Annotated in this window: 75 protein-coding genes and 4 pseudogenes (1 of these 79 cut by a window edge); 39 read left to right on the plus strand and 40 right to left on the minus strand. The window is 72.9% G+C overall.

From position 1 onward, the window contains the following. Together AB0K17_RS12430 and AB0K17_RS12435 are read left to right on the plus strand one after the other, a co-directional pair. Positions 1–222 carry the 3' portion of a KR domain-containing protein gene (locus AB0K17_RS12430; RefSeq protein ID WP_365982916.1) on the plus strand. The gene continues 1035 nt to the left of window position 1, outside the view, so only the last 222 of its 1257 coding nucleotides appear in the window; its start codon lies off the left edge, out of view; its stop codon occupies positions 220–222. 131 nt (positions 223–353) lie between these two features. Next, complete coding sequence (locus AB0K17_RS12435) at positions 354–977, plus strand: DUF4352 domain-containing protein (protein ID WP_365982917.1); 624 nt, start codon at positions 354–356, stop codon at positions 975–977. Here the strand turns inward: AB0K17_RS12435 and AB0K17_RS12440 are convergent. From AB0K17_RS12440 to AB0K17_RS12455, 4 genes are all read right to left on the minus strand, one after another. Further along, positions 967–1980, minus strand: coding sequence for a methyltransferase (locus AB0K17_RS12440; protein ID WP_365982918.1), 1014 nt, complete (start codon positions 1978–1980; stop codon positions 967–969). The two genes, AB0K17_RS12435 and AB0K17_RS12440, sit on opposite strands and share 11 nt — an antisense overlap. 7 nt (positions 1981–1987) lie before the next feature. Next, the gene (locus AB0K17_RS12445; protein WP_365982919.1) at positions 1988–4102 is read right to left on the minus strand and encodes a methyltransferase domain-containing protein; all 2115 of its coding nucleotides are present in this window, start codon (positions 4100–4102) and stop codon (positions 1988–1990) included. 65 nt (positions 4103–4167) lie between these two features. Then, positions 4168–4839: a DUF6073 family protein gene (locus tag AB0K17_RS12450; RefSeq protein WP_365966627.1), complete on the minus strand. Its 672-nt coding sequence runs from the start codon at positions 4837–4839 to the stop codon at positions 4168–4170. Between the two features lie 52 nt (positions 4840–4891). Continuing rightward, on the minus strand, positions 4892–6217 hold the full coding sequence (locus tag AB0K17_RS12455) for a HEAT repeat domain-containing protein (RefSeq protein ID WP_365982920.1): 1326 nt from the start codon (positions 6215–6217) through the stop codon (positions 4892–4894). A gap of 108 nt (positions 6218–6325) precedes the next feature. On the opposite strand from AB0K17_RS12455, the gene AB0K17_RS12460 reads away from it, so the two are divergent. Continuing rightward, the gene (locus AB0K17_RS12460) at positions 6326–7126 is read left to right on the plus strand and encodes a hypothetical protein (protein ID WP_365982921.1); all 801 of its coding nucleotides are present in this window, start codon (positions 6326–6328) and stop codon (positions 7124–7126) included. Positions 7127–7182: 56 nt separating this feature from the next. Here AB0K17_RS12460 and AB0K17_RS12465 read toward each other — a convergent pair whose 3' ends face one another. Next, on the minus strand, positions 7183–7902 hold the full coding sequence (locus AB0K17_RS12465) for a TetR/AcrR family transcriptional regulator (protein ID WP_365982922.1): 720 nt from the start codon (positions 7900–7902) through the stop codon (positions 7183–7185). Positions 7903–8052: 150 nt separating this feature from the next. Here AB0K17_RS12465 and AB0K17_RS12470 point away from each other — a divergent pair, with 150 nt between their 5' ends. The 3 genes and pseudogenes from AB0K17_RS12470 to AB0K17_RS12480 all read left to right on the plus strand — a co-directional run bounded on the left by AB0K17_RS12470 (position 8053) and on the right by AB0K17_RS12480 (position 10754). Further along, positions 8053–9693, plus strand: coding sequence for a CocE/NonD family hydrolase (locus AB0K17_RS12470; protein ID WP_365982923.1), 1641 nt, complete (start codon positions 8053–8055; stop codon positions 9691–9693). Positions 9694–9717: 24 nt separating this feature from the next. Beyond that, a pseudogene (locus AB0K17_RS12475) lies at positions 9718–9852 on the plus strand (IS5/IS1182 family transposase); the annotation flags it as partial. A gap of 191 nt (positions 9853–10043) precedes the next feature. Beyond that, the gene (locus AB0K17_RS12480) at positions 10044–10754 is read left to right on the plus strand and encodes a hypothetical protein (protein WP_365982924.1); all 711 of its coding nucleotides are present in this window, start codon (positions 10044–10046) and stop codon (positions 10752–10754) included. Positions 10755–11034: 280 nt separating this feature from the next. On the opposite strand, the gene AB0K17_RS12485 is transcribed toward AB0K17_RS12480, so the two are convergent. Beyond that, complete coding sequence (locus tag AB0K17_RS12485) at positions 11035–11436, minus strand: hypothetical protein (RefSeq protein ID WP_365982925.1); 402 nt, start codon at positions 11434–11436, stop codon at positions 11035–11037. Positions 11437–11598: 162 nt separating this feature from the next. Between AB0K17_RS12485 and AB0K17_RS12490 the strand changes: the two genes are divergently transcribed. After that, entirely contained in the window at positions 11599–12513 is a 915-nt protein-coding gene (locus AB0K17_RS12490) for a LysR substrate-binding domain-containing protein (protein ID WP_365982926.1), read from the plus strand. 42 nt (positions 12514–12555) lie between these two features. On the opposite strand, the gene AB0K17_RS12495 is transcribed toward AB0K17_RS12490, so the two are convergent. From AB0K17_RS12495 to AB0K17_RS12505, 3 genes and pseudogenes are all read right to left on the minus strand, one after another. Continuing rightward, the gene (locus AB0K17_RS12495; protein WP_365966619.1) at positions 12556–13062 is read right to left on the minus strand and encodes a DUF6624 domain-containing protein; all 507 of its coding nucleotides are present in this window, start codon (positions 13060–13062) and stop codon (positions 12556–12558) included. A gap of 870 nt (positions 13063–13932) precedes the next feature. Then, positions 13933–14277 (minus strand): annotated as a pseudogene (locus AB0K17_RS12500) (transposase); the annotation flags it as partial. Positions 14278–14294: 17 nt separating this feature from the next. After that, positions 14295–14705, minus strand: coding sequence for a RidA family protein (locus tag AB0K17_RS12505; RefSeq protein WP_365982927.1), 411 nt, complete (start codon positions 14703–14705; stop codon positions 14295–14297). A gap of 138 nt (positions 14706–14843) precedes the next feature. On the opposite strand from AB0K17_RS12505, the gene AB0K17_RS12510 reads away from it, so the two are divergent. After that, entirely contained in the window at positions 14844–15254 is a 411-nt protein-coding gene (locus AB0K17_RS12510; protein ID WP_365982928.1) for a hypothetical protein, read from the plus strand. A 202-nt stretch (positions 15255–15456) separates the two neighbouring features. Then, positions 15457–15919 (plus strand): annotated as a pseudogene (locus AB0K17_RS12515) (transposase). Here AB0K17_RS12515 and AB0K17_RS12520 read toward each other — a convergent pair. Both AB0K17_RS12520 and AB0K17_RS12525 read right to left on the minus strand, forming a co-directional pair. Next, entirely contained in the window at positions 15885–16502 is a 618-nt protein-coding gene (locus AB0K17_RS12520; RefSeq protein ID WP_365982929.1) for a dihydrofolate reductase family protein, read from the minus strand. The pseudogene AB0K17_RS12515 and the gene AB0K17_RS12520 sit on opposite strands and share 35 nt — an antisense overlap. Then, a complete protein-coding gene (locus AB0K17_RS12525) occupies positions 16499–17287 on the minus strand; it encodes an alpha/beta fold hydrolase (protein WP_365982930.1) in 789 nt (262 codons plus the stop codon). Before AB0K17_RS12525 ends, AB0K17_RS12520 begins: the two co-directional genes overlap by 4 nt. 121 nt (positions 17288–17408) lie before the next feature. On the opposite strand from AB0K17_RS12525, the gene AB0K17_RS12530 reads away from it, so the two are divergent. Both AB0K17_RS12530 and AB0K17_RS12535 read left to right on the plus strand, forming a co-directional pair. Then, on the plus strand, positions 17409–18050 hold the full coding sequence (locus AB0K17_RS12530) for a TetR/AcrR family transcriptional regulator (protein ID WP_365982931.1): 642 nt from the start codon (positions 17409–17411) through the stop codon (positions 18048–18050). Positions 18051–18144: 94 nt separating this feature from the next. Beyond that, positions 18145–18997, plus strand: a protein-coding gene (locus AB0K17_RS12535; RefSeq protein ID WP_365982932.1) for an IS5 family transposase whose coding sequence is annotated in 2 segments (ribosomal slippage) — positions 18145–18498 and positions 18500–18997 — 852 coding nt in all. Because the reading frame shifts where the segments join, the coding sequence is not laid out codon by codon here. 533 nt (positions 18998–19530) lie between these two features. Here the strand turns inward: AB0K17_RS12535 and AB0K17_RS12540 are convergent. Both AB0K17_RS12540 and AB0K17_RS12545 read right to left on the minus strand, forming a co-directional pair. After that, positions 19531–19620: pseudogene (locus AB0K17_RS12540) on the minus strand (IS5/IS1182 family transposase); the annotation flags it as partial. Between the two features lie 839 nt (positions 19621–20459). Continuing rightward, entirely contained in the window at positions 20460–21029 is a 570-nt protein-coding gene (locus tag AB0K17_RS12545) for a DUF6415 family natural product biosynthesis protein (RefSeq protein ID WP_365982933.1), read from the minus strand. 263 nt (positions 21030–21292) lie between these two features. On the opposite strand from AB0K17_RS12545, the gene AB0K17_RS12550 reads away from it, so the two are divergent. Next, positions 21293–22162 carry a helix-turn-helix transcriptional regulator gene (locus AB0K17_RS12550; RefSeq protein ID WP_365966617.1) on the plus strand — a complete coding sequence of 290 codons (870 nt, stop codon included), beginning with the start codon at positions 21293–21295 and terminating at the stop codon, positions 22160–22162. Further along, complete coding sequence (locus tag AB0K17_RS12555; protein WP_365966616.1) at positions 22155–22448, plus strand: DUF397 domain-containing protein; 294 nt, start codon at positions 22155–22157, stop codon at positions 22446–22448. The genes AB0K17_RS12550 and AB0K17_RS12555 overlap by 8 nt, the downstream gene beginning before the upstream one ends. On the opposite strand, the gene AB0K17_RS12560 is transcribed toward AB0K17_RS12555, so the two are convergent. The 8 genes from AB0K17_RS12560 to AB0K17_RS12595 form a co-directional block, all read right to left on the minus strand. Further along, the gene (locus tag AB0K17_RS12560; RefSeq protein WP_365982934.1) at positions 22366–23268 is read right to left on the minus strand and encodes a hypothetical protein; all 903 of its coding nucleotides are present in this window, start codon (positions 23266–23268) and stop codon (positions 22366–22368) included. The two genes, AB0K17_RS12555 and AB0K17_RS12560, sit on opposite strands and share 83 nt — an antisense overlap. 14 nt (positions 23269–23282) lie before the next feature. After that, complete coding sequence (locus tag AB0K17_RS12565; RefSeq protein ID WP_365966614.1) at positions 23283–23720, minus strand: acyl-CoA thioesterase; 438 nt, start codon at positions 23718–23720, stop codon at positions 23283–23285. Further along, positions 23717–29680 (minus strand): type I polyketide synthase, encoded by a 5964-nt coding sequence (locus AB0K17_RS12570; RefSeq protein ID WP_365982935.1) that lies wholly within the window; start codon positions 29678–29680, stop codon positions 23717–23719. The genes AB0K17_RS12565 and AB0K17_RS12570 overlap by 4 nt, the downstream gene beginning before the upstream one ends. Continuing rightward, a complete protein-coding gene (locus AB0K17_RS12575; protein ID WP_365982936.1) occupies positions 29677–30657 on the minus strand; it encodes an enediyne biosynthesis protein UnbU in 981 nt (326 codons plus the stop codon). Before AB0K17_RS12575 ends, AB0K17_RS12570 begins: the two co-directional genes overlap by 4 nt. A 34-nt stretch (positions 30658–30691) precedes the next feature. Further along, on the minus strand, positions 30692–32638 hold the full coding sequence (locus tag AB0K17_RS12580) for a CRTAC1 family protein (RefSeq protein WP_365982937.1): 1947 nt from the start codon (positions 32636–32638) through the stop codon (positions 30692–30694). A 379-nt stretch (positions 32639–33017) separates the two neighbouring features. Beyond that, positions 33018–33971 (minus strand): DUF1702 family protein, encoded by a 954-nt coding sequence (locus tag AB0K17_RS12585; protein ID WP_365982938.1) that lies wholly within the window; start codon positions 33969–33971, stop codon positions 33018–33020. Positions 33972–34105: 134 nt separating this feature from the next. Beyond that, the gene (locus tag AB0K17_RS12590) at positions 34106–34867 is read right to left on the minus strand and encodes an SDR family NAD(P)-dependent oxidoreductase (RefSeq protein WP_365982939.1); all 762 of its coding nucleotides are present in this window, start codon (positions 34865–34867) and stop codon (positions 34106–34108) included. 148 nt (positions 34868–35015) lie between these two features. Beyond that, positions 35016–35675, minus strand: a complete 660-nt coding sequence (locus tag AB0K17_RS12595) for a helix-turn-helix domain-containing protein (protein WP_365982940.1) — start codon at positions 35673–35675, stop codon at positions 35016–35018. A 106-nt stretch (positions 35676–35781) separates the two neighbouring features. On the opposite strand from AB0K17_RS12595, the gene AB0K17_RS12600 reads away from it, so the two are divergent. The 4 genes from AB0K17_RS12600 to AB0K17_RS12615 all read left to right on the plus strand — a co-directional run bounded on the left by AB0K17_RS12600 (position 35782) and on the right by AB0K17_RS12615 (position 41033). Beyond that, complete coding sequence (locus AB0K17_RS12600; protein WP_365982941.1) at positions 35782–36855, plus strand: class I SAM-dependent methyltransferase; 1074 nt, start codon at positions 35782–35784, stop codon at positions 36853–36855. Between the two features lie 142 nt (positions 36856–36997). Continuing rightward, entirely contained in the window at positions 36998–38338 is a 1341-nt protein-coding gene (locus tag AB0K17_RS12605) for an alpha/beta fold hydrolase (protein ID WP_365982942.1), read from the plus strand. Continuing rightward, a complete protein-coding gene (locus tag AB0K17_RS12610) occupies positions 38335–39783 on the plus strand; it encodes an alpha/beta fold hydrolase (RefSeq protein WP_365982943.1) in 1449 nt (482 codons plus the stop codon). The genes AB0K17_RS12605 and AB0K17_RS12610 overlap by 4 nt, the downstream gene beginning before the upstream one ends. An 11-nt stretch (positions 39784–39794) precedes the next feature. Next, positions 39795–41033: a cytochrome P450 gene (locus AB0K17_RS12615; RefSeq protein ID WP_365982944.1), complete on the plus strand. Its 1239-nt coding sequence runs from the start codon at positions 39795–39797 to the stop codon at positions 41031–41033. Between the two features lie 162 nt (positions 41034–41195). Here AB0K17_RS12615 and AB0K17_RS12620 read toward each other — a convergent pair whose 3' ends face one another. Then, positions 41196–41750, minus strand: a complete 555-nt coding sequence (locus AB0K17_RS12620; RefSeq protein ID WP_365982945.1) for an XRE family transcriptional regulator — start codon at positions 41748–41750, stop codon at positions 41196–41198. Positions 41751–41852: 102 nt separating this feature from the next. Here AB0K17_RS12620 and AB0K17_RS12625 point away from each other — a divergent pair, with 102 nt between their 5' ends. Further along, on the plus strand, positions 41853–43214 hold the full coding sequence (locus AB0K17_RS12625; protein ID WP_365982973.1) for an MFS transporter: 1362 nt from the start codon (positions 41853–41855) through the stop codon (positions 43212–43214). On the opposite strand, the gene AB0K17_RS12630 is transcribed toward AB0K17_RS12625, so the two are convergent. Both AB0K17_RS12630 and AB0K17_RS12635 read right to left on the minus strand, forming a co-directional pair. Continuing rightward, positions 43184–44128, minus strand: a complete 945-nt coding sequence (locus tag AB0K17_RS12630; protein ID WP_365982946.1) for a Rieske (2Fe-2S) protein — start codon at positions 44126–44128, stop codon at positions 43184–43186. The genes AB0K17_RS12625 and AB0K17_RS12630 overlap by 31 nt on opposite strands. 7 nt (positions 44129–44135) lie before the next feature. Beyond that, complete coding sequence (locus AB0K17_RS12635) at positions 44136–45086, minus strand: Rieske 2Fe-2S domain-containing protein (protein ID WP_365982947.1); 951 nt, start codon at positions 45084–45086, stop codon at positions 44136–44138. Positions 45087–45200: 114 nt separating this feature from the next. Between AB0K17_RS12635 and AB0K17_RS12640 the strand changes: the two genes are divergently transcribed. From AB0K17_RS12640 to AB0K17_RS12655, 4 genes are read left to right on the plus strand one after another with little or no spacing between them, the layout of a single operon-like run. After that, the gene (locus AB0K17_RS12640; protein ID WP_365966599.1) at positions 45201–45650 is read left to right on the plus strand and encodes an ester cyclase; all 450 of its coding nucleotides are present in this window, start codon (positions 45201–45203) and stop codon (positions 45648–45650) included. 4 nt (positions 45651–45654) lie between these two features. Continuing rightward, positions 45655–46137, plus strand: coding sequence for an ester cyclase (locus tag AB0K17_RS12645; RefSeq protein ID WP_365966598.1), 483 nt, complete (start codon positions 45655–45657; stop codon positions 46135–46137). Then, entirely contained in the window at positions 46134–47285 is a 1152-nt protein-coding gene (locus tag AB0K17_RS12650; protein ID WP_365982948.1) for an FAD-dependent monooxygenase, read from the plus strand. The genes AB0K17_RS12645 and AB0K17_RS12650 overlap by 4 nt, the downstream gene beginning before the upstream one ends. A gap of 22 nt (positions 47286–47307) precedes the next feature. Beyond that, positions 47308–48582, plus strand: coding sequence for an AarF/ABC1/UbiB kinase family protein (locus AB0K17_RS12655; RefSeq protein ID WP_365982949.1), 1275 nt, complete (start codon positions 47308–47310; stop codon positions 48580–48582). Between the two features lie 55 nt (positions 48583–48637). Here the strand turns inward: AB0K17_RS12655 and AB0K17_RS12660 are convergent, their stop codons facing one another. The 7 genes from AB0K17_RS12660 to cutA all read right to left on the minus strand — a co-directional run bounded on the left by AB0K17_RS12660 (position 48638) and on the right by cutA (position 54187). Beyond that, positions 48638–49018 carry a VOC family protein gene (locus AB0K17_RS12660; protein ID WP_365966595.1) on the minus strand — a complete coding sequence of 127 codons (381 nt, stop codon included), beginning with the start codon at positions 49016–49018 and terminating at the stop codon, positions 48638–48640. 27 nt (positions 49019–49045) lie between these two features. Further along, positions 49046–50629 carry an MFS transporter gene (locus tag AB0K17_RS12665; protein ID WP_365982950.1) on the minus strand — a complete coding sequence of 528 codons (1584 nt, stop codon included), beginning with the start codon at positions 50627–50629 and terminating at the stop codon, positions 49046–49048. A 58-nt stretch (positions 50630–50687) separates the two neighbouring features. After that, on the minus strand, positions 50688–51095 hold the full coding sequence (locus AB0K17_RS12670) for a VOC family protein (RefSeq protein WP_365966593.1): 408 nt from the start codon (positions 51093–51095) through the stop codon (positions 50688–50690). Further along, positions 51092–51598: an AraC family transcriptional regulator gene (locus AB0K17_RS12675; RefSeq protein ID WP_365966591.1), complete on the minus strand. Its 507-nt coding sequence runs from the start codon at positions 51596–51598 to the stop codon at positions 51092–51094. The genes AB0K17_RS12670 and AB0K17_RS12675 overlap by 4 nt, the downstream gene beginning before the upstream one ends. Positions 51599–51641: 43 nt before the next feature. Continuing rightward, positions 51642–53285, minus strand: a complete 1644-nt coding sequence (locus AB0K17_RS12680; protein ID WP_365982951.1) for an MFS transporter — start codon at positions 53283–53285, stop codon at positions 51642–51644. 192 nt (positions 53286–53477) lie between these two features. Beyond that, positions 53478–53843 (minus strand): VOC family protein, encoded by a 366-nt coding sequence (locus AB0K17_RS12685; RefSeq protein WP_365982952.1) that lies wholly within the window; start codon positions 53841–53843, stop codon positions 53478–53480. An 11-nt stretch (positions 53844–53854) separates the two neighbouring features. Continuing rightward, on the minus strand, positions 53855–54187 hold the full coding sequence (cutA, locus tag AB0K17_RS12690; protein WP_365966588.1) for a divalent-cation tolerance protein CutA: 333 nt from the start codon (positions 54185–54187) through the stop codon (positions 53855–53857). 57 nt (positions 54188–54244) lie between these two features. On the opposite strand from cutA, the gene AB0K17_RS12695 reads away from it, so the two are divergent. Next, positions 54245–54556 (plus strand): hypothetical protein, encoded by a 312-nt coding sequence (locus AB0K17_RS12695; protein ID WP_365982953.1) that lies wholly within the window; start codon positions 54245–54247, stop codon positions 54554–54556. Between the two features lie 26 nt (positions 54557–54582). Here AB0K17_RS12695 and AB0K17_RS12700 read toward each other — a convergent pair whose 3' ends face one another. From AB0K17_RS12700 to AB0K17_RS12725, 6 genes are all read right to left on the minus strand, one after another. Beyond that, on the minus strand, positions 54583–54813 hold the full coding sequence (locus tag AB0K17_RS12700; RefSeq protein ID WP_365966586.1) for an EF-hand domain-containing protein: 231 nt from the start codon (positions 54811–54813) through the stop codon (positions 54583–54585). 56 nt (positions 54814–54869) lie between these two features. Beyond that, positions 54870–55385, minus strand: coding sequence for an N-acetylmuramoyl-L-alanine amidase (locus tag AB0K17_RS12705; protein ID WP_365982954.1), 516 nt, complete (start codon positions 55383–55385; stop codon positions 54870–54872). A gap of 289 nt (positions 55386–55674) precedes the next feature. Then, the gene (locus tag AB0K17_RS12710) at positions 55675–56235 is read right to left on the minus strand and encodes an ATP-binding protein (RefSeq protein ID WP_365982974.1); all 561 of its coding nucleotides are present in this window, start codon (positions 56233–56235) and stop codon (positions 55675–55677) included. 234 nt (positions 56236–56469) lie between these two features. Then, a complete protein-coding gene (locus tag AB0K17_RS12715; protein ID WP_365966584.1) occupies positions 56470–57237 on the minus strand; it encodes an enoyl-CoA hydratase/isomerase family protein in 768 nt (255 codons plus the stop codon). A 94-nt stretch (positions 57238–57331) separates the two neighbouring features. After that, entirely contained in the window at positions 57332–58540 is a 1209-nt protein-coding gene (locus AB0K17_RS12720) for an Ig-like domain-containing protein (protein WP_365966583.1), read from the minus strand. Positions 58541–58785: 245 nt separating this feature from the next. Further along, on the minus strand, positions 58786–60009 hold the full coding sequence (locus AB0K17_RS12725; protein ID WP_365966582.1) for an Ig-like domain-containing protein: 1224 nt from the start codon (positions 60007–60009) through the stop codon (positions 58786–58788). A 185-nt stretch (positions 60010–60194) separates the two neighbouring features. On the opposite strand from AB0K17_RS12725, the gene glgX reads away from it, so the two are divergent. From glgX to AB0K17_RS12745, 4 genes are all read left to right on the plus strand, one after another. Then, positions 60195–62507 carry a glycogen debranching protein GlgX gene (gene glgX / locus AB0K17_RS12730; RefSeq protein ID WP_365982955.1) on the plus strand — a complete coding sequence of 771 codons (2313 nt, stop codon included), beginning with the start codon at positions 60195–60197 and terminating at the stop codon, positions 62505–62507. Beyond that, positions 62491–64320: an ABC transporter ATP-binding protein gene (locus tag AB0K17_RS12735; protein ID WP_365982956.1), complete on the plus strand. Its 1830-nt coding sequence runs from the start codon at positions 62491–62493 to the stop codon at positions 64318–64320. The genes glgX and AB0K17_RS12735 overlap by 17 nt, the downstream gene beginning before the upstream one ends. Continuing rightward, positions 64317–66110, plus strand: a complete 1794-nt coding sequence (locus AB0K17_RS12740; RefSeq protein WP_365982957.1) for an ABC transporter ATP-binding protein — start codon at positions 64317–64319, stop codon at positions 66108–66110. The genes AB0K17_RS12735 and AB0K17_RS12740 overlap by 4 nt, the downstream gene beginning before the upstream one ends. A gap of 278 nt (positions 66111–66388) precedes the next feature. Further along, positions 66389–68674, plus strand: a complete 2286-nt coding sequence (locus tag AB0K17_RS12745; protein WP_365982958.1) for a M4 family metallopeptidase — start codon at positions 66389–66391, stop codon at positions 68672–68674. 293 nt (positions 68675–68967) lie between these two features. On the opposite strand, the gene AB0K17_RS12750 is transcribed toward AB0K17_RS12745, so the two are convergent. Next, positions 68968–71595: a glycosyltransferase family 1 protein gene (locus tag AB0K17_RS12750; protein WP_365982959.1), complete on the minus strand. Its 2628-nt coding sequence runs from the start codon at positions 71593–71595 to the stop codon at positions 68968–68970. 419 nt (positions 71596–72014) lie between these two features. On the opposite strand from AB0K17_RS12750, the gene AB0K17_RS12755 reads away from it, so the two are divergent. The 4 genes from AB0K17_RS12755 to glgB all read left to right on the plus strand — a co-directional run bounded on the left by AB0K17_RS12755 (position 72015) and on the right by glgB (position 79917). Further along, positions 72015–74009, plus strand: a complete 1995-nt coding sequence (locus AB0K17_RS12755) for an alpha-1,4-glucan--maltose-1-phosphate maltosyltransferase (protein ID WP_365982960.1) — start codon at positions 72015–72017, stop codon at positions 74007–74009. Further along, entirely contained in the window at positions 74006–75721 is a 1716-nt protein-coding gene (gene treS, locus AB0K17_RS12760) for a maltose alpha-D-glucosyltransferase (protein ID WP_365966575.1), read from the plus strand. The genes AB0K17_RS12755 and treS overlap by 4 nt, the downstream gene beginning before the upstream one ends. Before the next feature lie 249 nt (positions 75722–75970). Beyond that, complete coding sequence (locus tag AB0K17_RS12765) at positions 75971–77542, plus strand: phosphotransferase (protein WP_365982961.1); 1572 nt, start codon at positions 75971–75973, stop codon at positions 77540–77542. Positions 77543–77595: 53 nt separating this feature from the next. Next, positions 77596–79917, plus strand: coding sequence for a 1,4-alpha-glucan branching enzyme (glgB, locus tag AB0K17_RS12770; protein WP_365982962.1), 2322 nt, complete (start codon positions 77596–77598; stop codon positions 79915–79917). 346 nt (positions 79918–80263) lie between these two features. Here glgB and AB0K17_RS12775 read toward each other — a convergent pair whose 3' ends face one another. Beyond that, positions 80264–80869, minus strand: coding sequence for a TetR/AcrR family transcriptional regulator (locus tag AB0K17_RS12775; RefSeq protein WP_365982963.1), 606 nt, complete (start codon positions 80867–80869; stop codon positions 80264–80266). A 92-nt stretch (positions 80870–80961) separates the two neighbouring features. Here AB0K17_RS12775 and AB0K17_RS12780 point away from each other — a divergent pair, with 92 nt between their 5' ends. Beyond that, positions 80962–82641, plus strand: coding sequence for an MFS transporter (locus AB0K17_RS12780; RefSeq protein WP_365966568.1), 1680 nt, complete (start codon positions 80962–80964; stop codon positions 82639–82641). A gap of 322 nt (positions 82642–82963) precedes the next feature. Here the strand turns inward: AB0K17_RS12780 and AB0K17_RS12785 are convergent, their stop codons facing one another. Further along, on the minus strand, positions 82964–84289 hold the full coding sequence (locus AB0K17_RS12785; protein WP_365982964.1) for a cation:dicarboxylase symporter family transporter: 1326 nt from the start codon (positions 84287–84289) through the stop codon (positions 82964–82966). A 121-nt stretch (positions 84290–84410) separates the two neighbouring features. On the opposite strand from AB0K17_RS12785, the gene AB0K17_RS12790 reads away from it, so the two are divergent. The 7 genes from AB0K17_RS12790 to AB0K17_RS12820 all read left to right on the plus strand — a co-directional run bounded on the left by AB0K17_RS12790 (position 84411) and on the right by AB0K17_RS12820 (position 91674). Next, positions 84411–86078: an ATP-binding protein gene (locus AB0K17_RS12790; protein ID WP_365982965.1), complete on the plus strand. Its 1668-nt coding sequence runs from the start codon at positions 84411–84413 to the stop codon at positions 86076–86078. Continuing rightward, on the plus strand, positions 86075–86755 hold the full coding sequence (locus AB0K17_RS12795) for a response regulator (RefSeq protein ID WP_365982966.1): 681 nt from the start codon (positions 86075–86077) through the stop codon (positions 86753–86755). Before AB0K17_RS12790 ends, AB0K17_RS12795 begins: the two co-directional genes overlap by 4 nt. An 83-nt stretch (positions 86756–86838) precedes the next feature. Continuing rightward, complete coding sequence (locus AB0K17_RS12800) at positions 86839–88197, plus strand: extracellular solute-binding protein (RefSeq protein WP_365982967.1); 1359 nt, start codon at positions 86839–86841, stop codon at positions 88195–88197. Next, complete coding sequence (locus tag AB0K17_RS12805) at positions 88194–89039, plus strand: sugar ABC transporter permease (protein ID WP_365966563.1); 846 nt, start codon at positions 88194–88196, stop codon at positions 89037–89039. The genes AB0K17_RS12800 and AB0K17_RS12805 overlap by 4 nt, the downstream gene beginning before the upstream one ends. After that, the gene (locus AB0K17_RS12810; protein WP_365982968.1) at positions 89036–89752 is read left to right on the plus strand and encodes a histidine phosphatase family protein; all 717 of its coding nucleotides are present in this window, start codon (positions 89036–89038) and stop codon (positions 89750–89752) included. The genes AB0K17_RS12805 and AB0K17_RS12810 overlap by 4 nt, the downstream gene beginning before the upstream one ends. 190 nt (positions 89753–89942) lie before the next feature. Beyond that, the gene (gene thrS, locus AB0K17_RS12815; RefSeq protein WP_365982969.1) at positions 89943–91157 is read left to right on the plus strand and encodes a threonine--tRNA ligase; all 1215 of its coding nucleotides are present in this window, start codon (positions 89943–89945) and stop codon (positions 91155–91157) included. Positions 91158–91242: 85 nt separating this feature from the next. Then, positions 91243–91674, plus strand: coding sequence for a ricin-type beta-trefoil lectin domain protein (locus tag AB0K17_RS12820; RefSeq protein ID WP_365982970.1), 432 nt, complete (start codon positions 91243–91245; stop codon positions 91672–91674). Positions 91675–91765: the final 91 nt, after the last annotated feature.

Raw genomic sequence — 91765 nt, forward strand, 5'->3', positions numbered from 1 at the left:
TGGTCGGTGTGGAGCGGGGCGGGGCAGGCCCACGCGATGGGGGCCGTCCCGCAGGCGCGGCGCATGGGCACGGCGCCGGTGCCGCTGGGGCCGGGCATGGCCGCGCTGCTGCGCCTGATGGCCTGGCCGCCGGGGCCGGGCCGGGGCGTCTCGCTCGTGCTGACCGGTGAGGGGGACCGCACCTTTCCTCCGGCGGCCGAGGGGCCGGAAGTCACCATTTGATCGGAAGACACCATGGTTTGATCACCACCCTGTCACAGAACGCTCCGAACGGGCTTCCGGCGGCGGATCACGGGTCGGCGGGCAGTAAGAATGTGCACGTCAATCCAAAGATCAACCACGGGGGATCCACCATGCGCCGCAAGCTCGGCACCGCTCTGATCGTCGGCACGCTCGCGTTCGCCGCCACGGCCTGCAACGACAACGCCGACCCGACCGACCCGGCCCCCGCACCGTCCGGTGCCGCGTCGAGCGCCGCCCCGGGCAAGGAGGCCCCGGCCCCGGGCAAGGAGGCCCCGGCCAAGCAGACGCCGGGCGCCGACGCGTCGGCCCCCCAGGGCGCGCAGACCTCCGGCTCCACCGTCCGGGTCAGGAACAAGGCCGGCGTGGAGATCGCCGTCACGCTGAAGAACTGGGTCGACCCGGCCCAGAGCAACAACAAGTTCATGAAGCCCGCGGCGGGCAAGCACTGGGTCGCCGCCCAGCTGGAGATCGTGAACAACGGCAAGGCCGTCTACGACGACAGCCCCGCCAACGGCGTCAAGGTCCTGGACGCCCAGGGCCAGGGCTTCACCCACTCCATCGGTGAGACCACCTCGGGCCCCAACATGCCCGCCACGGTCAAGCTCGCCCCCGGCGAGAAGGCCCTGGGCTACGTCGTGGTGTCCGTCCCGGACGGCACCAAGCCGCAGAGCGTCCAGTTCACCCCGGACTCCGGCTTCGCCAAGGAGACCGCGAAGTGGGTCCTCACCAAGTGACCCGCGGGGAGTGGGCCAGCAGGCTCACTCCCGCCTTCGTCCGCGTCACCTCCGTCAGCTCCAGGCCGGCCGGCGACGCCACCGCGCGGAAGTCGTCGAGGGTGCGTTCGCGGCCGCCGTAGACGAGGAGCAGGAGCAGGTCGAGCTCCAGCAGGCCGGCGTCGGCGGTGGCGTCGCGGACGTGTTCGGCGACCAGGAGGCGACCGCCGGGCGGCAGGGCCTCCCGGCAGCGGCGCAACAGCGCCGTGGCGTGTTCGTCCGGCCAGTCGTGGAGGACGTTCACCAGCAGGATCACGTCCGCGCCGGCCGGCAGGGCGTCGAAGAAGCTGCCCTCCACGAAGGTGCAACGGCGGCCCTCCGCCGTGTCGCCCCACGCGGCGCGGGCCGCCGCCACCGCCGTGGCGCGGTCCAGGAGGGTGCCGCGCAAGTGGTCGTGACTGCGCAGGAGTTCGGCCAGGATCGCACCCGTGCCGCCGCCCGCGTCCAGGACGTGGTGTACGGTCCGCCAGTCGTACGCCGCCGCAAGGGCCGGGGCCAGCATCGCGGCCCGGTGGTGCATGGCCTCGTCGAACGACGCCGCCAGCGCCGGGTCGGCGGCGAGGTCGTCCCACACCCCGCGCCCGTACGCCCGCTCGTGCACCGGGGAGCCCGTGCGCAGGGCCTCCACCATGTGGACGCAGGACCGGTCGCCGCGGCCGATGGCACCGTCCAGGTCGAGCCAGGGGCGCAGGCTCATGGGGTGGCCGGACTCCAGGAGCCGGGACAGGCCCGTGGGGGCGAAGAGCGCGGGCTCGGGCTCGGTGAAGACGCCGCGCGCCGCCAGCAGGCGCAGCGCGCGGTGCAGGGCGTCCGGCGCGGTGCCGGTGCGGGCGGCCAGTTCGGGGACACCGAGGGGCCCGTCGGCCAGCAGATCGGGCACCTTGAGGGTGACCACGGCCCGCAGGGCCCACGGCGTCATGGTGTCCTTCAGGGCCAGCAGACGCTCGAAGGGGTTGTCGTTCATCGGGGCATCACGGCCGCAGGGCGTACAGGGCGGTGAACGGGCTTCCCGTGGGCACCTCTTCCACCCGGCCGAAGCCCGCCTCCCCCGCCAGGCGGTGGATCTGCGACGGCGGCAGCCCGAGCGTGCCGTGGCCGGGCGCGCCGTCGGCGAGGGCGGTGGGCAGGCAGTACAGGGTGCTGGTGGCGTACAGGACGGTGGCCTGCGGGCCGGCGTTGTCGGCGGGGTCGTCGGCCGCGGGGGACTCCAGGACGAGCAGCACCCCGTCCGGCTCCAGGGCGGACCGTACCGTGCGCAGGAGGTCCTCGGGCGCGGCGGCGTCGTGCAGGACGTCGAACATGGTCACCAGGCGCAGCGGCCCGGCGTCCGCCAGGGCCGTGGCCGCGTCGGCGGCCACGACGGTCACGCGGTCGGCGAGGCCCGCCTCGCGCACCGCCTCCCGCGCCCGGCGCACGTTCGGCTCGTGCAGGTCGTAGCCGGTCAGGCGGCAGCCGGGAAAACGGCGGGCCAGCCGGATCAGGGCGAGGCCGCCGCCGCAGCCGATGTCGGCCACGGCGCCGCCCTGTTCGAGGGCGGGCAGCAGGCCGGGCACGGCCGGTATCCACTGCTCGGTGAGCTGCTGCTCCAGCCAGGTCGCGCTCATGCGCTCCATCGCCGTGAACAGCTGCTCGGAGTACGCCGAACGCTCCAGTCCCTTGCCGGTGCGGAAGTCGTCGGCGACGTCCTCGACGGCGGCGGCCAGCGGCGGGATGAGCGCGAAGCCGGGCGCGAGGTGCAGGGGGGAGTCCTCGAAGGCGAGGACGGCGGCGTGGGCGGGCGGCAGCGCGTACCGGTCGTGGCCGCGGTCGTGTTCGAGGTAGCCGGCGCTGGTCAGGCCCCGCAGCCACTCCCGCAGGTGCCGCTGCGACAGGCCGGTGCGGTCGGCGAGTTCGGTGGCGGTGGCCGGTCCCGCGGTGCCGAGCGCGGCGAAGAGGCCGAGGCGTACGCCCAGGGCGCACAGCACGCCGGCCATGGCGGTGGCCAGGTCGTCCGTCACCCGGCCGAGGAACTGCGCCACGGCCGAGGGGTCCTGGGCGCCGGCCGGCATGGCGGGCGCGGCACCGGCCGGCATGGCGGGCGCCGCTGCGGCCATCGACCAGCCGTGGGGGCCGGCGGGCGGACCCTGGGGCAGGAACAGCGCGCGGGCGCGGTCCGCGGCGGCCGTCCAGTAGCCGGTGAGGATGCGGCGTTCGGTGAGCGGGTCGGGGATGTCGAGGTTCTCCCAGCCGAAGTGGCACACCTGCAGCAGCGAGGTCTCCAGCCCGGCCGGTTCGATCCACAGCCGGCCGCCGAGCGCCGCGTCCCACGCGGGGCGGCGCAGCTCGAACTCCAGGTACGGAAGGTACGAGGGGAACTCCTGGGCCGCCTCCACGGACCGCGTGACGTGCATCTGCACGGTGCCGCTGGCGTCGCCCATGACGAGGACGAGGTCCTCGCCGGCGGCGAGCGTGCCGGTCATGCGCTGCAGCCAGTGCTGGACGCCGGCCGGCGAGGTGAGCTCCTGCCAGGCCCGGTACGCCGGGACGGGCAGGGGGATCTGCAGGTAGGGGCCCACCCGGCGCCAGGGCCAGCGCCAGGAGGTGCCGGTGCGCAGGTGGGCGGCGAGCTGGTCGAGGATGCCGGGCCAGCCCATGCCGTTCCAGGAGCGCCAGTCCGAGGGCGGGTTGTCGGCCTCCTCGACGACGGTGACGACCGACCCCGCCGGGTCGGCCGCCACCGTCCAGGTGACGGCGGTGGCCGGGCCCACGCCGACCCACCGCCACAGCAGGCGCAGCGTGCCGGGCCGCTGCGCCCGCGGGGCGGTGGCGGTCAGGGTGCGGCACCAGAAGAACTCGCCGTCCTCGAAGTCCAGCATCGACTCCCGTCCGGCGACCGCCCACGGGCCCCGGCAGACCGCCAGCCAGTGCGCCACCCGGTCCGGGTCGGTGAGGGCGGTCCACACCGCCTCCGGCGGCTCGGGCACGGTGACGGTGCTGACCAGGCGTTCGAACCGGTCCTGGGCGACGGGCCGGGCGCTGCCGCCCAGGGGCGGGAACGCGGCGGACTCGCGGGCGAGGCCGCGCGGACGGAAGTCGTCGGACGACATGAGCACCTTCCTTCACGGAAACGGTGGTGGTCGTGCGCCTACTTGCCGTACTCCTTTACTTGCTCTTACTTGCCGTACTCCTTGCGCTCGTCGCCGAAGCGCTCCCAGGGCAGGTAGCCGCCCATGGTGAAGCGCAGGCTGGTGACGTAGGCGACGGGCGAATCGTCCATGCGCCGGACGTCGTGCAGCGGCAGCATCCGGTAGATCTGCCCCTTGCCGGGGGAGCCGGCCGGCGGGATCTGCCGGACGTCGTCGATGGTCAGGATGATCGGTTCCTTGTTGGCCAGCTGCAGGCCCAGCTTGGGCATGTCGAAGATGGCGCCGACGGCCATGCGGCAGGCCTTGGCGGCCGGGCCCTCACCGGCGTACGGGTCGAAGGGCGTGCGGATCTGGCCGGTGGACAGGCAGTCGGGGTTGAGGGTGACGGTGATGTGGCCGAGTTCCTCGCAGGAGCCCTCCATCTTCATCTCGATGAGGTTGGTATAGACCTCGGCCTTCGACCACTCCTCGGAGGTGGGCTGGGAGCGCACCACGCGCACGTACCCGTCGAAGGGCACCGTGTACTCGCCGACGCCGGGCACGGCGAAGGTGTCCACGGAGGTGATGCCGAGGTTGTCGATGCCCGGGACGGGCGGGGTCCAGGGCACGACTTTCGTGCCCGAGTAGAGGTTGCGCACACCGTCGGTGGTGACCGGGCGGCCATAGACCACGGACGGCCGCTGCGTAGGAGCGGACATCTCTCCCCTTTCAGGGCTGTGGGTTACCGGGTGCTGCGGCGCGGCGCGCCGGTCACGGCAGCTGCTGCCGGGCCGTCCAGTCGCAGCAGGTCAGGCCGGGCTCGTCGGCGATGCCGTCCTGGTCGGAGTCGATCTCGCCGTCGACGGTGGAGTAGACGGGACGGGAGTTGAGGTCGATGACGCCGTCGCCGTCCCAGTCGTTGAGCTTGCCCTTGAACGTACCGAGGATGAAGGCGTTCGTCATCGGGCCCACCTCGGGGTCGTGCAGGGTCGACAGCACGCCGTTGCCCGGGGTGAGGACCTCCTCCAGCGGCTTGCCCGCGATCCGGGCGAGGTTCAGGTGGCCCCAGCCCTGGAAGCGGCCGCGCACGTAGCGGATGGCGTACTCGTCGTGGATCGTGAACCGCGGCTCCAGGTGCCAGGTGCCGTAGCGCGCGAAGCCGATCTGGGCCTGGCGCACGCCCTGCGAGGGGTCGTCGGCGCGGCCGGACTTGAAGAACGGCCGGGGCACCAGCGACTCGAAGAAGAAGTTGCCCCGGTCGCGGCGGGTGCGGTCGGTGAAACCGCGGAAGAGGTAGTTGTCCACGTGCGGGGAGCCGTCGGTGTGCAGGCCCTCGATCGTCTTGGCGATCACCAGTTGCTTCTCGCGGGTCGCGACGTTGGGGCAGGCGTGCGCCTGGCCGTAGACGCGGGCCAGGCCCTGCGGGGCGAGGGAGAACTTGCCCCAGTGCTGGTTGGAGTCGTCCAGCCGCACATACAGGTCGCAGTGGATGAGCAGGAAGATCGTCTCGTCGAAGGTACGGCCGGGTGTCGACTTCCCCTCGCGCCCGTCGAAGGCCGGGTCACCGGTCTGCAGCTCACTGATGAACAGCCGCGACCACTCGGCGATCTCGGGGTCCGGGTCCTTCAGGAACGTCTGCAGCGTCGCCACGGCCCGCGCCCCGCCCAGCTTCTCCACGGCCCACAGGGCGTCCCAGCGCACCTGGCGGTCGGTGTCGTCGCGGATGGCCTGGGCCAGCAGCTCGATGGCGTCGGCGTGGTCCCGGTCGGCGTACTCGTACAGCGCCTGCTCGCGCATCGCCGGGTCGGGGTGCTTCAGGGCCTGCTCGCGCAGCTCGTCGTTGGAACGGTTGTCGAGCCGGATGGCCACGCGGTCCAGCGCGTACCCGAAGTCACTGGCCCAGGCGGCCGGGTCGCCGGCGACGAAGCGCGGATCGACGTTGCTGAGGGTGGTGCGGTAGGCGAAGTTGAGCGCGTCGCGCTGCTCGGTCCCGAGGTCCTCGAGCAGCACCGGATCCTCGGGCCCGGCCTCGGCCCACGTCCCCGGGTCGCCCTCGGCCAGGGAGGCCGGGGACTTGTTGCACAAGTCGATAGCCATGAGTGAGCTTCCTTCCGGTAGAGGGAGAACTCGCTATCAGTAAGTTATGCGACCTGGGTGCGGTTGCCTTCTTTCAAGTTGGGCTGTTGGCGGTGGGATCATGAGCGCATGCCCGAGGAGTCGAACCTGCTGCCGAGCCTGTGGCCGATCGTGCCGTCAGGGGCCACCGACTGGCTGCTGGAGCTGTGCGGCGACGGCATCACCGGGTTCATGCCTCCGGCGATGCCGGATGCGGCGTGGGTGCTCAACGCCATGTACGAGCACGAGCAGGGACCGGCCGATGTGTCGTACCACGAGTACCACCAGCAACGCCTGGCCGACGGAAGCGCCCTCCCCCATATCGTCGCGGGCATCGACCTCGACGCCGTGAGCGTCGCCACAGGAGGAGGACTGGGACGCGCCCGCCACCCCGGCCCCGGCTGGCGACGACTGCGCTGGGCCGAACTCGCCCGGCGCACCGGCGACCCGGCCGTACCCGAGAGCCTCATGCCCTCCTACCGCTGTTTTCCCTCGGCCAAGAAGGAGGGCAGCTGGCCGCTGGGCCTGATCCCACCGACCGAGGGCAGCCTGGACCGTGAAACCTGGAACCGGCTGATCTCCCTCCTCAGCCGGCACAGCCCCGCAGGCCCGGACACCCGCTGCCTCGCCTACTACAACCCGCTGACGCTCGGAGCCACCGACTTCGACACCCTCCACGTCCGCGCGGGCCGCCTCGGCGACGCCGAGATGCTGTACGACCACGCCGAGGCCGACTTCAGCCCGTCCAACCTCTGGGCCGAGGACCGCTCATGGGTCCTGTGCACCGACTACGACCTGTGGGCCACCAAGGTCGCCGGCCCCCCGGCTCTCATCGACGCGCTGCTGAACGACAGCGAAATCGAGGCGGTGCGCCTGCCCTGGGCGCACTGACGTCGAACGCGGCGGTCACGGGGCGCGCACCGCCGGCGCACCCTTCCCCGGGGTGATCAGCCGCTGTCGAGGCCGTCGATCAGGCGGTCCAGGAACCGGTTGAAGGTGGCTTCGGGAGTGAGGGAACGCCCGGGGGCGGAGAGGGCTTCGGCGAGTTCCGGGTGGCGGCCGTCCGCGGCGACAGCGGCGAGGTAGCGGGCTTCGGCTGCTGCCCGGTCGGGGGACTGCGAGGCTGTGGCCTGCGCAATCTCATGGGCGAGGTGTCCGGCCACAAATCCTGTGAGCTGGGCGAAGATCTCCAGCTTCGCCGCACCGTTCAGTCCGGTGGGCCGCAGGGCGACCAGCGTGCGTTCCAGGAAGGCCAGGGCGTTGGGTCCGGGGATGCGGCGGGTGGCCAGGGCGGCGGGCAGCCAGGGGTGTCGCAGCATGAGGCCGCGCTGGAGGTGGGCGATGGCCTTCAGGTCGGCGCGCCAGTCGCCGGTGAGCGTGTCCGGGGTGGTCGGCAGTTCGCCGCTGACGTGGTCGACCATCAGGTTCAGCAACGTCTCCTTGTCGGGGGCGTAGCTGTAGAGCGACATGACACCGGCTCCGACCCGTGCAGCCACCGCACGCATGGTGACCGCTTCGAGCCCCTCGGTGTCCGCCAGGGCGACGGCAGCGGCAGTGATCGTCTCTCGGCTGTAGCCCGGCTTGCGACCTCTGCGGGGCTGGTCGGACGTCAGCCAGAGCTGCTGGGGGTCGATGCCCGGGGTGCCGGCCCCTCCGTCACGTGGCATGGTCCACGCTCCTTCCTCGATCCCGGTGGCCGTGCGGGACTCAGTCAAGCATCCTCTATTCTCGTACATCGTACGGAATGCAGGAGGGGAACGATGACGTCACACACGCACAGTTCTGCTGCCGGGAAACCGCCCCTGTCCTCACGGCTGATGAGGGCGACGTGGCGCCGTCTCCCGGCCGGACGGCACAAGGTCGGATGGGAGCCGGGGCTGGTGGTACCGGCCGCCGACGGCAGCCCGCTGATCACGGACCACTACTTCCCCCGCAGCGAGGGGGACTTCCCCACCCTCCTGGTGCGCTCGCCGTACGGCAGGGGCCTGCCGTGGTCCCCCATGTACGGCCTGCTCTTCGCCGAACAGGGCTTTCATGTGGTCCTGCAGAGCTGCCGCGGCACCGGCGGTTCGGGGGGTGCGTTCGACCTGTGGCGCAACGAGGCCGCCGACGGCCGGGCCACGGTGTCCTGGCTGCGCGAGCAGCCCTGGTTCAACGGAACACTCGGGACCGTCGGCCCCAGTTACCTCGGGTACGTGCAATGGGCCCTCGCCATGGACCCGCCGCCGGAACTGAAGGCAATGGTGGTGCAGGTGGGCCTGCACGATCCCCACGCCCTGTTCCACGCGCACGGTGCGCTGCACCTGGAGACCTCCCTGGCCGTCGGCGTGGGCATGACCTACCAGCACCGGGGCACGGCACCGTTCCTCAGGGCGACACTGCGCCTGCAACGCCGCCTGCGCGAGGTCACCACCGCCCAGCCACTGCGCGGTGCGTATGCGTCGGCCTTCCGCAACGAGGTGCCCTGGCTGGACGACGTGATGACACACCCGGACGCCGAGGACGCGTACTGGCACGGCGCGTCACTGACCGAGGTCGCGGAACGACTCGCCGTGCCCACGAGCCTGATCACCGGATGGCACGACGCGCTGGCCGACCAGACCCTGGAACAGTACGACCGGTTGCGTCGGGCCGGATGCGAGACCGCCCTGCTCGTCGGCCCCTGGACCCACACCTCCGCCCTGCAACAGGGATGGCCCGAGGTGTTCGCCGAGAGCCTCGCCTGGCTGCGCGCCCACCTGTACGCCGACCCCTCCGGCCTGCGCCCCACCAGGGTGCGCGTCCACGTCGGTGGCGAAAACGCCTGGCAGAACCTCGACGACTGGCCGCCGGCCGTCACCCCGCGCCCGTGGTTTCCCGTCGCCCGGGGCCATCTCACCCGGCAAGCTCCCACGGACTCCGCGGCATTGGCATCCTTCCGCTACGACCCCGTCGACCCGACCCCCTCCCTCGGCGGCCCCCTGCTCTCCCGCACCGCCGGCCCTCGCGACAACAGCAGCCTGGAGGCCCGGGACGACGTCCTGACGTTCACCAGCGCCCCACTGACCGAGCCCGTGGACATCCTCGGGCCGGTCTCGGCACGGCTCAGCATCTCCACGGACACCGGTCATGCCGACGTCTTCACCCGCCTGTGCGACGTGGACGCACAAGGCCGCTCCGTCAACATCTGCGACGGGCTGGGCCGCCTGAATGCGGACGCGGAGAAACCGTCGCAGATCACCGTGCCGATGAGCTCGACCGCCCACAGATTTGCCGCCGGCCACCGCATACGCTGGCAGATCAGCGGAGGCGCCCATCCGCGCTACGCCCGCAGCCCCGGCACCGGGGAGTCCCCCGTGGACGCCACCACCTTCACCCCGGTGCGCATCACGCTCCACACGGACTCGGCACTGATGCTTCCGGCGCACGGTCGCGGCTCCGAGCCCGGCCCCGCGGGGGAACGGCTGACCACGCCGTGAAGCGACCGGCGAGGCCGGCCTGGTGGACAGTGGGGTGACGCGCCGCAGTTGATCCCGATCCTCGACCGTATCCGTGTACCGCTTTCGGCCGGCGGGTACCCGCGGACTCGTCCTGGCCACCTGTGCGGCGACAAAGCGTACAGCTCCCGTCGCAACCGCCGTACGTGCCGGGCAAGCCCTTGGGCCGACCGGGCGCGGCGGGCTGGGCCGACCAGGGGAACGTCCGCCGAAGGCCCGGCTACCCGCAGTCGCAATCACCGGCCCGTCCCGGGCCGAATGCGAACCTGACGTTGTCCAGCAGTTGTCTTGCCCGGCAGGGCTCAACCATCGGGAAGCGCGCAATGGGCGGTGTGAAAGAGCCTTCGAAACCAACGGAATCCCCGCCCCCGACCATCGGAGACATCCAGGCCGCGCTGGGAAAGCGTCTGGACGACGTGGCCAAGATCCTGGCCGGTGCCCTCGTGGCGGTGGCCGGCATCATGACCACCTTGGGACTCAACAGCAAGTTCGTGTTCGTCGCTCTCAACAACAGGTCGTGGCCCATCTACGTGGCCTCGCTCTGCGCGATCCTCGCCATCGTCTGCAGCATCGCCGCCCTGCTCATCCGCCCCACAGGACGCGGAGTCCTGTGGGAGACGGGCGTGCTCGTCCTCGGCGTCGTCTTCTACATGGCATCACTGAGCATTGCCGTGGTCGGCGCCGCCCAGGCCGCGGGCGGAAACGGCCGCCCGACCATCACCGACGTCAGACTCGACGGACCTCGCTCCAACATGCGGCTGCACTTCGGCGTACACGCCGACGGCGTCCAGAAGTGGTCGCACATCGAGGTGACCGTAAACCCTCGGAAATCCTCCGGGAATGAGGGCGGGGACCTCTACTGGAGTGTGCTCAGACCTGACGATCAGGGGAAGGTCGCACAGCAGATCGACATCCCGATCTCGCTTCCGGCCGGAACGTCAGTGATCGCGGTGGGGGCCGTCAACCCGGACGAGTCCGAGCAGGGAGCATGCGAAGCCGAGACGCAGCACGGGCCGGCGTGCACGGAACTCCACATCTCCTGAAGCCGGACCCCATTGACGAGCTCCGCTGCCGGACTCGAATAGTCACAGTGGGAACAGCCTGGAGCCCGCCGATGCTGCAGCGGTCGCAGCCGTCCGGGCCGTCGTCCCGAGCCCGTTCCTCAAGAGATCACCCCGTCCCACGCCGATCCGAACGGCCTGGGCATGAGGCGGTCCCCGGACCCCTCGGACAGTCCCCAGGGCCTGTCCGCACGCACGGATCCGGACAGGCCCTGCTCCCGTCTCCGGGAGCAGGGCCTGCGGGCGAGGGGTCAGCGGCGGGTCACCACCGGGTGATGCCCATGGTTGTCGCCGCGGAGTGGACGGCGTTGTAGTGCGGTACCGACATGCCCGACTTCTTCTGCTTCGCGGGAAGATGGCGGTCGGTGTTGCGGAACTCGTCCCGGGACGCGGCCAGCAGGCTGGTGCCGTAGCCGACGGGCACGTCGTCCTTGCCATGGATGGGGTGCGACTTGGCGGCCGTCCGGCTTCCGGCGCTCGCCAGGATGCTCCGCGCCTGGTTGTACGCGGCGGCCTTGATCGTCTTGGGGTTCGCCACCGCCGCGTGCACGCCGGCCACGGTGCCGGTGCCCCCGGTCACGGCAGCGGAGGCCGGTGCGACGGCCGCGGCGATGGTGCCCGCGGCCAGGACGGCGGCGAGCCCGGTTCGGACGATGAGTTTCATGAGTACCTCACTTGCTCGGGATTCCAGCCGGTGTCCCCACCTTCGCCCCACCCCGCCCCCGCGGTCCAAGACCTGTTCCGGAACACGCGATGCTCCATGAGCATCACCACAGACCAGAGGCGTTCACCCGACCCGTGCCCCGGCTCGGAATACAGTCGGAACATGCCTGAGACGTCCGACTCCTCCGTGGATCTGGATTTACGCCTGGTGCGCTACTTCACCGTCGTGGCCGAACAACGGCACTTCGGACGCGCCGCGGCCGTCCTGCACCTCGCACAGCCGTCCCTGAGCCGGCAGATCCGCCGCCTGGAAGAACAGCTGGGAGCCCGCCTGCTGGACCGCACCCCTCAAGGCACCCACCCCACCGAGGCCGGCGAAACCTTCCTGCGGCACGCGAGGACGCTCCTGCGCTCCGCGGCCCAGGCCGTGGCACAGACCCGGCAGACGGCCGAGCCCACCCGCGTCGCCATCGGCTACACCACCGGCCTCATCATCACCCCCGCCGTACGCGACCTGCGCCGCCAGCACCCGGAGGCCCAGGTGCACACGCACCACCTCGCGTGGAACCAGCCGCGCGCGGCACTGCTGAAGCACCAGGTCGACGTCGTCGTGGCCAGGATGCCGTTCGCGACCGACGGCCTGCAGGTGACGGTCCTGTACGACGAGCCGCGGCTGCTCATGGTGTCCGTCGACCACCGGCTGGCCGGCAAGGAGTCCGTCGTCCTGGACGACATCGCCGAGGAACCCATGGTCTGCCTGCCCGACCCGGTGTGGAACGCCTTCTGGCGCGTCGACCCGCGCCCGGACGGTCGCCGCGCACCGGAGGGCCCTGTGGTGGAATCGATCGAGGACAAACACGAAGTCATCGCGAGCGGCCAGGCCGTGGCCCTCGTACCGGCGGGTGCCATGACGACCAACCGCCGCCCGGACCTCGTCACGATCGCCGTGCGGGGCGTCGAGCCCGGCCAAGTCGTGCTCGCCACCCGCGCCGGCGACCGCAGGAGCCTGGTCGCGGCCTTCCGCACGGCAGCCCTGACCCACCTCACCGGCCCGCCCCGGCCCCGGGACGCGCCCTAGGCTGCCCGGCGGATCATCCCCCGCGGCGCGTGGGGAAGGGCGTCAGGCCATGGAGAACTTGGCGACGTACTCGTCGAAGGGCTCGATGCCGACTTCCGCACGGAGTTCGTCCACGCGCTCGGGCTCTTCACAGGGCCACGGAACCGGTGCCCCGTTCTTCACACCGGCGATCTGAGTGCCGTAGACCTGTTTACGGCCCTCGTTGACCAGCGTGCGGTCGCGCAGGAAGGCCAGCTCGCGGGCGCCGGCCGAGCCTGCTGACACTGCTTGCTGCATCAACTGCAGGGCCCGGCGCTGAACGTCGAGCTGTCGGTCGGCATGCTGGGCGATCAGCCATGCCGCGCGTGCGGCCTCCTCGCCGACGAGTTCCGCTGTCGGCCAGCCGTACTCATCCATGATCTCGCCGAGCCGGTCACCGTGCCGTGCGGTCAGTCGACGCCAGGCCAACTGCTCTGCGGGGTCGTCGCTGTTCGCGCGGACAGCGGACTGGTGATCGGCCGCAGCCATGTCCGTGAGTTCCACTGCCAGCGCGGCAACGTCGTGCGCCACTTTCAACTCCCTGGTCAGATCCGTGTTTGTGTCCGCCCGCAAGCCTAGAGGCGCAAAAGGGACGTAAAGATCATTCCGGAGAACGGTGACAGGCACCTCGCCACACAGGGACAATGGATCTACCCCCGAAGCCAGAGCCGGAAGCGCCCGGCCCCCGAGCCACTGCGCTTCAGCACAGCTGAGCCCATTCCCCCTCCTCCCACCGGCCGCGGCAGCGATGCTTTCGGGGGCACTCCGGCAGCAAGCAGCAACGCGGGGCAGCCGGACGCCCCACCACGACGAACGTGACACGAGCGGAGCGTCTCCACCGGCGCACGCCACATCGCGGCAGCAGCCAGCTCCCCCTCAGCCACGGCCGGACAGTGCGGTCTCCGTACGCTGCTGCAGTGGTGACGGCAGGAGAACGGCGACCAACCCCCCACCGGCCCGCAGACCGGGAACCGGCCCGCGCCCCCCACCCCTCCCTCGTAGCCAGCCAACGTTCTGACCCGAGCCAGGACGCACGGGCGGTGGTCGACGCACCTGCGCTCGCATCGCAGCTCGTACCCGCGCCTCGTGGCCCAGCACACGCAGGGATCGTGCCGCGGGCCGTCACTCCACCACTGCGGCGGGGCGGTCGACGTCAGAACTTTGGCTGGCTACGAGGGGAAGGGTGGGGGGCGCGGCTCGGTTTCCGGGCTGCGGGTGGGTTTGAGGCTGGCCGCCGTTCTCCTGCCGTCGCGGATGCGGGTGCGTGAGGAGATCGCACCGTTTGGTTGTGGCTGAGGGGGAGCTGGCTGCTGCCGCGATGTGGCTGACGCCGGTGGAGACGCTCCGCTCGTGTCACGCATGTACGTGGCCGAGCGTCCGACTGCGGGCCGTTCGTGGGGAGTCCCGCCTGCTCAGGAATGCCTGCTGGCGTACGTCGGCGTCCTCGCTGTTCAGGGCGGTGGCGAACGACCAGAGCCGGGGCGGGAGCAGGTCGCCTCCGCCGGGAAGTCGGTCGGCTTGGACGCGGGTCAGTGTGCCCCCGACGATGGGGAGTTCGCCGGTATGGTCGATCCAGGCGGAGCGGGTGGCCAGGCGGGGGTGGATGCGGTCCAGGGCCATCGCGCGGGCGGTGCCGTACCGGTCGGTGACCTGCACGGTTGCCGCGTCCGGCTCGCCCCAGGTCTCCGGCTTGGCGCGGTCGGAGCGCATCCGCCCCAGCACCTCGACCGGGAGGCCGTCGAGGAGCGCCCCAGCGTCCCGCGTCAGCCAGGCAGCGCCACGGTGAGGTCCACCTCGACAAGCTGTCCCAGAAAGCCCAGCTGGGCGACGCCCAAGAGCGTGCTGGCGGTGGTGAACGCCGGGCCCAGGGCAGATTCGGTGAGCCGACGCCATGCGGCTCCGAGAATGTCCCTCTCATTGCTTCGCACGTAGATCACTGACCGCACCACGTGTTCAGGCTGGGCACCCACCGCTGCCAGGGCAGTGAGCGCGTTCGCGACAACCTGGTCGACCTGCGTCTCGAAGGAACCGGCACCGACGAGGTCACCATTGCGATCAAGCGGGCACTGCCCCGCCAGATAGGCGGTACGGCCTGCCTCGACCACGGTGATGTGGTGGTAGCCGGGTGTCTCATGCAGCTGCTCAGGGTTGATGCGGGTGATCTTCTCAGTCATGTCAGCGAGTCTGACCAGGGTGGTGCCCACACGCACCGCATTTTCCCCACCGGCCAGCACTCCGCGGCGACGTGAGGTTAAAGAGCAAGCTCACACGTCGTTTATTTTGGTCGCAAGACATCGAAGGGGACTGCCACAGTGACCGCAATGGAGTGCTCTCCCGACACCGTACTCATCTTCGATCGCGACGAGGACCTCTTCATCTTCGAGTCCTTCGTCCACGCTACGAACTGGATCGAGGCGATTGACGTAGATGAAGGTGAGTACACAGCGGCGTACTCACCGGACGGTGGCGTGTTGGCGCTGATTGCCCCCGAAGGCCCAGAAGGATCGGTCGTTCTGGTCAGGACTGGCGGCGTGGACCTGGGTGATCTGGAGAGGAGAGTAGCCCGCTACTGGTGCCGCCACCAGGCAGGTCAGCCCCCGCGTGACCCACTACAGACAGCGCGATTTCTGGTCGAGAGAGATAACAGGCCGCGCAGGAGCTGGCTGAGCCGGGTCACTGGCCTGGTGCGACGCGACACCGGTGGGGTCGAGCGGGCCCTGTGATGGCTTCACCGCGCAAGGCGGCGGTAGGCGATGAGAACTGCGGCTATGCCGACGAAGGCGAGGAAGTGCTCGGCCTTGTGCTCCTAACGGTTCGTTTCAGAATCAGGCTGCTGCCTCTCCCAGGAGAGGCAGCCAAGCGAGATGGTGAAGGGTTTGCAAGAACTGCGCACCTCAAGCGCGGTCTTCTGGCACGCTTCCGCGTGTGAACAGCGATCTTGTTCTCGATGGCCTGTGGACGCGCGTGGCTCACCTGCTGCCACCGCCTCCGGAGCGACGTCATCGGTACACGGGCCGACGCCGCATTCCCGACCGCACGGCGTTGGCGGCCATCGTCTACGTCCTTCGCACCGGAGCGGCCTGGCGCGATGTGCCACGCCAGGTGGTGGGCTGTTCCGGCGTCACGGCCCCGGCGCTGGCTGCGGGATTGGACCGAGGCTGGCGTCCGGCCCCGCCTGCGTGGCGTGCCGCACGGCTCCGGGCTGGGCAGGACTCGGTGGGTGGTAGAGCGCACTTTCGCCTGGCTCCACCATTTCAAGCGCCTGCGCAACCGCTACGAAGTACGAGCCGACCTGCATCAGAGTCTTCTTGAACTCGCCTGCAGCATCATCTGCTTGAGGCGCCTCTACGCCATCAGCCGCGCAGGATCCGGTACGTCAGGTGGGTGACGGCTGAGGAGTGGATCACGCGCGCGGGTTCGACGGTGAGGGCGGGTGAGACGTCGTCGAAGAGGCGGACTCCCTTGCCCAGCACGATGGGTGCCAGATGGATCTGGAGTTCGTCGATCAGCCCCGCGTCGAGGAACTGGCGCACGGTGTGGGCCCCGCCGGAGATCTGGACGTCCTTACCGGCCGCGGCCTTGCGGGCCTGGGCCAGGGCGGAGTCGATGCCGTCGGTGACGAATGTGAAGGTGGTGCCGCCCTGGCGGACCCACGGGGCCCGGGGGGAGTTGGTCAGGACGAAGACGGGGGCGCGGAACGGCGGCGGGTCGGGCCAGCCCTGCTCACCTTCGTCGAACATGCGGCGTCCCATGATGTAAACCCCGGCGCGGGCGAAGTTCTCCCGCACGATCGCGTCGTCCGCGTTGCTCTCGCCGCCCCCGATGCTCTGGCGTTCGCGCCAGCTCTCCACGTTCTCGACCCATTCGTGGATGCGGAGCCCGCCGTCGCCGAGCGGGTTGTCGGGGGCGGCGTTGGGGCCGGAGATGAAGCCGTCCAGGGACATGCCCAGGCTGGCGAAGACCTTGCTCATGCCGTCTCCTCGGTGGTGAAGAACTCGATAAGGGCGGGCGCGAGGACGTTCGGGTCGACGTCGTGGTCCTGGCCGTCGAGCGTGCGGTGCAGTCCGGGCAGGGCGTGGGCGCCGGCCCGGATCCAGCTCTCGCTCGCGCCCCCGTCGAGCACGAGCAACCGGCCGGCCAGGGCGTCCCATCGCCCGGTCGGCAACGGACGTCCGGACATGGTGTCGCCCATGACGGCGCCGTCGTACGGCAGCGTGTGGGCGACTGCTTCCATGTCGGCCCAGAACGGTGCATGACGCATCCCGTCGACCACGTTGGCCGGGACTCCGACCGCGCGGGTCAAGAAGTAGGCAACCGCTTCGCTGCGGGCGTCGTCCGCCACGAGGCCGGTGAGGTGTTCGAGGTAGTCGTCGGGGATCGGCGGGCGGCGGTCGTCGACCACGAACGGCGGTTCGTACACCGAGAGCCGGGAGATCGAGCTGCCCCGGGCCGCCGCCCGCAGGGCGAGGACGGCACCAGACGACATGCCGTGGACGAACGCAGTTCCGCCCGCGAGGGCGATCAGGGCGTCCAGGTCCTCGACCTCGCGCTGGACGCCGTACGGGGCGGTGTCACCGCTGTCGCCCCGGCCGCGGCGGTCGTAGGTGATGACGTCGAAGTGCTCACCGAGCAGCGCGGGAAGCTCCCCGAAGTCGCCACGCCGCTGGAAGGCGCCGCCGACGAGCACCAGGGCCGGTCCCCGGCCGGTTCGCTCGTAGGCGATGGCCGTGCCGTCGCGCGAGAAAGCCTTGTCCATGGATCTGTCTCCGCTCATGTCAGTGGGGCGTTCAAACGCCCGAATGAGAACTGGACGGTACAGTACTCACACAGGTACTGGTCCGTCTAGTACTGTTCCTCGAGAGGAGAAAGGGAGGGTCATGGAGACGCAGACGGAAGGGCGCTCGGCCCGCAAGCGCCAGGCGATCCTGGAGGCGGCCGCCACGGTGTTCCTGAACAAGGGGTACCTGGGCACGAGCATGGACGAGGTCGCAGCCCTGGCCTCGGTGTCCAAGCAGACGGTCTACAAGAACTTCGCCGACAAGCAGCGGCTGTTCACCGAGATCATCCACGGCGGCCTCGACCGCATCGACGAGTTGTTCAGCGACGTCACCGGCTCACTGGCCGCGACCGAGGACCTGGAGAAGGACCTCGCCGTGCTCGCCCGGCAGTTCGTCACCATCCTCACCCAGCCTCGCCTGCTCCAACTGCGCCGGCTGGTCATCGCCGAGGCCGACCGCTTCCCCGAACTCGGCCGTACGTACTACGAGCGTGGCCCCGAACGCGTCCACGCCCTCCTCGCCGAGAGCTTTGGCCGCCTTGCCGAGCGCAAGCTACTGACCCTGGACGACCCGGTCCTCGCGGCCAACCACCTCACGTGGCTGATTACCTCGATCCCGGTCAACAAGGTCATGTTCTGCGGCTCGGGCGAACAGTTCACCCGAGCCGAACTCGACCACTACGCCGACGAAGCGGTACGGGTGTTCCTCGCCGCCTACTGTCCGGCCACTCCTTCCACCTGACGGAAGGCGCGTCGATAGCGGCATGCCGAAACGATCAGTAAGGCGTGTCCGACGGATCGCGTGACCGGGTCGCGCTGGTGTCGTTCCGCCCAGCGTGGGGCGAGGCGATCTGTCGGATCGGGAGTGGGCCCGGCTGGAGCCGCACTTACCGAGGAACGCAGGGCGGGGCGGGCGGTGGGTGTGCCATCGCAAGGTGATCAACGGGATCTCGTTCCGGCAGCGGACCGGCGTCCCGTGGCGGGACCTGCCGACGCGTTTTGGGAAGTGGAAGACCTGCCGTGACCGGCACCGTAGGTGGTCAGCTGACGGCACGTGGGAGAGGATCCTGCGGGCCGTCCAGGCCGATGCCGATGCGGAGGGCCGGATCGACTGGTCCACGGTCAGCGTCGATTCCACCTCATGCCGCGCTCATCAGCATGCCGCCGGGGCGCGACGCCGCCCGGCGCGGATACCGGGCCGGCGAGGCGATGGGCCGCTCACGCGGCGGGCTCACGACCGAGATTCACCTGGCGAGCGACGGCGGCTGTCGTCCACTCGCCGTCCTGCTCACTCCCGGGCAGTGGGGTGACGCCCCGCAGATGATCCCCGTGCTCGATCGTATCCGTGTCCCGCGCCTGGCCGGCGGGCGTCCGAGGACGCGCCCGGATCATGTCTGCGGCGATAAAGCGTACAGTTCCCGCCGCAACCGTCGTTACCTGCAGCGACGGCAGATCCGGCACACGATCCCCGAGCGCAGGGACCAGCGGGCCAACCGCCTGCGGCGCGGAAGCCGAGGCGGTCGCCCCGCCGGTTTCGAACGGGCACGGTACTCCCGCAGGAACGAAGTCGAGCGGACCATCAATGCGCTCAAGGGCTCCCGGGCCGTAGTCACCCGGTACGACAAGAGAGCATTCGTTTTTCACGGAACGGTCACCCTCGCCGCGATCCGGCTGTGGCTCCGCTCATGAGCCCCTGGACAGGCTGTTGGGCACCTCTGTCAAAAGCAACGGCAGTTGCCCACGGCACATGACCCGCCGGCGTGCCCATCGACTTGGCACCCGACGTTGCAGACTTCGTCTCCTTCGGGGAGGGAGCAGAGGATGTCCGACGGTCGGCTGACCGATGCGGGGGTGGTGCCGGACGCCGTCAGCGGCCGCTGGGCGCACGAGGAAGACGGTTGCGAGGCGACGTGGGGAGCAGCCTGAGCCGGTGCCGCCAGGGTCATACCCCCAGGCAGAGCACAGCACCGGCCGCCAGCTTGGCCACGCTCTGGAACCCGAACTTCATACGCACTCCTTGAAGGAATAGGGCAAGCCTGCAACAAACAGAACAGTTCTGCCTCTGAGAAACCGGAGCCAACCCCGCTCTGCTGCCACGCGCCGTCCCGCACCACCGCGCCCCCACGCGGATCACCTACCACGTGTCCAACCCCGTCACCCCAACCCACCGGACAGGCCCTAGCGCCGGTGCAAGCGACGGCAGTCGGCCAGCCAGGACCTCCCCTCTCGACGACCCACCGGTGGTGGCCAAGCCGCTGCGAGGACTCGATGCCTTTGCGCGCGATGCGTTGGCGTGGGCGTTGGCGCCGGAGATGCCCAGCGACAGGGGTAGCCGGCGTCACCCTGTTCTGGGCGACGCACGCCAGTCGCAGCCACGCGGCATCGCGAGGTCACCCCGGAGTGCCCGCGGATCGGGCCTGCCTCCCGAGCCTCCCCTGCCCCACCCCCGCATGGCGGCACGCCCTGCCATCACTTTCCCCCCTCACGCCGAATGCGGCATCGATGCTTTCGGGGGCACTCCGGCAGCAAGCAGCAACGCGGGGCAGCCGGACGCCCCACCACGACGAACGTGACACGAGCGGAGCGTCTCCACCGGCGCACGCCACATCGCGGCAGCAGCCAGCTCCCCCTCAGCCACGGCCGGACAGTGCGGTCTCCGTACGCTGCTGCAGTGGTGACGGCAGGAGAACGGCGACCAACCCCCCACCGGCCCACAGACCGGGAACCGGCCCGCGCCCCCCACCCCTCCCTCGTAGCCAGCCAACGTTCTGACCCGAGCCAGGACGCACGGGCGGTGGTCGACGCACCTGCGCTCGCATCGCAGCTCGTACCCGCACCGAGCGAGCCCGGTACGTACGTGCCCAGCGGGGGCGACACGCCACTGCGGGTTTCGTCCTGGCTTCAGGTCAGAACTTTTGCTGGCTACGAGGGGAGGGGTGGGGGCGCGCCTTGGTCGCCGGGCTGCGGGTGGGTTTGGAGCTGGCCGCCGTACTCCTGCCGTCGCGGGGCCGGGGCGCGTGAGGAGATCGCGCCCTTTGTTGTGGCTGAGGGGGAGCTGGCTGCTGCCGCGATGTGGCTGACGCCGGTGGAGACGCTCCGCTCGTGTCACGTATGTACGTGGCCGGGCGTCCGGCTGCGGGTCGTTCGTGGTTCAGCACAGTGCGGCGTGAGCCGTATTGCGGTGTGCGGCGAGCTGCGCGTTCGTACGGCGGGCCGCGGACCAGTCGCGGTGGAGTTCCTGGGCCCGGCGGCGGGCGACCAGGGTGAGGCAGTGGGCGCAGGTCTCGGTCGGTCCCAGCACGATGACGCCCTGCCCGGCCGTACCGGGCACCGTGACCGCGGGAACCTGCGCCATGGCGCGCTGGTGGCGGAGGAGTTCCTCTGCCACGCGGCCGAGGCTGCGGGCGAACGTGATCGCCGATGCGTAGCCGGCCCCGGCGCCCAGTCCGAGTCGGTGCCGCGCCTCCCGTACGGCGAGCAGTGCCTCGGCCCGCACGGCATCCCCTGCGGGGAGCCGCACGGCCGCCGCTTCGACTTCGGCGGCCGTCCTGTCGACGAACACGCGCAGGCGGGCGGTGAGAGTGCGGACCCTGGCGGGTGCGGGCAGCCAGCGTTCATTGGTGGTGGTTTCGCTAATCAGTTCGTTGATGGTTCGGATATTCGCGGCGTCAGTGCGGATTGCGGCACCGCCGGAGTGGCCGGTGAAAGGGAAGGGAGGCATGCGGAAGCTCCTGCATCGAGAAGAGAAGGTGGGCAGGTCAGAACGCTCGCGCAGCCGCGCATGAGCTCGCAAGCTAGCTCCCGAAATAGAGCGAAACTGGCATATGCCAAAGCCTGGCAAGGCTTTCGTGAGCCCCAACTGGAGCTGGAAGACTGGCAACTGAGCCGCGGGCACGGGCAACAGGGCCGGGCTGAGGGGTAACAGGGCGACGCCGCAGTGGTACAGGGGCGCGCCGAGGGGTACAGCATCGGAAGGGCGCAAGAGTGGCAGCACGACGCGGCCCGACGTTCCGTCGCAGGGAACTGGGCAAGGAACTCCGCCGTCTGCGCGAGAGGAAGGGCTACACCACCAAGGAAGCAGCAGAAGCCATTGAAAGCTCGGAATCGAAGCTCAACCGAGTCGAGTCCGGCCACAATCAACTGCCTCGCGTCCGCGACCTCGAAGAACTACTCGATTTCTACGGCGTGAGCGACCGGGCCGACCGTGAAAATCTCCTCATGCTGCACCGCGACTCGCTCAGCAACGACTGGTACCGGCCCCATAAGAACTTCCTGCCCTCCGGGCAGTCGCTCTACGTGGGACTGGAGAGGGACGCCATCTCCCTGCGGGCCTGGCACTCCCAGGTGGTCTTCGGCCTCCTGCAGTCCGAAAGTTATGCGCGTGCCATGTTCACCACGGCCAAGCCGGTCGATGAAAGAACCACTGAGTTCGTGGAGACGAACATTGCAGTCCGGATGGAGCGAAAGGAGATCCTTCACCAGGACGACCCCGTCGAGCTTCGCGTGATCCTCGACGAAGCGGCACTTCGCCGTGTCATCGGCGGTCCCGAGGTCATGCGTGAGCAGTACGAGGAAATCGAGCGACTGGCTGCTCTCGACCACGTCACGGTGCAGATCCTTCCGCTGAGCCTTCCGGCTTACCGCGCCTTCGACAACTTCGTCCTCCTGGACTTCGAGGAGGGATTCGATCCGGTGGTGATGAACGACGGACCGGCTGTATTGACGGTTTCCGACAAGCGCCGCGACGTCTGGAAGTACGCGAGGCGCTTCGACGCGATGCGTGAAAGCGCGCTGGCGCCTGCCAAGACAGCAGAATTTCTCCGTCACCTAGCGAAAGAGCTCGAACATGGCTGAAATACGTGTGACGTCCCGCGATACCGCGGAGGAGGAACGCTGGTTCAAGTCCTCCCACAGCATCGACACCGGCGGCGGCAGCTGCATCTCCATAGCCGTCCTGCCGGAACGCGTCGGCATACGCGACTCCAAGCACCCCGACGGCCCCGCCGTCACCGTCCCCCGCGCCGCCTGGGCGGCTTTCGCCGCCTTCGTCGGTTCGCTCAGGCCGCGTTCCACGGCATCGTCGGGAACCACCAGTAGTCGTAGCGGGCCGGGAGGCGGATGCCCCAGTAGACGACCGTGAACGTGCCGAACAGCAGGAGGGCCGTGCCCGAGAACGTCGCCGCGCGGCCCGGTGCGGCGTGGAGCCAGCGGGGGATGCGGCCGTGGCCGGTCAGGGCGAGGAGGAGGAAGAGCAGGGCCACGACCACGACGTTGCCGAGGGCGATCAGGGCGAACAGCAGGGCGCCGTAGAGGGCGTTGTGCGTGTCGGCGGCGTAGGCGAAGGCCTTGCGGAAGAGGGGGTAGGGGCGGCCGATGACGAAGCCGCCGATGAGGGCGCCGATCAGGAGGAGCCGGGTGCGGTGGGTGAGGGGGTCGGGGGTCAGGCCGAGGGCGGAGAGGCCGAGCCAGGCCATCACGAGGCCGATGACGGTGAAGGTGATCAGGGCCTGGAGGGCGCGCGGGGGTATGCCGCCGCTGCCGGTGGACTGCGAGAGTTGCGGGATGTTCGGGCCGATGGCGGCGCAGATGCCGCCGTAGAGCGCTGCCACGGCCACCGCCGCGGCCGTGACCCGGCCCAGGGGGCGGAGTGCGGCCGCCAGGCGGCCGCTGCGGGTGTCGGCCGTGCCGGCCATGGGGGCGATGGCACCGAACGCGGCCACGTTGCAGGCCGTGAACGTGCCCGCGAGGCCCACGACGAAGGCGAAGAGGGCGCCGGCGCCGGTGCCGGGGATGTCGTCCTTGAGGGAGTCGCGGCCCAGGAGGCCGTCGGCCGTGTCCACGCCCAGGCCGTCGACGAGTCCGACCGACCAGAGGACGGCGAGCAGGATGCCCGCCGTGAGACCCGTGACGGCGCAGGCCGTGGGGCGGCGGTCGGTGATGACGGGGAGGGTTCGGGCCATGGTGTTCCCCTCGGTCAGCGGCTGAAGGGCTTGAGGGCGGTGAGGAGTTCCTCCGGTACGGGTTCGGGCTCCATGAGGCCGTCGTCGCCGGTGCGGCGCATGCAGGCGACGGTCTGGTGGCCGCGGGCCACGAGGTCCGGGGGGTTGCCGGCGCGTACGTAGTCGAAGGCCATCTCGATGCGGTTGCCGGCGAGGTGGCGCAGGGACATGTGGAGGTCGATCTCGTCGAGGGCGCGGCACTCGCGCAGGTACTCCATGTCGCAGGAGACCGTCACGAGGGTGAGGCCGTGGGCGAAGGCGGCGACCGTGCCGGGGGCGTGGTCGGCCAGGAAGGCTTCGCGGCAGTGGCCCTGCCAGCGCACGTAGTGGGCGAAGTAGACGTTGCCGGCGAGGTTGGTCTCCTCGAACGGCACGCGGTGGCGGTGGACGTAGGTGCGCTGGGCGGGCGTCATGCGCGGCCCCCGGCGACCCGTACGCGGACGGACCGCGGTACGCGGACGGGTGGTGCGGCACCGATCGCCACCGCGACCGGGGAGGGCAGGCCGGTGACGCGGACGACGACGGTGGCGACCGTCAGGTCGCCGGCGCGCAGCAGGACCCAGCCGTCGGTGGTGACGCGCTCCACGCGCAGCGGGGCGTCCGGGCGGGCGCCGAGGGCGAGGAGGGTCTGGCGGCAGGTCAGCAGGCGGGCGTACCCGTGACCGGGTTCGCCGCCCGTCGCCCGGTCCGCCTCGTCGGCGACGGCGGCCGCGCGGGGGCCGAGCAGGGCGCGCCAGCGTTCGGGGGGTGCGCCGGGCACGGGGGCCCAGTCCACGGCCACGGGCCGGCCGGCGAGGGCGACGAGGGCGCGGTCGCCGAGGTGGGCGGCGCTGCGGAAGCCGTCCGCGGCGCCGGGCGGGACGTCGGCGGCGGCGCCGGCGGCGAGGTCGGCGTGGGCGTCGGGCAGCAGGTGGTCGAGGCTGCGGGTGAGGTACGGGCCGAGGAGTTCGGCGGGCCAGGGCGTGCCGGCGGGCAGGGGCAGGGGGCCCACGTCCTTCAGCCGCAGGCCGTGCCAGGTCTCCAGGACGGTGCCGGTGGCGTCCTCGACGCGTACGTCGTAGCGGTAGCCGTCGGCGTCGTGCGCCGTCTCGTGGGCGTGCACCAGGAGGGTGCCCTCCGCGGGTGCCGCGCCGTGGAACCGTACGGCGTCCACGGCCACCGGCAGCACGCGCCGGTGCGGCACGCAGCCCTGCAGCACGTGGACGTAGGCGTCGCGCAGAGCAGCGTCGCCGAGGAGCAGCCGTGGGCTGTGGAAGCCGCCGAACCACTCCCCCGCGCCGCCCGCCGCCACCTCGGCCACGCAGCTGCGGCCGCTCAGGCGCCGGTAGCGCACCAGGCGGCGGAAGCGGGGGCCGTGGAAGAACAGGTCGCCGTAGTGCGGTGAGCGGGTGGGGTCCGTACGGCCGGAGGGCAGCGCAGGGGCGGGCTCGGCGCTCGTGCGGTAGACGGCGCGGAAGTGGTCGGCTGCGAAACCGGTCTCGTCGCTGCGCACGACAGTGGCGACGGTGCCGTCGTCGTGGCGCAGGGCGGCGACGCGGAGGGTACGGGAGCCGTCCAGGGGGACGGTGACGGGCCGTTCGAAGGCGATGTCGGTGACGGAGAGGACCGTGTCGTGCCCCGTGACGGCGGCCGCCGCCTGGGCCATGGCCTCCAGGCCCACCACGGCCGGCAGCAGGGGTACGCCGTCGAGGGCGTGATCGGCCAGGTACGGGTCGCTGCCCAGGCCCACGCGGGCCTCGGCCACGACCTCCACGCCGGGCTGGTGGACGAGCGGCCGCTCCAGGAAGCGCAGGAGCGGCAGGGACTCGTCCGCGTACCGCAGGGTCGGCGTGCGCGGCAGGCGTCCCGCCACCATCACGGTCGTGGGCAGGTCGTCGGCGGCCAGGAGCGACAGCAGGACGCGGGTGCCGGCCGCGACCGGGATCGGCGCCACGCCCTGCCGGCGCAGCGCCTCCACGGCACCCAGGCGGTGGGCCATGCCCGTGCCCTCCCACTGCGACCACTCCACGCTCAGGCAGCGGCAGTGCGGCAGGGCGGCCGCCAGCTCCTCGGTGCGGTGGCGCAGCCGGTCGTTGGCCAGGGCGTAGTGCGCCTCCCCCGGCAGACCGATGCGGGCGATCACCGAACCGTACGTCACCAGCAGGCGCAGCCGCTGCGGGTCGACGGCGGCCAGGACGGCCTCCAGGCCGTCGCACTTGGGCGCGAGCGCGGCGCGCAGGCGGGCGGGGGTGAGGTCCTCGATCCGGGCGGGGTCGTTGCGGCCCGCGCAGTGCAGGACGGCGGTGACGGGGCCGGTCCCGGCGGCGGCGCCGGTGACGACGCCGGTGACAGCGCCGGTGACGGCGCGGCGCACGGCGTCCGGGTCGGTCACGTCGGCGACCGCGTAGCGCGCGGTGAGCCCCTCGGCGGCGAACCGGCGCAAGGTGGCGGCTGCTTCCGCATCGGTGGTCGGATCGGAACGTCCCAGCAGGATGCACCGCACGCCGGTCGCCCGGGCGAGGGCCAGCGCCGACTCGGCACCGATGCCCTTGGCACCGCCGGTCACCAGGCACACGTCGGCGGGGCCCAGTGGTACGGCCGCGGCGTCGGGTGGGGGGAGGGGGTGGTGTGCGGTGACCGGTACATGGCGTCGGCCGTCGTCGTCGTACACGACCTCTGCATAGCCGCGGATGCCGCGGGCCGCCTCCGCGGCGGCCAGGGACAGTCCGTCGGAGTGCGGCGGCACGTCGACGACCAGACAGTCCAGGCCGGGGCGTTCGGCGGCCAGGGACCGGGCGAGTACCGGGCCGGGGCCGCGGTGATGGACGACGAGCAGGGGGATGGTGGTCGCGGCCGCCGCCGCCGTCCGGAGGGTGGCGAGCCAGGCGTCGGGGTCGCGGCCCACGTCCGGCGGGAAGGCGACCACGGTGGCGCGCGGGCCTTCGCCGCCTGCGGGGAACGCCTTGCGGACGACCGGGGCGAGGGGGTGCGGCTCGGGGATGTCGTACGTCCAGTCGTAGGTGACCGGGGCCGCGGGGGGTGCGGCGGCGGGGCGGGGCTGCAAGTGGTGGGGCTGCAAGTGGTGGGGCTGCAAGTGGTGGGTGTAGGCCCGCACCCACGGGCCGGCGGCCCCGGCCGGGGTGCGGTCGTCGTCGTCCGCGGCCGCGGCTGTGGGCAGCGCCTCCAGGTACGCGGCCAGGCCGGCCACCGTGGCGCCGGCCAGGGCGCTGGTGTCGGTGGGGGCGGCGCGGCCGAGGGCTTGGGCGGCTTCGGCGGCGATCTGGGCGATGCGGAGGGAATTGATGTGGAGGTGGGTGAGGAGGAGGTCGTCGTCGTGGATGGTTTCGGGGGCGAGTTCGAGGGTGGTGGAGAGGAGGCGGCGGAGGGTTGTTGTGGTGGTGGTCGGGTGCGGGTGCGGGCCGGTGGTGGGGGCGCCTGCGGCGGGCCGGCCCCGGTCCCGCCCTTTCACCGTTTCCCGGGGGCTCCGCCCCCGGACCCCCGCTCGGGGCTGCGCCCCCGGCCCCGTTGGGGGTTCCGCCTCGGACCCCCCTCGGGGCTGCGCCCCCGGCCCCGTTGGGGGCTCCGCCCCCGGCCCCGCGAGGGCCGCCGCCCCGGACCCCTCTCGGGGCTCCGCCCCGGACCCCGCGGGGAGCTGCGCTCCCCGGGCGGGGTCTGCGGGTGTCGGCTCCGGCGCCGCGCTCGCGTTCTGCATCGCCTCGCACGGGTTCGTCAGGAAGCTGCGGGGGCGGTCCACGTCGATGGGGCGGGTGAAGCGGTCCGTCGTCCAGGGCAGCGGCGTTGCCCCGCACGCCGCGAAGAGGGCTGCCGTCACCGTCGCCACAGCCCTCGGCGTACCCGTCGTCGTGTCCAGGCTCAAGGTGGGCAGGCCCGTGGGGGTCAGGGGGGTCAGGGTGGTGCCCGGGCCCACTTCGAGGAGGATGTCGACCCGGGTCGCCAACTCTCGTACCGCCTCCGCGAAGCGGACCGGGGTCAGGGTGTGTTCGGTCAGGTGGGTTGCGAGGTTCGTGTCGGGGGGCAGGGGTGCGCCCGTCACCGTGGAGATGACCGTTCCGGTCAGGGGGGTGCGCAGGTCCGCTCGGGCGAAGCAGTCCGCGAGGGCCGGGAGGGCCGGGCGCATCGCGGGTGAGTGGAATGCGTGGGAGACGGCCAGGGGGGCCACGGGGATGCCGCCGTGGCGGTCGGCCTCCTCGCGGAAGCGGGACAGGGCGGGGCGGGGGCCCGCTACGGTCACGCGGTGGGGGCCGTTGACGGCGGCGATCACCGCTCCCGTACCGCGCAGGAGCAGCTCCGCCGTGTCCGGGTCGGTGCCGACCGCGAGCATGCCGCCGCCGCTTTCGCCGTAGTGGGCCATGAGGGAGCCGCGGGTGCGGGCGAGGGCGACGGCGGCGGCGGGGTCGAGGGCGCCGGCCCAGCACAGGGCGGTGAGTTCGCCGAGGCTGTGGCCGACCGCGGCGGTGGCGCGCACGCCCAGGCGGTCGAGGTAGCGCAGGCCGGTGAGGGAGGCGGCGACGACGGCGGGCTGGACGACGGCGGTGTCGGCGGTTCCGTGGCCGGGCTGGGGGTCGGGGACCTCCGCGTGGAGGTCGTCGCCGTCGACCAGGCGGGCCAGGAGGGGGCTCGCCGTGCGGTGGCCGGGGGTGCCCTGGCCGGGGAGGAGCAGGCCCAGGTCCAGGGCCGGTCCGGTGCCGGCGAAGACGCCGCCCCTCGCGTCGAGGTGGGCCTTCCCGACCGTCTGCGCGGCCGTCCGCAGGCGGTCGGCGAGTTCGGTGGGCGAGGCGGCGACGACGGCGACGCGCAGGGGTGCGGTGGGGTCGGCGTGGCGGGCGAGGGCGGCGGCGGTGTCGGTGAGTTCGGCCTCGGAGAGGGTGGCGGCGAGGGTGGCGAGGTGGGTGAGGCGTGCGGTGAGTTCGGCGGGGTCGTGGCCGCTGAGGGGGACGATCTCGCAGCCCGGGTCCGCGGGGTGCGGCCACGGGAGGGCGACGGAGGTGTCCGTGCCGGAGAGGACGACGTGGGCGTTGATGCCGCCGAATCCGGAGGAGTTGACGCAGGCGCGGCGGGGCAGGGCGGTGGGCCAGGGTTCGGGGGTGGCGAGGGCCTCGACGACGGGGTCGGGGCCGGTGAGGAGTTCGTGCGGGTCCTCGCAGCCGGTGGTGGGGGGCAGCATGCCGTGGTGGACGGCGAGGACGGCCTTGAGGAGTCCGGCGACGCCGGCCGCGGCCTTGGTGTGGCCGATGTTGGCCTTGATGCTGCCGAGGGCGGCGGGGCGGGCGCGGCGTCCGTCGCCGGCGCGCAGGGCGGCGTCGAGGACGGCGAGTTCGACGCGGTCGCCGACGGCGGTGCCGGTGCCGTGGCCCTCGACGAGGCCGACGGTGCCGGGCGGGTGGCCGGCGCGCTGCCAGGCGCGGTGCAGGGCGAGGGCCTGGCCGGTGCGTTCGGGGCGGGTGAGGCCGCCGTGGCCGTCGGAGGAGGTGCCCCAGCCGTCGATGCGGGCGTACGGCCGCAGGCCCAGGCGCTCGGCGGTCTCCTCGCGGGCGAGGACGACGATGCCGCAGCCCTCGCCGGGCAGGAAGCCGGTGGGCCGGCGGTCGTAGATGCGCATGGGACCGTCGGCGAGGGCGCCGAGGCGGGAGAAACCGACGAGTTCGAAGGGGTCGAGGCTGAGGTCGACGCCGCCGGCGAGGGCGATGTCGAGGTCGCCCTGGGCGAGGAGGGTGCAGGCGGTGCCGACGGCGACGAGGGAGGAGGCGCAGGCGGCGTCGACGGTGTGGCCGGTGCCGTGGAAGCCGAAGTGGTTGCAGATGCGGCCGCTGATGGTGTTGGCGAGGCTTCCGGCGAGGGTCTCGTCGCCGGGTTCGGGGAAGGGCTGTTTGTAGGCGGCTTCGAGGTCGCGGAGGATCGCGCGCCGTTCGCCGGAGGCGGTGCCGTGCTCGGCGAGGACGCGGTCGACGGTGCGGCGGACGTACGGCCAGCGCAGCCGCAGTTGCCCGGTGCGGGAGAACTCGCCGGTGAGGGAGTTGCCGAGGACGACGCCCACCCGGGCGGGGTCCAGGCCCTCGCCGCCGGGGGCGCCGGCGTCGCGCAGGGCGGCCGCGGCGACGTCGAGGGCGAGCCAGTGGGCGGGGTCGGCGGCGCGGTGGGTGCTGCCGGGGACGCGGAAGACGGCACGGTCGAAGGTCCAGCCTTCGAGGACGGCGGCGCGCTCCAGGGTGATGCCGTCGGGGCCGCCGCCGGCGTACTCGGTCAGGGGCAGCCGCCCGGGCGGCAGGCGGCGGAAGGCGCGCCGGCCGGCGAGCACGGTCTGCCACAGGGCCTGCGGATCGTCGGCGTCGGGGTAGCGGCAGGCCAGGCCCACGACGGCGACGCGGCATGTCACGGGGCCTCCCCGGCGGTACGGGCGACAGGGGTGGTGCGGCGCAGGCGCTGCAGCAGGGGCGCGGTGACGGGCAGTGTGATCAGTGCCAGCCAGCGCACGGCGCACACGATGCCGAGGGCGAAGAAGAGCCCGAAGGTGATGTGCAGGGCCATCAGCGCCCCGTACGCGGCGGCGATACCCAGGCCGAAGGCGACCTGCCGGCGGGGGGCGACGGGCGTCGTCCCCGGGTCGCTGATCATGTAGTTGGTGTAGAGGACGAAGGCGACGCCGGTCATCGGGCCGAGCGCCCCCAGGATCCAGGCGTCGGTCAGCAGGGAGCGGATCACCGCCTGCAGGGCGAAGCCGGCCATCCAGCCCAGCAGCAGCGGCATCTTGAGGGTGAGCTTGGCGTTGAGCAGCGTGCCGGCGCCGAGCACGGCGAGCGGGATGATCCAGCGCAGCGGGCCGGGCGGGTACTCGGTGAACTCGTACGGCGGGGCGATGCCCACCCAGTCGTACAGCAACAGCGTCACGACGATGCCGGTGTTGGACGGGTTGAGGACGTGCTGGCTCTTGCCGCGCACACGGGCCCGCACCACGTACTTCGAGGCGATGCCGACGGCGGCGGCGAACGCGTAGGGCGCCAGCCGGTCACTGGCGAACAGCAGCATCGAGCAGGCCAGGCCGGTGATGTGGGCGGGCAGCATGAAGTCCAGCACCTGCCCGAACGGGCCGAGGTAGCGGGGGCGGCGCCGGTGGACGGCGGCGTCCGTGGTCTCCAGCAGCAGCTCGGTGGCGTACGCGGTGCCCACCGCGACGAAGGGCGTGGCCCACGCCTGCTCGAAGCCCAGCCAGGTCAGGCCCAGGACGTTGAGAACGGTGATCGACAGCGCGAAGCGGCGCAGGGCCTTGCTGCGGCGCTGCTGCGGGGTGAGCCCGGCGGACGCCGCGGGGGCGGACGCGGTGGGGGCGGGGGAAGCGGGGACGGTGGTCGTCACGGGAGCACCTCTTCGCGTGGGGGTCCGGGCCCGGTCAGCTGGGCATTGCAGCGGCCGTGGCCGGGGAGAGGACGACGGTGTGGGCGCCGGGCGCCAGCGTGCGGGTGATCCGGTGCTGCCCCGCCGCGTCGCGCCAGCTGATCTCGGCGGTGACCGGTTGTCCCGTGCGGGCGCCGAGGCCGAAGAGGAGCTCGGTGCCGTTGACCCCGGTGTGCCCGTTGGCCGGCTGCAGCTGCTGGGTCTGTACGCGCCCGTCGGCGGTGCGCACCGTCGCCTTCGCGCCGACGGCCGGCGTGCTGCCGGTGCCGCCGGGCACGGTGGTGGGCATACGCAGGCGCAGGGCGAGCCGCTCCCCGGCGGGGCCGGTGTTGTGCAGGTAGGTGGAGCGGCCCCACTGGTTGGCCACGACGATGTCCAGACGGCCGTCGCCGTCGGCGTCGGTGAGGGCGAAGGAGCGGCTGGGCACCTGCTGGCGCAGGCCGACGGCCGCGCCGAGGTCGGTGTAGCGGCCGTCGGCCGTACGGACCCAGAAGCGGTTGCCGGCGGCGCCGGAGAGGTCGTCCCCGGTCTGCACGCGCGGCCAGCTCAGCGGGGAGTGCAGCAGGCTGTCGTTGCTCATGGCCAGCTCCTGCAGTTCGGGCCACTTGTTGGTGCCGCCCTGGGTGAAGCCGGTGGCCTGCAGGATCTGCGGGTGGCCGCTGTTGTCGAAGTCGCCGGCCTTCACGTCCCAGGACCAGCCGGAGCGGGCCAGGCCGAGGTCCTCGCTGCGGTCGCGGTAGGGCGCCGTGCCCTTGGCGAGGTCGGTGAGGGGGCCGTTGCGGGTGAAGACGAAGTTGCTCTCCTCCAGGGCGTAGGGGAGCGTGATGTTGCTGACGAGGATGTCGGGTTCGCCGGTGCCGTCGAGGTCGGCGAAGGCCACACCCATGCCCTTGTACGAGTCGTGGCCGAGCACCTTCGACTTGGGAGTGGTCGGGGTGCGTTCGCCCTCGGCGAGGGTGAAGGAGGCCGTGCCGGGCCGGGAGCGGTTGACCAGCAGCCGGTCGGGGCCGAAGTCGTTGGCGAGGTACAGCTCGGGCAGCCCGTCCCCGTCGAGGTCCTGGGCGCCGAGCGCGAGGGTCCAGCCGTGCCGTACGCCGGCGGGCAGGGCGCCCGGCGCGTCCCGGAAGACGGCGGCGGGCTCGGGGCCGCCGCGGCCGGAGGCCCACAGCAGGACGTGGGCGGTGCCGGCGTTGCGGGCGTTGGACATGCCGTCCTGCATGGCCATGCGCGGGTCGTCGGCGGCCTTGGTGTCCAGGACGCGGGCGCCGTCGGGGAAGTAGTTGCCAACGACGAGGTCGGGGTGGCCGTCGCCGTCGATGTCGGTGTGGTTGACGGTGGTGGTGTTCCACACCTGCATGGGGGAGACGACTTCCTGGGCGCGGAAGGCGTCGGCGGACGGCTCGGCGCCGGCCCGGCGCAGGAACAGCACCGGGGAGCGGCCCCAGTAGTAGACGAGCACGCCCGTGGTGCCGTCCTGGGCGAAGTCACCGGTGACGCAGCCCATCGGGGCCATGGTCCGCGGATCGAAGTCCAGCCCGCGGGGCACGAGGGCGAAGGGCGCGTACCGGCCGCCGGAGCCCGGCAGGGGTCGCACGGTCACCGAGTCGTCGCGCGGATCGACCAGGCACACGTCCCCGTCCCGCCCGGTGCCCGCCACGTCCCCGACGGCGGCACTGGCACCGACCGCGGAGATCCACGCGGAGATCCGGCGCAGGCCGGGCTGCACCTGCCGCTGGGTGCGGCCACCGGGCGGATCGCCGTTGAGGAACTGGGAGGAGAACCGGAAGCGGCCGGCGAGCCGCTCGCGTTCGCCGGCGGACGTACCGGGCTGCGCGGCGACGAACCCCAGACAGGAGACGATCACCAGGGCGACGACGGGCGCGGCCAGGGCCCGCCACCACGCCCCGCGCTGCGGGGTGCCGCGAGTGTCGGTGCGGGGCATCTTCCCTCCGGAGGTACGGCGACGGGGTTCGCTGCGGGAGCCCGACGGGCGGGACCGGTCGGGGACGGCGGCTGGTCGGGGACAGTGGCTGGTCGGGGACGGTGGCTGGTCAGGGACGGTGGCTGGTCGGGGACGGTCGGGGAGCGGGTCGCGCGGGGAGCGGGTCGCGCGGGGCGGTCCGTGGCGCTGGTCCTCGGGGCCGGTCCGGGACCGGGCCGACAGGAGGCGGTCCGGGACCGGCCGGTAGGGGCGGTCCGCAGGGCCGGCCCCTGGAGCAGGTTGCGCGGGTTGCGTTCCCGGGGCCCCGGCCCGGATGGCCGGCCTTCGGCCGCCGGTGGGCCGCGGCAGGGGCCCGTGCACCGCCGGCTTCGCCGGCTCGTCAGCGGGCCGCCAGGGCGCTGCCGCTGATCATGTCGCGCCAGGCGAGGAAGTCGTCCAGGGAGCCGTCGCCGTGCAGTTGGCGCTCGGCCGCCACCGTCCAGTCGGCGGCCGTCGCCATGTCGACGCCCGTCAGCCGCAGCACCCCCCGGTGCGTGTGCTCGGGTACGTGCCCGCCGCGGCGCCGGGCCTCGGCGGCGAAGGCCGCGCCCTGGGCCAGCTCGGCACGGTGGGGGCCGGCGTGCTCGCGCAGCCGCTCCAGTTCGGCGTCGTCGGCCCCGCCCGCGTAGCAGGCGGCCAGGCCCACGCCGCTCCACAAGTGGCCGCGGCGGTCGGCCGGGAAGGTCTCGATCACGTCGGCGATCCGCTCCGGATCCGCCGACTCGACGAACCACAGACTGCGCCCGAGCCCCTGGTGCCGTACGGCCCCCTGCGGCGACGGCGGGCCGGAGGCCGCGAGGCGGGCCACGGCCCGGCGGCCGCCGAAGTAACCGCGGGAGAAGCCCTCGCCGTCCAGGGTCAGCCACTGCAGCAGCGGGTCGAGGCCGAGTCTGCCGCGGGCCCCCGGCAGCGGCACCCGGGCCAGGGCCCACCCGGCGCCCACGTGCACCAGGTGCACGTACGGCCGGCCGGGCCCGGCGAGCAGGCCGGCCAGCCGGCGGCCCCGGGCGAACAGGAGGGTGTCCAGCAGCGCGCAGGCCATGCCCGCGCCCTCGTAGGCGAAGCCCCGTTCGCCACCGTCCAGGGCGGACAGCCGCTCGTGGACGCGGTCGGTGCCCGTGCTCTCGACGGCCGTGTTGAAGCCGGTGAGGAAGGAGCGGGCATGGCGTTCCAGGACCCTGCGGCTGTCCGGTCTGCCGCAGTGGAAGCCGCGTACGGAGAAGTCGGCCATCTCCTCGGGCAGGCGCAGGCGGCGGGCCCAACGCGGGGCGCCGTCGGCGGGTTTTCCGGGCATGTGCGGCCCCCGTCCTCATCCTCAAGGATGCTGCGGCGCCGCGGAGTTCGACGGCGCGGGTCGTCGGCCGGACTCGAACACAGTGCGTATTGCTATCAGTTGTCGAAGTGACGGTCAACACACCCGGCGCGCTGTCATTGAAGTTGCTCGGTGGGACGCAGCAGCACCTCCCCGATCGCCATGTGCCGCGGACGCGTCACCACGTGCACGATCGTCTCCGCCACGTCCTCCGGCCGCAGCGGCTCGCCCGGATCGAAGTCCCCCGCGAGGGCCTGCAGCACCTCGGGCCGGGAATGCGAGGCCAGCTCGGTCGCCACGAAACCGGGCTCGACGACGCACACCCGCACGTGCCGGCGGGCCACCTCCTGGCGCAGCGCCTCGCTGAACCCGTTCACGCCGAACTTGACCGCGTTGTAGACGGCGGTGTTCGGCGTGGCGATGCGGCCGCCGACGGACGAGACGGTGACCACGTCCGCGACGCGGCGCGGGCCGTCGGCGGCGGCCCGCAGGAGGTGCGGCAGGGCGGCGCGGGTCACGAATGCCGTACCCATCAGCCCCACGCGCACCATGCGGTGCCACTCGTCGGTGGGGGCGCCGTCGACGGGGCCGAGCAGGAGCAGGCCGGCGCTGTTGACGACGACGTCGAGGCGGCCGGTGGCCCGCACGGCCGCGGTGACGGCGGCCTGCGCGCCGGCCTCGTCGCCGAGGTCGCCCTCGGCGACCACGCCGCCGATCGCCTCGGCCAGTTTGCGCAGCCGGTCGCCGCGGCGGGCGGCGAGCACGACGGTCGCCCCGGCGGCGGCCAGGGCCCGGGCGGTGGCCTCGCCGATGCCGCTGGAGGCGCCGGTGACGAGGGCGGTGATGCCGGTGAGTGGGGTGGCGGTGCCTGTTGCCATGACGGCGTCCCCTTTCGGTGGGTGGCGGGTGGCCCTGCGGGCGGCCGGCCCCAACCCCGCCCTTTCACCGTTTCCCGGGGCTCCGCCCCGGACCCCGGACCGGGCTCCACCCGGTGTCCTCAATCGCCGGACGGGCTTTCTGGGGTACTCACGTACCCACTAGGCCCATGAAGGCCACGCAGCGGTGGACCGCTTCCGGTTCGCCCTCGATGCGCAGGCGGCCCGACAGCAGGGCCTCGAACGGTGTGTGCATCTCCGCGCCGATGCTCACGAACGTGTGCGCGTCCGTCGTGACGACCAGCGCCGGCTCCTGCGCGGGACCGCGGCGCGTGACGGCACGGCCGTCCGCCACCTCGATGTTGAACGTCTCGCCGTCCACCCGGAACTCGTACGCCTCCGCGACCTGCGGCACCGGCCGGCCGTGGATCATGGCCTGGACGGCCAGGATGCCCCACGCCGCCCGCACCGTGCCGCCGGCCGCCTCCGCCTCGCCGAGGAAGCCCATGCCCCAGCGGGCGAGGGACAGCAGCGGCTCCCGCAGTTCCTCGCCGCGCGGGGTGAGCCGGTACTGCTTGCCGCGGCCGTCGCCGGGGACGGCGGCCGACTCGATCACCCCGCGCTCGGTGAGCGCCCGGAGCCGGTCGGAGAGCAGGTTGGGGCCGAGCCCGGGCAGGTTGCCGAGGATCTCGTTGAAGCGGGCGGGGCCGATGAGCAGCTCGCGCACGATGAGCAGCGCCCAGCGCTCGCCGACGACGTCGAGGCCGGCGGCGAGCCCGCAGAACTGTCCGTAATGGCGCTTGCCCTTCATACCGAACCCTCAACTCGCGGCAGTATCACTACACTTGATGGTAGCAACAGCTGTGAGCAACCTGGGAGAAGGCCGGTCGCCCGGCCGGTCACTACAGTCGGGCGGCATGGACGGATGCGACAGCACGGCCGCGCAATCGTTCGTCACCCGCTTCATGGCCGACGTCGGCGGCGGCATGGTCGCCGCCCTGTGCGCCCTCGGCGTCCGGCTCGGCCTCTTCCGTGCCCTTGCCGACGCCGGCCCCTCCCGCAGTACGGAACTCGCCGCCCGCACCGGTCTCGACGAGCGGTACGTCCGTGAATGGCTGCACGGCCTCGCGGCAGCCGCATACCTGCGCACCGACGCAACGGGAGAGGTGTTCTCGCTGCCGCCCGAGAACGCGGCGGTGCTCGCGCACGAGGAGTCGCCGTTCTTCATGGGCGGCGCGGCCCGGCTCGTGCCCGCCCTCGGCTCCATGCTCGGGCCCGTCGCCACCGCCTTCCGCACCGGCGACGGCATCGCGCCGGAACGCTACCCCGGCGAACTCTTCCACACCATGTGGCAGATGAGCGGCAGCTGGCTGGGCACACTGCTGCTGCCCCAATGGGTTCCTGCCGTCGAGGGCCTGGCCGAACGGCTCGCCGCCGGCGCCCCCGTGGCCCACATCGGCAGCGGCGGCGGCCGGGCCCTGGTCCTGCTGGCCGGCGCCTACCCGCGCTCCCGCTTCACCGGCTACGACGAGCTGCCGCTCAACGTCGAGCACGCGCGGCAGGAGGCGGTGGGCGCCGGCGTCGCCGACCGCGTGGAGTTCGTCCACGGCCGGGCGACGGACCTGCTGCCGGGCAAGGGCGACCATGCGCTGGTCCTCGCCCTGGACGTCCTGCACGACGCGCCCGACCCGGCACAGGCGCTGACCGCGGTGCGCGCGGCCCTCGCGGACGACGGGGTGCTGCTGCTCCTGGAGAGCAACGGCGCCGACGCCCCAGCCGGCAACCGCGGTCCGGCCGCGGCCCTGCTGTACGGGGCGAGCGTGCTGTACTCCCTCCCCACGGCACGGGCGGCGGGGGCGGCGGAACCGGCAGGGATGCTGGGGCTGACGGAGGCGCGGTTGCGGGCGCTGTGCGCGGGAGCGGGGCTGAGCCGGGTACGCCGGCTGCCGGCGCCGACGCCGCTGAACGCGCTGTACGAGATCCGCCCGTGAGGGGGCGCCTGCGAACAGGCTTCTCCCCCACCCCGCCCTTTCTCCCCCGGCTACCGCTGGGAGGTGCCCCCGGTTCCCAAGGGGGCTGCCGCCCCCTTGCACCCCCGCCTGTCCTCGATCGCCGGACAGGAAGGAGGCCCCCGTGCTCGACCACCTCACCGTCACCGTCCCCCTCGACCACGCGCGCCCCGACGGCCGCACCCTGGACCTTGCCCTCGTCCGCCACCCCGCCCGCTCCCCCGGGCAGCGGATCGGCACGCTCCTCGTCGCGCCCGACGATCCCGGCAATCCCGGCACCCATCTCGTGCCCCAGCTGCTGCCGGTCCTGCCTGCCGAGGTGCTCGACGTCTTCGACCTCGTCGGCTTCGACCACCGTTTCAGCGGCGGCAGCGCCCCGCTGACCTGCGGACTGACCCCCGACCAGTGGCTGTGGATCTTCCACACCCCCACAGCGGACGTCGACGCCGAGGCCGCCTGGCAACGCGCCGTCGTCGAGCGCTGCTTCGACGCCGCCGGCGACGTCCTGCCGTACCTCACCTCCCGCAACATCGCCCGCGACATCGACGCGATCCGCCTGGCCCTCGGCGAGGAGCGCCTCTCCTTCCTCGGCTACTCCTACGGCAGTTACCTCGGTGCCGTCTGGACGCAGATGTACGGCCGCACCGCCGACCGCGTCGTCCTCGACAGCGTCATCGACCCGGATTCCGTCTGGCGGCGGATGTTCCTGGACTACGCGGACAGCTGCGAGGTCACCCTGCACGACTGGGCCCGCTGGGCCGCCCTCCGGGACGAGCACCTCGGCCTGGGGCGCACGCCCGGGGCCGTGCGTGCCGCCCTCGACGGGCTCGTGGCGCGCGCCGGACGGGAGCCGGTGGTCGTGACCGCCCCTCTGCCGCCGGTGGACGGCACGATGCTGCGGCTGCTGACGATGGTGCTGCTCGGCAGCGACGGAGCCTGGGGGTTCCTCGGGGATCTGCTGCGGGCGGCCCTGCACGGCGACGACGCCCGCGAGGAGACCCGGCAGGCGCTGGGCGCGATGTTCGGGCGCGGCAAGGACGAGAGCGGGGCCGTGGCCCAGCTGGGCATCCTGGGCGGGGACGCGCCCTGGCCGCGCGACCTGGAGACGTACCGCCGCGACATGGCCGAGGCGGCCGCCCGGCGTCCGTTCATCGGGCCGGCGATGGCCGCGCCGAAGGCCGGCGCCTTCTGGCCGGCGGCCCCGCGCGAGCCCGTCACCGCCTTCGGCGCGGACAACCGGGCGGAGAGCGTGCTGTTGGTGCGCACGGAGCGCGGCATGTTCACCCCGCCCCGCGGCGCCGCCCGGCTGCATGCGCTGCTGCCGCACACCTCGCGGCTGATCACGGTGGCCGGTGCCGCGCACCACCGCGTCTTCCCGTTCCTCGGTGACGCCCCGACGAACGAGGCCGTCACCGCCTACTTCCTGAGCGGCAAACTCCCCGACGCGCAGCGGAGCACCCCATGACCCTGGACGACCTGGCCGACCTGGACGCCATTCGCCACTTCCAGTCCCAGTCACCGCGCTGGTCCGCGCCCGACGAGGAGGCGCTGGCCGGCCTGCAGTACGCCGAGGTGACGGTGCCGCTCGACTACCGCGCGCCCGGCGGGCGCACCCTCACGCTCGGCCTGGTCCGCTCGCAGGCCACCGCGCCCGAGCGGCGGCGCGGGGTGCTGCTGGTCGGCCCCGGTGACGACCTGGGCAACCGGGGAACGCTGCTGGGCGCCCAGCTGGTGCGCACGCTCCCGAAGGAGGTGCTCGCCCACTACGACGTGGTGGCCTTCGACCACCGCTTCATGGGCCGCAGCAGCCCGGTGGTGTGCGGGCTGGAGCCGGAGGAGCGGTTCTGGGTCTTCCACCAGCCGCGCGACTTCGGCCACGAGGTCCGCTTCCAGGCGGAGGTGGCCGCGAAGGTCGCCGAGCACGCGCGCGATCTGCTGCCGTACGCAAGCTCCCGCAACATCGCCCGGGACATGGAGGTCGTCCGCGGGGCGCTGGGCGAGGAGCGGATCTCCTACCTGGGCTACTCCTACGGCACGTACCTGGGCGCGGTGTGGACGCAGATGTTCGGCGAGCACGCCGACCGCGTCGTGCTCGACAGCATCTGCAGCCCCGACTGGGTCTGGCGCGGGCTGTTCACCGACTTCCCGCCCAACGGCGAGCGCTGCCTGGACCGCTGGACGCGCTGGGCCGCGCCCCGCCACGAGCAGCTGGGCCTGGGCGCCGCGCCCGGCGAGGTGCGGGCGGCGTACGACCGGCTGCTGGCGAAGGTCGACGCGGACGAGCCGGTGGCCGTGGCGGGCTTCCCGCTGGACCGCACCCTCGCCCGGCTGATCGTCGTCGGCATGCTCAACAGCGAGCACAACTACGCCTTCCTCGGCGACATCCTGCGCTGTGCCGTGCACGGCGCGGCCCTGGAGCCGGCGACCATGGCATTCCTCGCGGGGATGTTCGGGCAGCCCAAGGAGGAGAGCGGCACGGTGGCCCAGCTGGCCATCCTGGCCGGCGACCGGGCGTGGCCGCGCCGCCTGGGCCCGTACGAGCGGGACATGGCCCGGGCCGCCCGCGCGTACCCGTTCACCGGCGCCGCACTGTCGGGCATCAAGGCCCCGGCGTTCTGGCCGGTGCCGCCCGCCGAGCCGGTGACGGCGCTGGGGGCGGGCAACCGGGCGCCGGGCATCCTGCTCGTCCAGGCCGCCGAGGACATGTCCACCCCGCACGCGGCGGCCGTGCGCATGCACGAGGTACTGCGGCACAACTCGCGCCTCGTCACCGTCGCCGACACCGCACACCACCGGGTCTTCCCGTTCTACGGCAACCCGGCCGCCGACGAGGTCGTCACCGCCTACCTGGTCGACGGCACGCTGCCGGCGGGCGACCTCGTCTGCCCCAACCCCCGGCCGCTGGTATGAGGAGGCGTGCCGTGCCGCACGAGCTGTACGCGCCCGAGAACCGCACCGACCCCTACCCCCTGTACGCGCGCCTGCGCGCCGAGGCCGCCGTCCACCTCATCCGCGACCCCAACGGCATCGAGCACTACCTGATCACCCGCTACGAGGACGCGCGCGCCGCCCTCGCCGACCCCCGCCTCTCCCGCGACCCCAAACACGCCTGGGAGGCCCTGCGCCGCTCCGGCCTGTACCCCGAGGGCGGCGAGGGCTCCGAACCGCACATGCTCAACAGCGACCCACCCGACCACACGCGCCTGCGGCGGCTGGTGGCCAAGGCCTTCACTCCACGGCGGGTGGAGGCCATGCAGCCGCGCATCCAGCAGATCACCGACGAGCTCGTCGACGCGTTCGCCCCCGCCGGCACCGCCGACCTCATCCCGGCGCTCGCCTTCCCCCTGCCCATCACCGTCATCTGCGAACTCCTCGGCGTGCCCGTGGCCGACCGGGCCGACTTCCGCCTGTGGAGCACCGCCGCGGTCACCCCCACGTACGTCGAGGGCTCCGCGATGACACCGCCCGAGGCCAACCGGCGACTGCGCGAGTACTTCACCGCCCTCGTCGCCGAACGCCGCCGCGCCCTGCGCACCGCCGACGACGACACCGAGGCCCAGCCCGACCTGCTCAGCGCACTCGTCGTCGCCACGACGGAGGAGGGACGGCTCACCGAACAGGAACTGATCTCCACCGCCGGGCTCCTGCTCGTCGCCGGCCACGAGACCACCGTCAACCTCATCGGCAACGGCATGCTCGCGCTGCTGCGCAACCGCGACCAACTCCGGCTCCTGCAACGGCGGCCGGAGCTGCTGCCGCAGGCGGTGGAGGAGTTCCTGCGCTACGACGGGCCCGTCGAGCGGGCCATGCTGCGGGTCGCCACGGAAGACGTCGAGATCGGCGGCGTCGTGATCCCGGCGGGATCGCTGGTGACCGTGGGGATGGCGGCCGCCCACCGCGACCCCGGGCGGTACCCGGCCCCCGACCGGCTCGACGTCACGCGCGGCGACCGCACGCACCTCGGGTTCGGGCACGGCATCCACTTCTGCGTGGGAGCGCCGGTGTCGCGGATGGAGGGACGGGCGGCGGTGGGAACGCTGCTGCGGCGGGTGCCGGATGTGGTGCTGGACGAGTCGGTGCCGCTGCGGTGGCGGCCGACGGGGGTCCTACGGGGGCTGGAGACGCTGCCGGTGCGCTTCACGCCGGTGGGCGCCCCGTAGGGGCGCGGGGAACTGCGCGACAAGCCACGACGCGCCCGCAGTCGACCCCCTCGGGGTGGCGTGTCAGCTGCGGGCCGTCGCCGGCTGATCGCGCAGTTCCCCGCGCCCCTTCGGGGCACCGCATGATCCGCCGGACGCGCCCCAGCCCCGCGGGGTGGGGGATCAGCCCGCCGCAGGCGACACGTGCACACTCAGAACTTCCGCCGGGACGGCGCCCGTGCTGCCGAACCAGTGCGGTGTGCTCGTGTCGAACTGTGCCGCCTCCCGCTCCTTGAGCACGATCTCCCGGTCGCCGAGCACGAGCCGCACGCGCCCGCTGAGCACGTACAGCCACTCGGATCCCCCGTGCGAGCGCAGGTCGGGCGACGAACGCGTCGTGGGGATGAGCATCTTGAACGCCTGCAGGCCGCCGCCTCCCGCGTACGGCGTGAGCGGCACGATCGTCGCCCCGGAGCGCGCGTGCGGTTTGAGGCGTACGCGCGGGTCGCCGACCGGTGGGGCGCCGACGAGGTCGTCGAGGGGGACCTGGTAGGCGCGGGCCAAGGGCAGCAGGAGTTCGAGCGTGGGGCGCCGGTGGCCGGATTCGAGGCGGGAGAGGGTGCTCAGCGATATGCCGGTGGTGGCGGCGAGCGCGGTCAGGGTGATGCCGCGGCGGGTGCGCAGGGCCCGCAGTCGTGGGCCCACGGCGGCCAGGACGGCGGCATCGTCGTTTGCCATAGCGGCAAGACTACTGTTCTCGTCCGCTGCCGGGAATCGACGCTGGGGTCCATGTCAAGAGCTTCTTCGGTCCGGTGGGCGCTCACCGGTCTTTCGTTGTCCATGCTGGTGTCGTCGCTCGGGACGAGCGTCGCCAATGTGGCCCTGCCGACGTTGGCGGGCGTCTTCGCCGCCCCGTTCCGGGACGTGCAGTGGGTGGTGCTGGCGTATCTGCTGGCCGTCACCACGCTGGTCGTGGGTGCCGGGCGGCTGGGGGATCTGATCGGTCGCCGGCGGCTGCTGCTGGCGGGGATCGGGGTGTTCACGGCGGCGTCGGCGGTGTGCGGGGCGGCACCGGCGCTGTGGGTGCTGGTGCTCGCCCGGGCCGCGCAGGGTGCGGGTGCGGCAGTGATGATGGCGCTGACGATGGCGTTCGTCGGTGAGACGGTGCCGCGCGAGCGGACGGGCGGCGCGATGGGGCTGCTGGGGACGATGTCGGCGGTGGGTACGGCTGCGGGCCCGTCGCTGGGCGGGTTGCTGATCTCGGGGTTCGGCTGGCGGGCGGTCTTCTGGGCCCAGGTGCCGCTGGGGGTGGCGGCGGTGCTGATAGCGCGGCGTCATCTGCCCGCGGGCGGCGGGAAGTCCGGCGCGGAGGGGCGGCGGCCCCGGTTCGACCTTGCGGGCACCCTGTTGCTGGCGGTGACCCTCGGGGCGTACGCGCTCGCCATGACGACGGGGCGCATGGTGCTGCTGGTGGTGGCCGGCTGCGGGGCGGTGGTGTTCGTCGTGGTGGAGAGGAGGGCGGCGTCGCCGCTGGTGCGGCCGGCGACGTTCCGCGATCCGCTGCTGAGCGCGAGCCTGGCGACGAGTGCACTGGTCTCGACGGTGATGATGACGACGCTGGTGGTGGGCCCGTTCCACCTCGCGCGGGGGCTCGGGCTGGATGCGGCGCGGGTGGGGCTGGCGGTGGCGGTCGGGCCGTTGGTGGCCGCGCTGACCGGGGTGCCGGCCGGCCGGATCGTGGACCGCCTGGGTGCGTGGCGCGTGACCGTGGCCGGGCTGGCGGCGACGGCGTCGGGGGCGTTCGCGCTGTCGGTGCTGCCCGTGTCGCTGGGGGTCGTGGGCTATCTGGCGCCGCTGGTGGTCATGACGGCCGGCTATGCGCTGTTCCAGACGGCGAACAACACCGCCGTCATGGCGGATGCGGGACCGGAGCAGCGGGGTGTGGTCTCCGGTGTGCTCAATCTGTCGCGCAATCTGGGGCTGGTCACGGGGACGTCGGTGATGGGTGCGGTGTTCGCGCTCGCGTCGTCGGCGTCGGACGTGGCCACGGCCCCGGCCGGGGCGGTGGCCACGGGGATGCACGTGACCTTCGCGGTCGCTGCGGTCCTGGTCGTGCTGGCGCTGGGCATCGCGCTGGGGGCCGGTGCGTGGGCGCGGCGCGGGGCCCGGGTTCAGGCCGTGGCGGGGGCGCCGCGCGGGTAGCGGCGTACGTAGTGCAGGTAGCGGGCCAGCGTGCGGTCGCTGCGGGTCAGGCGGCCGATGCGGAACCGCATGGTCAGCAGCACCGGGGCGTCGTCGGCCAGCATGCCCGTCATCACGCCCGCGGCCCGTTCCAGCAGGTCCTCGTCGCCCTTGCGCACGCCGAGGACGAAGTAGGGGCGCGACACTCCCGGCCTCACGCACCGCAGGGCGGTGAGCCAGCAGAACCAGCGGCCGTCGAGGGTGCCGGTCTGGCGGAAGACGTTGGTGCCGTGGATCTCGACGCGGACCTCCAGGCGGCTGCCGTCCGGGGTGCGGAAGGCGAGCGGATAGCCCATGACGTAGGGACCGGCGGTCAGCGCGTCGTTGGGGTCGCCCCGGGCCGGGTCGAGGGCGAAGTCGTGCTGAAGCAGGAAGTGCTGGACGTCCATGGTCTGGGCGGCGACGATCCAGGGGTCGACGGGGGCCTCGTCGAGGACGGTGTGCCGCAGCACGAGGTCGTCGTCCGGGTGCCCGAGCGTGGGCAGGTCGTAGAGCGGCTTGTCGCCGTGGAAGGCCCATACGATGCCGTGGCGTTCGGCCGAGGGGTGGCGCAGGAGCCGTGCGCCCGGCGGTACGGGGTCGCCGATGCCCGTCGCCGCGCACCGCCCCGAGCCGTCGTACTGCCACCGGTGGTAGCGGCAGCGCAGCCGCTCCCCCACCACGTCGCCGACCGACAGGTCCGCACCGACGTGGGCGCAGTAGGCGCTCAGCACCCGGGCCGGCCCGCCGCGGGCGCCGCGGAAGACCACCACCCGGTCGCCCAGGAGGTCCACGCCCCGCACCGTCCCCGGGCCGACCTCGTCCGACAGGCACAGCGGGTACCAGTTCCGGCTGAAGGTCCCGTCCTCTCCTTCGCCGGGTACGGATCGGCTCATCGTCGCCTCACGTGATGAAGTCGTGCGCGGGGTTGGCCCTGGGGTGGTCGCGGAGGTAGTCGAGGTAGCGGGCCAGGGCCCGGTCGCTGCGGGTGAGCAGGCCGGGGCGGAAGCGGATGGAGCCCAGGATGGGCGTGTCGTCGTGGTAGAGGCCGAGCATGGCCTGGTGGGCGTTGTCGAGGAACGCCCGGGTGCCGGCCGCGTCGCCCTCCCCGCGCCGGACGCCGTAGGCGAAGAAGGCGCGGGAGTGGCCGGGGCGCGGGATGGTCAGGCCGGTGAGCCAGTAGCACCAGCGGCCGTTCACGGTGCCGGTCTGCAGGAAGATGTTGGTGCCGTGGATGTCGACGGCGACGTCGAAGCGTTCGCCGCTGCGCATCGTGGCCTTCAGGTGGAAGCCCACGCAGTGCGCGTCGATGTGGACGCTGTCGCCGGGGTCGGCGTCCAGGGTGAAGTCGTGGGACTGCGAGAGGTGCTGCAGGTCCATGGTGTGGGCGTTGACCAGCCAGGGCTCGACCGGCATTTCCTCCAGGGAGGAGTTGCGCTCCTCCAGTTCGTCGTCGGGGTACGGCAGCCGGGGGAAGTCGAAGAGGGGCTTGTCGCCGTTGAAGGCCCACACGATGCCGTGCCGCTCGACGGACGGGAAGCGGAAGAGCCGCGCGCCGCGCGGCACCGGATCCCCGATGCCGGTGGCCGCGCAGAGTCCCGACCCCTCGTACTCCCAGCGGTGGAACCGGCAGCGCAGCCGCTCCCCCACCACGTCGCCGACCGACAGGTCCGCGCCGACGTGGGCGCAGTAGGCGCTCAGCACCCGGGCCGGGCCGCCCGCAGCTCCCCGGTAGACGGCCACGCGGCCGCCGAGGAAGTCCACTCCCACAACGGATCCGGGGCCCACGTCGGCCGACAGGCACAGGGGGAACCAGCTCTGGCTGAAGACCCCGTTCTCGCCCTCGCGCAGCATGCCGGGAATTGTTTCCGCGGCCTTTTGCGAGCGTCAACAGCTCGGCCCCCACGGCACGTTGGATTGGCAATCTGGGAGAAGGCGGTCCCCGGCCGCCCGCCTAGCCTTCTTGCCATGGCCTCAACCGAGCAGGCGAACAAGGAAGCGAACAAGGAAGTCGTCCGGCAATTGATCGATGCCTGGAACGGCGGCGACCTCGCGGCCATGACCCGCTTCTGGGCGCCGGAGATGGTCCACCACGGCCGCGACGGCGAGCGGCTGCCGGCCGTCGACGTGGCCGCCGAGATGAGCCGGTTCATGCAGGCGTTCCCGGACCTCAGGCTCGTCGTGCACAGTCTGGTCGCGGAGGGCGACCTGGTCGCGACGCGGCTGACGGTCGAGGGCACCCACAAGGGCGAGTACCTGGGGCTCGCGCCCACCGGGCGCAGGGTGCGCTGCCCGCTGCTGGGGCAGCTGCGCCTGGCCGACGGCAGGGTCGTCGAGCACTGGGGCGTGGCCGACGGCCTCTACCTGCTCGAACAGCTCGGGCTGCTGCCGCCGGAACTGCTGCGGGCGACGGCCTGAGGCCATGACGGGCGGGAGCCGCAAGGCCGCGTACGAGGAGACGGTCCGCGCATTCCGCGGCGCCGTGCTGTTCACCCGGGACTTCGCGGTGATCCGGGAGGTCCTCACCCCCGACTTCGTCGACCATTTCGCCCCGCCGTGGGACCCTCCGGGCCGGGACGGGGTGGCGCACCGCTTCGGCCAGGCGGCCGGGGCGCTGACCACGCGCCGGGTGGAGGTGCTCACGTCGGTGTGCGAGGGGGATCTGCTGGCGCAGGCGATCCTGCTGCACTTCGAGCACACCGGGGAGTTCATGGGGCTGCCGCCGACGGGGCGCACGTTCGCCATCGGCGGCTCGAACACCTTCCGCTTCCGCGCCGGCCGGATCGCCGAGCACTGGGGTGTGTTCGACGTCGCCAAGATTCCCGACCTGCTGGCCGCGGAGCCCGGCGGCACGCCGGGCGGCTGGGCGTCGATGTGGGACCAGGGGCCCGGGGACCGGGGGTGAGACGTCTGCGGGCGCTGGTCGTCGGGGCCGGCCCGGCGGGCCTGGCGGTGGCGGCGCTGCTGCGCCGCGCCGGGCTGGAGGTCCGTCTCGTCGAGCGCGACGGCGGCGCCCGCTCCCCCGGATCGGGACTCACGTTGTGGCCCAACGCGTTCACCGCGCTGGAGGCGATCGGCGCCGCCGCTGCCGTACGGGCGGCGAGCGCGCCCGCCGACGGTCTGGCGATGCGCACCCCGCGCGGGGCGACCCTGCAGTACGTCTCCGGGGCGGTGCTGCGGTCGCGGTGCGGGGGGACGGGCCGGGCACTGCTGCGCGCCGACCTGCTGCGCGCGCTGTGGGCGCTGCAGCCGCCGGGCGCGGTGCGCTTCGGCGCCCGCTGCGTGGGGGTGCGGCAGGACCGTGCCGGGGTGGCGGCGGTGCTCGACGGGGGCGGCGAGGAGGAGGGGGACGTCCTGATCGGCGCGGACGGCATCCGCTCGCGGGTGCGCGGCTCGCTGTTCGGCGGGGACGACCTGCGCCCGTGCGGGTACGCGGTGGCGCGCGGTGTGGCGCAGTGGTCCGATCCGGGGCATCCGGCGCTGCTGACGCTGGGGGCGGGGCGGCAGTTCGGGCTGTTCCCGCTGCCGGACGGGCGGATGTACTGGTTCGCGGCGTTCGCCTCCTCGGACGGGCCGCCGCCCACCGCAGCGCGGTGCCTGCCCGTGCTGGCACGGGACTTCGGCCGCTGGCACGCGCCCGTGCCGCACGTGCTGGCCGCCACCGACCCCTCGGACGTCACCGTGACCGCCATCGTCGACCGTCGGCCGCTGCGCCGCTGGGGCGTGGGGGCGGTGACGCTGGCCGGGGACGCGGCCCATCCGAGCGCCCCGGCGCTGGGGCAGGGCACCTGCCAGGCGTTCGAGGACGCGGTGGTGCTGGCGCGCTGCCTGGCGTCCGCCGGGGGCACGGCGGGCGTTCCCGCGGCGCTGCGCGCGTACGCGCTGGCGCGCCGGCGGCGGGCGCACGGGGTGACCGTGCAGTCGCACTGGATGGGCCGGCTCGGCCAGTGGCGCAACCCGGCGCTGGTCGCCGTGCGCGACGGGCTGATCCGGGCGATGCCGACCGCGGCACAGGTGGGTGCGTTGCGCACCGCCTTCGCCTTCGACGCCTGAGCTTCCTTCAAGGGGGATCCCCATGGACCGTCCTCCCGCGCACCGGGTCGTCGCGCGCGGCTGCGCGCTGCTGGTGGCGGTGGTCGCGGAGGCGGCGCTGACGCTGCCGGCCTGCGCGGTCGTGCGCCTGACCGGGGGCCGGGCGCGGGCCCGGCGCCTGGTGTACCGCAGGCTGACGCGCCGGGTGCAGGCGCTGGGGCCGACGTTCGTGAAGTTCGCACAGATCGCGGGGTCCCGGCGGGACGTGCTGCCGGGGGCACTGTGCGACGAGCTGGCGCGGCTGCACGACCGTGTGCGCCCGATCGCGCCGCGGGACGCCGAGCGGGCGTGGCGCGCGGCGTACGGCCGGGCGGTGCCGCCGTTCCTGGCCTCGCTCGATCCGGTGCCGGTGGCGGGCGGCAGCATCGCGTGCATGTACCGCGGGGTGCTGCCGGACGGGCGGGCGGTGGCGCTGAAGCTCAAGCGGCCGGGCATCGACGGCGTGATGCGGGCGGACCTGGCCCTGATCCGGGCCCTGGTGCGAGGGGCCGAGCGGCTGCGGCTGCCGCTCTTGCGCGGGATGCCGATGGCGGATCTGGTGGGGTACGTCAGCGAGGCGATCCTCGGTCAGCTGGACTTCGGCCGGGAGCAGGAGAACATCGCGACCCTGCGGGCGAACCTGGCGGCGATGCCGGACGTGGAGGTGCCCGCGCTGCACCCGGGGCTGTGCCGGCCGACGTGCCTGGTCTTCGACTTCGTGCCCGGGCTGGATGCGGACACGCCACGGACGCTGCCGGACGGCGAGCGGGCGCGCCTGGCGTCGGCGGTGCTGGCGGCCGCGCACCGGATGCTGTTCGTGGACGGCTTCGTGCACTGCGATCCGCATCCGGGGAACGTGTACCTGCTGCCGCAGGGGCGGGCGGTGATCCTGGACGCGGGCTACAGCGTCCGGCTGCCGGACCGGGTGCGCAAGCTGATCGGCACCTTCTTCGCGGCGCTGGCCGCGGGCGACGGGCGCACCTGCGGCGAGGTGATGTTGGCGAGCACGGCCGGCGCGGGGACGGAGCTGTCCGGGCGGGCCGCGCAGGCGTTCGTCGCGGACGTGGCGGCGCTGGTGGGCCGCTGCGCGGGGCCGGGGAAGGCCTTCGACATGGCGTACTTCGGCAACGGCGTCTTCGAGGTGCAAAGCGCCCACCGGGTCTACGCCGCCTCGGACTTCGCCTTCCCCATCATGGCCCTGATGATCCTGGAGAGCACGGTGCGCGGGCTGTGGCCGGGGGCGGACTTCCAGCAGGTGGGCGTCGTGACGGGCGCGTGAGCAGGCGGCTGCCGCCGCCCCGGGGGAAGGCGGCGGCAGCGTCCGGTGGTGGTGCTCAGCCGGCGGGCTGGACCAGGTTGAACCCGTTGCCGTCCGGGTCGGTGAAGCTCGCGATGGTGGCACCGAACGGCATCTGCTGGGGCTCGGCCGTGAAGCGCACGCCCTTGCGGGTGAGTTCCTCGTGCGTGGCCTTGATGTCCTCGGTGATCAGCTGGATGTCGGTGAACGCGCCGATGCGGCCTTCCTGGTAGACGGGGAAGTCCTTGGTGCACAGCACGATGCGGGTCTGGCCGCCGGCAGGGGCGACCTCCACCCAGCGCACCGGGCCCATGCTGTGGTCCGCGCGCAGCTCGAAGCCGAGGGTGTTGACGTAGAAGTCGATGGCCTTGTCCTGGTCGTTGACGAAGACGTCGACCGTACCGATGTGCGAGATCACGGGGGTTCTCTCCTCTGGTGGTCGTTCCTAGTGGGTGGTGGCGGCCTCGCCGGCGCGGGCCGCGGGGGCGGCTTCGAGCCGGGGGGCCAGCAGGGAGATCAGCGCGCCGGCGACGACGACGGCCAGGCCGGCGAGCATGGCCACGTGGAAGCCGTCCATGAAGGCGGCGTGGCCGGCGCGGGCGGCGGCCTCGGCGAGGGGGCGCGCGGTGCCGTCGGGGACGGGGACGACGCCCTGGGCGACGACCTCGGTGGCCCCGCGCAGCTTCGCCGCGAGGGGCTCGCCCACGCCGGCGTCGGCGAGGTGGCCGGCGAGCACGCCGGAGACCTTGGCCGAGATGACGGAGCCGAGGGCGGCGGTGCCGAGGACGCCGCCGAGCATCAGGGCGGTCTGCTGCAGGCCGGAGGCGACGCCGGCGAGGTGGCCGGGCGCGCTGCCGACGATCATCTCGATGGCGGTGGGCGCGACCATGCCCATGCCGACGCCGAGCGGCAGCAGGAAGGGCCACAGGGCGTGGTACGAGGAGTCCTCGGTCACCCGGGACAGTCCGAGCAGGGCCACGGCGATCAGGGTCAGGCCCGCGGCGAGCGGCACCCGGGGGCCGAAGCGCTGGTTCAGGGCCGCGCCGGTGGGTGCGCCGACGCCGAAGAGCACGGTGAAGGGCAGCAGTCCGAGGCCGGCCCGCATGGGGCTGAAGCCGTGCACCTGCTGCAGGTACAGCGCGAGGTAGAAGGAGGCGCCGAAGGTGGCGAAGCCGCCGATGAGCAGGGCGGCCGTGCCGGTGGAGACGGCGCGCAGCCGGAACAGCGACAGCGGCAGCAGCGCCTGGGCCGCCTTGTGCTCGCGCAGGACGAACGCGGCGGCGAGCAGGAGCGCCGCGGCGAACGACAGCAGCGGGTAGGGGTGGGTCCAGCCGTGGCCGGGCACGTGGATGATGCCCCAGACGAAGGCGAACAGGGCCCCGGTCAGCAGGGCAACGCCGGGGGTGTCGAAGGAGCGGCCGGCGCCCTCGGGGCGTACGCCGCTGATCGCCCAGGCGCCGAGGGCCAGGGCCGCGGCGCACACCACGACGTTGACGAAGAAGACCCAGCGCCAGCCGAGCAGGTCGACGGTGACGCCGCCGATGAAGGGGCCGGCGGCCATGGCGAGGGCGCCGACACCGCTCCATACGCCGATGGCGACCTTGAGCTTGTCCTTCGGGAAGGCCGTCTTGAGAACGGCGAGCCCGCTGGGGGCGAGCAGGGCGCCGCTGATGCCCTGCAGCACGCGCCAGAAGACCAGCAGGCCGATGCTGTCCGAGAGCCCTGCGAGGACGGAGCTGGTGGCGAAGCCGGCCATGCCGACGAGGAAGGTCTTCTTGTGCCCGTAGCGGTCGCCGAGTTTGCCGGCGGTGATCAGGGCGCTGGCGACGGCGAGCATGTAGCCGTTGGTGACCCACTGCAGGCTGGTGAGCTCGGTGTCGAGGTCGACGGCGATGACGGGGTTGGCCACCGCGACGACCGTGCCGTCGAGGGCCTCCATCATGGTGCCCAGGGCGACGGCGACGAGCACCACCCAGGGGGTGCCCCGGCCGGTCGGGGCGGTGGGGGCGGGGTGCGGATCGTGAGCCATGGCGGAGCGTGCCCCTCTCCTCGGTTCTCCTCGGGCTTCCTCGGGTGCCGCCGCGCGGTCAGCCGCGGGCGTCGGTGAGGCTGAACCAGTTGCCGGAGTCGTCGCGGAAGACGGCCTCGGTGCCGTGCGGTCGCTTGACGGGTTCCTGCACGAACGTCACGCCCGCGGCGGCGAGCCGCCGGTGGAGCGCGCGGACGTCGTCGACGTGCAGGACGCCCACCCCGATGACGCCCTTGGCGACGAGGTCGCGCAGCTGGGCCGCGGTCTCCTCGTCGTACTCGGGCGGGCCGACCTTGCGCAGCACCAGCACGACGTCGGGCTGGTCCTTGGGGCCGACGGTGAGCCAGCGCAGGTCGCCCAGGGTCATGTCGTCGCGGACCTCGAAGCCGAGCTTGCCGGTGTAGAAGGCCTTCGCGGACTCCTGGTCCAGGACGGGGACGGTGACGTGCGACAGGCGCGTGCTCATGGTGTTCCTTCCGGGGGTGAGCTGTGATCAGACGCTATCGACGGGCTCCCCGCGGTGACATCTCCTGGATTGCGGACCTCGCTCGGGCCCGGTGCGGACCGGCGGCCGCACATGAACAGGTAGCAGCCGGGGATCGGCGGGGGGCCGCCGCGGCGCACCATTTGTTCGCGGTAGCGGGTCGGGGCGACGCCCATGAGCTCGGAGAAGCGGGAGCTGAAGGAGCCGACGCTGGAGTAGCCGACGAGGTGGCAGATCTCGGCGACGGTCAGGTTGGTGGCGCGCAGCAGGTCGCGGGCGCGTTCGATGCGGCGCTGGGTGAGGTAGCGGCCGGGCGTCTCGCCGAAGGCGGCCTGGAAGGAGCGCAGGAAGTGGAAGCGCGAGCAGCCGGCCTCGGCGGCCAGGGTGGCCAGGTCCAGCGGTTCGGCGTACGAGCGGTCGATGAGGTCCTTGGCGCGTAACAGGTACGGCAGCAGCGCCGAGGACAGTGGTTCCCTCTCCGGCATGGGCCCAGTATCGGGCGGGTGCCGGCGGCGGGGGCGCGGCCGGTCAGGCACGGGCGGGCGCCGCCTCGGGGACGACCTCGTCCAGGGCCCTGCCGCGGGTCTCCGGCCCGAACACGGCGAAGGCGACGGCGGCCAGGGCCAGCGGTACGGCGCCGAGCAGCGCGGTGACGCCGAGCGGGGGCACGGTGACGGCGGCGACGGACAGGGCGAGGATGAGCACGCCGCCGGCCTTGCTGGTGCCCGCGGACCAGCTGGAGCCCAGCGCGCGCAGCGGGGTGGGGTAGGCCTCGGAGCTGTAGGCGGCCATGACGGCCGCGGTGGCGCTGATGCCCCACAGCGGGACGAGCAGCAACAGCCGCAGCCCCAGGCCGTGTCCGGCGACGGTGGGGCCGAGGGCGGCCAGCGCCACCAGGGCGCCGGCGGTCAGCGCGGACAGGGCGATGACGGTGCGCCTGCTGCTCCACAGCCCGTACAGCAGGGCGGTCAGCACGTTCAGGGGCAGGCTGATCAGGGCGCTGTCGCGCAGGACGCGGTCGGAGGAGACCTCGGTGATGCCGAGCCGGCCGAGGTTGGTGGGCAGCCACATCTGGAAGCCGTACGCCATCAGGCCGGCGCCCAGGGCGAGGACGGTCAGGGCCAGCGTCGGGCCGCGGAAGGCGGCGGCGAACAGCCGGCGGTAGCCGCGGGCGGCGCCGCTCGCGGCCGCCGCCGGGGCGGGTACCGCATCCTGGGGGCCCGTCCCCACCGTGGCGCCGTAGCGGGCCAGGACCTGCCGGGCCTGCTCGGTGCGCCCGGTGGCCAGCAGGTAGCGGGGGGACTCGGGGATCCAGCGGTTGAGGACGATGAGCAGCACACCGGTGGGCAGCCCGACCAGCCACAGGATGCGCCAGCTGTAGGTGGGGGTCAGGGTGGCGGCGAGCCAGCTGGTCAGGACGTAGGCGACGGTGACGTTGCCGCCGATGAGGACCATGAGCCAGCCGCGGTGGCGCTGCGGGACGGTCTCGGCGAGGAGGGTGAAGGCGATGGGGATCAGGCCGCCGGCGGCCGTGCCCATCACGAAGCACATGGCGACGTTCCAGGCGAAGCCCGGCATGGCGCCGCACACGGAGGTGGTCGCGAACAGCACGCCGGCCAGCAGGATGGATCCGCGCCGGCCGATGCGGTCGCCGAGGGGGCCCCACAGGAACGAGCCGGTCATGGTGCCGGTGATGCCGGCCAGCGGCAGCCAGGCGACGGGGACGTCGCCGCCGGGGTGCAGCGGCGAGGCCAGGCCGTACTCGGCGGCGACGCCCGGGGCGACGAAGGACAGCGTCATCGGCTTCATCACGTCGATGGTCACCGCCAGGGACAGCACGGCGAGCAGCGCGGCGTGGGCGGGGCGCAGCGGGGCGTCGTCCAGGGCCCGGACGCGGACGGAGACGACGCGGCGGCGCAGGGCACCGGCCTGCCGGGGCAGCAGTCCGGCGGTGACGGCGGCGAGGCCGGCCAGGATCAGACCCATGCCGGTGAGCATGGCGGCGTCCATGGGCATGCCGGCCATGCGGTAGCCCATGTGCCGGGCATGCAGGTACATGGGCAGGTGGAGCAGGGCGCCGGTGGTGCAGGCGGCGGCGCCGGCCCAGAAGAGCACGGGCCGCGGGAAGCCGCCGCCCGTGCCGTACGACCGGTGTCCTCGCGCGTCGGCCATGCGTTCTGCCTACCAGCGGGCCAGGACGGCGACAAGGGGGGGCGCCCCAAAGGGGCGCGGGGCAGTGCCGATTTGCGGCTGCCGCCGCGTGGGCGCGATCGGCCACCGGCGGCCCGCAGCTGACCACGCCGCCTGCGGGGGTCCGGGCAATCTGCGGGCGCGTCGTGGCTTGTCGCGCAGTTCCCCGCACCCCTACGGGGCGCCCTCGTTGAGGGCGAGGACGTTGCCGTCGGGGTCGGCGAAGGTGGCCTGGCGTCCCCAGGGGGTGGCCTTGGGGCCGTCGACCTCGACGCCGCGCTCGCGCAGCCGGGCGCAGTCGGCGTCGATGTCGGTGGTGCGCAGCAGCAGGCCGCGCAGGCTGCCGGGGGGCATGCCCGGGAACCAGTCGACCAGCACCAGGGAGGTGTCGGCGCCCTTGGGCGCGACCTGCAGCCAGCGGCCGTGCACGCCCGGCTGGTCGGCCAGCACCTCCAGGCCGACGGTGGAGGTGTAGAAGTCCTTGGCCCGGTCCTGGTCGGCGACGGGGACGGAGAGGAGCTGCACGTGGGTGATCGTCATGGGGCGGGAGGTTAGGAGCCGGGGGCGGTCTCCTCGCGCAGCCACGCCAGATAGTCAGCACTGCCGGTGACGACCTCGGTGGCGACGACCTCCGGGACGTCGTAGGTGTGTTCGGCCTTGATGTGTGCTTCCAGTTCCCGGTAGCGGGCGGCGGGGGTCTTGTAGAGCACGCGCCACTCGGTGGCGGTCTCGATCGCGCCCTGCCAGCGGTAGACGCTGGTGAGGGGGCCGTCGATCTGGGCGCAGGCGGCCAGGCGGGCCGCGACGGCTCCGGCGGCCAGGGCCCGGGCCCGCTCGGCGCTGTCGGTGGTGGTGGCGACGAGGAGGAAGGACTCTTCGGACATGGCGCCGACCGTACCGGCCGCCGGGCGCTGTCAGTGGTGCCGCGTAGGCTCGCGGGCATGGGTTACGCAGAGCTGCGCGAGTTGCAGAACGCGCTGAGCACCGCCTCGGACATCGCCTTCTCCCTGGGCGCCGAGCCGGCTCCCCATGAGACGGAGCCGCTCATGGAGGCGCTGCGCCGGGCCGTGGCCGCGGCCGGGTCCCTGGGGGGCGGCGCGGAGCTCACGGGCTGCCCGGAGCACCCCCGCGGCCCGGTGGACCCGCTGTACGGGGACAAGGAGGATCCGCTGCCGCCGGGCTGGGGCAAGTGCCTGCTGTGCAACGACCGGCGCCGGCGGGCCGGCGGCCGGCGCCGCGGCGGCCGGCTCTGACCCGCCCGGCGCCGGCGCGGGGGCTTTCAGTGGGCGAGGGCGGCCCAGAACTCCTCGAAGGACAGCACGCCGTCGCCGTTGGCGTCGCGCTTGTTGATCAGCGCCTGGGCGACGGTCTCGGTGACGTTGAAGTCGCCGAGCTCGGCCATGACGTGCTTGTACTCGGCGGCGGTGATGAAGCCGTCGCCGTCCACGTCGAAGCGGTCGAACGCCTTGCGCGCCTCGGCCTTGCGGGTCTCTTCGGTGATGTCGGCCATGTGGAGCCTCCCCTTGGATGTGCGAGTGACCGGCACAGAGTACTCACGCCGCCTGCTCAGCCGCGCACCAGGCGCAGGTAGCGGTCCCAGTCCCAGTGCGGCCCGGGGTCGGTGTGGGTGGCGCCGGGCACCTCGCTGTGGCCGATGATGTGCTCGCGGGTCGCGGGGATGCCGTAGCGGGCGCAGACGGCGGCGGTGAGCCGGGCGGAGGCCCGGTAGAGGGCGTCGGTGAAGTACTCGGGGCTGTCGATCCAGCCCTCGTGCTCGATGCCGATGCTGCGGGTGTTGTAGTCCCAGTTGCCGGCGTGCCAGGCGATGTCCTTCTCGCGCACGAACTGCCCGATGTAGCCGTCGGCGGAGGCGACCATGTAGTGCGCGGAGACCTTGGCGCGGGGGTCGCGGAAGATCCGCATGGCGTCGCCGAAGGTCTCCTCGGTGACGTGGACGACGACGAAGTCGATCGGGTGGGCCGAGGGCCGCGAGGAGAGGGTGTAGTTGGCGCTGCTGGCCGGGATCCAGTGGGTCGGGGGGTAGCCGGTCGCCTCGGTGAGGGGGCCCGGGGTCTGGTCCATGGCGATGCCCTTTCGCTGGCTCCTGCATAAACATAAGACCTACCGGTCGTTAATTCATGGAATGCAAGGTCCGTGGTGCACCTCACCTTGGAATGCAGAGGTCTCACTTTGGTCCCGGCGTATTCCTCATGACATAGTCGACGCCAGCGACCCCCATTGACCCGGGCCAGGTCGTGATCGTCGCCGCGCGGGCACACCCCTATTCCCGTGCGGCACACCGAAGGGGCCCCGTCCCGCTGCGCCGGCGGACGGGGCCCCTTCGCATGCGTACGCTCTCGGCTGCGTCCGCTCAGCGGTCGGCCACCCGCATCTCGAACCACGTCGTCTTGCCGCGCGCCAGCAGGTCCACGCCCCACCGGTCGGAGAGGGTGTCGACGAGGAAGAGCCCGCGCCCGCTGGTGTCCATCTCGCGCACCGGCAGCAGGCAGGGCAGGCCCCGGGAGGGGTCGCGCACCTCGATGCGCAGCCAGCCGCGCCGGCGCAGCATCCGCAGGCCGAAGAAGCGGGCCCCGGTGTGCCGCACGGCGTTGCCGACGAGCTCGGAGACCAGCAGCACGGCATGCTCGGCGGTCCGCTCGGACAGGCCCCAGTGACGCTGGACGACCAGCTGGGCCAGCCGTCGGGCGCCGGCGGCCGACTGCGGGCGCGAGGGCAGCCGGATCTCGCCCAGCGCAGGGTTGCCGTAGAGCTCGAACATCTTGAGCACCGGTTCGTCCGCGACGATCGGCATCGAGCCCGCGGGGTCGGCCGTGCCGACGCCCCGACGCGGCTGTTCCGTTCCCTCCAGGCCCGCCATGCCCCCATCATGGCCGTCCACGCCGCCCGCGGGAGGGGAACACCGGGATTCGATTCCACGGAGGTGACCCTTCCGGGGCCCCTCGGTGACATATGCCAGTGGCCCTGGACCACCCGGCACATCCGGGCTGACCTGCATGCGAAGGCGCCCCGGAAAAGATCCACAGGGCGCCCGGTCACAGTCGTTCAGAGGGTGGTGCGCCGTGGACGGAATTCCCCCACAAGAGGCAACTTCCCGGGGAACATCCGGTCCGGGCACACCCCCCAACAGTCAGCAGTTCAGCCGAAGTCAGACGAATTTCGCCTTCCCCGGACCGTCCTCGACAAAGCTGCGCATTCCGATCTCCCGGTCCTCGGTGGCGAACAGCCCGGCGAACCAGTTGCGCTCGATGGCCAGTCCGGTGTCGATGTCGGTCTCGAGCCCGGAGTCCACCGCCTCCTTGGCGGCGCGCAGCGCGATGGCCGGACCGGCGGCGAGCCGGGCCGCCCAGGCGTGGGCCGCCTCGTGGACCTCCGCCGCGGGCACCACGCGGTCGACGAGGCCGATGGCCAGCGCCTCGTCCGCCTTGACCTGACGGCCGGTGAAGATGAGGTCCTTGGCCTTGGACGGGCCCACCAGCCGCGCCAGTCGCTGGGTGCCGCCCGCCCCGGGGATCAGGCCGAGCAGGATCTCCGGCTGGCCGAGCTTGGCGTCCTCGGCGGCGATCCGGTAGTCGGCGCACAGCGCCAGCTCGCAGCCGCCGCCGAGCGCATAGCCGGTGACGGCGGCCACGACGGGCTTGGGGATGCGGGCGACGGCCGTGAAGGAGTCCTGGAGCCCGCGCGACCGCGCCACCATGCCGGCGTGGTCCATGTGCTGCATCTCCTTGATGTCCGCGCCGGCGGCGAAGACCTTCTCGCCGCCCCACAGCACCACGGCCCGCACGTCCTCGCGGCGCGTGACCTCCTCGGCCAGCTCGCGCAACCGGTCCTGGGTGGCGATGTCCAGCGCGTTCATCGGCGGGCGGTCCAGGCGGATGGTGCCGACGCCCTCGGCTACCTCAAGGTGCACAGTCATGACGCAAGGTTAGCCACGGTTAACGCCGAGCGGCCCGGTGCGTTCGGTCACAGCACCGGGCCGCTCGGCGGCGAAGACGATTCGACGGATCGCGTCAGGCGGCGTCCTTGACCCAGTCCGCCCAGGGCATGTTCCAGCCGTTGAGGCCGTTGTCGGGGTCGATCGTCTTGTCCTTGGAGTTCTTGACGACCACGACGTCACCGATGAGGGAGTTGTTGAAGAACCACGCGGCGGGCGTGGAGGGGTCGCCGCCGCCGCGCTCGTCGTACAGACCGACGCAGCCGTGGCTGACGTTCTCCGAGCCGAACGTGGACTCGCCCGACCAGTAGTTGCCGTGCAGGAAGGTGCCGGAGTTCGACAGGCGCATCGCGTGCGGCACGTCCGGGATGTCGTACTCGCCGCCGAAGCCGACCGTGCGGCCGTCCATGCGCGTCACTTCGTACTTCTCGCTGATGACCATCTGACCGTTGTAGGTCGAGTGGCCGGGGGCGCCGGCGGATATCGGCACCGTCTTCAGGGGCTTGCCGTCGCGCTCGACCGCCATCTGGTGGGTGGCGGCGTCGACCGTGCTGACCTGGGAGCGGCCGATGGTGAAGTGCACCGTCTTGTTCTGGGTGCCGTAGACGCCCTCACGGCCCTGCACGCCGTTGAGGTTCATCTGCAGCGTGACCTTGGTGCCCGGCTTCCAGTAGTGCTCGGGGCGGAAGTCCAGGCGGTCGTTGCCGAACCAGTGGCCCTTGACCTCCACCGCCGGCTCGGCCGTCACCTTGATGGCGCGCATGACGGCCTTGGGGTCGGTGATGCCGCGGCTGAAAGTGAGCGACACCGGCATGCCGACGCCGACCGTGCTGCCGTCCTCCGGCGTGAAGTAGCCGACGAAGGTGTTCTCCGGGGTGAGGGTCGTGAACGTCGCGTGCTTCGCGGACGTACGTCCCTTCTTGTCCTTGGCAATCGCGTCCACCGTGTACTTGGTGGAGGCGCCCAGGTGGCTGGTCGGCTCCCACGAGGCGCCGCCACTGGCGATCTTGCCGTCGACGACATTGCCCTTGCCGTCGGCGACCTTCACGGACGTCAGGCTGCCCTGCTGCGCCGTCACCTTCAGCGCCCCGCTGGTCGCCACGTCGGTGGCGCCGTCCTTCGGAGCGATGGTCACCACCGCCTGGGACGGGCCGTCGGCGGCCTTGTCGTCCCCGCCCTTGTCGTCCCCGCTGCAGCCGCTGACCAGCGTCAGCACGGCTCCCAGCAGCAGGGCGGGCAGCGCACCCCGGCGCACCCGGCGCCCCGATATGGGCTGCACCTTCATGTACGGATCGTCTCCCCTCGCACGGCCCGCAACTGCGCGGCGCCGGAGCGCGGCACACGCGCTTCATCGATAGATAACCACACGCCACCGACCGCGCTGACCGTGCGATTGTCACCGTTCGGTCCCAATGGGACAGGGTGCTGCGAACCGTGCGTCCGCGGTGAAGGCAGTGACCGAAGTGAAGCGTTAGTTTCCGGCCAGGTCAAACTCGCGTTCGCCCCTGTCCCACCGGGCCTGTCCCGGCGTCAGTCCCCGGCGTCCCGGGGGCCGAGCGCGGAACCGGCCCGCCACTGCTCCCAGGTCAGATTCCAGCCACCGAGGCCGTTGTCCGGCGCGACCACCCGCTCCGGCGAACCGACGACCTCCACCACGTCTCCGACCAGCGAGGATGCATAGAACCAGCCCGCCGGGGTGTCCGCGCCGCCGCCCTGGACGTCACGCAGTCCGATGCAGCCGTGGCTGGTGTTGCGCGCGCCGAAGACGTCGGGCGGGGCCCAGTAGTTGCCGTGCAGGAAGGTTCCCGAGCCGGTCAGCCGCAGGGCGTGCGGTACGTCCGAGATGTCGTACTCGCCACCGAACCCGACGGTGTCCCCGTTCATCCGCGTCACCGGGAACTTGTCGGTGACGACCATCCGCCCGCTGTACGTGTCGGTGCCCGCGGCGCCCGTCGTGACCGGAACCGTGGCCACCGTCCGGCCGTCGCGCACCACCTGCATCGTGTGCGCGGTCGCATCGACCCGGCTCACCTGCGAGCGCCCGACGGTGAACGTGACGGTCTTGCGCTGGATCCCGTACACCCCCCGCGCGGCGCGCACGTCGCGCAGCCGGAGGTCGAGGGTGACCTGCGTGCCGGGCCGCCAGTAGGTGCGCGGGCGGAAGTCCAGCCGCGAGGGGCCGAACCAGTGCCCCACCACCTCCACCGGCGGCCGGGAGGTGACGCGGATGGCGCGCTCGACGGCCGCCCGGTCGGTGACGGGCCGGCTGAAGCCGAAGGAGACGATCATGCCGGTGCCGACCGTAGTGCCCGGCTCGGGCGCGAAGTAGCCGACGAAGCGGTGCTCGGGCACGTAGGTGGTGAAGGTGGTGTGCCGCGCGGTGCGCCGGCCGGTGGCGTCGACGGCCACCGCGTCGACGGTGTAGCGGGCGGCGAGGTCGAGCCGCGGCGCGGCGGGCCGCCAGGCGTGCCCGTCGGCCGACACCGCCCCGGCCACCGGCCGGCTGACGCCGTCGCGCACCTCGGTGACGGTCACCTCCGTCAGCCGGCCGCGCGGCGCCCGCACCTCGAAGGGGTCCGCGGCCAGCACGCCGCGCGCCCGGTCGTGGGGGCTGATGCGCAGGAGCTCGCGCGTCGCCGGGCGGGCGTCGTCCATGAGGGCGGTCTTCGGCGTCACGGTGGCGCACCCGGCGAGCGCGGCCAGCAACGCCGGCAGGGCCAGTCGCCGTGCCGCGCGCGTGAGGGCAAGTGTCACACCGGGCCCAACGACGCGCCCCCCTTGGGGAAACGTCCCTGCACTCGCTTGCTGCGGCCGATCACACGTGTGAGCGCATGGGCGGATCCGGGAAGAACAGGGGGAAGGACCCGATCGCCAGACACCCGGCCCAGGGGCCGGCCGGGTGCCCGGCGCGCTATTCGAGAGCCGCCGGAGGCGACAACGTGTCGAGCGCAGCCGAACGACTGCCGTCCGCCGTCTGGCCGGGCGGCCCCGAGCCGCTGGGCGCCCGCTTCACCACGGGCGCCGACTCCCCGGGCGGCGTGCCGGGCACCAACTTCGCGCTGTGGGCCGGCGGGGCCGAGGCGGTGGAGCTGTGCCTGTTCGACGACGACGGCCACGAGACGCGGCACCTGCTGACCGAACTGACCCACGAGATCTGGCACGGCTTCGTGCCCGGCGTGCTGCCGGGCACCCGCTACGGCTACCGCGTCCACGGCCGCTGGGATCCGTGGACCGGGGCCCGCTGGAACCCCGCCAAGCTGCTGCTGGACCCCTACGCCCGGGCCGTCGACGGCGAGTTCGCCGGCACCACGGCCGGCGGCGGCCGCGGCGGACTGCCGGCCGAGGTGTACGGACACGTGCGCGACTGGCCCCAGCAGCACATCGCCGACACCGTCCGCGACGAGCGCGACTCCGCCCCGCACGTCCCCAAGGGCGTGGTCGTCGGCCCCACCGCGCAGGACCCCGGCGCCTCGCGGCCCGGCACGCCCTGGCCCGACACGGTCATCTACGAACTGCACGTGCGCGGCTTCACCATGCGCCACCCGGGCGTCCCCGAGCCGCTGCGCGGCACGTACGCGGGCCTGGCCCACCCGGCTGCGATCGAGCACCTGACGCGGCTGGGCGTCACGGCCGTCGAGCTGCTTCCGGTGCACCAGTTCGCCAGCGAGGACCACCTGCTGCGCCGCGGCCTGCGCAACTACTGGGGCTACAACTCCATCGGCTACTTCGCCCCGCACGCCGGCTACGCGGCCTGCGGCACCCGGGGCGGGCAGGTGGAGGAGTTCCAGCGGATGGTGCGGGCCCTGCACGAGGCCGGCATCGAGGTCGTCCTCGACGTCGTCTACAACCACACCGCCGAGAGCGGCGAGCGCGGCCCCACCCTCTCGCTGCGCGGCATCGACAATCGCCGCTACTACCGGCTGCAGTCCGACCCCCGCCGCTACGCCGACTACACCGGGTGCGGCAACACCCTGCACGTCGTGCAGCCGGGCGTGCTGCGCCTGATCACCGACTCGCTGCGCTACTGGGTGACGGAGATGGGCGTCGACGGCTTCCGCTTCGACCTGGCCGCGGCCCTGGCCCGGGCCATGCACGACGTCGACATGCTCTCGCCCTTCCTCGCCGTCATCGCCCAGGACCCGGTGCTGCGGCGCGTCAAGCTCATAGCCGAGCCCTGGGACGTGGGCTCCGGCGGCTACCAGGTCGGCGCCTTCCCCCCGCTGTGGGCGGAGTGGAACGACCGCTACCGGGACGCGGTGCGCGACTTCTGGCGCGGCGCCCTGCCGGACGTACGGGATTTGGGCTACCGCCTGTCCGGCTCGTCCGACCTGTACGCCTGGGGCGGGCGGCGGCCGTACGCCTCCGTCAACTTCGTCACCGCGCACGACGGGTTCACCGTGCGCGACCTGGTGAGCTACGAGCGCAAGCGCAACGAGGCCAACGGCGAGGGCAACCGCGACGGCAGCGGCGACAACCGCTCCTGGAACTGCGGCGCCGAGGGCGAGACGAACGACGGGCGCGTCAAGGCGCTGCGCCGCCGGCAGGTGCGCAACCTGCTCACCACGCTGCTGCTGTCCACGGGCGTGCCCATGCTGGTGGCGGGCGACGAGATGGGCCGCACCCAGGGCGGCAACAACAACGCCTACTGCCAGGACAACGAGACCGGCTGGATCGACTGGTCCCTTGCCTCCGACCCCGCCTGGCGGGCCGTCACCGACCTGTGCTCCCGTCTGCTGGCCCTGCGCCGCGCCCATCCGGTGCTGCGCAGCCGCTCCTTCTTCTCGGGCCTGCCGCGGGACGCGGACGGGCTGCGCGACCTGGCCTGGTTCACGCCGGAGGGCGCCGAGATGACGGAGGCCGACTGGTACGCGCCGACCGCCACGCTCGGGATGTACCTCTCCGGCCGGGACATCCCCCAGCGCGGCCCGATGGGCGCACCGGTGGTGGACGACAGCTTTCTCGTCGTCCTGCACGCCGGTGCGCGCTCCCTGCGCTTCACCCTGCCAGGGCCGCCCTGGGCGGATGCGTACGAACTGCTCGTCAACACCGCCCTGGAGGACCAGAGCGGCGCTCCGGGCCTGCTCCGGGAGGCGGGCACCCGCCTGTCGCTGCGTCCCCGCTCGGTGCTGCTGTGGCGGGTGGTACATACGGCGGACGACCGTGCGGAACCGGACGGAAAACAGGAGGCGGAAAACGGGGTGAGCGGACCGGTGGTCGGTCGTACTCTCCCCACTGATGACCGCGACCAGTGAACCGACGGGTGCACCCTCGCGCAGGCACCGGCAGGGCCATCGCTCCACCGTGCGCTCGCTGCTGCGGCTGTGGCCGTACGTGCGCCCGGTGCGCGGCGCCCTGGCCCTCGCCGCGGGCGTCACGGTCCTCGCCTCGTGCCTGGTGCTGGTCATCCCGCTGACGCTGAAGTGGATCCTGGACGGGCCGGTGGCCGCCCGCGACCCCTCCGGCGTGTGGCTCGGCGGGCTGGCGCTGCTGGTGCTGGGCTTCACCGAGGCCGCCCTGTTCGGGGTGCGCCGGGTGGTGGTGGCCCGGCCGCTCGCCCGGGTGGAGGCGGACATGCGGGCCGCGCTCTACGCCCACCTGCAGCGGCTGCCGGTGGCCTTCCACGACCGCTGGCCCTCGGGGCAGTTGCTCTCCCGGGCCACCACCGACCTGATGCTGCTGCGCATCTTCCTCGCCTTTCCGCTGACCTTCCTGCTGGTCAACAGCGTGACCATCGTGGTGGGCTTCGCGATCCTGCTGCAGCAGGACTTCCGCCTGGGATTGGTGCTGCTGGCGCCCGTGGCCCCGCTGGTGGTGCTGTGCTCGCTCTTCGAGCACCGCTACTCGCGCGCCGCCCGCTCGGCACAGGACCTGATCGGCGACCTGACGACGCTGGTGGAGGAGAGCATCCTCGGCATCCGCGTGGTCAAGGGCTTCGGCCGGCACCGCAGCAAGCAGCAGGCGTTCACCGCGCTGGCCGAGCGCCTGCGCGGCACCGAACTGCGCAAGGCGGCGCTGCTGGGCGGCCTGTGGGCCGTCATCGTCGTCCTGCCGGAACTGGCCATCGGGGCGACCCTGCTGCTGGGCGTGGTGCGGGTCGGCGAGGGCGATCTGTCGGCCGGCACCCTGGTGGCGTTCCTGTCGACGGCACTGGCCCTGCGCTGGCCGGTGGAGTCCATCGGCTTCCTGCTGGCCGTCACCAACGACGCGGCCAGCGCCACCGACCGCTACTTCGAGGTGATGGACGCCCCCGCGCAGGCCGACGCGCCCGCGCCGGTGCCCGCGGCCCGCCGGGCGCAGCCGCGCGGGCCGGACGGGCTGCGCCTGGAGGGCGTCGCCTTCCGCTACCCCGACGCGCCGCCGTCCGCCCCGCCCGTGCTGCGCGGGGTGGACCTGCACGTACGGCCCGGCGAGACCATGGCCCTGGTGGGCGGCACCGGCAGCGGCAAGACCACGCTCACCGCGCTCGTCCCCCGGCTCTACGAGCCCACCGCCGGCCGGATCACCCTCGACGGCCGCGACACCGCGGGCATGCCGCGCGAGCAGCTGCGCGCGCTGGTCGCCGTGGCCTTCGAGGACCCCACGCTGTTCTCCGCCACCGCCGCCGAGAACGTCCTGATGGGCGCCCGCGGCGCCACGGAGGACGACCTGCTGCGCGCCCTGGAGGTGGCCCGGGCCGGCTTCGTCCACGAGCTGCCGAAGGGGCGCCGCACCCAGGTCGGGGAGCAGGGGCTGAGCCTGTCCGGCGGCCAGCGCCAGCGCCTCGCCCTGGCCCGGGCCATCGTCGGCCGGCCCCGCTTCCTGGTCCTCGACGACCCGCTCTCCGCGCTCGACGTGCACACCGAGGCGCTGGTGGAGGCAGCCCTGCGGGAGGTGCTGGCCACCACGACCGCGCTCGTCGTCGCCCACCGTCCCTCGACCGTGCTGCTCGCCGACCGGGTCGCCCTGCTGTCACGGGGCCGCATCGCGGCGGTGGGCACCCACCAGGAACTGCTGCACACCAACGCGGAGTACGCCCGGCTGATGTCCGGGCCCGCACCCGGTACCGACGGCCCGGAGGTGCCATGACCGACCCCGCCGAACGGGTCCTGCCGCCCGCCCCCGCGGGCGCCTCCCGCGCCCTGCTGCGCTCGCTCCTTGCGCCCCGGCGCGGCCGGGTCCGCCTCGCGGCGGTGCTGCTGCTCGTCCAGCAGGCGGCGGTGCAGGCCGGCCCGCTGCTGGTGGCGTACGCCATCGACCGCGGCGTGCCCGCGGTGCACCGGGGCGAGCACGGCCCGCTGGTCGCCGTCGCCGCCGGCTACCTGGCCTGCGCGCTGGCGTCGGGGCTGCTGCAACTGGCCTTCGTGCGGCTGGTCGCGCGCATCGGCCAGGACGCGCTGCTGGACCTGCGCGGCCGGCTCTTCCGCCACGGGCAGGCACTGAGCATCGACTTCCACGAGCGCTACACCTCGGGGCGGCTGATCTCGCGCGCCACCACCGACGTCGAGTCGATCCGCGAGCTGCTGGTCGACGGGCTGCAGGAGCTGATCGGCGTCGCCCTGTCGGTGCTGTACGTCTCGGCGATGCTGCTCTACCTGGACGTGCCCACCGGCATCGCGGCCCTGCTGTCCTTCGCCCCGCTGGCCGTGCTCGTGCAGTCCTACCGGCGCCGCTCGATCGTCGTCCACCGGCGCCGCTCCACGGCGATCGCGGCGGTCATCGTGAAGTTCACCGAGACCATGAACGGCATCCGGCCCGTGCAGGCCTTCCGCCGGGAGGCCGTCAACGACGCCCACTTCGAGGAGCTCAACCGCACCCACCAGCGGGCCAACACCGCCACCTCGCTGGCCATGGCCCGCTACGTCGTCTCCTCCCGCCTGGTGGCCAACGCCGCGGTCGCGTCCATCGTCGTGTGGGGCGCCCACCGGGTCGCAGGCGGCACGCTGGCCCTGGGCGTCCTGGCCGCCTCCGTGCTCTACCTGCGGCGGCTGTACGACCCCATCGACCGGCTGGGGATGTTCCTGAACTCCTACCAGTCCGCGGCCGCCTCCCTGGAGAAGATCGCCGGGCTGCTCGCGCAGCGCCCGTCGGTGCCCGAACCGGCCGCTGCGCTGCCGCTGCCGCCCCGCCCGGCCGGCCTGCCCGGGCGCGAGGTCGTCTTCGAGTCCGTGTCCTTCGGCTACCGCACCGGCGGCGAGGTGCTGCCCCGCTTCGACCTCACCCTGCGGGCCGGGCAGACCGTGGCGCTGGTCGGCGAGACGGGGGCCGGCAAGTCCACGCTGGCCAAGCTCCTCGCCCGGTTCTACGACCCCACGAGCGGCCGCGTCCTGCTGGACGGGGTGCCACTGGACCGGCTGGCGGGGGCCGAGCTGCGGCGCGGGGTGGTGATGGTGACGCAGGAGGCGTTCCTGTTCTCGGGCACGGTCGCCGACAACATCGCCCTGGGCCGGCCGGACGCCGACCGGGCCGAGGTGGAGCGGGCGGCCCGGGCGATCGGCGCCCACGACTTCATCAGCGCACTGCCCGAGGGCTACGACACCGACGTCCGCAAGCGCGGCGGCCGCATCTCCGCCGGTCAGCGGCAGCTCGTCTCGTTCGCGCGGGCCCTGCTCGCCGATCCGGGGGTGCTCGTCCTGGACGAGGCGACGTCCTCGCTGGACATCCCCGGGGAGCGTGCGGTGCAGCAGGCCATGCACACCGTGCTGCGCGGGCGCACGGCACTGGTCATCGCGCACCGGCTGTCCACCGTGCAGATCGCCGACCGGGTCCTGGTGATGGCCGGCGGCCGGATCGTCGAGGACGGCAATCCGGCCGAACTGGCTGCGGCGGGCGGGCACTTCGCCGGACTGCACCGTGCCTGGCGGGACAGCCTGGTCTGAGCGCCCGCTATACGAACACCGATCTTTCGCCAACGGACATTTTCCGGCCAAGTTGTTGACGCGCTCCTGACATCGGACATGCGGCGGTGGCACTCTTCAGCTCACCTGACGCGGGGTCCCCCACATTCCCCACCTCCCCGCGGCGGACAGCTCTACCCTCTTTCCCCCTGGTGAACTTCCCCCCTCCTTTGTTCTGCCGTGTTCTGCCCGGCCGGTCCTCGCCGTCCGGTCGCCCACCGGCCACGCCCACCGACGTGGCCACCGCAGAAGGAGTCAGAGTGAGACCCACCCCCCATCGCCGCGCCACCACGACCGGCGCGCTCGTCGCAGCCGCCGCCCTGCTCGCCGTGGGCGTGCAGACCGGCAGCGCCACCGCCGGCACGCCCGCGGCATCCGCCGCCGCGGGCCGCCAGCTCGTCGCGAAGGCCGACAACGGTGCCCTGCCCGCGAAGCTGACCCCCTCCCAGCGCGCGGAGCTCATACGCCAGGCCAACGGCACCACCGCGCAGACGGCGCGGAAGCTGGGCCTCGGCGCCAAGGAGAAGCTGGTCGTCCGGGACGTCAGCAAGGATGCCAACGGCACGCTGCACACCCGCTACGAGCGCACCTACGACGGGCTGCCCGTCCTCGGCGGCGACCTGGTGGTCGACTCCGCCCCGTCGGGCACGGTCAAGACGGTCGCCAAGGCCAACAAGGCCCGCCTCGCCGTGTCCACCACCACGCCCTCGTTCGCCGCCGCGGCCGCCGAGAAGGACGCCGTGAAGTCCGCGCAGGCGCAGGGCTCGAAGGACACCAGGGCCGACCGCGCCCGCAAGGTGGTCTGGGCCGCGAACGGCACCCCCGTCCTCGCGTACGAGACCGTGGTCGGCGGTCTGCAGGAGGACGGCACGCCCAACGAGCTGCACGTCATCACCGACGCGAAGAGCGGCAAGAAGCTCTTCGAGTACCAGGGCGTCAAGGAAGGCGTCGGCAACAGCCAGTACAGCGGCCGCGTCACCATCGGCACCTCCGGATCGGCCCCCAACTACCAGTTGGCCGACCCCACCCGCGGCGGGCACAAGACGTACAACCTCAATGGCGGCTCTTCCGGCACGGGCACGCTGTTCACCGACGCCGACGACGTCTGGGGCAACGGCACCACCAGCGACAAGGCCACGGCCGGTGTGGACGCCGCCTACGGCGCCCAGCTCACCTGGGACTACTACAAGAACGTGCACGGCCGCTCCGGCATCCGGGGCGACGGCCAGGGCGCGTACAGCCGGGTGCACTACGGCAACGCCTACGTCAACGCCTTCTGGTCCGACGACTGCTTCTGCATGACCTACGGCGACGGTCAGAACAACGCCAAGCCGCTGACCTCGATCGACGTGGCCGCACACGAGATGACGCACGGCGTCACCTCCGCCACCGCCAACCTCACCTACAGCGGCGAGTCCGGCGGCCTGAACGAGGCCACCTCCGACATCATGGCCGCCGCCGTCGAGTTCTGGGCCAACAACCCCTCCGACCCGGGCGACTACCTGGTCGGCGAGAAGATCGACATCAACGGCAACGGCACCCCGCTGCGCTACATGGACAAGCCCAGCAAGGACGGCCGCTCCAAGGACGCCTGGTACTCCGGCCTCGGCGGCATCGACGTGCACTACTCCTCGGGCCCGGCCAACCACTGGTTCTACCTGGCCTCCGAGGGCAGCGGCCCCAAGGACGTCAATGGCGTGCACTACGACTCGCCGACCTCCGACGGGCAGCCCGTCACCGGCATCGGCCGCGACAACGCCGCGAAGATCTGGTTCAAGGCGCTGACCCAGCGCATGCAGTCCAACACCAACTACGCGGGCGCCCGCGACGCCACGCTGTGGGCCGCCGGCGAGCTGTTCGGCGTGGGCAGCGAGACGTACAACAACGTCGCCAACGCCTGGGCCGCCATCAACGTCGGCAGCCGCCTGTCGACCGGTGTCTCGGTCACCAGCCCCGGCGACCAGACGTCGATCGTCAACACCGCCGTCTCCCTGCAGATCAAGGCGAGCAGCTCCACCAGCGGCGCCCTGACCTACGCGGCCACCGGCCTGCCCGCCGGCCTGTCGATCAACTCCTCGACCGGCCTGATCTCCGGCACCCCGACCACCACCGGCACCTCCAGCGTGACCGTGACGGTCAAGGACTCCGCCGGCAAGACCGGCAGCGTCTCCTTCAAGTGGACGGTCAACGCCACCAGCGGCGGCAACGTCTTCGAGAACACCACCCCCGTCGACATCCCGGACGCCGGCTCGGCCGTCACCTCGCCGATCACCGTCACCCGCAGCGGCAACGGCTCCGCCGCCCTGAAGGTGGACGTCAACATCAGCCACACCTACCGCGGTGACCTGCAGATCGACCTGGTCGCCCCGAACGGCAAGACGTGGCGGCTGAAGGACGCGGACTCCTGGGACTCCGCCGCGGACGTCAAGGAGACCTACACGGTCGACGCCTCCGCCGTCTCCGCCCCCGGCACCTGGAAGCTCCAGGTCCAGGACCTCTACGCCCAGGACGAGGGCACCATCAACAGCTGGAAGCTGACCTTCTGACCTTCTGGCCTTCCGGCTTGTACGGACCGGGCGCCGCCCGGGGTGAGCACCGACTCCCCCGGGCGGCGCCTTCTGCATGCGCCCGCGCCACCCCTCGCGGCGTCACCGGGACGCGCTCGCCGGGGTCCCCGCTTCCCTCGTACGGACCGCAGGTCACCGCCGGTCCGGCGAATCGGCGCCCCGTAAGGGGCGCGGGGAACTGCGCGATCGGCCACCGACGGCCCGCAGCCGATGCACCGGCCGTCCGCGGGCCGTTTGTGGCTTGTCGCGCAGTTCCCCGCGCCCCTGCGGGGCTACCGCATCAGCACGCCCGCCGCCTCGCCCATGGCGTGGGAGGGCACCGCGACCAGGCCCAGCTCCGCGCCGCAGGCCAGGAGGCGGTGCGCGGGCAGGATGCGCACCGTGTAGCCGAAGGGGCCGGTGCGGTCCAGCGTCAGCGGGCCCTCGTACAGCCGCCGGCCGTCCAGGCCGGGGGCGCCGGTGGCCTTCAGCGGGAAGGTGACCGTGTGCGCCAGCCGGTCGGCCTCGTCCACCCGGCCCGCGACCGCCTGCACCTCCACGTCGGCGGGGTCCAGCTCGCCCAGGGTGACGCTCACCCGCAGCGAGAGGGTCGCGCCCAGCTCGGCCGTGCCGCCCAGCGGGCCCTCCGAGACGGCCTCGACGTGGTCGACGGCCACCGTCGGCCACGCCGCGCGCACCCGGGCCTTCCAGGCGGCCAGCTCCCGCGAGGAGGCCTCGTCCAGCGCCCGGTGCGCCTCGGCGGCGGGGGCGTAGAGCCGCTCGACGTAGTCGCGCACCATGCGCCCGGCGAGCACCTTGGGCCCCAGGCCCGCGAGGGTGTGCCGGACCATCTCGATCCAGCGGCCGGGCAGCCCGTCGGCGCCGCGGTCGTAGAAGCGCGGCGCCACCCGCTGGGCCAGCAGGTCGTACAGCGCCGCCGCCTCCAGGTCGTCGCGGCGCGTGTCGTCCACGGCGGCGCCGTCGGCGGTGGGGATGGCCCAGCCGAAGTCCGGCTCGTACCACTCGTCCCACCAGCCGTCCAGGACGGAGAGGTTCAGGCAGCCGTTGAGGGCGGCCTTCATGCCCGAGGTGCCGCACGCCTCCAGCGGCCGCAGCGGGTTGTTGAGCCACACGTCGCAGCCGGGGTAGAGCTTCTGGGCCATGGCCATGCCGTAGTCGGGCAGGAAGACGACGCGGTGGCGCACCCGGGGGTCGTCGGCGAAGCGGACGAGCTCCTGCACCAGGCGCTTGCCGCTGTCGTCCGCCGGGTGGGCCTTGCCCGCCACAACGATCTGCACCGGGCGCTCGGGGTGCAGCAGCAGCTCGGTCAGGCGTTCGCGGTCGCGCAGCATCAGGGTCAGGCGCTTGTACGACGGGACGCGCCGGGCGAAGCCGATCGTCAGCACGTCCGGGTCGAGGACGCCGTCGATCCAGCCGAGCTCGGCGCTGCCGGCGCCGCGCTCCCGCCACGCGGCGTGCAGCCGCGCCCGTACCTCCTCCACCAGCTGCTCGCGCAGGGTGCGGCGCAGCTCCCAGATGTCGGCGGCGGGGATGTCCGCGACGGTGTCCCAGCGCTGGGAGCCACCCACGGACAGGGCGTCCTCGGCGCGCCCGGCGCCGATGCACCGGGCGCCGAGGCGGAAGACCTCGGGCGCCACCCAGGTGGGGGCGTGCACGCCGTTGGTGACGGAGGTGATCGGCACCTCCTCGGCGTCGAAGCCCGGCCACAGGCCGGCGAACATCTCCCTGCTGACCTGCCCGTGCAGGACGGAGACGCCGTTGGCGCGCTGGGCGAGCCGCAGGCCCATGACGGCCATGTTGAACAGGGCGGCGTCGCCGCCGGGGTAGTCCTCGCGGCCCAGGGCGAGCACCCGCTCGGCGTCGATGCCCGGCAGCTCGCCGTCCTCGCCGAAGTGCCGGGCCACCAGGTCGGCCTCGAAGCGGTCGATGCCGGCCGGCACGGGGGTGTGGGTGGTGAAGACGGCACCGGAGCGCACGCGTTCGAGGGCGGCGTCGAAGTCGGCCCCCTGCACGACCAGTTCGCGGATGCGTTCGAGGCCCAGGAAGCCGGCGTGGCCCTCGTTGGTGTGGAAGACCTCGGGTTCGGCGTGCCCGGTCAGCCGGCAGTACGCCCGCACGGCGCGCACGCCGCCGATGCCCAGCAGCATCTCCTGCAGCAGGCGGTGCTCGCTGCCGCCGCCGTAGAGCCGGTCGGTGACGTCCCGCTCGCCGGGCCCGTTCTCCTCGGTGTCCGAGTCGAGCAGCAGCAGCGGCACCCGGCCGACCTGCGCCTTCCAGATGTGCGCGTGAACGGAACGGCCGCCGGGCAGCGCGAGGGTGACCCGGGCGGGCATGCCGTCGGCCTCGCGGAGCATGGTCAGCGGCAGCTCGTTGGGGTCGAGCAGGGGGTAGTGCTCCTGCTGCCAGCCCTCGCGGGAGAGGGACTGGCGGAAGTAGCCGTGCCGGTAGAGCAGGCCGACGCCGACCAGGGGCACGCCCAGGTCGCTGGCCGACTTCAGGTGGTCGCCGGCCAGGATGCCCAGGCCGCCGCTGTACTGCGGCAGGGCGGCCGTGATGCCGAACTCCGGCGAGAAGTAGGCGACGGCGGCCGGCAGCCCCGGCGGCTGCTCCTGGTACCACCGGCGGCCGGTCAGGTAGTCCTGCAGGTCGTCCGCGGCGGCGGCGAGGCGGCGCAGGAAGCGGCGGTCCTCGGCCAGGGCGGCCAGCCGCTCGGCGGGCACCGACCCCAGCAGCCGCAGCGGGTCGCCACCGGTGGCCCGCCAGCCCTCGGGATCGACGGACTGGAACAGCTCACGGGTCTCGGGGTGCCAGGACCAGCGCAGGTTGCGCGCGAGGTCGCTGAGCGGTCGGAGGGGCTCGGGAAGGACGGGACGCACGCTGAATCGACGAATGGCCTTCACGGGTCGAAGGTAGCGGTGCGCACGCCTTTGGCGGTGGACCTTTCCCCAACCCCGCCCATTCGCCCCCGGCCACCGCTGGGAGGTGCCCCCGGTTTCCCCGGCTGCGCCCCGGACCGCACAGCCGCACAACCGGTTTGCGCCGCAGGCGGATTGGCCGCACCCGGAACTACGCGCGAGTAGTTCACGCCATCGCCGCATGCCCGACCGGGGCCCGTGGAAGGCTCATCCGGTATACCGAGCCGACCGTCCGTCACCCAGCTGATCGCGTCATATTCCTTTCCTTCCCGCCGCCCGAGTGAACGCGGACAGGAGCCCTCGTGCCCGCACCGTCGCGACCGCCGAGTCAGCCGGAACAGCCGGTAGAAAGTACCGAACGCGCCAGAGTCGTCCACGGTCCCCTAGTTCCTCCAGGTGATCCCATGATCGGTCGCATTCCCGTCCTCGATCCCGGCCCGCTCGTCGACTGCGGCAGGCGCCCCGTGAAGGCGGTGGTGGGCGAGTCCTTCGAAGTGACCGCGACGGTGTTCCGGGAGGGGCACGACGCGGTGGGCGCCAATGTGGTGCTGCGCGGACCGGCGGGCCGCGGCGGTCCGTGGACGCCGATGCGCGAGCTGGCCCCGGGCACGGACCGCTGGGGGGCCGAGGTGACCCCGGACGCGGCCGGCCGCTGGACGTACACGGTGGAGGCCTGGGCGGATCCGCTCGGCACCTGGCGGGACCACGCGCGCATCAAGATCCCGGCCGGCATCGACACCGAGCTGGTGCTGGAGGAGGGTGCCCGGCTGCTGGAGCGGGCGGCGGCGGGCGTGCCGAAGAACGAGGGCCGGCAGACGGTCCTGGGCGCCGTCGACGCGCTGCGGGATGCCGCCCGGCCGGCCGCGGCTCGGCTTGCGGCGGCCCTTGCGCCGCAGGTCACCGGGGTTCTCGCCCGGTATCCGCTGCGCGAACTGGTCAGTGCCTCGCGTCCGGTGCCGGTGCTGGTGGAGCGGGAGCGGGCGCTGTTCGGGTCGTGGTACGAGTTCTTCCCGCGCTCGGAGGGCGCCCAGGTGCGCCCGGACCGGCCGCCGCAGAGCGGTACGTTCCGTACGGCCGCCCGGCGGCTGCCGGAGATCGCGGCGATGGGCTTCGACGTGGTGTACCTGCCGCCGATCCACCCCATCGGCACCACGCACCGCAAGGGCCCCAACAACGGGTTGACCGCGGGGCCTTACGACGTGGGCAGCCCGTGGGCGATCGGCTCCGCGGACGGCGGGCACGACGCCGTCCATCCCGACCTGGGCACCCTGGAGGACTTCGACCGCTTCGTGCGCCGGGCCCGCGAGCTGCGCCTGGAGGTGGCGCTGGACTTCGCGCTGCAGTGCTCGCCGGACCACCCGTGGGTGGGCAAGCACCCGGAGTGGTTCCACCACCGTGCGGACGGCAGCATCGCGTACGCGGAGAATCCGCCGAAGAAGTACCAGGACATCTACCCCCTGGCCTTCGACGAGGACTTCGAGGGGCTGCTCGCCGAGAGCCTGCGGGTGCTGCGTTTCTGGATGGCCCGGGGGGTGCGGATCTTCCGGGTGGACAATCCGCACACCAAACCGGTGGTGTTCTGGGAGAAGGTGCTCTCCGACATCGGCCGCACCGATCCGGACGTGGTGTTCCTGGCGGAGGCCTTCACCCGGCCGGCGATGATGCGCACCCTCGGTGCGATCGGTTTCCAGCAGTCGTACACGTACTTCACCTGGCGCAATGGAAAGCACGAGCTGACGGAGTACCTCACGGAGCTCTCGCGGGAGACGGCCGCGACGATGCGTCCGAACTTCTTCGTCAACACCCCCGACATCCTGCACGCCTATCTGCAGGAGGGGGGCCGGGCCGCCTTCGAGGTGCGGGCCGTGCTGGCCGCGACGTTGTCGCCGTCCTGGGGGGTATACGCCGGTTATGAACTGTGCGAGAACACCCCGGTGCGGCCGGGGAGCGAGGAGTACCTGGACTCGGAGAAGTACCAACTGCGGCCGCGCGACTGGGCGTCGGCCGAGCGTGCCGGGCAGAGCCTGGCACCGCTGATCACGACGCTGAACCGGCTGCGGCGACGGCACCCGGCCCTGCGCCGGCTGCGGAATCTGCGTTTCCACGGCGTGGACAACGACGCCGTCATCGCCTATTCCAAACGCACCGGTTCCTCGTGCGTGCTCACGGTCGTCAACCTCGACCCCCACCACACCCAGGAGGCGACGGTCTCGTTGGACATGCCGGAGCTCGGCCTGGACTGGCACGACTCCGTGCCGGTGCGCGACGAGCTCACCGGAGAGACCTACCACTGGGGCAGGGACAACTATGTGCGCCTCGAGCCGGGCCGTTCCCCGGCGCCCGCGCACGTGTTCTCGCTGCGACCGTCCTCACAGATCGGAGGGTCACCCACACCATGATCGTCAATGAACCCGTCCCCGACACCTTCGAGGACACGCCCGCCAAGGACCTGGATCCGGACTGGTTCAAGCGGGCCGTGTTCTACGAGGTCCTCGTGCGCTCCTTCCAGGACAGCAACGGCGACGGCATCGGCGACCTCAAGGGCCTCACCGCCAAGCTCGACTATCTGCAGTGGCTGGGCGTCGACTGCCTGTGGCTGCCGCCGTTCTTCCAGTCGCCGCTGCGCGACGGCGGCTACGACGTCTCGGACTACACCTCGGTGCTGCCGGAGTTCGGCGACCTCGCCGACTTCGTGGAGTTCGTCGACGCCGCCCACCAGCGCGGCATGCGCGTCATCATCGACTTTGTCATGAACCATACGAGCGACCAGCACGAGTGGTTCCAGCAGTCGCGCACCGACCCCGACGGCCCCTACGGCGACTACTACGTCTGGGCCGACGACGACAAGCAGTACCAGGACGCGCGCATCATCTTCGTCGACACCGAGACCTCGAACTGGACGTTCGACCCGGTGCGCAAGCAGTACTACTGGCACCGCTTCTTCTCCCACCAGCCGGACCTGAACTACGACAACCCGGCGGTGCAGGAGGAGATCCTGGCCGCCCTGCGGTTCTGGCTGGACCTGGGGATCGACGGCTTCCGGCTGGACGCCGTGCCGTACCTGTTCGCCGAGGAGGGCACCAACTGCGAGAACCTCCCGCAGTCGCACGCCTTCCTCAAGCGGGTGCGCGCCGAGATCGACGCCCACTACCCCGACACCGTGCTGCTGGCCGAGGCCAACCAGTGGCCGGAGGACGTCGTCGACTACTTCGGCGACTTCGAGGGCGGCGGGGACGAGTGCCACATGGCCTTCCACTTCCCCGTCATGCCGCGCATCTTCATGGCCGTGCGCCGCGAGTCGCGCTACCCGGTCTCGGAGATCCTCGCCAAGACCCCGGCCATCCCCGCGCGCTGCCAGTGGGGCATCTTCCTGCGCAACCACGACGAGCTGACGCTGGAGATGGTCACCGACGAAGAGCGCGACTACATGTGGGCGGAGTACGCCAAGGACCCCCGCATGCGCGCCAACATCGGCATCCGGCGGCGGCTGGCCCCCCTGCTGGACAACGACCGCAACCAGATCGAGCTGTTCACCGCCCTGCTGCTGTCGCTGCCGGGCTCGCCGATCCTGTACTACGGGGACGAGATCGGCATGGGCGACAACATCTGGCTCGGCGACCGCGACGCGGTGCGCACGCCCATGCAGTGGACGCCGGACCGCAACGCCGGCTTCTCCTCCTGCGACCCGGGCCGGCTGTACCTGCCGACCATCATGGACCCGGTCTACGGCTACCAGGTCACCAACGTGGAGGCGGCGATGAGCTCCCCCGCCTCGCTGCTGCAGTGGACCCGCCGGATGATCGAGATCCGCAAGCAGAACCCGGCCTTCGGCCTGGGTTCGTACACCGAACTGCAGTCCAGCAACCCCGCGGTGCTGGCCTTCCTCCGCGAACACGGCGACGACCTCGTCCTGTGCGTGAACAACTTCTCGCGCTTCGCACAGCCGACCGAGCTGGACCTGCGCGCATTCAACGGCCGGCACCCGGTCGAACTCATCGGCGGCGTGCGCTTCCCCGCCATCGGCGAACTGCCGTACCTGCTCACCCTGGCCGGTCACGGCTTCTACTGGTTCCGGCTCCGGCACACCACGCCCCCCGGCGCCACCGCGTGACCACCGCCTCGTGCGCGACGGGCCGGGGCGGTCCGGCGCGCACAGCGGTTTCCGCCCGCCACCCGTGGGCACTCGTACTACTCGTACCGCCGCTCACCGCACCACGTCGCACCGCACCGCCAGAGGGCCGTGGGCGCTGACCGTACGGACGATCCTCGCCCGACACGTCCTCATCCGCACACCGGCAAAACCCGCAATCCGGGACACTTTGCCCCATCCGTCGTGTGCCCCGGGGAAAGGACGCGACGCATGTCGGACGCATCACCCCTGCACCGCCTTACGCCCGCGCGACCCGCGAGCAGCGGCGCCGGCGAGGCGCGCTCACTGATCGCCTCGCTCGCCCCGCTGCTCGAGGAGTGGCTGCCGCGGCAGCGCTGGTTCGCCGGCAAGGGCCGCCCCCTGACCGGTTTCGCCCCCGTCGCCGTCACCGAGCTGCTGCCGCCCGGTCGCGCGGAGCGCCCCGCCTCGCCGGGCCTGCTCCACCTGCTCGTCCGGGCCCGCCAGGGCGTCCCGGGCCGGCCCGCCGGCCCCGGCGACGACTGCTACCAGCTGCTGCTCGGCGTCCAGGAGGCGCTGCCCCCGCACCTGGCCCCGGCCCGCATCGGCCGCCCCGAGCACGGCCCGCTGCGCGGGCTGACCGTCTACGAGGGCCTGGCCGACCCCCGGCTGGCCGCCCTCCTCCTCGAACGGCTGCGCGTGCCCGGCCGGCTCGGCCCGCTGACCTTCTCCCGCGAGGCGGACGCGGCCGTCCCCACCATCCCCACCAGCCTCGCGCCCCGGCTGATCGGCGCCGAGCAGTCCAACTCCTCCGCCGTCTACGGGGAGCGCTTCATCCTCAAGCTCTTCCGCCGCGTCGGCCCCGGCGTCAACCCCGACCTCGAACTGCCCCGCGCCCTGGCCCGGGCGGGCTGCGCCCGCGTCCCGGCACCGGTGGCCTGGTTCGAGGCGGCCGTCGACGGCGCTGCTTCCGGTGGTGCTGGTTCCGGTAGCGCTGGTTCCGGTGGCACGACTCTCAGCGGCACGGCTCCCGACGGCACGGCCGAGCCCATGACGCTCGGGGTCCTGCAGCCCTATCTGGCCGGCTCCACCGACGGCTGGCGCCTGGCGCTGGACTCCCTCGCCGGCACAGCCCTCACCGGCCCCGCCGGTTTCGCCGCCGGTTTCGCCGCCGAGGCCCGCGCGCTCGGCGCGGCCGTCGGCGAGGTGCACCTGGCCCTGGCCGAGGCGCTGCCCACGGTCGTGCTGCGCCGCCCCCAGCTGGAGCACCTGGCCGCCGCCATGAGCCAGCGCCTGGACGCCGCCGCGGAGGCCGTCCCTGCCCTGCGCCCGTACCACGCGGCGCTGCGCGAGACGTACGAGCTGCTGCCCGACCTCGGCCGGGCCGGGCGCACCTGGTGCGCCCAGCGCATCCACGGCGACCTGCACCTGGGCCAGGTGCTGCGCACGGCGGCCGACGGCCACTGGTCCCTGATCGACTTCGAGGGCGAGCCCGCCCGGCCGCTGGCCGAGCGGCGTCGTCCGCAGCCGGTGGCCCGGGACATCGCGGGCATGCTGCGCTCCTTCGACTACGCGGCCGCCGTCGGCGGCGCGGACGGCGGCGACTGGGCGACGAGCGCGCGCACGGCCTTCTGCGAGGGCTACGCCGCCGTCCACCACGATCCCGGCGAGGACGCCGGGCTGCTGCGCGCCCACGAGATCGACAAGGCCGTCTACGAGGTGCTGTACGAGGCCCGGCACCGCCCCGACTGGCTGCCCGTGCCGCTGGCCGCCGTCCGCCGCCTCGCCGCCGGGCCCCGCGTCACGGGCGCGGCACCGGCGTGAGGCGCGATCGTTTCGAACCGCATGAGCTCCACGGAACACCGGAGGGACCGCCCGTGACCGCACGACCGCCGTCCAGTACCCCGCCGCCCGGCCGGCGCGACGGGGTTCCCGCGACCTTCCTGCCCACCCCGCAACGCCGGGCGGCCCAGCCCCGGCGAGGACCGTCCGGCGGGGCCACCGTGCGCCGCCCCGAGCCGCTGGACGACGGCACGCGCGAGAAGCTGCTGCAGGGCGCCCACCACGACCCGCACGGCGTGCTGGGCGCCCACCCGGTGCCCGGCGGCGTGCTCTTCCGCGCCCTGCGGCCCTTCGCACGCTCGGTCTCGGTGGTCACCAAGGGACTGCGGGCCGAGCTGTTCGACGAGGGGAACGGCCTGTTCGCGGCCGTCCTGCCGCTGATCGCCGTCCCGCAGGACTACCGGCTGCACGTCACGTACGACGACAACGAGCTCGACGTGCACGACCCCTACCGCTTCCTGCCCGCCGTCGGCGACCTGGACCTGCACCTCATCGCGGAGGGCCGGCACGAGCAGCTGTGGCAGGCGCTGGGCGCCGAGCCGATGCGGCACCAGGGCGTGCCCGGCACCCGCTTCACCGTGTGGGCGCCCAACGCCCGCGGCGTGCGCGTGGCCGGTGACTTCAACTACTGGGACGGCACCGGCCACCCGATGCGCTCGCTCGGCGGGACGGGCGTGTGGGAGCTGTTCCTGCCCGGCGTCGGCGAGGGGGCGCTGTACAAGTTCGACATCACACGGCCCGACGGCACGCACACCCTGCGCGCCGACCCGCTGGCCCGCCGCACCGAGGCGCCGCCGGCCACCGCCTCGATCGTGCACGCCTCGCACCACGTGTGGGGCGACGCCGCCTGGATGGAGCGGCGGGGCCGACGGCCGGTGCACCAGGCACCCTTCTCGGTGTACGAGGTGCACCTGCCGTCCTGGCGGCCCGGGCTGACCTACCGGCAGCTGGCCGAACAGCTCCCCGCGTACGTCAAGGACCTCGGCTTCACCCACGTGGAGCTGATGCCGGTCGCCGAGCACCCCTACGGCGGCTCGTGGGGCTACCAGGTCACCGGCTTCTACGCGCCCACCGCCCGGCTCGGCACCCCCGACGACTTCAAGCACCTCGTGGACGCCCTGCACCGGGCCGGCATCGGGGTGCTCATGGACTGGGTGCCGGCACACTTCCCGCGCGACGACTGGGCACTGGCCGAATTCGACGGCCGCCCCCTGTACGAGCACCAGGACCCGCTGCGGGCCGCGCACCCCGACTGGGGCACGCTCGAGTTCGACTACGGGCGCAAGGAGGTGCGCAACTTCCTCGTCGCCAACGCGGTCTACTGGTGCGAGGAGTTCCACATCGACGGCCTGCGCGTGGACGCCGTCGCCTCCATGCTCTACCTCGACTACTCGCGCGAGGCCGGCCAGTGGACGCCCAACGAGCACGGCGGCCGCGAGAACCTCGACGCCGTGGCCTTCCTGCAGGAGATGAACGCCACCGTCTACCGCCGCTGCCCCGGCATCGTCACCGTCGCCGAGGAATCCACCGCCTGGGACGGCGTCACCCGCGCCACCCACCACACCGGCCCCGGCGGCTTCGGCGGCCTCGGCTTCGGCCTGAAATGGAACATGGGCTGGATGCACGACTCGCTGGAGTACATGACCAAGGAGCCGGTGCACCGCAAGTACCACCACAGCGACATGACCTTCGCCATGGTCTACGCCTACAGCGAGAACTACGTGCTGCCCATCTCCCACGACGAGGTCGTGCACGGCAAACGCTCCCTCGTCTCCAAGATGCCCGGCGACTGGTGGCAGCAGCGCGCCAACCACCGCGCCTACCTCGCCTTCATGTGGGCCCACCCCGGCAAACAGCTGCTCTTCATGGGCCAGGAATTCGCCCAGGGCGCCGAATGGTCCGAGGCCCACGGCCCCGACTGGTGGCTCCTCGACCCCTCCTACTCCGCCGAACCCGACCACCGCGGCGTACGCGACCTCGTCCGCGACCTCAACGCGGGCTACCGCGCGATGCCGGCCCTGTGGGAACAGGACACCGTGCCCGACGGCTTCCAATGGGTGGCGGGCGACGCGGCCGAGGACAACGTCCTGGCGTTCCTGCGTTTCGCGACGGACGGCGCCCCGCTGCTGGCTGTCTGCAACTTCTCGCCGGTCGTACGGCACGCGTACCGGGTGGGGGTGCCGGTGGAGCACGGGGTGTGGGAGGAGTGCCTCAACACGGATGCGGTGCGGTACGGGGGCAGTGGCGTGACGAACGCGGACCCGCTCAAGCCGGAGCGCGTCCCCGCGCACGGGCGACCGGCGAGCCTGCCGCTGACGCTGCCGCCGCTGGCGACGGTGTGGCTGCGGCCGACGTAACAACCGCCTGCGGCGGGCCGATCCCCAGCCCGCAGGGCTGGGGGTGTGCGGCGGATTGTCGCCACGCGCCACCGCGGCGCCCCGCAAGGGGCGCGGGGCCCCTTGTCGATGTGCGGCTGCCGCCGCGTGGGCGCGACAAGCCACGACGTGCCTGCAGTCGGCCCCCGGGGTGGTGTGTCAGCTGCGGGCCGTCGCCGGCTGATCGCGCAGTTCCCCGCGCCCCTATGGGGCGCCGTGGTGGCGCGGGACGACAATCCGCCGGACACGGCCTGGCCCATCGGGACCGGGCTCCGCCCGGTGGCCTCAAACGCCGGCCGGGCTGCACAGCCCGCCGCAGGCGCACGCGCTACGGCGCGAGCCGTGCCACCAGGGCGGTGGCGTCCGTCGCGTGGACCCCCGCCGCCGTCAGGGCCGTGACGGCGGCGCTGCGTCCCGCCTCCGCCGGGGCGAGGACGCCGTCGTTCACGGCCTGCATCAGCCCGAAGAGCACCTGCTCCCGCACGTACGCCAGCGCCACCGCCGGCAGCGGTGAGGTGAAGAGCCCCTCGTCCAGCCCCCGCTGCAGCATCGCCGCGCATTCGCGCCGCACCGGTTCCAGCCGCCGGTGGATGCCTTCGACGGTGACGCTGCGCTGGGCCAGCGAGATGAGCAGCCGGTAGCCGTCGGCGATCTCCCATGCCGCCAGCATGGAGCGGGCGAGTGCTTCGGCCGGGTCCGCGGCGGCCCGCAGCGCGTCGGCCTGGGCGGCGGCGACGTTTTCGGCCGCGTCGTCGACGAGGGCGCCGATGAGCGCGTCGCGGCTGGGGAAGTGCCCGTAGACGGTGCGCCGCACGACGCCCGCCGCGCGTGCGATCTGGTCCATGCTCGCGTCCGCGTCGCGCAGGAGCTCGGCGAGTGCGACGTCCATGATGCGTCGGCGATTGGCGTCCGCCCTGCCGGGCCTGGTCTTCATGCCCCTCATTTTGCACACTGCCGTGCAGTCCCGTAATTTGCACACCAGTGTGTAATTGCACAGCCGTGTGCAAGTTCCGAAAGGGGTGGCCGATGGGCCTCGGGTTGTCGACTCCGGTCGACGAGATGGACGGTCCGTACAAGCGGCGCTGGGCGGCGCTCGGTGTCCTGTGCATCAGCCTGCTGATCATCGTCATGGCGAACACGTCGCTGACGGTCGCGGCGCCGGACATGGTCCAGGACCTGGGTCTGGGCAGTTCCGACCTGCAGTGGGTCATCGACGGCTACACCGTGCCGTACGCGGCCCTGATGCTGATCCTCGGCGCGGTGGGCGACAAGTACAGCCGCCGTGGCGCGCTCGTCCTGGGTCTGCTGGTCTTCGGCGCGGCCTCCGTGGCCGGTTCGCTGGTGGACAGCGGCAACGGCGTCATCGCGGCGCGTGCCGCGATGGGCATCGGCGCGGCGATGATCATGCCGGCCACGCTGTCGCTGCTGGCGGCGACGTTCCCGCGCGCGGAGCGGGCGAAGGCGATCACCATCTGGACGGCGACCGCGGGTCTGGCGATCGCGGTGGGTCCGCTGGTGGCCGGTGCGCTGCTGGAGGACCACGGCTGGGCCTCGACGTTCCTGATCAACGTGCCGATCGCCGCCCTCGGCATCGTCGGCGCGCTGCTGCTGGTGCCGCCGTCCCGGGCGGCCGGCGTGAAGAAGATCGACTACGTCGGTGGTCTGCTGTCCGTGCTGTGGGTGGGCTCGCTCATCTACATGATCATCGAGGGTCCGCACTTCGGCTGGGGCGCCAAGGCGATCACCGCCGCGGTCGTGGCGGGCGTGGGCTTCGTCTGCTTCGTGCTGTGGGAGCTGCGTCACCCGAGCCCCGTGCTGGACGTGCGCCGCTTCACCCAGCGGGCCTTCGCCGGGTCGACGTCGGCCGTGGCGCTGTTCTTCCTCGCCGTCTTCGGCGCCTTCTACTACCTGACGCAGCACCTGCAGTTCGTCCTCGGCTACTCGCCGCTGGACACCGGTGTGCGCATGCTGCCGCTGGCGGGCGCGGTGTTCGTCGGCGGTGCGCTGACGGCGCTGCTGACGCCGAAGGTGGGCATGAAGGTCACGGTCGCCTGCGGCATGACCGTCGGTACGGTCGCCATCGCCCTGCTGGCCCGGGTCGACGAGCACTCGACGTACAACGACTTCGTGCTGCCGCTGATCATCCTGGGTCTGGCGATCGGCCTGTCCCTGTCCCCCTGCACCAACGCCATCATGGGCTCCTTCCCGGAGGACCAGCTGGGCGTGGGCGGCGCGGTCAACAGCACGTCCATCGAGATGGGCGGTTCGCTGGGCATCGCGATCCTGGGCACGGTGCTGGCCAAGACCTACTCCTCCAACCTCGGTGACGCCGCCGCGAAGGCCGCGGCCGCGGGTGGTCCGAAGCTGCCGGAGAAGGCGCTGTCGGCCGCGCAGGACTCGGTGGGCGCGGGCCTGTACGTGGCCAAGGAGGTCGGCAAGCAGGTCGCGGCGCAGGCCGCGCCGAAGCTCGGCCCGGAGAAGGCCGCGGCGCTGGGCGCCCAGCAGGCGCACACCGTCGTGGAGGCCGTGCACAAGGCGTTCGCGGACGCGGTGGCGCACACCAGCGTCGTCGGCGCGGTGATCCTGGGCGTCGGCACGGTCGTGGTGGCGCTCCTGCTGCCGGGCCGCAAGGCCGCGGCGGCGGCCGCCGCCACCGGCGAGGCCGCGGTGTCCGAGCGCGAGCCGGAGCCGGCCGCCCGCTCCTGACCCGTACGCATCCCCGAACCCGGCGCGCCCCCTGACAATGCCCCGACCGTCAGGGGGCGCGTCGCATGCCCGGCGCCTGGCCGGCGCGGGCCGTGCTGTGCTGCGCCCGGGCCTCGGGGTGGTGTGTCGACTGCGGGCCGTCGGTGGCCGATCGCGCCCACGCGGCGGCCGCCGCACATCGACACCGCCCGGCGCCCCTGCGGGGCGCCGGGCACCCGCACAACAGAAACCCCCACGGCGGGGGCCCGGCGGTGCCTTACCGGGTCCCGAAGGGCCGCCGTGGGGGCGTCGGCCCTCGCCGTGGGGGTGGTCTCGGTGCGCCTCAGTGCGCGTCCGCCCCCAGCGTCGCCTCGTCGAACGGCAGTCGGCCGGACAGCACGTCGTCCACGCGTCCCGCGTCGATCTCCTTCACCCACGTGCCCACGAGCACCGTGGCCACCGCGTTGCCGGCGAAGTTCGTCAGGGCGCGGGCCTCGCTCATGAAGCGGTCGATGCCGACGATGAGGCCGACGCCGTCCACGAGCTCGGGGCGGTGGGACTGCAGGCCGCCGGCGAGGGTGGCGAGGCCTGCGCCGGTGACGCCTGCCGCGCCCTTGGAGGCCACGATCATGAACAGCAGGAGCGAGACCTGCTGGCCGATCGACAGCGGCTGTCCCATCGCCTCGGCGATGAAGAGCGAGGACATCGTCAGGTAGATGGCGGTGCCGTCGAGGTTGAAGGAGTAGCCCGTGGGCACCGTGATGCCGACGACGGGCTTGCTGACTCCCAGGTGTTCCATCTTGGCGATGAGCCGGGGCAGTGCGGATTCGGACGAGGACGTCGAGAGGATCAGCAGGAACTCCCGGCCCAGGTACTTCAGCAGCGCGAAGATGTTCACGCCGGCCACCACCCGCAGCAGGGTCCCGAGGACGACCACGACGAACAGCAGGCAGGTGGTGTAGAAGCCGATCATGATCACGGCGAGGGACTTGAGCGCGTCGACGCCCGTGGCGCCGACCACTGCGGCCATCGCACCGAACGCACCGACCGGCGCCACCCACATGATCATCGCCAGCACCTTGAACACCAGCCGTTGCAGGTGTCCGATGCCGCGCAGCACCGGCTGCCCGCTCTCGCCCAGGGCCTGCAGGGCGAAGCCGACGAGCAGGGCGACGAGCAGGGTCTGCAGCACCTGGCCGCCGGTCAGGGCGGAGACGAGCGTGGTGGGGATGACACCGAGCAGGAAGTCGGTGGTCGAGGTGTGGGCACCCTTGGCCTGGGCCTCGCCGGCGTGGCGGAGGCTGTCGGTCAGATGGAGTCCGCTGCCGGGTTCGAGGATGTTGCCGACGAGGAGTCCGATGGCCAGGGCGACGGTGGACATCAGGACGAAGTAGCCGAGGGCCAGTCCGCCGACCGCGCCGACCTTGGTCGCCCGGCGTACGGAACCGATGCCGAGCACGATCGTGCAGAAGATGACCGGCGAGATCATCATCTTGATCAGGTTCACGAAGCCGGTGCCGAGCGGCTTGAGCTCGACCGCGACGCCCGGCGCCAGCAGGCCGACGGCGATGCCGGCGAGCACGGCGGCGATCACGGCGAGGTACAGGTAGTGCGTGCGGTCCGGCCGGCGGGTGCCGGCCGCTGTCGCCGGGGGTGACTGCGCTGTCACTTCGGTCTCCGTCCGGTCCGGATGCGGTGGGGGGTCGCGGAGACTATGCACGGCCGTTGTGACGGCGGTCACCGTTGCGTGCATTACGTTCACAAACAGGCCACCCGGCACACTGTCGGCCATGACCCCCCGCATACGCCTCCCCCGCAGCCTGGCCGGCCGGCTCTTCGCCGTGCAGATCGTGCTGGTCACCGCCGTGGTGGCCGGCTGTGCGGCGCTCGCGTACCTCTCGGACCGCGCCGAGGCGAAGGAGACGGCCCGGCGCCAGGTGACGGCGACGGCCACGGCCGTCGCCGCGTCCCCGGCCGTGGCGGCCGCGGCCCTGGCGCCGGACCCTTCCGGTGCGCTGCAGGCGTACGCCGAGCGGGTCCGGCGCGACACCGGCGTGGACTTCGTGACGATCATGTCGCCGGGGGGTGTCCGCTGGACGCACCCGGACCCGGCCCGCATCGGCGAGCGCTTCCTCGGCCACACCGCGGCGGCGCTGGAGGGCCGCACCTTCTCCGAGACGTACACCGGCACGCTCGGCCCGTCCGTACGGGCCGTGGCGCCGGTGCGGGACGCGGGCAGCGGGCGGGTGGTGGCGCTGGTCAGCGCCGGCATCACCGTGGACGCCATCAGCGCGCAGGTGCGCCGCCAGGTGGGCGTGCTGCTCGCGGTGGCGCTGGCGGTGCTGGCGGTGGGCGGCGCGGGCACGTACGCACTGGGAGCGCGGTTGCGCCGGCACACCCACGGGATGAACGCCGCCGAGCTGGGCCGGATGCACGACTACCACGAGGCCGCGCTGCACGCGGTGCGCGAGGGGCTGTTGCTGCTGGACGGGCAGCGCCGGCTGGCGCTCGCCAACGACGCCGGCCGGGAGCTGCTCGGCCTGCCGGCCGGCGCGGTCGGGCGCCATGTGACCGCGCTCGGGCTGCCGGACGGCCTCACCGAGGCCCTGCTGGCCCCCGGCCCGCGCGTGGACGAGGTGCACCTGACCGCCGAGCGGATCGTGGTCGTCAACACCTCGCCGGTCTCCAGCGGCGAGCACCGCGGCACGGTCGTCACCCTCAGGGACCACACCGAACTCCTGGCGCTCTCCGGGGAACTGGACTCGGTGCGCGGCTTCGCCGAGGCCCTGCGCTCGCAGGCGCACGAGGCCGCCAACCGGCTGCACGCGGTGGTCTCGCTGATCGAACTCGGGCGCGCCGCCGAGGCGGTGGAGTTCGCCACCGCCGAGCTCGAACTCGCCCAGGCCCTCACCGACCGGGTCGTGGCGGCCGTCGCCGAGCCCGTCCTGGCCGCGCTGCTCCTCGGCAAGGCCGCCTGGGCCAACGAGCACGGCGTCGTGCTGGAGCTGACCGACGACACCCGCGTCGACGACGGCCTGCTCCCACCCGGCCTGCCCGCCCGCGACCTGGTCACCGTCCTCGGCAACCTCGTCGACAACGCCGTCGAGGCCGCCACCGGGACCGGCGCCCACCGTGCCGGGCGCGTCACCGTGACGGTGCGCACGGACGCCGACGCCGGCGAACTGCTGCTGCGCGTCGGCGACAACGGCCCCGGCATCGCCCCCGAGGCGGTGGCGGAGGTCTTCCGCCGCGGCTGGTCGACGAAGGAGCCGCCACCCGGGGCGACACCGGGACCGTACGGGCGCGGGCTCGGTCTGGCGCTGGTGCGGCAGGCCGCCCGGCGCCACGGCGGGACGGTCGACGTCGGCAGCTCCCCGTGGGGCGGTGCGGAGTTCACCGTCCGCCTGCCGCTGCGGTCCGCGGCGGGCGCCGCCGCGCGCGAGGAGGTGGGGGCATGAGCACGATCCGGGTCCTCGTCGTCGAGGACGATCCGGTGGCCGCCGCCGCGCACGCGCTGTACGTGGGGCGGGTGGGCGGGTTCACGGTCGCGGGGGTGGCCCATACGCGGGCGGACGCCGCGCAGTTCCTCAAGCGGTCGGCGGTCGACCTGCTGCTGCTCGACCTCTTCCTGCCGGACGGGCACGGCCTGCACCTGCTGCGCTCGCTGCGCGCCGCCGGCCACGGCGCGGACGTGATCGCCGTGACCTCCGCCCGCGACCTGGCGGTCGTGCGCGAGGGCGTCTCGCTGGGCGTCGTGCAGTACGTGCTCAAGCCCTTCACCTTCGCAACGCTGCGCGACCGCCTCGTGCGCTATGCGGAGTTCCGGGCGGCGGCGGGCGAGGCCAGCAGCCAGGACGAGGTCGACCGGGCGCTGGCGGCGCTGCGCGCCCCGCAGCCGGCGGCCCTGCCCAAGGGGCTGGCCGGGGACACCCTGCAGTCGGTCATCGCCACGCTGCGCGACGCCGGCGAGGAGGGAGTGACCGCGACGGGCGCTGCCGCCTCGCTGGGCATCTCCCGTATCACCGCCCGCCGTTACCTCGAACACCTCGTGAGCACCGGCTGTGCCCTGCGTGCCCCGCAGTACGGCCAGATAGGCCGCCCCGAGCTGCGCTACCGCCGGCTGCCCGGGCGCTGAGCGCGTGCCGCGCGGCCGCAAGGGGAACGTACGACTCGACGCCCCGTACGTCCCGGGGCCCCGTACGTGCAGGAGGTCGTGCCGTGCGTACCACCGCCCCCGTGCTCCTCGTCGCCCTCGGTGCCCTCGCCGCCCTCACGTCGTGCGGGAGCGGGGGTGCGGCGGGCGACCCGGACACCGTCAAGGTCGCCTACCAGCGCAGCACGGACAACAAGGTCCGGCACATGGACGACTTCCTCGCCGCGGTCAAGAAGCAGTTCGAGAAGGAGCATCCGGGCAGGAAGCTGCAGCTGCTGCCGATCCAGGCGTCGGAGAACGACTACGCGGCCAAGGTCCAGCAGATGATGCGCTCCGCCAGGACCGCCCCGGACGTGGTGCGCGAGGACACCTTCCGCATCGACTCCGACGCCACGAGCGGCTACTTGAGACCGCTGGACGACAAGCTCGCCGCCTGGCCGTCCTGGGCCCGGTTCCTGCCGGCCGCCAAGGACTCCGCCCGCGCCGAGGACGGCAGGACGTACGGGGTCCCGGACGGCACCGACACCCGCGGGCTGTGGTTCAACAAGACGCTCTTCGCGAAGGCCGGGCTGCCCGCCGACTGGGCGCCGCACACCTGGAAGGACGTCCTCGACGCCGCCCGCACCGTCAAGGCGAAGGTGCCCGGCGTCGTCCCGCTGAACATCTACACCGGCAAGGCCGCCGGCGAGGCCGCCACCATGCAGGGCTTCGAGATGCTGCTCTACGGCACCGGCCCCGACCCGCTGTACGACCCGAAGGCGAAGAAGTGGGTCGCCGGCAGCAAGGGCTTCCGGGACTCCCTGGACTTCGTGCGCACCGTCTTCGCCGAGAAGCTCGGTCCCGCCCCCTCCGACGCCCTCGACCCCAACGTCTCCACCGTGGTCGCCGGCGACTGGCTGCCCCACGGGCGGCTCGCCATCGCCCTGGACGGCTCCTGGCTCGGCAAGACCTGGCAGCCGCAGGGCGCCGCGCCCTGGCCGCAGTGGCCGCAGGTCATGGGCCGGGCCGCCTTCCCCACCCGGGACGGGGCGGCCCCCGGCCGGGTGAGCATGTCCGGCGGCTGGACCTGGGCGATCGGCGCCAAGTCGGCGAAGGCCGACCTCGCCTGGCAGGTGATCGAGACCCTGCAGACCGCCGCCAACGCCACCGCGTGGACGGTACGGGACGCCCAGATCGCCGTACGCGACGACGTGGCGGCCTCCCCCGCCTACCGCACCGCCCTGCCCGGCACCGACTTCTTCACCGAGCTGGTGCGCGACACCCACCACCGGCCGGCGCTGCCCGTCTACCCGCAGGTCTCGGCCGCGATCCAGGAGGCCATGGAGGCGGTCACCACCGGCGACGCGGACGCGGCGACCGCCGCGCGGCGCTACGACGCCCGCCTGAAGGAGATCGTCGGTGCGGCGGGCGTGATCACGCGATGAGGCGCTGGCTGCCCCTGGCCCCGGCCACCACTCTCCTGCTGCTCTTCCTCGCCGGCCCCGTCGGCTACTGCGTCTACCTCGCCTTCACCGACACCCAGCTCACCGGCCAGGCCACCGCCTCCTTCACCGGCCTCGCCAACTTCCGGCGCGCCTTCGGCGACGCGGACTTCCGCAACGCGGTGCTGCTCACCCTCGTCTTCACGCTGCTGTCGTCGGTCGTCGGCCAGAACGGCCTGGGCTTCGCCCTCGCCGCCCTGATGCGCCGCGCCTCGAAGCCCGTACGGACGGCCACGGGCACCGTCGTCGTCGCGGCGTGGGTGGTGCCGGAGATCGTCGCGGGCTTCCTGCTGTACACGTTCTTCGCCCGCCGGGGCACGCTCAACGCCATCCTGGCCCAGCTCCATCTGCCCGAGCAGAACTGGCTGTTCACCCTGCCGATCCTGGCGGTCTCCTTCGCCAACGTCTGGCGCGGCACGGCCTTCTCCATGCTGGTCTACTCCGCCGCGCTCGCCGGGATCCCCACGGAGGTCACCGAGGCGGCCGAGGTCGACGGCGCCGGCGGCCTGCGCCGCTTGTGGCACATCACCCTGCCGATGCTGCGCCGCTCCATCGGCACCAACCTCATGCTCAACACCCTGCAGACCCTCTCGGTCTTCGGCCTGATCTGGGCCATGACCCGCGGCGGCCCGGGCAACCGCAGCCAGACCCTGCCGGTCTTCATGTACGACCAGGCGTTCTTGAAGTCACTGATCGGCTACGGCACGGCAGTGGCCCTCCTGCTGCTCCTGGTCGGCGCCCTGTTCTCGGCCGTGTACGTGCGTCTGCTGCGGGAGGACGTGTGAGGGACACCCCCCTGGTTCCGCGCTGCCGGCTCGGCGAGCTCACCGTGATCCGCCACGGCCAGAGCACCGCCAACGCCGTCTTCGCGGCCGCCGGCGAGGACGGCCGGGCGCCGCGCGCGCTGCGCGAGGCCGGCGACGCCGCGGTGCCCCTGTCGCCGCTCGGCGCCCTGCAGGCCGAGCGCTGCGGCACCCTGCTCGCGGGCCGGGTGCCCGGACCGGACCTCGTCCTGTGCTCGCCCTACCGACGGGCACAGGAGACCTGGCAGATCATGGCCGCGGAGGTGGCGCGCCTGGGCCGCGGCCTGCCGCCGGTCCTGGTCGACGAGCGCGTCCGCGACCGCGAGACGGGCGTCCTGGAGCTGCTGACCCCGGCGGACGTACGGGCGGAGGCGCCCGAGGAGGCGCGGCGGCGCGCCCGCACCGGCGAGTGGTGCTACCGCCCGCCCGGCGGCGAGTCCCTCGCCGACGTGGCGCTGCGCGTACGGGACCTGCTCGCCGAGCTGGGCGCCGCCGTCCCCGGCGCCCATGTGCTCGTGGTGGGCCACGACGGCATCGCGGTGACGGCGCGTCACGTCCTGGCCGGTATCGGCTCACCGGCCGATCTGCAGCGGGTGGGCAACGCCTCGGTGTCGTCATGGGAGGGCGACGGCCGGCGGCTGCGGCTGGTGACCTTCGGCGCGACAAACCACCTGGACGGGCTGCCCGTTGCGTGAATCACAGATGCGCCGGCAGTGATCGGCTGTTAGGGTCACGGCCATGAAGCGCGCCGCCATGTTCATGGCTTCCACGACGACGCCGGAGAGTGTCCCGGCGCGCTGACAGCTGTTCTTGTCGAAAGCCCCGGGGCGAGTGCCCCGGGGCTTCGCCGTGTGGTCACTCGCCCCCTCACCCGAGGAGACCACGATGCACGACCACCGCAGGCTCGGCCGCGAACTCGACCTGTTCGACACCGATCCGCTCATGGGCGCAGGCCTGCCGTACTGGCTGCCCGACGGGGCCGCCGTGCGGCACGCGCTGGAGAGCTACGTCCGTGAGAGCGAACGCCGCGCCGGCTACCGGCACGTCCACTCCCCCGTCCTCGGCAAACGGGAGCTGTACGAGATCTCCGGGCACTGGGAGCACTACAGCGAGGACATGTTCCCGCCCATGGACCTCGGCGGGGAGCAGGTCGTCCTGCGCCCCAGCCTGTGCCCGCACCACGCGCTGATCTACCGCTCCCGCGCCCGCAGCTACCGCGAACTGCCGCTGCGGCTCGCCGAGCTGGGCGGCATGTACCGCGCCGAGCTGTCCGGCGTGCTCGGCGGCCTCACCCGCGTACGGTCCATCCAGCTCAACGACGCGCACATCTTCTGCTCCCTGGAGCAGGTCGCCGAGGAGGCGCGGGGCGCGCTCGCCCTGATCCGGCGCGCGTACGAGGCGATGGGCATCGAGGCGGCCCGCTACCGCCTGTCGCTGCCCGGGGCGGGCGGCAAGTACGTCACCGACCCGGCCATGTGGCAGCGGGCCGGCGCGCTGCTCGTCGAGGTGCTCGAGGCCGAGGGCATCCCGTACGAGGCGCAGGAGGGCGAGGCCGCGTTCTACGGGCCCAAGATCGACGTGCAGATCGCCGACGGCGCGGGCCGCGAGGCCACCCTGTCGACCGTCCAGGTCGACTTCCACCAGCCCGCGCGCTTCGACCTGAACTACATCGGCGCCGACGGCGCGAAGCACCGGCCGGTCATGGTGCACCGCGCGGTCATCGGCAGCGTGGAGCGGGCGGTCGCCCACCTGATCGAGGTGCACGGCGGTGCGTTCCCCGCGTGGCTGGCCCCCGTCCAGGTGGCGGTGCTGCCGGTCTCGGACGCCGAACTGCCGCAGGCCGAGGCCCTGGTACGGCGCTGCGTGGAGGCGGGCCTGCGGGCCGAGGTGGCCGCGCCCGTCCAGGGCACCCTCGGCGCCCGGATCCGCGCGGCCCGGCTCGTGCCCTACCAGGCCGTGATCGGCCCCGCGGAGGCGGCCGGCGACCAGGTGTCCGTACGTCTGCGGGACGGCCGGCGCCCGGCCGCGCTGCCGGCGGCCGAACTGATCGCCCGCGTCGGCGCCGTGGTCGACGCGCAGGGCGCCGAACTGTGGCCGTGACGTGTGGCCGTGGCGGGGGAACAAGCACTGATCCGAACGGGTGAGGGGGTGTGTGCGGGGCGGACGGTGCGGAAAGGTCGCCCGCATGCGTCCCCGTACCTGCTTCGCCGCCACCGCCCTCGTCCTCGCCCTTGCCGGGGCCACGGGCCCGGCCTCCGCCCAGTCGCCCGCGCAGGACTGGGTGGTGAACAACCCCCGCTCCGTCGTCGTCCACCGCAGCACGGGCATGTGCCTGACCGGCACGGGCGGCGCCGGCAGCCCGGTGAACACGGAAGGGTGCCGCAATGCGCCCGGCCAGCAGTTCGTCGCCGAGGGCGGCGAGATCTACCAGCGCACCGCCGGCCTGTGCCTGACCGCGGCCGCCGCCGGCGCCCCGGCGACGCTGCGCCGCTGCGACGGCTCGGCCGGGCAGAGCTTCGGCGTCCAGGGTGCGACCATCCGCCAGGCGGACGCCGACCGCTGCCTGACGGCCACCGGCGCGGGCCGCCCGGTGGTCCTGGCCCGGTGCACGGTCTAGGTGTGTTGTTCGGCGAGGTTGGTTCCGCGGCTGGCGGGTGTGTGGCCGCCGATGCCGGTGTGGGGTCGGTGGTAGTTGTACCAGTGCAGCC

This window comes from Streptomyces sp. NPDC049585 (genome assembly GCF_040675615.1).
Taxonomy (GTDB): Bacteria; Actinomycetota; Actinomycetes; order Streptomycetales; family Streptomycetaceae; genus Streptomyces; species Streptomyces luteosporeus.

Coding starts and splice junctions, on each gene's coding strand:
- AB0K17_RS12445 (WP_365982919.1), bottom strand. CDS start 4,102: ATGTCGTCCGACGACTTCCGTCCGCGCGGCCTCGCCCGCGAGTCCGCC.
- AB0K17_RS12590 (WP_365982939.1), bottom strand. CDS start 34,867: ATGGCAACAGGCACCGCCACCCCACTCACCGGCATCACCGCCCTCGTC.
- AB0K17_RS12720 (WP_365966583.1), bottom strand. CDS start 58,540: ATGAAGGTGCAGCCCATATCGGGGCGCCGGGTGCGCCGGGGTGCGCTG.
- AB0K17_RS12670 (WP_365966593.1), bottom strand. CDS start 51,095: ATGAGCACGCGCCTGTCGCACGTCACCGTCCCCGTCCTGGACCAGGAG.
- AB0K17_RS12645 (WP_365966598.1), top strand. CDS start 45,655: ATGACGGGCGGGAGCCGCAAGGCCGCGTACGAGGAGACGGTCCGCGCA.
- AB0K17_RS12765 (WP_365982961.1), top strand. CDS start 75,971: ATGTCGGACGCATCACCCCTGCACCGCCTTACGCCCGCGCGACCCGCG.
- AB0K17_RS12460 (WP_365982921.1), top strand. CDS start 6,326: ATGCCCGAGGAGTCGAACCTGCTGCCGAGCCTGTGGCCGATCGTGCCG.
- AB0K17_RS12450 (WP_365966627.1), bottom strand. CDS start 4,839: ATGTCCGCTCCTACGCAGCGGCCGTCCGTGGTCTATGGCCGCCCGGTC.
- AB0K17_RS12610 (WP_365982943.1), top strand. CDS start 38,335: ATGACCCTGGACGACCTGGCCGACCTGGACGCCATTCGCCACTTCCAG.
- AB0K17_RS12455 (WP_365982920.1), bottom strand. CDS start 6,217: ATGGCTATCGACTTGTGCAACAAGTCCCCGGCCTCCCTGGCCGAGGGC.
- AB0K17_RS12790 (WP_365982965.1), top strand. CDS start 84,411: ATGACCCCCCGCATACGCCTCCCCCGCAGCCTGGCCGGCCGGCTCTTC.
- AB0K17_RS12755 (WP_365982960.1), top strand. CDS start 72,015: ATGATCGGTCGCATTCCCGTCCTCGATCCCGGCCCGCTCGTCGACTGC.
- AB0K17_RS12520 (WP_365982929.1), bottom strand. CDS start 16,502: ATGAGCAAGGTCTTCGCCAGCCTGGGCATGTCCCTGGACGGCTTCATC.
- AB0K17_RS12465 (WP_365982922.1), bottom strand. CDS start 7,902: ATGCCACGTGACGGAGGGGCCGGCACCCCGGGCATCGACCCCCAGCAG.
- AB0K17_RS12740 (WP_365982957.1), top strand. CDS start 64,317: ATGACCGACCCCGCCGAACGGGTCCTGCCGCCCGCCCCCGCGGGCGCC.
- AB0K17_RS12695 (WP_365982953.1), top strand. CDS start 54,245: ATGGGTTACGCAGAGCTGCGCGAGTTGCAGAACGCGCTGAGCACCGCC.
- AB0K17_RS12600 (WP_365982941.1), top strand. CDS start 35,782: ATGGACGGATGCGACAGCACGGCCGCGCAATCGTTCGTCACCCGCTTC.
- AB0K17_RS12490 (WP_365982926.1), top strand. CDS start 11,599: ATGCCTGAGACGTCCGACTCCTCCGTGGATCTGGATTTACGCCTGGTG.
- AB0K17_RS12440 (WP_365982918.1), bottom strand. CDS start 1,980: ATGAACGACAACCCCTTCGAGCGTCTGCTGGCCCTGAAGGACACCATG.
- AB0K17_RS12685 (WP_365982952.1), bottom strand. CDS start 53,843: ATGACGATCACCCACGTGCAGCTCCTCTCCGTCCCCGTCGCCGACCAG.
- AB0K17_RS12635 (WP_365982947.1), bottom strand. CDS start 45,086: ATGCTGCGCGAGGGCGAGAACGGGGTCTTCAGCCAGAGCTGGTTCCCC.
- AB0K17_RS12795 (WP_365982966.1), top strand. CDS start 86,075: ATGAGCACGATCCGGGTCCTCGTCGTCGAGGACGATCCGGTGGCCGCC.
- AB0K17_RS12565 (WP_365966614.1), bottom strand. CDS start 23,720: ATGACGCCCGCCCAGCGCACCTACGTCCACCGCCACCGCGTGCCGTTC.
- AB0K17_RS12700 (WP_365966586.1), bottom strand. CDS start 54,813: ATGGCCGACATCACCGAAGAGACCCGCAAGGCCGAGGCGCGCAAGGCG.
- AB0K17_RS12470 (WP_365982923.1), top strand. CDS start 8,053: ATGAGGGCGACGTGGCGCCGTCTCCCGGCCGGACGGCACAAGGTCGGA.
- AB0K17_RS12780 (WP_365966568.1), top strand. CDS start 80,962: ATGGGCCTCGGGTTGTCGACTCCGGTCGACGAGATGGACGGTCCGTAC.
- AB0K17_RS12805 (WP_365966563.1), top strand. CDS start 88,194: ATGAGGCGCTGGCTGCCCCTGGCCCCGGCCACCACTCTCCTGCTGCTC.
- thrS (WP_365982969.1), top strand. CDS start 89,943: ATGCACGACCACCGCAGGCTCGGCCGCGAACTCGACCTGTTCGACACC.
- AB0K17_RS12675 (WP_365966591.1), bottom strand. CDS start 51,598: ATGCCGGAGAGGGAACCACTGTCCTCGGCGCTGCTGCCGTACCTGTTA.
- AB0K17_RS12640 (WP_365966599.1), top strand. CDS start 45,201: ATGGCCTCAACCGAGCAGGCGAACAAGGAAGCGAACAAGGAAGTCGTC.
- AB0K17_RS12585 (WP_365982938.1), bottom strand. CDS start 33,971: ATGCCCGGAAAACCCGCCGACGGCGCCCCGCGTTGGGCCCGCCGCCTG.
- AB0K17_RS12775 (WP_365982963.1), bottom strand. CDS start 80,869: ATGAAGACCAGGCCCGGCAGGGCGGACGCCAATCGCCGACGCATCATG.
- AB0K17_RS12560 (WP_365982934.1), bottom strand. CDS start 23,268: ATGGCCCGAACCCTCCCCGTCATCACCGACCGCCGCCCCACGGCCTGC.
- AB0K17_RS12680 (WP_365982951.1), bottom strand. CDS start 53,285: ATGGCCGACGCGCGAGGACACCGGTCGTACGGCACGGGCGGCGGCTTC.
- AB0K17_RS12525 (WP_365982930.1), bottom strand. CDS start 17,287: ATGGACAAGGCTTTCTCGCGCGACGGCACGGCCATCGCCTACGAGCGA.
- AB0K17_RS12630 (WP_365982946.1), bottom strand. CDS start 44,128: ATGAGCCGATCCGTACCCGGCGAAGGAGAGGACGGGACCTTCAGCCGG.
- AB0K17_RS12705 (WP_365982954.1), bottom strand. CDS start 55,385: ATGGACCAGACCCCGGGCCCCCTCACCGAGGCGACCGGCTACCCCCCG.
- AB0K17_RS12505 (WP_365982927.1), bottom strand. CDS start 14,705: ATGACTGAGAAGATCACCCGCATCAACCCTGAGCAGCTGCATGAGACA.
- AB0K17_RS12435 (WP_365982917.1), top strand. CDS start 354: ATGCGCCGCAAGCTCGGCACCGCTCTGATCGTCGGCACGCTCGCGTTC.
- AB0K17_RS12485 (WP_365982925.1), bottom strand. CDS start 11,436: ATGAAACTCATCGTCCGAACCGGGCTCGCCGCCGTCCTGGCCGCGGGC.
- cutA (WP_365966588.1), bottom strand. CDS start 54,187: ATGTCCGAAGAGTCCTTCCTCCTCGTCGCCACCACCACCGACAGCGCC.
- AB0K17_RS12555 (WP_365966616.1), top strand. CDS start 22,155: ATGGCTGAAATACGTGTGACGTCCCGCGATACCGCGGAGGAGGAACGC.
- treS (WP_365966575.1), top strand. CDS start 74,006: ATGATCGTCAATGAACCCGTCCCCGACACCTTCGAGGACACGCCCGCC.
- AB0K17_RS12655 (WP_365982949.1), top strand. CDS start 47,308: ATGGACCGTCCTCCCGCGCACCGGGTCGTCGCGCGCGGCTGCGCGCTG.
- AB0K17_RS12595 (WP_365982940.1), bottom strand. CDS start 35,675: ATGAAGGGCAAGCGCCATTACGGACAGTTCTGCGGGCTCGCCGCCGGC.
- AB0K17_RS12625 (WP_365982973.1), top strand. CDS start 41,853: ATGCTGGTGTCGTCGCTCGGGACGAGCGTCGCCAATGTGGCCCTGCCG.
- AB0K17_RS12620 (WP_365982945.1), bottom strand. CDS start 41,750: ATGGCAAACGACGATGCCGCCGTCCTGGCCGCCGTGGGCCCACGACTG.
- AB0K17_RS12530 (WP_365982931.1), top strand. CDS start 17,409: ATGGAGACGCAGACGGAAGGGCGCTCGGCCCGCAAGCGCCAGGCGATC.
- AB0K17_RS12820 (WP_365982970.1), top strand. CDS start 91,243: ATGCGTCCCCGTACCTGCTTCGCCGCCACCGCCCTCGTCCTCGCCCTT.
- AB0K17_RS12715 (WP_365966584.1), bottom strand. CDS start 57,237: ATGACTGTGCACCTTGAGGTAGCCGAGGGCGTCGGCACCATCCGCCTG.
- AB0K17_RS12545 (WP_365982933.1), bottom strand. CDS start 21,029: ATGCCTCCCTTCCCTTTCACCGGCCACTCCGGCGGTGCCGCAATCCGC.
- AB0K17_RS12735 (WP_365982956.1), top strand. CDS start 62,491: ATGACCGCGACCAGTGAACCGACGGGTGCACCCTCGCGCAGGCACCGG.
- AB0K17_RS12580 (WP_365982937.1), bottom strand. CDS start 32,638: ATGCCCCGCACCGACACTCGCGGCACCCCGCAGCGCGGGGCGTGGTGG.
- AB0K17_RS12665 (WP_365982950.1), bottom strand. CDS start 50,629: ATGGCTCACGATCCGCACCCCGCCCCCACCGCCCCGACCGGCCGGGGC.